This is a genomic window from Pseudoalteromonas sp. A3, assembly GCF_025942345.1.
Classification (GTDB): Bacteria; Pseudomonadota; Gammaproteobacteria; order Enterobacterales; family Alteromonadaceae; genus Pseudoalteromonas; species Pseudoalteromonas atlantica.
This window is the reverse complement of record NZ_JAPCKL010000016.1, coordinates 1-97,031: the sequence shown is the minus strand read 5'-3', so window position 1 is coordinate 97,031 and position 97,031 is coordinate 1. Positions and strand designations below refer to the sequence as shown.

Sequence of the window (97,031 nt, the reverse complement as noted above, 5' to 3'; positions counted from 1 at the left end):
TACTCGACTCACTGAGTAGCTCGTGCCTCGCTATGCGTTGCGCTCTGCCGTCTCAGTGGGGTCGCATTATAGGGAGATCCGAAAACAGATCAACCCTTTTTTGAAGAAAACTTGAAATAAATGACTGTTCGCGTGAAATTGAAGCAAAGTGGTTACTTTAAACACTAAAAAGGCCCTTACGGGCCTTTTATATTAGTTTACGATGAGTTTCCAACCGAGTTTACTTTGCAATTTAGACTCTTGTTGTAGCTCACTAGCCATAAGAGGGTGTTCTTTTAACCAGTTATTGGCAAACTTTAAGTCTAAGGTGTCTTTTTCTACAGATAACTCTATTTTAGGAAGTACGTCGTCTTGTCGGCGCATCGATAATATTACGGCAATTCTTAATAACCTAACTAAGTATTGGGTAAGTGTACTATGTGCACCTAGAGCGTCGAAGCTGCCTTTTTGAATATCGGAGCGATGTGCATTAGCAACAGCTGCAATCACTTTATGTTCAGATTGTGAAAAACCTGGCATATCGGTGTTTTCTATAATGTAGGCTGTGTGCTTGTGATATTGCTTGTACTCTATTAATAAACCAATTTCGTGTAGTTGTGCTGCGGCTTTTAAAAGCGGCAACGCATTTTCACTAACAAGCGGCCAGCTTTCACCTACTTGTTCTGCCAGTTGAATAACTAAGCTCGATACACGATTAGCTTGCTTTTGATCAACATGGTAACGGTCCATAAACCCATCAACGGTGCGTTTACGAATGTCGTTGTTATGAAGCTCGGGCACCATACTGTAAAGCACACCTTCGCGAAGTGCACCGCCAGCTAATCCCATTTTTTCAATTTCAAGCGATTCAAATAGCGCAATTAAGATAGCTAGGCCAGATACAAAAACTAATCTACGCTCTTCGCTTAGACCAGGTAAGTCTAGTGCAGCGATAGTGCTAAACGTTATTGATTGCTCTTTTATTTTATTTAGCTTTTCTAGGGTGAGTAGTTCATCTAAGTGTTGCGCAACCATTATTTCTTGAATGGCTTGCACTGTGCCAGAAGCACCCGATGCAATTTGCCAACCTGCTTGTTTATACTCAGGGGCAATTTCATCAATAACTTCGTGGGCAGCTTTGATGGCAGCGTTAAAGTTTGCTTCACTTAATTGGCAATCTTTAAAATAGCGTTCTAAATAAGTAACACACCCCATATTTAAGCTTTTATAGTGCAGTGCCTCAAAACCCTTACCTATAACGACTTCGGTACTTGCACCACCAATATCAATAACTAGCTGCTTGCCAGTGCATGATGAAGTGTGTGCTACGCCTTTATAAATAGTGCGTGCTTCTAGCTCACCACTTATTACATTAATAGTATGGCCTAAGATTTTTTCGGCTTGTGCTTTGAAAACATCGGCATTCGTCGCAAGACGTAATGTGGCCGTTGCTACTATGGTTATATTTTGTTTTGGAATGTCTTGTAGGCGCTCAGCAAAAAGTGCAAGGCACTCCCAGCCTCGCTGCATTGCCTCAGTGCTTAATACGTTATCTTTATCAAGCCCTGCGGCTAATCTTACTTTGCGTTTAACGCGGCCTATAGTTTGTAGGCCGCCAGCAATTGATTTAGCAATAAGCATATGAAAGCTATTTGAGCCTAAATCAATGACTGCATACACATTTTTTTGCGGTTTAAATTGCCCCACCGTTCAAAAACCTCTAGTTACTACTACGTACAGTAACGGCCGAGTTACGACCGTCCTTTTTGGTAACTATTATTTGGGCGACGTCCGTTATTATTACTACGATTACGTGGGCCTGTAGAATAGTTGCGCTTTCTTTGAATAGTAGGCTTTGTTAAATCATCTAGCAATGCGGTTTTATCATAATGTGATAAAGGAATGCTGTGCTCTATATACTCTTCTATTTCATGCAGGTTATAAGCGTACTGCTCACATGCAAAGCTAATTGCATGACCTGATGCGCCCGCACGACCTGTACGGCCAATACGGTGAACGTAATCTTCACAATCATCTGGCAGGTCAAAGTTAAATACATGACTTACCTCAGGGATATGTAGCCCACGTGCTGCCACATCGGTTGCCACTAAAAAGTCTAATTCGCCTTTGGTGAATTGCGCTAATATAGATTGGCGTTTTTTCTGGTTTACATCGCCAGTGAGCATACCTACTCGGTGGCCATCGGCTTTTAACCAGGCATACACTGTTTCACAGCTGTGCTTTGTATTGGCAAACACAATGGCTTTGTCTGGCCATTCTTCCTCAATTAAAGTTAATAGCAGCTTAATTTTATCTTCTTGAGAAGGATGAAATAGCTCTTCTTTAATTCGCTTACCTGTTTTAACGTCTGGCTCGATTTGAACGTGCTCAGGGTTGGTCATATGTTCAAAGGCAAGTTCTTGCACGCGATAAGAAAGCGTGGCAGAAAATAATAGGTTTAATCTATCTGCTGTATCTGGCATGCGGCGGAACATGTAACGAATGTCTTTTATAAAGCCTAAATCGAACATACGATCGGCTTCATCAAGCACAACTACCTCAATTTCATTAAGGGTGTAACAGCCTTGCTTGTACAAATCGATTAGTCGACCTGTAGTACCAATTAAAATATCAACGCCTTTTTCTAATTGTGCACGTTGTTTTTCGTAATCTTCGCCACCATATACTAAACCTAAGTTAAGATTACAGTGCGGCGCTAAAATTTTAGCATCTTTGTGTATCTGAATCGCAAGCTCCCGAGTCGGGGCCATGATCAGGGCTCTTGGATGTTTACTAGGTGCTTTGCTAGATTGTAATAACCGATGGCACGTGGCAGTTAAAAACGCCAACGTTTTGCCCGTACCTGTTTGTGCTTGGCCCGCGATATCGCGTCCGTCACAAATAAAAGGTAGGCATTTTGCTTGAATGGGTGTGCAATATTCAAACCCACTTTCGGTTAAACCGGCAACCACTTCCGGTGCGATAGCAAAGTCTGAAAACTTTTTATCGGTCAAATGTGTCTTAGTCATAGCGTTTAAGCATAACGTTTAAACTTGCAATAAGAAACAAGAGTGTTTAAATACGCACTAAATATTTCGCCTAACTAAATCGGAGAGCGCAATGAGCGAGAAAATAATCCAAATTACTGACGATAGCTTTGAAGCTGACGTATTACAATCAGACAAGCCTGTACTAGTAGATTTTTGGGCTGAGTGGTGCGGACCTTGTAAAATGATCGCCCCTATCCTTAATGAAGTAGCTGATGAATACGAAAGCCGTGTAACAGTTGCTAAATTAAACATCGACCAAAACGCGGGTACGCCGCCTAAATTTGGTATTCGTGGTATTCCTACTCTGCTTCTTTTTAAAGACGGCCAAGTAGCTGCAACGAAAGTTGGTGCGCTTTCTAAAACTCAACTTATTGAGTTCTTAGAAAACAATATCTAAGTAAAAATTAAAAAAAAGGGCGTTTTTGCCCTTTTTTTGTGTTTATTTTGTATAAAGACTGGACGCTATGCCAGTGAACTGCTAGTTTATAAAGCCAACTAATCCTTAGTTATATTCAACAAACCTCACTCAACTATCAAAGCGATTTTGAGTATGACAATTGTAATAAAGAACCCACCAATATGCATTTACGCGAATTAAAAGACAAGTCTATAAAAGAACTTGTAAACTTAGCTGAGTCCATGGGGCTCGAAAACGTAGCCCGCTTAAGAAAGCAAGATATCATTTTTGCCATTCTTAAAGCACACGCCAAAGGCGGAGAGAACATCTTCGGTGGCGGTGTACTAGAGATTTTACAAGATGGCTTTGGTTTTTTAAGATCATCAGAAGCATCTTACTTAGCTGGCCCAGATGATATTTATGTATCTCCAAGCCAAATTCGCCGTTTCAGCATGCGTACTGGCGATTCTATTTCAGGGCTTATTCGTCCACCTAAAGATGGCGAACGCTACTTTGCTTTATTAAAAGTAAATGAAGTTAACTTCGATAAACCTGAAAACTCTCGCACTAAAATTCTTTTTGAAAACCTTACCCCACTACATGCAAACGAACGTTTTCGTATGGAACGCGGTAACGGCAGTAAAGAAGACATTACCGCTCGTGTACTTGATTTAGCATCTCCAATTGGCCGTGGCCAACGTGGTTTGTTAGTAGCACCGCCTAAAGCGGGTAAAACAATGCTACTGCAAAACATTGCACAATCAATTACTCACAATCACCCAGATGTTACATTAATGGTTTTACTTATTGATGAGCGTCCGGAGGAAGTAACCGAGATGCAGCGCCTCGTTAAAGGTGAAGTTATTGCATCAACGTTTGATGAGCCAGCTTCTCGCCACGTACAAGTTGCAGAAATGGTTATTGAAAAAGCAAAACGTTTAGTTGAGCACAAAAAAGATGTGGTTATTTTGCTTGATTCAATCACCCGTTTAGCGCGTGCTTACAACACCGTTATTCCTTCGTCTGGTAAAGTACTTACCGGTGGTGTTGATGCTAACGCACTGCACAAGCCTAAGCGCTTCTTTGGTGCTGCACGTAATGTTGAAGAAGGCGGTAGCTTAACGATTATAGCTACAGCTCTTATCGACACGGGCTCTAAAATGGATGAAGTTATCTACGAAGAGTTTAAAGGTACCGGTAACATGGAACTACACTTAAATCGTAAGATTGCTGAAAAGCGTGTATTCCCTGCCATCGACTTTAACCGCTCTGGTACGCGTCGTGAAGAACTACTTACTAAGCCAGATGAGCTACAAAAGCTGTGGATTTTACGTAAGATTGTTCATGAAATGTCAGAGATTGATGCTATGGAATTCTTAATTGATAAGCTTTCTATGAGCAAAACGAACGATGAATTCTTCGATTCGATGAAACGCCAATAAGCGCGTTTTCGTTATATAAAAAAAGCGCCTAGGGCGCTTTTTTTATGTTTAAACGACTAATACCAATCGGCTTAGATATTTAGCCTTTCTAGCATACTAAATAAAGCGTTAATGGCGTTATAAATTTCTTATGTAGAACAACTAGGTGTCAAAACTTATGCCTTATGACCACTCTATTTATCTGTCGCTATAAATGTCTAATAACCTAACACGATTGGTATAATTAACTCTCGTTATATTTTTTAAGTACACGCTGTAATTCATCTACAAGCTTTTGAATGTGTTCTTTACTTTGGCTTTGTTTATTGAGTAAAGCCATATCGAGATTTTTAGCGGCTTTGGCAATATCGTCTAACGCAAACATTTGCGCAGCGCCTAAAATACGATGGCTGTCTTTTTGTAGTGCCTCTAGGTCATTACTATTATGGTGCTGACTTATGGTTTCGCTTTCAAACGTGAAGCTTTGCTTAAAACTTGTTACTAAGTCGCTCATGTCTATCTTAGCTGTATAGGCTGCCTCTTGTTTTGCTTCACCTAAATGCTGGGCAAGGGTGTTATAAAACGCGTTTTTATCTAATGGCTTACCTAAATACCCTGTAAACCCTAGGGCAAGATAATCATCAACTTCATGGCTCATTGCATTGGCCGTTAAAGCAAAAATAGGCGCTTGAAAGCCGCACTGTTGCAACAACGAAAACGCAGCACGCCCGTCCATAATAGGCATTTGTATATCAAGCAGCACGAGGTCTGGGTATATTTGTAGGCACTTCTCAACCGCTTGCTCGCCATTTTCTACCGCAATAACTTCAAGCCCCATAGAACGTAAATAACGACTTATGAGTCTGCGATTGTCGGGATGATCCTCAGCCAGTACTACACGCCCGGTTAACTGCTTAACCTGTTCAGCGGCGCTTACATGTTCGTACTCATCTAGCTCTTTTTCAACTTCTATACAGGGTAAAAACAGCGAAAACTGACTTCCGCGTTTAAACTCACTTTGTACGCTAATGTAGCCGCCCATCATAGAGGCTAACTGTTGAGACAAACTAAGCCCTAACCCGGTGCCACCAAAGCGGCGACTAATACTGTTATCGGCTTGGCTAAAGCATTCAAATATTTGTTTTAGCTGTGATGAATTCATGCCAATACCGGTGTCTTTAACTATAAAAATAAGCCCTTGCTCGGTTTTGTTTAAAGACACAACTACCTGCCCCGCCTGCGTAAACTTAACAGCATTAGCACATAAATTAATGAGTATTTGCTTCACCCGCATTAAATCGAGCTTGGTATAAAACGCATTGCCTACATGGTTATCAAAACGAATTTGTAAATGCTTCGCCTTAGCCTGCGTAATAAACATGGCATGTACATCGCTAACTAGCTGCACTATGTCAAAGCACGAAATATTAAGCTCTAATCTGTTTGCTTCTATTTTACTTAAATCGAGTACGTCATTAATTAAACTTTTTAAGTGATCGCTATGTCGTTGAATTATTTTTAATTCATCTTGTAGGTTTTCAGGCTCGTACAAACCATTAATTAAATCATCTGTTTGGCCTAAAATAGCGGTGAGCGGGGTTCTAATTTCATGGCTAATATTTGCCAAAAACTGGCTTTTAACATCATTTGCTTCTCGTAGCTCTTGGGCAATAGCTTGTAGCTCTGCTGTACGCTGCGCAACTTGTTCTTTTAATAACTGCTTAGCACGCTTTTCGGCGCCCCGACGATAAAGCGCGGTACCCGTTACAATTACTAAAAATAATAAAACAAAAATAAAAACCGTAAGCTGCGAACGTTGGCTCATTTTTAACTTTTGTACTTTTCGTTCTTGCTTCAGCTTTTGAATTTCTTGATTTAACTGAGTAGCTTTAAATTGATTTTGCAGTACAGCTAAAGCGCTGGTAATTGTTTCGCTATTTATACCGCGCTGCTCTGCTACAAACTTTTCGTGCAGAGTTAATGCCTCAGCGTAGTTGCCTTTGCTTGCCTCTAGGAGCGAGCGTGTACCAAAAGCATCGCGCTTGATACGCACACTATTATATTGTGTGGCCAAATCGGTTGCTTTATCTAGGCTTTTTTGCGAATCAGCAAGCTCGCCTCTCACAAATTGTATTTTAGCCAGTGCATGTAAGGCGTTAAGCTCTAAGCTGTGATTAGCAATTTTAAGGGCATTTTGCACCCCCAATTTAGCTTGCTCGTAGGCAGCATCCACATTATTAAGAATTAAATTGATGTTTGCTAAATTAGTATATTGGGTAGATAACTTATTATAATCATTGGTAGAAATATAATAGCGCAGTGCCATTTGGTAATAATGCAGCGCTAAATCTAATTGCGAACTTTCGTAGTAAGCAACCCCTAAATTATTGTTAACTTGCGCTATGCCGCTGGTATCAGCTAATTTTTGATAAACTTTAAGTACTTCTTTATAAAATAAAATGGCGCTTTCGTAACGTGATAACCTAATGTACACCCCTGCTATATTTAGCAAAATATCAGCTTGGTCTTGAGCACTGCCCTTTTTCTCATAAATCTCTTTTGCTTTTAAATAATATTCGAGCGTTAGCTCCATATTATTCATTTCGAAGTACGCTAAACCAATATTACTTAGCAGGTTTGCAAGCTCTACTTGCTTATTGTTTTTTTCAACAATCACCATGGCGCGGCTATATTCAACAATAGCTTGCTGAAAATATCCCTGAAAATAAAACACAACGCCTTGCATTTTAATGGCTCTAAAGTGCATATCTGGTAGGTAGTTTAAGGAAGTGTGCTGTTCTAATTTTTTAAAATACAGCAGGGCATTTTCAAAATCATCTGAGGAGAAGGCTAAATCGGCAAGTTCAGAATACACACTGACCTTTTGGGATTCTGTGATATTTTTTGCTTCAAGCAGCGCATTACCGAGCGTGAGTTTTACGTCCCACTGCTGCTCTTTTTTAAATTCATCAAATAAAGATACACTATTTTGAGCAAAGCTTGGCAGTATGAACACACAACATAAAACAAATAAAAGGCACTTCAATTTGCCTTGCATAATATTATTCCTTCAAACTTTAGCTTTAGTCAGTGTAATCTTTATTGAAGATACACAACAAAACGAGTGCAAACAATGCTTAACCCCCTGATTGATGAGATTTTTGAGCTACTTTTAACTCAGCGTGTTTGGAAAGTTCATATCTTAGCTGCAACGCTCGCTCAACAAGGGGTGTTACCACCTTTAGATGCAAACCCTGAGCAAAATTTATTTAAAAAGAATTTTTTAATTATGAATGCTTTATTTGAGCTGCAAACACAGCTATTACCCAAGCACTTAATTATATCGTCATTACATATTGAACTTACAGAGCCAAGTAGCAATGTAGCAACGCAGTCCCATTTAAAAAGTTACTATTTAAACTGGGAAAACTACGACACCAGTGCCAAAGACATAGAGGCATTATTAGATAGTTTTTGGCAGCAATTTAACCCACTAATAAAGCAACCAGTTGGGCAAATTGAGCCATTACTTAAGGCTTGGCAACTACCGCCAAACTTTAGCCTGGCTATGCTACAAAAGCGCTGGCGGCAATTGGCATTAAAACATCATCCCGATAAGCAAACTGGGAGTGCATGTAAATTTAGACAAATAAGAGCCGAGTATGAGCAGCTAAAGCTAGCTGCTCAAAACAGGTAATTAACGGGTAAGGCGACGGGCACGAATTTTACGCCCTTTAATATTGCCCTCGGTTAATTTACGTAGCGCAGGTTTTGATGCATTGCGCTCAACGGCTACAAAGGCAACGTTATCAAGTACATTTATTTTACCTACTTGGCGTCCTGCAACACCATCTTTGCCAGTAAGTGCACCTAAAATATCACCAGCGCGCACTTTTTGCTTTTTGCCCGAGTCGATCATTAGGGTAACCATTTCAGGCTTGTAAGGCGGCTTTTCTAATAAACTAAAAGCAGGCATTGGCTCTGGCAAAAAGTCTCGTTCGTAATGGTCGCCTATTTGCGCCACTTTAAACTGCTCAGCCTCACCGTAAATAGAGCATGCAATGCCTTTTTTACCCGCTCGGCCTGTGCGCCCTACACGGTGTACATGGGTTTGTGGGTCGTGTGCTAAGTGGTAATTTATTACCATGTCCATGTCGTCAATATCTAAGCCACGCGCGGCAACATCGGTAGCAACTAATATTGAGGCGCTCTTATTAGCAAAATGAATTAACGTACGCTCGCGATCACGCTGCTCTAAATCACCGTGCAACGCCACTGCGCTAAAGCCTTCACTTGCTAAATCATCACAAACTTGTTGTGTTTCTACCTTGGTATTACAAAAAACAACACAGCTTTGTGGTGTAAATTTAAGTAGTAATAATTTAAGTGTTGAGTAACGCTGTTTGTTGTTGTCCATTTTGTAAAAGTATTGCTTTATTGTGCTTTTTTCTTGCTCTTCTTCTACTTTTATCATCTCTGGATTTTTTAATACGCGCTTTGCAATCGCTTCAATTGCACGCGGAAAGGTAGCACTAAATAACAACGTTTGACGATTTTGCGGTATGCGCTCAATAATGGCATCAAGGGTATCTTGAAAACCCATATCGAGCATTTGATCTGCCTCATCAACTACCAGCGTTTCAACGTCGTCTAAACGCAGTGTACCTTTACGAATATGATCGTCTACTCGCCCAGGTGTACCCACAATAATGTGCGCGCCATGCTCAAGCGAGCCTATTTGTGGGCCAATAGAAACCCCGCCACACAAGGTTAAAATTTTAATATTGTGAATACCGCGGGCAAGTTTACGCATTTCTACCGCCACTTGCTCAGCCAGCTCGCGCGTTGGACAAAGTACAAGCGATTGAATACGAAAACGTTTTACATTTAATTTAGCTAACACACCTAAACTAAAAGCAGCAGTTTTACCTGAACCGGTTTTTGCCTGTGCAATAATGTCTTTACCTTCAAGTACAGGTGGCAGGCTTTGCGCTTGTACAGGCGTCATTTGCGAGTAGCCAAGTGTTGATAAATTATCAACTAAACCAGCAGGTAAAGCCAAAGATGAAAATGCAGTAGAAGTCACAATAAATTCCAAAATAATAAAAACAACACAGGGCTTAGCCCCAAAATATGGCTCTATAATAGCAGAATTCAGGTTAGGCAACCATTAATACCCGATGTGCATTATTTTACGATGCGTTAATCCTTGTTAATAAAAAAGTTGCAAATGATACTAGTTTTCATTAAGATCCTCGAAAAATTTTAACACCCTAACACTGGATGTAATTGATGAAACTAAACTCACTGTACGTAGCACTTGTTGGTGCCATTAGCACAAGCGCCTTTGCCGCCCCTACTGACCTAGAGCGAATTGAAGTTAAAGGCAGCTATTTCAACGACTACAAAGTCGACAACGCCAACGGAGCAATGAGAACATCAGCGTCATTGTTAGAAACAGCGCAATCAGTCACTGTTATTAGCGATACAATAATTAGCGAGCAATTAGCAACCACACTTGGCGAAGTGCTTACTAACGATGCAAGCTTAACTGCCGGCTCTCAGCAACGTAACCGTGAAGTATTTAACTTACGCGGCTTTGAACTTAGCTCTTCAACAGGCTACTTACGTGACGGGCACCAACATTGGTCTCACTACCAGCAACCGATTGAAATTCTACAACAAGTAGAAGTTATTAAAGGCCCATCAAGTATTTTATACGGACAATCAGGCCCAGGTGGCTTGATTAACATGGTGACAAAAAAGCCTACGGCAACTACATTATTTAACGCCAGCGCAGATGTAGACCAACATGGCTCTACCCGCTTTATGCTAGACGCGGCTGGTGCACTTACCGACGCTGAAGATTTACGCGCACGCGGTATTTTAGTAAAACAAGATGTTGATTATTGGCGCGAATACCAAAACGGCGAAAACCGTGAACGCGATCGTTTTTTAGGTGCTGTAATTGTTGATTACGATTTAAGCGACAACGCATTAGTACGTGTACATTACGACCGCACAGACGACGAAGCAGGCCTTGATACAGGTGCTTGGATAGATGACAACGCCAATGTGATTGGCGATGACAAAACTATTCGCGATATGTCTTGGGCATTTACCGACATAACAGTAGAAAACTTAGGCGTAGATTTTGAAGTGTACTTAAACGATCACTGGCAAGTTAAGCTTGGTTACAACGAGCAAACATTTGAGCGCCAGCGTTTTGAGTCTGCACCTCGTAAGCCAAGCACATTCGTAGAAGGCGATAGCTATGAGTCACGCCCTTACGACCGTTTTGACGATTGGCAGTTTAAAACCGCATTTATTGATTTTGTTGGCGAATTTAAAACCGGTAGTTTACAACATCAGTTTTTAATTGGTGCAAACTCGCTAGATTACTATTACGGACAACGCCGTACATCAGCAGAGTATTTTGATTTTGCCGCTGGCCAAAACGAGCCAAGCCGCCCAACAGTAAGCTATAAATCAGATGATACTATTAGCGAAACTGAATACGACTACTACGGTATTTACGTTCAAGACTTAATTACTTTCTCGCCACAGTGGCAAGTATCATTAGGTGGCCGTTACGATGAGCAAAATAGAGAAGGCGCAGATAACGAGTCGTTCGTACCAAAAGTAGGTGTGCTTTATCACCCTAACCCTTCTGCGACTATTTATGCTAGCTACTCAGAAGGTTTTGAGCCACAAGGTAGCGATACATTAGTAAGCGAAACTGACATCAACAACGGTATGAAGCTTGATGCTGTAACCTCTGAGCAAAAAGAAATTGGTGTTAAATGGCAGCTATTTGATGACCGCCTAATGTTAAGCGGTGCTGTATTTGATATTAGCAAAAAAGGCACCTTAGTAACCGAAGCACTTGAAGTGCCAGTGGGCGAATTTACCTCTGAAACAAACCAAGTAGGCGAGCAACGCCATAAAGGGCTTGAGCTAAGCGCGCAAGGTGCAGCTACCGATCGCTTATTTGTTATGGCATCAACTATGTACTTAGATGCAAATTTTGAGCGTGACGAAGACCTACAAGGTAAACGCCCTACTGATGCTCCTAAATGGTCTGCATCACTTTGGACACGCTATGAGTTAAACGACACCATTGCATTTAATGCCGGTGCATTTTATGAAGGTGAGCGCTTTGCCGATAGTGCAAACACAGTAGTAAAAGATGCTTACACACGAGTAGATGTCGGTGCAACTTACAAACTTAAAGTAAGCAAAACCGATGTAAACCTTCGTTTAAACATTGAAAACCTATTAGACGAAAACTACTTAGGCGGCGGTGGCTTAAACAACGTTACCGTGGGCGAAGGCACAAATGTACGCCTAGCAGCTCAATTTAGCTTTTAAGTTATAAAACTTATACTTATAAAGCCCGCACAATAATAATTGTGCGGGCTTTTTACTGCCTATTAAAAACACCACTGCATTCATCTCATCTATTTTTTAAAGCCTTTAAAAAGTGCTCTAATGCACTTAATTATAAAAAGGCTTACTCTATATGAAAAAAATTATTACAGCGCTACTAATGACTAGCAGCCTCAGCGTTAGCGCAAACAATGCAGAATTCACCACAACGCAATTACAACAGGTTGATGAGGTGCGCACTGCTGCACTTAAAAGCCATTTAAGCTACGAGCTACTCGAGTCACTCACAACAGAAGTTGGCCCTCGCTTACCCGGCACTGAAAACGATAAAAAAGCAGTAGCATGGGCTAAAGCAAAATTTAACGAACTTGGTTTTGATAAAGTATGGCTTGAAGAAGCAACATTTCCAAAATGGCGCCGTTATAGCGAAAGCGGAAAAATACTCACCCCAAGTGAGCAACCTCTGCATTTAACTGCGCTGGGTAATAGTGTAAGCACACCTGATGATGGCATTAGTGCAGCGGTTGTACTGTTTGAAACATTGGATGAGCTAATTGCAGCACCAGCAAATAGCTTAGAAGGTAAAATTGCCTATATTAATTACCGCATGAACCGCGACATAGACGGCAACGGATATGGCCCTGCAGTAAAAGCACGTGCCACAGGCGCAATTGAAGCTGCAAAAAAAGGCGCGGTTGCTTACATGATGCGCTCAGTGAGCACAGCTCACCATCGCTTTGCTCACACTGGTGGTAGTTACTATAAAGAAGGGGTTAAAAAAATACCTAACGTAACTATTGCCAACCCGGATGCGGATCAAATAGCGCGCTTAGTGGCCTTAAACAAAAAGGTAACGGTTAATATAAATGTACAAACACAAAGCCTAGGAGAAGGCACAAGCTATAACGTTATAGGCCAATTTAATGGCACCGAAAACCCAGAACAATATGTGTTAATTGGTGGCCACCTAGACTCGTGGGATTTAGGCACTGGCGCATTAGATGATGGCGCTGGTGTTGCGTTAACAATGGCTGCGGCTAAACACATTAGCGATGTTAAACGCCCTAAGCGCAGTATTCGTGTTGTACTGTTTGCAGCAGAAGAGCTTGGGCTTTGGGGTGCAAAAGCTTACTTTGCACAACATAAAAGCGATTTACATAATATAGTTGCAGCTGCTGAGTCGGACTTTGGCGCCGATGTAGTATATGGTTTTGAGTCAAATGTTAATACGGCTTCTCTGCCAGTAGTACGTGCCATAGCAAAAGAGCTGGCTGCGTTAAACATTGAGTACATTGGTAAAAACCAGGCTAACGGCGGGCCGGATTTAATCCCATTTAAAAAAGCGGTGTCGGCACCTATATTTGAGTTGGCCCAAGATGGCACTGATTACTTTGATTACCATCACACAGCTGATGACACACTCGATAAAGTAACGCCTGCTAAACTGCGCCAAAATACCGCTGCGTATGCTGTATTTGCGCTAATGGCAGCAGATGCCAAAACAACAATTCAACCGAAAGCGCAGACTAACTAATAACTGACATACTTACTTACAGTTTGTCGCTTTAATAAACGCACTCCTTGTTTTACCTTTATATAAATTAAATAAAACAAGGAGTGTGCGGGCATGTTGCTTTTCAATACGAGTCAGTCGTTCCCTCATTTTGCACAAACACAGTGCTGCCCTAACTGCCATAGCCGCGCCTATCATTTAATAAACCAAAGTCGTTTTTTACGCTTTACGGTTATTCCGGTTCTACCTTTAGCACTAAACTATAAATACGAATGCTATCAATGCGGCCATAATGCGCCTGTAAAATTAAAGCAGTTACCGGTGTTTGAAATTTTCACTCTACCTAAATACTTTATAGGGGTACTTTTAGCGTTATGGGTGGGGTTATTTTTTTACCAACAACACGCTGCAGCGCAAGCGCAAAAGCAAAGCTACTTAACTAACCCTAAAGCCTACGATACGTATTTAGTACACGCTGATAAATTTACTCATGAGCCCTGGACACTCACCAACTTAAAAGTTGCGCAAGTTTTAAGTTTTGACGAGCAGTTTATTACGTTTCAAGTAAGTAACTACAGCTATAAGCGCAACAAAGGCATTACTACTGCAATGCGTACCAGCTTATTGGTACAAACAGGTTACTTCTCAGATGACAAAATTACTTTGCCTCGTAGCGAAGTAAAAAGACTTTACAGCGACGGGGTGATTTACGACGTACTGCGCCCCTCAGCAAATAGTTTATATGGTGGTTTTGTAATGTTTCCGCCAAAACCAAAACCGCTATATAAAGGCTTAAAGCTCGACAAAAATAACCAACAGGGCATTACGTATTTTAAAAACGGACAGTATAGCGATGCGCTTGAGAGTTTTACTCTAGCCGCAAATGCCGGCTCGCAATGGGGGCAGCTCAATCTTGCGCAAATGTACCGAGATGGACAAGGCGTGACTCAAAATGTACAAACAGCAAAACATTGGTATGAGCAGGCAGTAGCGCAAGGTAATAGCAAAGCGAAATATGAGCTAGAACAGCTTTGTGAAAACAGCCAATGTAAATAACCTAAGGCTGTATTTAAAATAATGATTAGGCTGCGCTTTGATGAAAATATAAAACAAAGCGCAGCCTAAAAATTCACACAGCAGCTATTTATTAAATATTTTTGTATAAACTAAATGCAGAATAACAATGCATAGCCCCGCTACTACTCCTAATAATCCGTCAAATATAAGGGGGGCTAATGTTTCGCCGGTGCCATTTAATAACGACTTACCTATGGTTATTACTTCTAATTGCCAATGATGTAGTAGCTCAATACCGTGGGATAAAATGCCGCCACCGACTAAAAACATGGCCACCGTGCCGGCAAAGGCTAAAAATTGCATAAGCCTTGGCGCTGCAGCTAATAACCCCTTACCAAGCATCTCTTTAAATTTATTAGCCGACACCTTTGATTGATTAAGCAAATACAACCCTGCGTCATCAAGCTTTACAATACCGGCTACAAGGCCGTATACACCTATGGTCATTAATACGGCTATAACACACAGTACAAGCGCCTGATTTACAAGTGTGGCACCTGCAACCGTTCCTAAGGTGATCACTATAATTTCGGCTGAGAGAATAAAGTCGGTGCGTATGGCTCCTTTTACTTTTTGCTTTTCATACTCAGCTGGGTCTAATTGCTGCGACTCATCAACCTCTTTTTCGGGGTGAGGTAAAAACCGAGCAAATACTTTCTCAGCGCCTTCAAAACATAAAAATAAGCCACCAATTATTAGCAGCGGGGTTATTAACCAAGGCAGCCATACACTTATGAGCAATGCACCAGGCACCAAAATGGCTTTATTTAAAAATGAGCCCTTTGCCACAGCCCAAACTACGGGTAATTCGCGGTCGGCTGTAACCCCTGTAACTTGCTGAGCATTAAGTGCTAAGTCGTCACCAAGTACACCGGCTGTTTTTTTAGTGGCGACTTTACTCATTGTGGCAATGTCATCAAGTAAGGTGGTTATATCATCAAGTAATGTTAAAAGGTTAATGCCTGCCATGTTGCTTCCTAGCTAAAAAATAATGCTATCAACATAGCGTAATCCGTAATTTTCACCAACGGTTAATTTTGCTTTGTTATGCTGATTAAACACACTGATTTTTATCAATGGCAAACTTACTTAGGGGATATAAATGAAAGCATTGGTGGTTATTTTTACAAGCATGCTGGTTTTATCAGCCTGTAGTAATGAGTCTAAAAGTACCCACTACTTATGCAACGAGCGCGTAGTAGAATTAGCCCACCAAGGAGCGGGGGCAACACTTACTTTAAATGAGCAAACATATACGCTTAATAAAGAGCCGAGCGCATCAGGGGTAAAGTATATTAATGAGCGAGTGCTATTTTGGTCTAAAGCCGATGAAGCGATGTTGATTGTTTCAGGTAATAAATACCACTGCCAACTTCAACAAGCCGACGCCTTATAATTTTGTCGTTCGCGATTTAAACTTTTTCTTTTTTCTCATCGTAATAAATAGCCTGTTTTTACGCTATCACTGACTTAACAACTGCACATGCATTTGTTGTTTAGTTGGGTATAATACTTTCACTTTTTGCTTAGTAGCGGCCTACCATGAAATATAAAGATTTACGTGACTTTATCGATTTGCTTGAAAAAAAAGGCGAACTTAAACGTATTACTCAAGAAATCGACCCGTATCTTGAAATGACCGAAATAGCCGACCGTACATTACGTGCTAAAGGCCCCGCATTATTGTTCGAAAACCCAAAAGGTCACAGTATGCCTGTGCTTGCAAACTTATTTGGTACACCTAAACGCGTTGCTATGGGCATGGGCCAAGAAGATGTAAGCGAGCTGCGTGAAGTTGGCAAGCTACTCGCTTTTTTAAAAGAGCCCGAGCCACCAAAAGGGATTAAAGAAGCACTAGGGCAAATTCCGGTATTTAAACAAGTACTCAATATGCCGGCTAAAGAAGTTAAAAAAGCACCGTGCCAACAAGTTGTTCTAGAAGGTGACGAGGTAGATTTAACTAAGCTGCCTATACAACATTGTTGGCCTGGAGATGCCGCACCTCTTATTACTTGGGGCTTAACTGTTACCAAAGGGCCTTATAAAAAGCGCCAAAATTTGGGTATTTACCGCCAGCAGCTATTAGGTAAAAATAAAATAATTATGCGTTGGTTATCGCATCGCGGTGGCGCACTCGATTTTCAAGAATGGTGTAAAGAAAACCCCGGTGAGCCTTACCCAGTTTCGGTTGCATTAGGAGCTGATCCTGCCACTATTTTAGGTGCGGTGACACCTGTGCCAGACACGTTAAGCGAATATGCCTTTGCTGGCTTACTGCGCGGTAGTAAAACCGAAGTGGTTAAGTCTATTTCAAATGACTTACAGGTCCCTGCCAGCGCCGAAATAGTACTTGAAGGCTACATTATGCCTGGCGAAATGGCTCCCGAGGGGCCGTATGGCGACCACACTGGTTATTACAATGAAGTTGATGATTTTCCTGTGATGACAGTGACCCATTTAACACACCGTAAAAACCCAATTTACCATAGTACATTTACCGGCCGCCCACCTGATGAGCCAGCTATTTTAGGTGTGGCATTAAACGAAGTGTTTGTGCCTATATTGCAAAAGCAGTTTCCAGAAATCGTCGACTTTTACTTGCCACCCGAAGGCTGCTCTTACCGTATGGCCGTGGTAACCATGAAAAAACAATACCCAGGCCATGCTAAGCGCGTAATGATGGGCGTATGGTCGTTTTTACGTCAGTTTATGTACACTAAGTTTGTTATTGTTTGCGATGATGATGTAAATGCCCGTGACTGGAACGATGTTATTTGGGCCATCACTACCCGTATGGACCCTGCGCGCGACACCACATTAATTGAAAACACGCCAATAGATTACCTCGATTTTGCATCGCCGGTATCTGGGCTTGGCTCAAAAATGGGTATGGATGCAACAAATAAGTGGCCAGGTGAAACCGACCGCGAATGGGGCGAGCCAATTGTCATGGATAAAGCGACAAAAGATCGTGTTGACGAAATTTGGCAAAGCCTCGATATACTTTAAGCACGCTTAGTGAATATAAACAGGCTATAAAATAACCCCGCAGATATGTTAATATTGCTCCACTTAACTGCATATCTGCGTAAACGCTGCTAAAAGGTAAAAAATGCAAACATTAAAAGCTGAAGTTGTTGCCATCAGCCCACTTACAGAATTTGTTCATAAAGTAATTTTAAAGCCTCAACAACCTGTTACGTTTGAAGCTGGCCAATACATGCAACTTGTACTTGGCGAAAAAGACAAGCGCGCATTTTCGATTGCAAGTCGTCCATCGCAATGTGATGAAATAGAGCTTCATATTGGCGCATCTAAAGCCGATTCATACGCAATGCAATCGCTTGAGCATTTACGTAATGCGCATCAAAATAATACACCGGTAGATATAGAAGCTGGCCTTGGTGTATCGCAACTACGTCTACAATGCGAGCGCCCTATTATTTTATTGGCTGGCGGCACTGGTTTTTCTTATGCAAAATCAATGGCTGATCACTTAGCTGAAATTAAATGCGACCGCCCGGTATTATTTTACTGGGGTGTTAAAGAAGAGTCTGCATTGTATGCTCACAGCGAAATGCAAGCATGGGCAGAGAGTAACGAGCACTTTAAATTTATTCCTGTTGTAGAAAACCCATCTGCTAATTGGCAAGGCCACACTGGGTTTGTACACAAAGCAGTAATGCAAGATATTGTGTCGTTAGAACCTTACGACATTTATATGGCCGGTCGCTTTGACATGATAGGCATTGTCCGTGATGACTTTATTGCTCACGGCGCTGTTCGCGAAAACATGTACGCTGACGCATTTGCGTTTATAAAATAAATTTTTATTTATAATACAAAGGCGCCCCATGGCGCCTTTGTTATTTCTATCAAATTTAAGATATTAATTGGTATAACCTATTGCTTTAATCAGTATAAACAATTTCCTAAATTCCTATCTATAAACCATACTTTGTATAGAACATCAGCGGGAGAGACCCAAATGTTAAATACAAAAGTAAAAGATTTTATGCAACGTAAGTTGCCGCATATTACCCCAAATACCGAAATGACCACCGCTATTAGCGAGCTGCAAAAGTTTAACTTATTAGGTGCACCAGTATTTGATGACAATAAATCGCTGGTTGGTTTTATATCTGAGCAAGAGCTGTTAAAACCATTAATGCGAAGCAGCTATTTTTGCGATGGCGTTGTAAAAGTTTCGCAGCTTATGCAGACCGAAGTTGTAACCGTTAATGGCGATACCAACATCATCGAGCTTGCAGAGCAAATGAAAACAGGAAAGCCAAAAAACTACCCCGTTGTTGAGGGTGATACCGTGATAGGGCTGATTGGCCGAAGCGATGTATTAAAAGCACTGTTTGATAATTACGTGAGCTGCCAAACAAAAGTAAGCTAACATAAAAAATGCCGCTAATAAGCGGCATTTTTTGTATTAAGCGTGTTTAACGTGCTGCAGCAAGCGCAGTTAATGCGCTTTTATCGCTGTCGCTTAAAAATGCAATCTCTAAGGCATTAGCTTGCGCCTTATGCATATCGGCTTGTGTTAAACCCGCCTTTGGCGCAGCCACTAAATATTCATGCTCAATTTCAATGCCCTCTACAGCCGGATCGTCGGTATTAATACACGCTAAAATACCGTGATCTAAAAACTGTTTAAGGGGGTGTTTAGCTAAATCGTTTACGGTACTGGTTTGAATATTACTGGTTAAGCACGACTCAATACCAATGCGGTTATCGCGCAGGTAGTCCATTAGTTTAGGGTCTTCAATTGCTTTTACCCCATGACCTATACGGCTTGCACCTAATTCATTAATGGCTTGCCAAATACTCGCTGCGCCCAGCGCTTCACCGGCATGGATGGTAGCGGCTAGGTAAGCGTCTCTTACTTGCTTAAATTGTTCGACAAAAAGCTCTCCCGGAAAACCAATTTCATCTCCGGCTAAATCAATCGCCACTAAATCATTTTTAAAGGCAAGTAATGCGTCAAGCTCCTGCTGGCAAGTTTTAACACCGTAAGTACGCGACATAATACCAATTAAGTTTGCTTTAATATTTGCGCCTTGAGTAGCCGATTTAATACCATCAACCACGGCCTCAACCACCCCTTGCGGGTGTAAACCTTGGCTGTGTGCCATATAATACGGGCTAAAGCGAAGCTCTACATAATCAAGTCCCTGCGCTTGAGCATCTTCTATGTTTTCAACTGCAATGCGTCTACAGGCGTCGTAGTCGCCCAGTACCGTTACACCCCAGTCGAGCTTTTGCAAAAATGCCATTAAATCAGGCTCAGGATCAATAACTTGCACATGAGGGATAAGCGCCTCTACGTTATCAGCAGGTAGCGTAATATTAAACTGTCGACCAAGCTCTAGTATGGTTTGCGCACGTACATTGCCATCTAAATGACGATGAATATCTAGCAGAGGTAATTTTTTATTTATCATAATAGCGACTCGGTTAGGTTAAAATTGCGCGCATGATACGCAGGTACAGTTATTTTTCAAGTGTAGAGCAGTTAAAGTAAATATTAGCGGTCATATGTCTGCTTTTTACTCAAAAAGTGAACAAAATTAGGTTTTTGTTCACTTATTTTGATGAGCTAAGTGATGCCAGAGTGTTTTAAATAAGGTATTTGCTTCAATGGGTTTAGTAATATAATTATCCATACCGCTGGCAACTGCTTTTTTAACATCGTCATCGTGGGCATTAGCAGATAAGCCAATAATAGGTAGGTCAAACAAACCAAGTTCATTACGAATAACTCGCGTGGCTTCAAGGCCATCCATTTTTGGCATTTGTATATCCATAAGCACAATGTCGTAGGTATGCTCTGTCAGCTTTTCAATCGCCTCAAAACCATCATTAGCAATATCAGCAACGCACCCTTTGGTTTTTAAAATAGCGCTCGCGACGTGCTGATTTAATGGGTTATCTTCAACAAGCAATAATTTATAATCTGCAAAAGAAAGCGTACTAACATCTATCTCATCATATTGTTGCTTTATTTGCTCAGCCTTTGGTAGTGGCGAATAAATTGGCAGGCTAAAAGTAAACGTAGAACCGTGCCCTTCGTGGCTTATTAAATCAATTTCTCCGCCCATCAACTCTACAAGCTTTTTGCATATACTTAAACCTAAGCCCGTGCCGCCATATTGACGCGAGGTAGAACTATCTGCTTGTGCAAACGGTTTAAAGAGCTGTTTTTGCGCCTCTTTACTAATACCAATACCGGTATCATTAACGCTAAAGTAAGTCATTTTTTTAGATTGCCACACTTTAAGCGTGATGCTGCCTTTAGCCGTAAACTTAATGGCATTATTGATTAGGTTTAGCAAAACTTGTTTTAAGCGTATTGGGTCGGTGTTGATAACCAAGTTACTTGATTTATCGTAATCAAGCATAAATTCTAGCGACTTTGCTTCTATATCAAACTGCAGCAAATTAGCCACTTCTTCACTGAGTGTGCCTACATCAATTGGCTCTTGAATTAAATCAAGTTTACCTGCTTCCATTTTAGAAAAATCGAGCACATCATTTAATACTCTTAGCAGTACGCCCAGTGCCCCATCTGCTTGCTCAATATAGCTGCGAGCTTGCTGCCAATCGTTTTGCTGTAGGGCTAAATAATGCAGCCCTTTAATACCATTAATAGGCGTGCGAACTTCGTGGCTCATATTTGCTAAAAACTGGCTTTTTATTTCATTGGCTTCATCGGCCTTTTGCTTTTCTAAGCGTAAAATTTTAGTTTGTTTTGCTACCTGCTCACGTATACGAATATTGGTACCCGTTACCGATATTAAAAAGGTAATAAGCAGCCAAACAAATAACATGCCGGCTATTTGCGCAAGCCAGTAAACTAACCATGACTCTCGTTGCAGTGGCTGATGCAGCTCCACCTGCCACACCCGCTTACCTACCAATAATTTATAGTCTTTTAACGGCAATAGTTGCTGGTGATCGGCAATAAAAATAGGCTGTGCATTATTCTCTGTTGTGGTGTCTGTAAAGCTCACTGCAACGCCATTATTTTGATCAAATAACACCGCGTTAGATAGTCTTTCTAAACTAACAACGGCTACCACAAAACCTTTAAAATCGTCTTCGGTAATATTGTTGCCAAACACCGGATGAAAAAACAACACGCCGCGCTCAGCTTCGTTTTGCACTAAATTTATTGGCTCACTGATCACCAACTCATTTAACACTTTTGCTTTTATTAATGCAGATCGCCTTACCTCATTTGAGGCAAGATCAAAGCCAATTACGTCTTCATTTCCCGACAAAGGATGTGCGTATTGTACGGGGTAGTAAAAATCTCGTGGGGGTGCGGCCTGCCAACTGCCATCTTTTGCTCTTTCTTTTAAGCTATATTTAGCCAGCTCGGTGTTGTTATTAGCCTCTATATACTGAGCTAAGTTTTCACTTGGTAAGTAGGGCACCCACTCAAATGCTAAAATTTCTTCGCTGTAACTAAGCTGCTTAGAAGTAAACTGCTTAAATTCACTAAAGCTCACATCGTCACTACTAGAAAAAAAGGTCGCCAGTAAGGCGAGGTGTGCGGTTATTTCGTTAATTTTATTGTTGATAGCATCTTGAGTGGCTAATATTTTCAGCTCTTCTTTTTGAATGTTTTTTTCTTTTTTTACACTGGCCGCGCCATAAAAGCTAATACTTATAACCATATAAATTAACAGTGAGGGCAGTATAACTTGTAGACGATAATTTACCTGTGAATAGTTAAATGCCGCTAGCATAAGCGGAGTAAAAACAAGCACCCCAATACTGTCGCCTATCCACCACGCTATAAACGTATCCCAACCGGCTTGAGACACAATAACGCCATTAAAAATTAATAAGCTGGTGCCTACCCCTGCAGCTATAACACAGCACAATGGGCCGGCAACAACTAGGCTTTGAATACAGTGCTTTAAAGAAGATAAGTCGAGTGGTGCTTTAATCACTTTAGTGACCAACTGGCTACCTACCCATGCTTGTAAAGTAGCAGCAAAGGTAACAGCCGCAGCATGCATAAATACACTTAACTGAAATATCGCTGAGGCGCTTTCTAAATGAATGAGGTTAGTAAAAAAAGCCCCTAAAACAATACCTAGTAAGCTCTTTCTGCCCCAAATTAAAAAGCCAGCAAGCGCAATTCCCGATGGCGGCCACACAGCCACTGCGTAGCCATCTATCGCTAATAGTAAATTACTGAAATATCCGGTAAAAAAGTAAGCGCACGCAAAACTTACAGTGACAATGAAAAAGTGTTTCAACCCAATGCTCCCGAATATCAAAGCTGCAAAAGTATAAGTGTAGCCTTTATTGATACAAAACGAGTGCTTTATTGGCTTGTGCGGTATTTTTATAGCTAAGCGCTGCTTGCTGAGCAAATTGCTTTTTGTTTTCGATATTCAAGGCTTTATCAAAAACCTTTGCGGCTAACTCATAATCGCCTTGAGCATTAGCTAAACACGCAAGCGAGAGTAATAATGCGTTGTTTGCATCATCTTTTTTCAGGCGCTCTTGAATACTACTTTGAAGCTTTACAGCCTCTGCAGAGGTGGCGTTACTTAATATATTAGCCAGCTGAGTATGTTGCTCGTCGTGCTTCACCATTTTAATTAAGTCACTTTCAATCGCACTTAACTGACCCACTTTAGCCATTTGCATTAAGTAAGCTGTATTAGCATGAGCTTGTAGCTTTTTAGGAAGTTTTTTATATTTTTCAGTGATTTTATCGCTAGCTTGTGCATTAAAATAGGCATTAAACAGCTGCGTCCACTGCGCATCGTTGAGGACTTTTTTACGAAGTAAACGCGGTAAAAAGTCTTCAAGTACACTAAAGTGCTGTTGCTGTACAAGTACTTCGGCGTATAGCTTAAGCTCAAGTGGTGTCGCTTTTTTTGAATCGCTGTTAGCACGCATTTGCGATTCTATTGCGCTGCTATCGCCACTGGCTATCCAAAGTTTAGCAACGTTAAGTTGCTGCTCTGGGCTAATTTCAAATAAACGCTCTAGTGCTTTGTCGGTTTGGTTATTAGCAAGCGCTGCTTTTGCTAATAGCGCTAAGCGTATATCTTCAAACTTACCGGGTACACTATTACCTGATAACGTTTGCTCTACATGCTCGTAATCATCGTTTATCGCACTCCATAAGGCTTGCTCTATAGCTGCTTGCTTTCGCTCTTCGCTACGCGCAAAAAAACCATGTTTAGTATTATGATAAATCGACAATAAATAGCGCACTAATTTGTAAGTTAAAAACAAAATAGTTGCACTAATTACCGCCATAATACAAAACGATACAATCGTGCCTTCAATCGTGGTGTTGTTAAACGAGATCAGCACATAGCCTTTTTCATCCAGTACAAATGGCGTAATCGCTAAAACTAAAACAATCGCAACAATTAATACTATAAGCCCTATCATTGCGCCCACTCCTTAACCTGCTGTGTACTTTGTAGGTTTACTTCAGGGTTAAAGTTTAATGGCTCTTTTTCTAGGCTAGTTAGTGCGTTTATAACCACTTTTGTCGCCTCGTCATCTTGTTTAAAGTACTCATTAACAAGACGCTTTGCCTCACTTATGGCACTAAAATAAATGCTAGCTTGCTTGCTCATTAATGCATCTTGAGCTTGCGTCACATTTAATTTAATACGTTGATTAATTAAGTGGCGCTCCTGATCGGTTAGCAGTGGCTCTATAGCAACCCCTTCGTGCTGGCGAATAGTAATAAAGCTATCAACTAGCTTATTCCAGCTATTACTTAGGTTTTGCTGCCAATCGCTTACATCTTCACTCAAGGCATTTTTTTCAATTTCTGTTGCTTCTTGGGGTATGTTAACGGCATTAAATGCAAGGTTATCTATGTTTGATAACACACTATTAAGTTTTAAGTAAATGGCTTCTGTTGGGATAGGTTTTAAGCTATCTAGTGTTTGAATGTCTTGTGTTATTGCTTGGCGAACTGCAACAGTACCTGGGTGTTCACTCAATAAGGCATCTAAGCGTTTAAGTACAGCGCTGGCACCTTGGTAATCTTTTTCGGCCCACAGTTTAAACTCAGCCATACGTTGTAAGCTGGTTACTTCTTGCGGGTTTAGTGAAGCGCCTTGCTGCTGAGCTTGTTGCAATGCTGCTTTTAATTGTTGCTGGTTGTTCTCTGCACTTTCATTAAGCGCAGCTGCCACTTTTTGCTCACTATTGAACAATGCTTGCTGAAGATTAGATTGCGCAGACTTGAGCGCCTGTAACTCTTGTGACAATAACGCGTTTTCTTCTTTTAGTTCATTAACAGCTACATTTTGGGCTTTACCTGCATTGAGTTTTTGGTAAAACTCATACCCCACACCACAGGCAACAATAAGCGAAATGATCAGCGCTAATAACGCTAATTTACTTATTTTTTGCTTATCGTTATGTGGTTTACTGTGTGCTTTAGCTGCCTCTTTTTTTTGTGCAGAGGCCGCTGCCTTAGTGGTTGGTGTGTTATCTGCCGTTACTGGCTTTGACTGTTCGCTCATCTTGCTACCTTGCTGTTTTATGCAGGAAAACATAGCGGTATCGCTTGCCCCTGCGGCAATGTGTATATTAGCCGAGCTTACCTGTTGCTGTTGTAAATAAGCGGCTATACGCTCGCTAGCAACATAAAATCGGCACTGTTGTAACCACTGTAACTGTTGTTCAGTCAGGTTATTAAATATTGCATCAACTGCTGCATTACTGGTTATGACTATACCTTGTACTTTCAGGCTTTGCCAGTGGTCTGTCCAGTTGGTTTTTTCAGCGCTTATTGGCTCGCGCTTGTATACCACACAGTTATTTAAAAATGCCCCACGCGCCTTTAAGGTTTTGGCAATATCTGGGCGCCCCGCTTGGCCTTTTACTAATACAATATTGCTACCATCAACCTCAGCTAACGAGTTTAGCGCCAATAACCCTTCAGAATCATGTAGTTTAGGCACTGCTGCTCGCACGCCAAATAACGCATAAATAGTATCTGCAGTTTGCTGCCCTACTGCGTAAAATTGTGCTTTGGTATTTATTGTTGGCTTTAATTGCGCAAGGGCAGTAACGGCATCTTGAGAGATAAAAATAATTTTATCGGCATTAATTAACGGGCTTAGCTCGGTAGTAGAAGGCGTAAGGTAGGATATTTTTAAAACAGGAAATAATGACGCCTGATAACCCGCTTGCTCAAGTTGCTGAGCAAGGGCTGCGCCTTTTCCTTCGGGCCGAGTTATCAGGATATGTGTCATTTATGCGTCTCTATATACTTCTGCTAATATTTTGTCGGCGCCTTGCGCTAATAACTTTTTAGCAAGCTGCACACCGATAGCTTCTGCATCATTTATATGACCGGTTACTTCGTCATGTAAAATTTCACTACCATCTACTGCGCCCACGAGGCCGCGTAAATGCACTTGCTCGCCATCAACTAATGCGTAGGCACCAATTGGTACTTGGCAGCCACCTTCTAAATGACGATTCATAGCACGCTCTGCATTTACACGAATACGTGTTTGGGTATGCTCAAGTGGGGCCAGTAAGGCTTTTGTTACTTCATCGTCAATACGACATTCAATGCCGACAGCACCTTGTCCGTTAGCAGGTAGAGATACCTCAGGCTCAATATAATCAGCAATACGCTCGTCCATTTTTAAACGTAGCAGTCCGGCTGCAGCTAAAATAATCGCATCGTACTGGCCATCATCTAGCTTAGCTAAACGAGTATTAACATTACCACGTAAGTCTTTAATGACTAAATCAGGGCGCAAAGCTCTAATTTGGCACTGACGACGAAGGCTAGAAGTACCGACTACAGCGCCTTGTGGTAATTCGCTTAAATTGGCAAAGTTATTTGATACAAACGCGTCGCGCGGGTCTTCACGCTCACAAATGGTGTGCAGTGCTAAGCCTTCTGGAAATTCTACGGGTACATCTTTCATTGAATGCACTGCTATATCCGCGCGGCCATCTAACATTGCTTGCTCAAGTTCTTTAACAAACAAGCCTTTACCACCAATTTTAGCAAGCGGTGTATCTAAAATAATATCCCCTTGAGTAGACATAGGGACTAATTCTACGCGCACATCAGCATGAAAATGCTCAAGCTGTGCTTTTACAAATTCAGCCTGCCAAAGCGCTAAAGCACTTTTACGGGTTGCAATGCGTACTAACTTTGTTTTTTCTGTCATAGGGGTATCCAAATAGTTACAGCTAATAGCCAAGCTTAATTAGCTAAAATTCTAAATTCTTTTTGAGCAATTAAATTACCTTGCTCATCAACAACATCTACACGCCAATGGCCTGTTTGTGTATTCATAATATTTTTGGTTGAGTACGTTCTGTAGCGCGGCGAGGTAACATTAAGCGAAATCTCAGCCATGGTTTCACCCTCATAAGACCATACATGCTTTACTTGTTGGCCTTGTAGGTTTTTAAGCTCACTAAAAAACGAAAGCGCCTCTTCAAACTGATTTAAGCGGATATCTGCAGCAAATACATTAGTGGGCTCGCGCTTACTTACTTTGCGAGTAAGCACTGCACGACTAATTTTACCTGTATCAATTTGTGCGCCTAACGCAACACTGGCAATGTGCGCATTAGATGAAAAACCTTCACTGCTAGTTAGCGAACCGTCGTCGTTTTCAATATCTGTGAACTGTTCATTGGGTGATGCGCTTAACTGCGTGCTTGTAAGCGGCTGATTAGCGATAGGCTCAGCGAGTTCAGTATCTGATTGCTCAATAACAGAAACTTGATTGCTTTGAACATTCGCAATTGGCTCTATATCCGTTTGCTCATTATTGCTTTGCGCTAACGAAGTATTATTAACGCTTTCATCCTCAAGCACCGCTGGCGCAACATCTGCTATATCATTTATAAGCTCATTTGGGCGCGCTTGCTCGTCATTTACACTCACCGTAGGCTCAACATTATCTGCTGTGTTGTCGCTTAAAGGTGAATACGGCGATTGCTCATTAGGTTGCTCGCCCTGCTCGGCATTTACCGAGCTAGTTAAGCCATACACAACCGCTGCCGAGGTCATTGCTACCAACATAGAAACACTCGCAATACGACGCCAATGCCACTCGTAGCTTACATTAGGTACACTATTTTGTGGTTCGCGTTTTACATTTGCTTTAATAACTATTTTTTGACTCATATTGACCTCAGCGGCTCCAAATTAGCTTAAACGGGCAATTAACCATTGGCGAATAGCTTGCAGTTCTTCTGCGCAAACCTGATGAGCCATAGGGTATTCTTGCCAGCTTACATCCATGTTATGTGCTGTTAATACTTCAAACGCACTTCTACCCGCGCTATGCGGCACTACATTATCTTGGCTACCATGAGCCATAAATACATTTAAATCAGTATGCTTTGCTTCTTGCGCTAGCTTTTCAGGCACGCACATATAAGTAGACAGCGCCATAACACCTGCAAGTTTGTGCTCAAATCGCGGCGCTAAATGTAAAGACACCACGCCCCCTTGCGAAAAGCCCGCCAAAATAATTTTATCGGCAGGTATACCATTTTCAATTTCTTGATTGATCAGGGCTTGCACTTTTTCGGCTGAATCTCTCACGCCTTGTTCATCGGCACGTTTGTCTAATTCTATAGATTTAATGTCGTACCACGAGCGCATTTCCATGCCACCATTTATGGTGACCGGTTGAATAGGCGCATGCGGAAAAATAAATCGTATACCAAGCTCACTGGGTAAGTTAAGTTGCGGTGCAACCGGAGCAAAGCCATCGCCCGAGTCGCCTAAACCATGTAACCAAATAACAGTGGCTTTGTGCTCACCTTGCGCTGGATATTGTGCAAACTCTAAACTCATAAGCTTGATTGCCACTTAATTTTTTGGCCAGCTTGGCGAGTAGACGCTTGGTTCATAAACTCCCAAAACTCTGCGCCAGAGCGGTTATCAATCCACTGGCCGTCACGCATTTCAAAATGGTGGCCATTAAATTTAGTCGCAACCCACACTTGATGCAAAGGCGCTTGTTTGTTAATTACAATTTTACTTTTATCAGGGAAAATTATTTCTAAAATACCCTCTGCCGATTCGTAGTCTAAATCTGCTTCGCAATCATCAACTTGCTCTTCAATTGTGAACATAAGAGCTTCGGCTAATTGGTGATATTCGTGTTCAGTCATTGTAATTTTCCTTTGCAGGCGAGCTGCCTAATATTGGGTACGGTTTATATACAGCTAGTGTAACAGGAATAAAATCATCCGCGAATAGCTGCATTTTTTAGATATTCTGTTACTCTGCGATTATAAAGCCAGCAACCGTATTAATCTAATGAAAGCGACACATACCTTACAATTAAAACGACTATATATAAGTACTTTACTGCTAAGTGCATTAGCTGGCTGCGGCCAAAGCGGGCCTTTGTATTTACCAGAGCAACAGGCTGAGCAAAACACACCCCCTAATACGGCACAGCCAACGCCCGTAAAAAAAACCAACACCGAGCAAGTGCAGGAGCAATAAATGGATTATTTTAACTATCAAAACAATCAATTATTTGCCGAAGATGTCAGCATTGCCACAATTGCTCAGCACTATGGTACGCCGTGTTATGTGTACTCGCGTGCTACTTTTGAGCGCCATTATTTAGCCTTTGCAAATGCCACTAAAAATCATAAAAGTTTGGTGTGCTACGCAGTTAAAGCCAATTCTAATATTGCAGTATTAAATATATTAGCGCGTTTAGGCTCAGGGTTTGACATAGTGTCTAAAGGTGAGCTGGCGCGTGTAATAAAAGCTGGCGGTGATGCCAGTAAAGTGGTGTTTTCAGGTGTGGCTAAAACCGCCGACGAAATTGCTTATGCACTAAAGTTAGGTATTAAATGTTTTAACGTTGAGTCGGCCTCAGAGCTTGAGCGTATTTCTGAGGTAGCGTGCGAGTTAAATTTAGAAGCCCCTATTTCTATTCGTGTAAACCCTGATATAGATGCCAAAACTCACCCGTATATTTCTACCGGTTTAAAAGAAAACAAATTTGGTATCGATATTCAAACGGCTGTGAGCGTTTATCAGCATGCGGCGTCTTTACCTGGTCTAAAAGTCACTGGTGTAGATTGCCACATAGGCTCGCAATTAACTGAGGTTAAACCTTTTTTAGAAGCGCTTGATAAGCTAATGGCATTAATAGATGAGCTTAAAGCAAATGGTATTGAGCTTACTCATTTAGATATTGGCGGCGGGTTAGGCGTTCCTTATAATGATGAACAGCCACCTCACCCAAGTGAATATGCTGCGCAAGTTACCGAGCGCTTAGCCAATTACAAACACCTTGAGCTTATTTTTGAGCCAGGACGCGCTATAGCCGCTAATGCTGGAATTTTAGTAACGCAGGTTGAGTTTATTAAGCAAAACCAGGACAAATTTTTTGCCATTGTCGATGCGGGTATGAATGACATGCTTCGCCCTTCGCTTTATCAGGCATGGCAAAAAATCATTCCTGTATCGGTGCGCGATGACGACACACCAACACATAACTTTGATATTGTGGGCCCAGTGTGCGAAACCGGCGACTTTTTAGGAAAAGATCGCGAGCTAGCCCTTAAACAAGGCGACTTATTGGCGCAGCGAAGTGCTGGTGCCTATGGTTTTACAATGAGTTCAAACTACAACTCTCGCCCACGCGTGGCCGAAATAATGGTAGATGGTGAGCAACACCACCTTATTCGCCAACGCGAAACCATCGAGAGCCTTTATCAAGGTGAGAAAATTTTACCATAAACGTTTTTGTTAAGGCGCTGCTCTGTGGCATGATTAGCGCAGAGCAAACCCGAATTAGAGCGCTATGTTAGTTAATTTTTCCAAAATGCACGGCTTAGGCAACGACTTTGTTGTAATTGATAACATTACACAAAATGTATTTTTGTCTCGCGATCAAATCAAAAAACTGGCTGATCGCCACTTTGGTATTGGCTTTGACCAATTACTTATGGTTGAAGCCCCTTACTCCCCTGATCTCGACTTCCATTACCGTATATTTAATGCCGATGGCAATGAAGTAGAACAATGCGGAAATGGCGCACGCTGTTTTGCCCGCTTTGTGCGCATGAAAGGCTTAACTAACAAGCACAAAATTAGTGTCTCGACTAAGTCGGGCAACCTCACGCTATACATAGAAAAAGACGGCCAAGTGACGGTAAACATGGGCCATCCTAATTTTGAGCCTGCTAAAATCCCGCTTAAAGCCAGCAAGCGAGAACTAACTTATATAATAAGAGCTCAAGAGCACACTGTATTTAGTGGCGCTGTGTCTATGGGTAACCCGCATTGCGTGTTAGAAGTTGACGATATAGCTACCGCACAAGTTGAGGTGCTTGGTCCGCTGCTTGAAAACCACGAACGTTTTCCAAATCGTGCCAATATTGGCTTTATGCAAGTGGTATCGCAAGATCATATTAAACTTAGAGTGTGGGAACGCGGCGTTAGTGAAACCCTAGCGTGTGGCACGGGTGCCTGCGCAGCAATGGTAATTGGCCACATTCAAAGCAAACTTAACACCACGGTACAAGTTGATTTACCCGGCGGCACATTACAAGTACGTTGGAGCGGCGAAGGCCACCCTGTCCGCATGACCGGCCCAGCCGAGCATGTATTTGATGGGCAAGTTGCCTTATGAGCGAGCTAACAAAAGAGCAAGTCGCTGAGTATTTAGCGCGCCACCCTAATTTTTTAATAGAGCAGCCAGAGCTGCTTACACAACTTGAGTTACATCACAAAACGCAAGGCGCCACCTCGCTTGTGCACATACAACAGCGCCAATTGCGCGAGCACAATACTCAGTTAAAAAATCAAATACACAGTATGAGCGAACACGCTACGCAAAATGAGCTAGTATATCGCTTGTTTAGCCAATGCCACCGCCAACTGTGGACAAACTACGACTTTAATACGCTTGCCGCAAATTTGCGCAATATTATTTGTACCAGCCCACACATTAGCGAGTGTAGGTTGGTTAAATACAACAACACTTTAGATGGGCTTATTGAGCACCGCCTTAGCCAATTTGGGCACTACTTAGGACGCGTTAATCAGCAAGAGCGTGAGCTATTATTTTGCGAAAACACGCAGTCTTCTGCTATTTATCTTATTGGTTGCGCTGAAAAACCCGTCGCTATATTGGCCTTTGGCAGCCATGATGAAAACCATTTTGAACCCGCACAAGATAACCTATTCGTGCTTGATTTTGTTCATGCATTGCAACTTAGGCTGTTGGAATTGGCATGAGCGACGAGACGCCTAACACTGAGCAATTGAGTGAGCATTGGCGTACACCCATTCATTTATTTAGTGACTATTTAAAGTACGAAAGACAGTACTCAGAGCACACTGTAAATCAGTATGTTAGCCAACTAAACTTTGCCGCCCTGTATTTTAGTAAATTATGTGATGACTGGTTTGGCGTACAAGGTGAGCATATTCGCCGCTACAGCATGGCGCTTCGTTCAAAGCAATTAAGTGGGCGCACCATTAGTTTAAAATTAAGCTGCATTCGTAGTTTGTATAAATTTTTAAAAGCCAAAAACATTGCTCAGCACGCGCATTATCATAACCCGGCACAAGGCATTAAAGGGCCTAAATTTTCTAAGCCTTTACCTAAAAATCTCGATGTAGATCAGATGGCAAGCCTGCTAGAGATTAACGACGACGACCCATTAGCCATACGAGACAAAGCTATGATGGAGCTTATGTATTCATCTGGGCTGCGTATTAGCGAGTTGGTTGGCACTAACTTACGCGATATAAACGCTGCAAGCGGCGAAATATTAGTCAAAGGTAAAGGTAACAAAGAGCGCCTCATTCCCGTGGGTCGCAAAGCGCTCACAGCGTTAAAAAACTGGCTCAACATACGGGGGCAATTTGCAAAGCCTGACGAAATGGCGGTGTTTTTAAGCAGTAAAAAAAATCGTATTTCGGTTCGCCAAGTTCGCTTACGCATGCAAGAGTGGGGAATAAAACAAGGCATTAGCTCACAAGTGCACCCGCATAAACTTCGCCACTCGTTTGCCTCTCATATTTTAGAATCATCTGGCGATTTACGCGCTGTGCAAGAATTATTAGGGCACAGTAGTTTATCGGCTACGCAAGTATATACGCATTTAGATTTTCAGCATTTAGCAAAAGTGTACGACAACACTCATCCGCGCGCTAAAAAACAAACCGATTAGGAATGTAATTATGATCCGATTTAATCGTGCTCCTCGCCCTTTTTCAGTTATGAGCTTTGATTTAGACGACACCCTGTATAACAACCACCCTATAATAAAAGCCGCGGTTAAAGCCCAGCAAGATTATTTAAACGCGCTACCCAGCTACTTACAACAAGGCCCAAAATACTGGCAACAATGCCGCAACGAGGCTGTATTACAGTTACCAGAGCTTGCTGATAATGTAACTAAATGGCGCCAACATACGCTTCGCTTAGCCCTTTCAAAGCTAGATTTAAATGAGCAAGAGGTAGAGCATCATGCCGATGCTGCCTATAACGCTTTTGCCGATGCGCGCAGTAAAATAGTGGTAACTGACGACGTACTAAAGCTGCTAGATAACTTAGCCCAGCACTTTACGCTGGTTGCAATAACCAATGGCAATGTTGAAATTGAGCGCTTTAACTTACGCGATAAATTTGCGCTAGTATTGCAAGCTGGTATGCACGGTAAAGCCAAGCCCCACGGTACACTGTTTGATAAAGCTGCCGCGCACTTAAACGTGGCTAAAAGTGAAATTTTACACATTGGCGATAGCCTAGATACCGACGTACAAGGCGCTAATAATGCAGGCTGCCAATCGGTTTGGTTAAACGACCAAGGTGCGGCTTATCACTACAAAGGCCTTGCCGATGTTGAAATTGCGAATATTCATGCCTTAGCGCACTTTATCAAATAGCCTAAATAGCACGAAGAGGTTGCAATGAGCCATTATACCAAGCTAATTACCTTGCTATTAATAGGCTCGCTTAGCCTAAACGCTTACTTATTGTGGCCACAAAAACAGCCTGTAGTTGGCACACAAAATATCCACAGCGGCAAGAGCATCAAAGCGCCAAAAAGTAACCTGCTCAGCCAAGCTCAACAGCAATTTACACAACACAAATTTGATGATGCTCTAAATACGTATCAGCAACTAAATCTAAGCGCTCCAAAAAAAGCACATACTTTATACGCTTCGTGGATAGCACAACTAAAGCAATGGCTAAACACAAACCTACCGCTTAGCCAGTCATTGTTAAATGCACTTTTAAATAAAGACCCTTACAATACCGAGTTACTCACTTTACACGTAGATTACCTAGTAAAAAGCGGGCAACGGCAAAACGCAATTATTGCGCTATTTGAGCTCTACCCATTATTAAATAAGCACCAGCAAGGCCCTGTAGATAGGCGCCTTGTGCATTTAACGACTAACGAACTGCATAGTTTGAGTGAGCAGCAAAATTGGCAAACAATTATTGAACAAACTCAAATTTGGCTCGACTATCAAAACGACAATAGCCATTTTTTATACGCACTCGCTCATGCTTATTATCAACTAGAGGACTTTATTAGCGCCTTAACAACTATTGAGCGCATGCCATCAAATCACCCACTACAAGCCGAAGTAACTGCCTTACACGCAATGATAGAGAAAGCTCAATCGCAAGATGACTTTATTGCGCTTACCCCCTACGGCGCACATTACTTAATTAGCACCGAACTAAATAGCTCAATCCAAACAGAGCTAATGATAGATACCGGCGCAAGTATTACTTCTCTTTCGAGTGACGTGCTTAACCAACTTTCACCCAGACCACTGTATTTAGGCGATGTAACCGTAAACACGGCGAATGGGCAAATTAGAGTAAAACGCTACCAAATTGAGTCGTTTAAAGTAGGGATGCAAACTATTTACGGTTTTGAAGTGCTCAGTATTGAAAACACCCGCGGCCAAGGTTTATTAGGAATGAACTTTTTATCGCGATTTAAATTTAATATAAATCAGCAAACAGATGAGTTAGAGTTAAGTGCTAAATAATTTAAATTTAAGGAAAAAACATGACCCTAAACGATTTTTTACAGCAACTTGCAGACAACCCTAAAAGCATACAATTTAGCGATACCATGGCGGTAATAGAAGCTAATTACGATTTTACCGCGTGTGGATTTAATAACCACGGCTTACTTAGCTCGGCAAGTGAGAACAACGGTTCATGTAAAATTTTTGCGTTTGCTAAATTAAACGATTTAAGTAAACAAAATACATTGGATTGCTTTGGTAAGTTTTACCGCGAAGACGTACTACAAAACCCTAAGGGCGATGATCACATGAACATTCGCACGTTTATGTTAGCGCCAGAGGCAACGCCATTTTTGGGTGTTACCTTTGAAGGCGAGCCGCTAAAAGCAAAATAGACAGCAAAAGTTAAAGCGACTTTTCCATAAAGTAGCGCGTCCCAGAGCGCGGATAATTATTAAGTTGATACTTAATACTATAACCGCGCTTTTCGTAAAAAGGTTTTGCTTGAAAATCTAGCGTATCAAGCTGAGAAGTTGTTGCGCCTAGTTCAATAGCTGATTGTTCAAGTGCCGTTAGCAACTTATCTGCAAGCCCATTACCTCGCGCTATATCGCTACACCAAAGCCAACTAATCATCAGCCAATTTCCAAACACACACCCACTAATACCTGCAACAAGCTCACCTTGCTCATCAACAAATTTATAGCCTAATGGCACTCTTTGCGCATCAAAATGCTGCGCGTTAAATTCAACTATTTTAGTGCGAAGCGCTGAGTTTAACGCATCGGTATTATCTGCTTTTAATTGATACATGTACCGCCCTTAAAGAAGCAGATACTAGCAAACAAACTTAATTAAAAAAGGTTATTTTTTCCATAAGGTACTTCTAGCAAATTGCTGCATGTTTTTTCGGGTTGGCCGCACATTTCATCGTAAGCGCTAGTATGGCGCAGTACCATTTCGGCGTAGGCTATTTTTTCAAAACGTTTTTGAATATGCAGCGGGCTGAGCGCTTTAACAAACTCGCCATTTTCTTCAGCAACGTAATACTCTACGTTATTTATAATGACAGACACTTGATAGAGCGCCATTTCAAGGGAGTGCGCGACCACTTTTTGTAATGGTTCGTGCTTTTTTAACTCAGAAAATTTCATACCCATAACAATCGCCTTTTAATAAAAAGTAACTTTATAGATACGCACCTTTGCTATAATCGCGATCAAATTATTACATCACTGCCTTTTAAGCTTATGAGCAATAAAATTCGACTCGCTAAATACATTGCTCACGCTGGTGTGTGCTCACGAAAACAAGCATCACGCTTAATAGATGATGGGAGAGTAACGGTAAATAATCGCCCTGCTAATCATATTGATCACGTTAATGAGCAAGACGACGTAATAGTTAATGGCCAAGCAGTAAAAGGGGCTGCCGATTTAGTTTATTTTGCGTATCACAAGCCTGTAGGTATTGACTGCAAATTAAATGAAAATGACCCCGCCAGTCTTATTCACCATTTACCTACCCACACTCGGGTTTACCCCATTGGCCGATTAGATAAAGACTCTCGCGGATTGCTTATTTTGACCAACGACGGAGATTTTTGTAATCAACTTATTCACCCTGACTTCCACCAGCCGAAACATTATTTAGTCACGGTAGATAAACCTATTAATAATGCGTTTTGTGAAAAAATGGCCGCAGGAATCCCCGTAGATAAACAAGTAACCTTACCGTGTGAAGTAACAAAAATAGCTGACAACCAGTTTAGTATTATTTTAAAGCAAGGGCTTAACAGACAAATACGTAAAATGGCGCATTACTGTGGCTTTAAAGTAATTGATTTATTTAGAGTGCAATTTAGCGAACTCGCCCTCTCAAAACTAAACCTCCCTGAAAACCACTACATACAAATTAATAAAACTGATATTTCAAAAATCTAACCTTCGTTTAAATAGCGCACAAAAAAGTTAAAAAATAACCTTGCAAAAATAGATTACAGGTGTAGTCTTAACTTAAAGATTACATTTGTAGGCAATAAAATGATTGAGTTATCAAAAGCAGAATTCGACGTGCTTGATGCGCTTTGGATTAATTACCCAGCAACCGCCAGCCAAATTATTGAGCGCTTAAGCGATGACAAACAATGGCACGAAAAAACCATTAAAACCCTACTGGGTCGATTAGTTAAAAAAGGCGCACTGACCTTTGAAAAAGACGGCCGCCAATATATTTATACCCCTTGTATGGAGCGCGCCGACTACACATTAAAAGAAAGCAAAAACTTTATTGAGCGCTTTTTTAGTGGCCGCATAGCGCCGCTGGTAAGCGGGTTTGCTAAGTCAGAGCAGCTTTCGCAACAAGATATAAACGAGTTAAAAAAGGTCATTGATGACTGGGAAAAAAACCAAAAGTAAGGAGTGGCTATGGATATTCAAACCCTGTTTAACTGGTTACTAGAGCAGCAATTATTACTCAGCATAATGCTTGGCGGGTTTATTATATGTGAGCGTTTTAGTTTAAGGCTGCTTGGCCCAGGCTTTGTGTATAAATTAGTATGCCTAATCCCCGTATCGTTACTGGTTGCAAACTTACCAAGTAACATTAAGCCACTGCAAAATAGCGCCATTAGCCATTATTTAATAACGCCTAACCAACCCCTTATTAATAACTTAGGCCTAAATTGGGCCGTGCTTTATGTAGTGGTTAGCCTAGTGCTGTTTAGCATAGCGTTTGTTGTGCATATTCGCTTTATAAAAAATCTGCAGCTCAATTATTTAATTAATAGCGAACACACTCTAACCTCACACATTAAAACCTATACCAGTAATCATATTGCATCGCCAATGGTGGTGGGTATTTTACAAAGTAAGCTCATACTGCCTAGTAATTACAAAACCCAGTTTGATAAAGCCACTTTGGCACTTATTTTAGAGCATGAGGCTGTGCACATAAAACGCAAAGATAACCTAATAAATGCCCTGCTGTTACTGACTACTATTTTAATGTGGTTTAACCCGCTCGCCTGGATGGCTTACGCAAGCTTTAGACGCTTGCAGGAGCTAACTTGTGATCAGCGGGTACTTGCCAATAAAACCACACACCAACACATTTTATACAGCAAAGCCTTAGTTAACTGTGCGGCAGCAACGCCCGCAGGCCTAATGGCTTATTCACTCTACGGAGATAAAAAAACCATGTTACAACGACTTACCAATATAAAGCACAGTGGCAATCACTCTCGCCTAGCCAAAGGTGGCTTACTGCTAATAGCAACAAGCATGCTTAGCGGTTTAGCCATTGCAAAACAGCCCCAAACTGAAATAACGAAAAAGGATCATATTTCACCAACAATACGCATTGAACCTGTCTACCCAGCCCAAGCCGCTAAGCAAGGCATTAGCGGCTCGGTTGTATTAAAGTACGATATAGCCGCCAATGGCAGAACAAAAAACATTAGTGTCATTCAATCTAAGCCGTCAGACGTTTTTGATAAATCAGCTAAAGAAGCGCTGGCAAAGTGGGAGTATAAAATCTCTGAGTCAGGCTTTAATGATGTACTTGTACAGCTCGATTTTGCCATAAACAGTGAGGTTGCTAATACCGATTTAATAGAGCGAATTAAAGTATCGCATTAAGGCTAATGAGTGATGCAAGAGCACAAAGCAAGCGCCCTTTTAGGCCGCTTGCTTTGTGGTTTTAACAATAAAATTAAATACTCACTACAATCATGGCAATGGCAGTGCCTAAGCCAATAAACCATACAAGCGAACGTATAATATCTAAGTTCAACCAATAAAAAATGCAATACAAAGTGCGCGAAACTATATGAGTAACCGCCAAGGTTTCGGTTACTGCATTTACCGAGTTAGTTCCCAATACCACCACAATAGCAACGGCAAACACTGCAAGTGATTCAAAACAATTTTGATGAGCAGCGAGCGCACGCTCACCAAAGCCCGTTAATTTTGCTTGTTGAGAGCGCGGGTGTTTATTGTCGTATTGGCCAAGCTTTGCCATCGCAATGGCCACTGGTATTTTTGCAAAATAAGGCATTAATACAGCAAGTAATGCGCATACTACTAATGTTGTCATAATTTATTCTCTTATTTTAAAACCTAGTTATTTAACCAATACATATAACACACATACACAAAAAAGCCGCCAACACGTTTTATGACATACGCAGGCGGCTAAACAATAACATCATACTTACTATAGCTAAGTTTACCTATAAAGCAGTGCGGCATAATGTCGCAGGTGATGAATATTCACTATCACCCTTAATGCGTCGCTTTAATAACTAAAGATTGTTAACTTATAGACCTTATTTTTTACCGACGACCCCTATGACTTGGATCTTTTTCACTTTTTTAGCCGCCTTTATGCAAGCATGGCGAAATGCCCTACAAAGTAAATTAAGCGCACATGCAAGTGTGGCTGGCGTAACCCTTTCGCGCTTTATTTTAGCCGGCCCTATTGCTGCAGTGTATTTGTATGGTCTTTATCAATATAAAGACACAGCCATGCCTACCTTTAATAATGCCTTTTGGGGGTTTGTTATTGGCGCAAGTGTTATGCAAATACTCGCCACCGGCTTAATGGTAAAACTGTTTAAAATGAATAATTACGCCATAGGTGCAGGGCTTGCTAAAAGTGAGGCATTAGTAGCGGCTATTTTAGGGGTATTGTTTTTTGGTTCTGCGCTCAGCCTTCTTGGTTGGCTGGGTGTATTTTTAGGCGCTATTGCGGTGCTTTTACTTAGCGGCATAACCAGCGTAAAACACTTTGATGCTAAAACAGCGTTACTTGGCCTTGCCTGTGGTACCAGCTTTGCCCTTACATCGCTGTGGGTGCGTGAAGCGAGCTTAAATTCAGGGTTATTGTTTCCACACTCAGCTGCATGGGTTTTACTGTTTGTAATAAGCCTACAAACGCTTATATTACTTGGCTATTTATTACTAAAAGTGCCACACACTGTTGGCAAACTTTGGCAATATAAAGGCACCACTGCCGCAATTAGTACTTTTAGCTGTATAGGCTCTATTGGCTGGTTTAGCGCGATGAGTTTACAGCACGTAGCGTATGTTAAAACGCTTGGTCAGGTAGAGGTATTTTTTACCATGCTAATTGCTGTACTTTGGTTAAAACAGCCACTTAAAAAACAAGATACCGCGGGCTTAATACTCATAGCCATTGCCGCTGTTTTGGTGATGTTGCCAAATTGAGAACATAAAAAAGCGCAGGCTTTTAAACCTGCGCTACTATAGGCTGCTTATAACGTTTAAAGCGAGTATTAAGCGCTCTTTTTAAGAGCTAATTTTTAGCGTTATCACACCGCAAATGATCATGAGTACACCAGCAATACGGCCAAACGTGGCTGCATCACCGTAAAGTAATATACCCACTAAAAACGTACCCGCAGCACCTATTCCGGTCCATACGGCGTAAGAAGTCCCCATTGATATTTGCTTTTGTGCAAGCCACAACATAAAACCACTGGCTGTTAAAAATGCAATTGCCATTACTATACCCTGCCAGCGTGTGTCGGGGTTTTGTGAAATTTTTAAACCAATTGGCCAGCCTATTTCAAGCAAGCCGGCAATGACTAAATAAACCCATGCCATTAAACATCTCTCTTTTTCAAAATTACGTCGTATAAATCTTCGCGGCGATCTTTTAAATTGCGCACCGTACCTTCGCTATGAAGAATTTTTAGCTTATCCATATCAAGGTCGCTAAATAGTAACATTTCAGTATTAGGTGTGGCTTCATTTAATGTTGCATCATGCGGAAAAGAAAAGTCAGACGGGGTCAATACTGCCGATTGCGAGTACTGTACGTCTAGGCTTTCTACCTCAGGTAAGTTACCCACTGAGCCTGCAATAACCACATAACATTCGTTTTCGATTGCGCGCGCTTGCGCACAGTGACGAACCCGTAAATAACTATTTTTAGTATCGGTCCAAAACGGCACAAAGAGTATATCAAGCCCCTGCTTGGCTAATATGCGTGAAAGCTCTGGGAACTCTACATCGTAACAAATTTGAATACCTACACGCCCAGCATCGGTATCAAACACGGCAATTTTGTCGCCGCCTTGAATCACCCAATCATTTTGTTCATGCGGGGTTATGTGTATTTTTCGCTGCTCGTCTATTTTACCGCTACGGTGGCATAAGTAACTTACGTTATAAATTTTATCGTCTTCGGCAAGTGGCATAGAGCCGGTAATAATATTGGCGTTATACTCTATTGCCATACGCGACATCGCGTTTTTAAATGTTTCGGTATATTCGGCTAAATAGCGGATTGCTTCGGTTTGATTATTCTGATCGCCTAAACCCATAAGTGGCGCGTTAAAAAATTCCGGAAATAATATAAAATCGCTTTTGTAGTCAGATACCGTATCTACAAAGTATTCTACCTGCTTGAGCATTTCGTCAACCGACTCTACACAGCGCATTTGCCATTGCACCGCACCTATACGCACTATCGATTTAGTTGATTCGAGCACGGTATCGGTTGGCTCGTACATTATGTTATTCCACTCAAGCAAGGTGGCGTAACCTACAGACTCTTGATCCTCCGGCAGGTACTTTTTAAGTAACCGCTTTACCTGAAAGTCGTTAGAAAGCTGAAAACTTAAAATTGGGTCGTAAAGCTCTTTTTGGTCAACCTTTTCAATGTATTCCATTGGCGTCATTTCACTGCTGTGATTGTAATAACGCGGAATACGGCCACCGGCTAAAATAGCGCGTAAGTTATATTGGCGGCACAACTCTTTACGGGCATCGTATAACCTGCGCCCTAAGCGCATGCCTCGGTGGGTTTCGCTAATTGCTACATCTAAACCGTATAGCGCATCGCCGTCGGAGTCACTAAATACACGGTCGTGCCCATCGGCTATGTCTTCGTATGTGTGAGGATTTGAAAAACGCGCGTAGTCTACTTGCACGCTTAGTGCTAAGCCCACCAGCACGCCATCATCTACAATGCCTATTTGCCCTTCAGGGAACTGATCTATCAATCTAAAAATAGTATGGCTTGGCCACGCGCCACCTAAATCAGGATAAGCCTGATCCATTAAGGTTTTAATTTGCGGATACTGCTCTTTTGTTAAGTTACAAATTTCTAGGTGGGTTTTTTCTGCCGACATACACAACTCCTTTGGGCATAATAAAATAAAAGCCGAATGTACGCTAAAGTACACTCAGCTTTGTATCATGTTTTTTACGTTACGCGTACTACTTTAAGCTGCGATAAAAAAGTGTAGTCACTTTCTCTTTTGGCAACCAGCCTGCGTATTCAAGGCCAAGCTCTGCCAATGGATCGGCTTTTAGTACTTGCTCTAAGCTAGCGTTATTTTGCATTGCTTTTAGCATTAAATCTTTGGCTTTTTTAACAAGTTTAGCATACGTTTCCAGCCCTGAACGGTCACTTACCGGCCCATGCCCGGGTATCACTATGGTGCGCTCATCTATTTTCTTAATAACGTCATTTACGGCTGCTAATATTCCATCAACACTGCCGCCGCTATCTACATCAACAAACGGTAAACTGCCAAAGTTAAAGTAAATATCGCCCATGTGCACTATGTTATCGTTATTAAAAAATATCACCGAATCACCGTCGGTATGTGCATGGGCGTAGTGCACTACATGGGCGTGTTCGTTATTAAAATGCAGTTTTAAATCGTGCCCAAAGCTAATGCGTGGCAGGTAATCTGAGTTTGCACCGTGTTTTTCTTCTAATCGCTTATGTACGTTGTCGTGCGCAATGACATGCGCACCGGCTTTGGCAAAGTTTTCGTTGCCGCCAGTGTGGTCGCCATGATGATGCGTATTAATTACAAATTCCGCACTACCGGGTTTTAAATCGCTAATGGTTTTTTTAATGTCGTTTGAAAGCTTAGCAAATTGGTCATCAATAATGTAAATGCCATCTTCCCCTACACTTGCGGCAATGTTACCGCCTTGGCCAAACAGTACATACACACTGTCGCTTAGTCTTTCTGCCGTGACCGGGTTTTCATCTGCATGTGTTGCACTGCTAAGTAATAAGCCTGTTATTAATGCGGGTAGTATTTTTTTCATTTTAGTTCTCTGTTGATTTATTAATGATTATATAGAACGTGATTAACTGTAATTTAGTTCATCGTGCTGGCTCTATCACTATTTGATGTATTAGCGTTTGTGGTAGTAAAGGCGTGTGCTTACCTTCAATGTAGTCACTAAAGCCTGCACGATAAAACGCGGATAGCGGATGCCCCGACTGCCCACCGGGCACTGCCATAATGGCGTTTTCTAAATGCCCTGGTTGGGCAATAAAGCGCTGTGATGCACCAAAGCTTTTGCCCTGTACAGCCGGCATGTAGCTATCGCCAAAAGCTGGCGCTACAGGCATATTTAAAAGCTTAGCCAGTATGGGCATTTGTTTAGCAAACGGGTGCTCAATATTAAGCGCATTTACTTTACCCCACTGCCAATTTTGCAAGTTATCCCCATACTCAGCCCCAAGTGCTGTCACTGTTTGGCTAAATGCACCTAATAACTGCTCGTCCCAATTTTTATACTCAGGGTTTACCCATGAGCCCGGTCTATCCTTAATAAGCTGCCATATAGCTGGTTCTAGATCGCGTTTTACATATTTAAGCGTGGCGTCTTGCTCATTAAGTTTGTTCTCCATGCTTGCAAATACAGTATTAATTAATGTGCTGCGGTAGTGTTTAACTAAGGTATAACCTACCGAGCTTGCACATGCGCATTGCTGCCAGTTTTCAAGTGCACTTATGTACTGTGCGTTTTTGGCTTTGTCTTTTTTAAGCTGATTAAGTAGCAATGTGTGCCATGGCGTTAAAAAGCGGGCTTGGTTATCAAGCTGTAGCGCGTAAAAGTCGCTCTCAGCAAAGCTTTGTTTTTCAAATAACCTATCACGAATTTGGCTCGAGCGAGCGCCTAGCGCGTACCCGCCATTGCCAAAGCGTGCATTATCAGTGGCCGACACAACGCGGGAATTACCTGTCCATAATCGCCCATTTTGCGGGTTTTTAACATAAGGGCGCTGATGCTCATTTTGCTGCCAGTCGGGTGAGTATTCGTTTGCATTAACACTTAGCTCACTCGGTGTTTTACGCGCCGGTATAGCCCCAATATGTTGCCATGCAGCACTGCCTTGGCTATCTACCACCATTAAATTTTGTACCGGAATACCCACATCGCTTGCCACATCTAGCGCATCATCTACGCTAGTGGCTTGCTCTAGTTTCAGCAGGTCCATGTTTACAGCATAAAGTTGGTGTGCAGCCCAGCTAAGTGCATAAGGCTGTTTATTTATATATTTTACTGGGCCGTATTCGCTCATGGTTAATGAGTAATCGTCCACGTCGCCACTAGGCAGTGCGATAGGCTCATTGACTTGCCATCTTTTATTATCGTTACTTAAAGCAACCCAATCGGCCGTGTCTATGTAGCCGTTAGTAAAGCCCCAGGCAATTTTATTATTGGTACCCACCACAATAGCAGGGGCGCCGGGTAGCGATACGCCAGTTACCTGAGCTTGCTCGCCATTTTGTGTGTAATTAAGCTGCGCCCTGTACCAAATAACCGGCACCGCCATAGATAAATGCATATCGTCAGAGAGCATGGCTGCACCCGTTTGGGTATGCGCACCGGTTACTGCCCAGTTATTGCTACCGCGCTCTTGATTTGGCTGAATATTTTTAACCGTGTGCTGTGCTTGCTCTGGAAGTTGAGGAATTGTGCCTGTAAACGGGGCAAGTTTACTGCCATCAAGCGCTGCTTGGTATTGGCTAGGTTGTGTTAAAAAATCAACCATGTGTTGTCCGTATGCTTGCTCAATATGTATGAGAGCTTCATCTCGCTCAAAGGTGGCACTTTGCAAATCAAGGTACATGCTAAATATAACTAATAGGCTATCTTCACTTTGCCATGGTTTTTGCGCTCCGCCTGTAAGTAAATACTCAAAGCTTGCAAAGCCAACTTGTGCCAGCCCTTCGTTTACACCTTGGGTGTAGCTGTTTAATAGTTGTTTATCGCTTTCGGGTAAGGTGTTTAATATAGCGCGGCTGCGTTTTCGCAATTGATGAAAGCGCATTTTTTTATCAAGCCCAAGGGCCGCTTTACCAAATAACTCACTAAGCTCACCGGCGGCGTTACGTCTTAATAAGTCCATTTGAAAAAAACGGTCTTGCCCATGCGCATAGCCTAGCCCGTATGCCGCGCTATTGCGGTTTTCGGCCTTTATAACCGCCTGCCCTAGTGCATCACGCGAAATAGTAACCGGCTTATTAATTGCTGTACTTTGGCCTTTACCATCAAGTGTGGGCATACTTAAACTTAATACGCCATACACAAGCGCTGTACCAGCTAACCCTAAAACCACAACGAGTAACACTAGCCATTTGATTACTTTAAACATTAATTTGTCCTTTGCACCATTTGTTGCACATATAATAACCATAGTTTTATTAAATAATAATGTTCTTACTCGCAAAGGGTGAAATAAACATCAAAATCCACGATAATAGCCATTCCACATTTTGTGCAGATCTAGTTGAGACTCATATGACTGAAAAAACATTTATCAAAGGTAAAGACCGCGACCTAGAATCGTCTATCTCTACCATGCAAAACAAGCTAAAAGCGCTAAACATCAATGTTGAAGAAGCACTTTGGCTTAACCCTGTAGCTAACTGTTATTCAGTTCATATAAAAGACAGCGACTGCGGTGTTATGTTTACCAATGGTAAAGGCGCAACCGATAAAGCATCTATCGCCTCTGCGTTAGGTGAATACTTTGAACGATTAAGCTGTAATTACTTTTTTGCCGACTTTTACCTAGGTGAAGAATTTGCAAACAGCGACTTTACTCATTATCCAAATGAGAAATGGTTTAAAGTTGAAGGCAATGAAGTGCCAGAAGGCATAATGGACGAAAGCCTTTGGGATTACTTTGACCCAGAGCGTGAGCTTAATGCCTCACACCTTTTTGACTTTAACTCAGGTAATAACGAGCGCGGCATTTGTACATTGCCATACACACGCCAACGCGATAACCAAGACGTATACATTCCGGTAAACGTAATTGGTAATATTTTTGTTTCTAACGGCATGAGCGCAGGTAACACTAAGTTTGAAGCACGTGTACAAGGGCTATCAGAAGTATTTGAGCGCGCCATTAAAAACCGTATTATCGCAGAAGGTATTTGTTTACCTATCGTCCCTGAAGAGGTTGTAAAGCAATACCCTAAAATTCACGAGGCGTGTGAAGAGCTACGCAGCCATGGTTTTCATTTACGTATTGCCGATGCTTCACTAGGCGGTAAATACCCTGTAATGAGCGTAACGCTTATTAACCCTGTTGATGGCTCTGTGTTTGCCTCATTTGGTGCTCACCCATCATTTGAAGTTGCCCTTGAGCGTACGGTTACCGAGCTACTACAAGGTCGTCGCCTTGATCAACTTGATGTGTTCCAACCAGCTACTTTTGATAACGATGAAGTTGCAACGCCTGAAAACATTGAGCTGCACTTTATCGACTCAAGCGGTTTAATCTCGCATGACTTTTTCCGTGCTGACGCTGACTTTGACTTTGTTCATTGGGACTTTAGCGGTACTACAGAGCAAGAATACAACTTCTGTACTGACTTAATTCACAGCATGGGCCACGACATTTACATTATGGATTACACACACTTAAACGTGTATGCATGTCGTATTTTAGTACCAGGTATGTCAGACATTTACCCAGTAGATGAACTAATTTGGCGTAACAACAACGAAGGCGCTAAATTCCGTGAAGCATTCCTATCGCTTGATCAGTACAATGCGCAGCAGTGGATGGACATTTACGACAGCCTAGAAGAAGCAGGCCACAGCGATATTATTCGTGCTGCTGAATTTATTGGCCTTGCCACCGATGCCGACACACCTTGGCATACACTGCGTATTGGTGAGCTTAAAGCGCACTTATGTTTAGCCGCAGGCAACGAAGAAGCCATTGATTGGGTAGACTGGATACTACACACAGGCCAAGTAAACGAAGATGCAATGCGTCACTTCCGTTGTTTAAAAGCCATTCTTGAAATTAAATACGATGACGAGCGCGACTACGCCGACTACCAAGATGCACTGGGTTTAATGTTTGGCAGCGATAACGTAACGCTGGCTATTGAAATAGCAGAAGGCCGTAAATTATTTAATGGTTTAACCTTCCCAGGTTTATCGCTTGAAGGCTTTAAAAAGCATGCAGCACTACTTGATGGTTACCGTAAGTTACATGTCGCTAAGCAAAACCATTGGGCACGTGAAGTAACCGACGCTTAATAGTTAAACTACTAATTATAAAAATAAAACGGCGCTAATTTATCAGCGCCGTTTTTATTTATACAATAAATTAGCTATAGTTAAATTGCCTAAAATAACAGCATGACTTAGCCAATGCCGCCAAAAAATAACAACAAAAAAAACACTATTAGCAACTATAAGCTGACCTTTTGGTTATCGCTTACGCTAATAATATTAGTGAGCATTGTGTTAGATAGAATTAACTACAATCGCGCAAAAGACGCCCACCGCCTACAAATTTTATCTCAAGTAAGTACATACCGTGCACAACTAGAGGCCACCTTGGTATCAAACATTCAGCTTGTTCGTGGATTAGCGGTTGCTGTATCAGCTGAACCTGAGTTACAACAAGCACGGTTTGAGCAAATTGCAGCGCCTTTGTTTAATACCTCCAGTGAGCTGCGCCATATTGGTGGTGCGCCCGACATGATAATTCGTATGTCTTATCCACTAAAAGGTAACGAAAAAGCCATTGGCTTAAACTTTTTAGAAAACAAAAACCAACGCCTAGATGCCATTAGAGCCCGTGATACCAATACTATTGTTATGGCAGGACCACTTAAACTAGTGCAAGGCGACATTGCCCTTATTGCCAGAGTGCCTGTTTATATTCCGCCTGAAAACCGCTTTTGGGGGTTGTTATCGGTGGTGCTCGACATTGAAAAAGTATATAAAAACTCAGGCATAAAAGAGCTTGAAAAAAACTACAACATTGCTATTCAAGGGCGTCATGGTTTAGGCAAAAAAGGCGAGTTTTTTTATGGCAATAACAATATAACCACACAAGAGCCGCTTGATTTTACGCTTAATTTTCAAGGGGGAAGCTGGCAATTATACGTAGCCCCTAAAGAAGGTTGGAGCCCCGCACCTTCAACTATATGGCCGCTTAGAATCGCCATTATAATTATTTGCGGATTACTAATATGGGCGTTCTTATTCTTTTTAAAAATGCTAAACCGCCAGCAACAAAACGAAAAAATGCTGGAGGCAATGAGTGACCTTGCCCAAATTGGGGCGTGGTCATTTAATTTAGAAACCAAACAAGTGTATTGGTCAGATATGACCAAAAAAATATTTAAGTACCCGCTAAATAAAGAGCCTACCTGGCCTACAAACTTAAATTACTTTAAAGCAGGCGAAAGCAGAGAACGTATCACTCAGCTAGTTGAATCTGCAATTAAAGAAGGCAAAAGTTATGAAGCCGAACTTGAAGTAATTGACTCTGAAGGGCGCGAAATGTGGGTGCTTATTCATGGTGAAGCCGAGCGCAAAAACGAGCGCTGTGTAAGAATATTTGGCTCATTGCAAAATATTGATACCCGTAAGCGTATTGAGCTTGAAAACAGCAAAATTGCCCTACATAACGAAATTTTAGCGTCGCTTACAGCCAACGACCTTATTTTAAGTGGCCAATTAAGCCAATCTAAACAAGTTATTACTGAATCTATTTGCCATGCTCTAAACATTGAGCAAGCCAGTATTTGGTTTTTTAATAGCTCAAAAACCTCATTGAGTCCTATAGCATCCCATAATATTGAAAACAGAATGGGTAATAATAATGCAGTGTGGCTTAAAAAAGAGGCACCTGATTTTTTTGAAGTCATAGAGAAACACGCTGTGTTTAGCACCAGTGATGCCCAAAATCACCCTCTACTAAAACCCCTTAAAGCGCATTACTTTGCGCCGCTCAATATTAATGCCATGCTGTGCGCAATCATACCGGCAGGAAATGGCACCATTGGCATAGTATGCGCTGAGCAATGTGCTTCAATGCGCCCGTGGTCACGTAACGAAGAAAGCTTTTTAATTGCCGTAGCCGCCCTTGTGGGCAGCTTGCATTCAAGTCAGCAACGTATTGAAACAGAGCAGCAGCTAGTCACCGCCAAAGAAGCTGCAGAGCAAGCAGTAATGGCTAAAAGTGAATTTTTAGCCAGTATGAGCCACGAAATAAGAACCCCCATGAACGGCGTACTGGGCATGCTAAATATTATCAAGCGCACCCAGCTCAACCAACAGCAAGAGCACCATATTGAGCTTGCACAATCTTCAGCTCAGTCGCTGTTAAATATAATTAACGACATTTTAGACTTTTCTAAAATTGAAGCAGGTAAACTTGATATAGAAAATGTGCAATTTAACTTACCTAAATTACTTGGTGAAGTTGTTGAGTCGTTTGCGCTTAAAGTGGAGCAAAATAATACCAATCTCATTTTAGATGCCACCCAAATTACTATCAGCGAAATAATTAGCGATCCGAATAGGTTGCGTCAAATTTTAAATAACCTGATTGGCAATGCCGTTAAGTTTACTATTGATGGGCAAATTCTGGTGACCGCGCAGATAGATGAAACCACCGATGGCAGTTTTTTACATTGCTCTATTATTGATACCGGCATAGGAATAGACGCAGAAAAACAAAAAACTTTATTCGACTCATTCACTCAGGCCGATGCCTCAACCACCCGCCAGTTTGGCGGTACAGGCCTTGGCCTAGCTATTGTTAAGCAGCTTTGTGAACTCATGGAAGGCGAAGTAAGCGTAACCAGCATGCTAAATGAAGGCAGTACTTTTTCGTTTTCTATAAAAATACAGCCACGTTTAACTAAAGCGCAAGATTTACCCAGCCACTTAATTAATAACAAACATATTTTAATTATTGATGCCTGCACACTTAACGCCAATATTGCCGCCAAACAATTACGCGTATGGGGCGCACACGTTAATATTTTAAATGACTATAGCGGCATCATTAATTATTTTGATAACTGCGATACCCAGCCAGATGCATTGCTAGTCGATTATCATTTTTTTGAGCAAGCTGCGCACCCACAAATAAATACATTAAAAAACCGAGTAACCAGCAAGCAAAGCAAACTGGTTGTTATGGCACCAATGAGTTATTCGCAAGAGCATAACAACATTGGCATAAATATAGACTGCCTGATATTTAAACCGCTTACTCCGTCAGATTTATTTGATTCACTCACTAACGATAAATACATTGAGCAACAACAGCGCCAAGCACAACTGCAAAATGAGTTAACCGAAAAGCCCAAAGAAATATCAGCGCACGCGCAAGTGCTTTTAGTAGAAGATAACAAAGTAAATCAGGTGGTGGCCTCAGCGTTGTTAAAACAAGTTGGGCTTACCTTTGATATTGCACAAAACGGCCAAGATGCACTAGATAAGCTAAACAGCAGCCAAGACAAAAAATACCAGTTAGTTTTAATGGACTGCCAAATGCCCGTGATGGATGGCTACCAAGCCACGCAAGCTATACGCGAAGGCAAAGCGGGCAAGCATAATAAACATATTACAATCATTGCGTTAACGGCAAACGCAATGCAGGGCGACAAAGAGAAGTGCCTCGATGCAGGAATGAACGATTATTTAACCAAACCTTTAGATTCCGCAGCACTAGAGCCTAAATTACAACAATGGCTTGGTACACAATAAAGGTGTAAGCTAAAAATACTGTTTACTAATAAAGAAAAGCCATGCATTTATCAGCAAATCAGCAGCGCGTTATTGGCTGCCTTTTAGAAAAACAAAGCACTACACCCGAGCATTATCCACTGTCGTTGAACGCACTGACGAATGCGTGTAACCAAAAATCAAATCGAGACCCGGTTGTAAACTTGAGCGAAAGTGAGGTGCAACAAACACTGGATGAGCTTATAAGTCAGCGCCTTGTAACGCTAGACGAAGGGCTTTCGGGACGAGTTAATAAATACGATCACCGTTTTTGTAATACAGAATTTAGTAGCTTACAGTGGAGCACGCAGCAACGGGCTATTATATGCTTACTGCTGTTACGCGGTGCACAAACACCCGGTGAGCTAAGAACGCGCAGCGCTCGCCTAGCTGACTTTACAAACGTTAGCGAAGTAGAAACTGCCCTGAGCGCGTTAGCAAAAGATGACTACGTAACAAAGCTTGAGCGCGAGCCCGGCAAACGAGAAAGTCGCTACATGCACCTTTTTGCTGACCCAGCAGTAGCGCCAAGCCCAGTGCCAGCTACAGAAGTCGCAGAAGTTAAAAACGATGAAATTAACGAGTTACTTGCAGAAATTGAGGAACTAAAAGCCGAGCTTAGCCGTATAAAAGCACATTTAGGACTTTAATTAATAACCACTAAACCAGATAATGTAAGCCTATTTAAAAACTACTTATTAAATAACGAGGAGCTGGCCATGCGCGCCGAAATTATGGCTGAAATGAAAGTTCAGCCAACTATTGATGTAAACGCCGAAATTACCCGTCGAGTTAACTTTATAAAAGCACGTTTAGTGGCAGCCCATAGTGTATCGCTAGTGCTTGGAATTAGCGGCGGTGTTGACTCATCGACCTGCGGGCGCTTGTGCCAATTAGCCGTAGATGAACTAAACGCAGAGCAAAACACTAATAAGTACCAATTTATTGCGGTTCGTTTGCCATACGGTGTACAAGCAGATGAAGACGAAGCGCAAATGGCCGTTGATTTTATCAAGCCTAGTAAACGCATGACCGTCAACGTAAAACCTGCTGCCGATGCATTACACGAGCAAGCCATGGCGGCAGTAGTAGGCAGTGGTGAAGAGCTACCTGAGCAAGCTAAAGTTGACTTTGTAAAAGGTAATGTAAAAGCACGCCAACGCATGGTAGCGCAATACGAAATAGCTGGTTTTTGCCAAGGCCTCGTTGTGGGTACCGATCACAGCGCTGAAAACATTACTGGTTTTTACACCAAATTTGGTGATGGCGCATGCGATTTAGCCCCGTTATTTGGCTTATCAAAACGTCAAGTTCGCGCACTTGCAACTGCCTTAGGTGCGCCTGAGCTATTAGTAACAAAAGCCCCAACAGCTGATTTAGAAAGTGACCGCCCAGGCCTCACCGATGAAGAAGCATTAGGACTGAGCTATGATCAAATTGACGACTTTTTAGAAGGCAAGCCGGTGGCTGCAGAGGTTGAGCAAAAACTAACTGATATTTATGTTCGCACTCAGCATAAGCGCCAACCCATTCCGACTATTTACTATGATTTATAACGGCTAAGCAGCTAGTGCTGCGTATGCACTAGCTGATCTATTCGCCGTAATGTTACGTAAAACAAAAAACTGATTTATAGTTAATTTTAACGCCTGCCAAAGAGAAAACTGCATTACATGACATCTCCTATTTTAATAACAGGCGCTGGTCAACGTATTGGCCTTGCGCTTGCGAAGCACTTTTTATCGCAAGGCCAAGCTATTATTATTACCTATCGTACGCGCCACGATGCAGTCGACGACTTAGAACAACAAGGCGCCGTATGCATACACGCCGACTTTAGCAGCGATGCTGGTATAGCTAGCTTTATTGAAACACTCAAACAGCAAACTCACTCTTTACGTGCCATTGTCCACAATGCCTCTAGCTGGGACTGCGAAGCCAGTAACCCTGATTTTTCGAGTTTGTTTGATAACATGATGCGCATTCATGCCAAAACACCGTATTTAATTAATAATGCCTGTGCAAAGCTATTAATGGCATACCAAGCTGATGCTTGCACACCGGCTGACATTATTCATCTTACCGATTACGTTGTTGAAACAGGTAGCCCAAAGCACATTGCCTATGCCGCAAGTAAGGCTGCACTTGATAACTTAACCAAGTCGTTTAGCGCTAAGTACGCACCAAACATAAAGGTGAATTCGGTTGCGCCATCGTTGATTATTTTTAATCAGCACGATGACGAGGCTTACCGTGCTAAAACCCTTAAAAAATCTCTTATGGGTATAGAACCAGGTTGCCAAGAAATTATTAATAGTATTGATTTATTACTGCGCAGCCACTACATCACAGGCCGCGCTTTGCCTGTGGATGGCGGCCGCCATTTAAAGTAGAACACACATTAAACTGAGAAATTTATGCATGACGATTTAAAGCAAAGCTACCAAAACATTATTACCGCTGTGGGTGAAGATGCAGGCCGAGAAGGTCTTCTCGATACACCAAAACGTGCAGCAAAAGCCATGGAGTATTTAACCAAAGGGTATCGTCAAACGCTTGATGAAATTACCAATAATGCGGTATTTAGCTCAGACGCTGATGACATGGTACTTGTACAAGATATAGAGCTTTACTCTATGTGTGAGCACCACCTATTACCTTTTATTGGTCGTTGCCATATTGCTTATATTCCCGATGGCAAAGTACTAGGCTTATCTAAATTTGCACGTATTGTTGATATGTTTGCTCGCCGCTTTCAAATTCAAGAGCAGCTTACTCATCAAATTGCAAAAGCAGTTGAAGAAGTAACCGGTGCTAAAGGCGTGGGCGTTATTGTTGAAGCTAAACACATGTGTATGATGATGCGCGGTGTAGAGAAGCAAAATTCAAGCATGCGTACCTCTGTAATGCTAGGTAACTTTAGAAGTGACTCTAAAACGCGTAACGAGTTTTTACAGCTTATTAAGGGTTAATTATGGCCAACGCAATTATTAACGTAACTAACTTACGCTTACGTACATTTATTGGTTTTAACCCAGAAGAACGGGAAAAAAAGCAAGATGTAGTGATTAATTTAGAAATTCACTACCCTGCCGATGACGCCTGTAAAACAGACGAAGTGGACCAAGCGCTTAACTATAAAGTGATCACCAAAGAGGTGATAAACCTAGTAGAGCAAGGGCACTTTTTGTTGCTTGAAAAGCTGGTTGCCGAAATACTTGCAGTATGCCATACACATCCAAGCGTGCATTACGCAAAAGCCAGAGTAGATAAACCGCATGCACTGCGCTTTGCCGACTCAGTTTCGCTCACGCTTGATTGGTCAAAGTAACTTTACAAAACCGCTTGTGCACCACTGGCAAGGGCAATAACGGCTAAATACCGCGCGCCTTTGCCAATGCTTACTAATAATAAAAACAGACTAAAACGCACTTTAAATATGCCACCAATTACCGTTAGTGGGTCGCCCACAATCGGCAGCCAAGCAAACAGTAAGCTATATACCCCATATTTTTTAAATTGAGATTGCGCTTTTTCAAGCCCCTTGGCCGATACCGGAAACCATTTTTTGTGCTTAAAACGCAGCACATGAGTTCCTAACCAATAATTAACACAACTTCCTAGCACATTACCTGAAGTAGCGGCTAACCACAGCAGCCACAGATTAGCTTTTGCTTGGCTTATCATGGTAACAAGTACCACTTCTGAAGAACTTGGTAATAAAGTAGCGGACACAAACGCACTAAAAAATAAGGTGATATAAAGCATTAAGTACTTAAAGTAAAAACCCAGCATACAGCTGGGTTTATTAAAGGGTCGTCATTTATTTTATCAAATTTAGACTCAGTGGGTAATTAAACTCTTTCCCTTCGTTGGCTTTAATACTGGCTAAAACCACCATGATAAAAGAAAAAATAGCCACTAAAGGCAGCAAAACGAGGCCGATTACGGCAAATACTAGTAAAAAACACACAAAGTAAGCTATAGCCATAGTAATTTGAAAATTAAGCGATTTTTTACCGTGTAAATCGACAATTGGCATTTCATCTTTTTTAATAAGCCATACCACTAATGGCCCAAGTATAGAGCCAAACGGAATAACAAAACCGGCTACAGCGCTTAAATGACAAAGCATAGCCCATGTTTTTTCGTCTTTTGATAACGGCTCAAGCTGTTGATTTTCTTCCATTACGCTCTCCTTATTAGTTAATACATACTGCCTTTTTATTGAGCAGGTGTCTATATAGAGGTAGCTATATTGTTAAATAACACGCCCTAACCCGCTGTGATAAAAAAGTGATAACTTTGTGAGAGTTTCTTGAGGTGGTTATTCAATACTTAGCCTGAATCATCACTTACAGGAAATAATAATGAAAGCTTCAGCATTTACAGTTGCAACCCTTTTAGCAGTAGCTAGCCAATCAACATTGGCAGCAGAGCTAGAAGTAGAAATTACTAACCTTACTAAAGGCCTTTACTTTACACCGGTACTAATAACGGCACACGATAGCGAAGATAAATTATTTGAAGTCGCAACCGAAGCCTCTGCTGCACTACAAGCAATGGCTGAAGGCGGCGATATATCAGCACTTGTTACTCAAGCGTCAGCATCGAGTAGCGATATTGCAGAAAACCCAGCGGCAGGCCTTTTAGCACCCGCGGCATCTGCAACAGCAGAGCTCACAACTACCGATGGCAACGAATACCTATCTGTAGCGGCTATGTTACTGCCAACCAATGATGGCTTTGTAGGTCTTGATAGCTGGAAAGTTCCAACAGAAGCAGGCACCTACACTGTTTACCTCAATGGTTATGATGCAGGTACAGAAGCAAATAACGAACTTGTAGTAGAAGGCTCGGGTGCACCTGGTGTATTAGGTATCCCTGCTGCGCCGGGCGGCCAAGCAGGCACTAACGGTACAGGTACTACAACTGGCGATACAAATACGATGGTGCACATTCACCCGGGTGCCCTTGGCGATGATGACCTAGAAGGTGGAAACAGTGATTTGAATAACACTGTACATAGATGGTTAAACCCCGTTGCAAAATTAACTGTGACGGTTAAATAGGAGAGTTAATTATGTCATCTCTTTCTAATTTTAAAAAAAGTGCCCTTATTTTACTGTTAGCCAGCTCACTAGCCGCATGTGGCGATAACGATAATAACGACTCTATTGAAGAGCAAGAACCTGTGGTTGTTGTAGAGCCCGAACCTGTTGTTTATGAGTTTACTATCTCTTTTAGTAACTTAACGGCGGGACAACCACTATCACCACTCTCGGTCATTGCATTTGATGAAACCCCACCATGGAAATTTGGTGAGACGGCTTCTGTCGGTTTAGAAATGATTGCAGAAAGCGGCGCTAATGAAGAGTACCTTAGCGATGAAAATGCACTTGCTTCAGTCTCGGCTGAAGGTGGTATTGGCCCTGGCGAAACAACCTCTGTAACCCTTTTAGTTGATGCACAAGATGTTCTTAATTTATCTTTTGCTGCCATGCTTGGGAATACAAATGACGCTTTTACCGGTCTTAGTTCTGTAGATGTATCAACATTGGAAGTAGGCAGTTCAATATCACGAACGACGCCAGCTTACGATGCAGGTACGGAAGCAAATACAGAAACAGCTGACACTGTGCCTGGTCCCGCTGCTGGCGGCGAAGGGTTTAACGAAATACGCGACGATATTGCCGATATAATCACAATGCACCCAGGTGTTGTGTCTAATCAAGATGGCTTATCAAACTCTGTACTAGGTGTTGAACATAAGTTTGATAACCCAGTATCAAAAATCGTGATCACTCGTACACAGTAAAACAGCTTGTAATGGGGATGTGAGGCGACACGGATGTCCCTTTTTTACGAGGTTAACCATGCGGCACGAAAAAATACTGGTAGTAGAAGACGACAGAGAAATAGGGCAATTAATAACAACTCAACTTGCTGCGTTAAATTTGCATGTTGACCATGTTGTAAGCGCTGAGCTCGCATTAAAAAAAATAGCAAAACAACCTTACGGGCTTATTTTACTGGATATAAACCTGCCACAAATGGATGGCTTGAGTTTATGCCGTAAAATTAAAGAGCACTACCCTACCATTTCCGTTATTTTACTTACCGCGCTCAGTAGCGATATGGACCGTGTAATTGGTCTTGAAATGGGTGCTGATGACTATATTTGCAAACCCTTTTTTGCTCGCGAATTACAAGCCCGCGTTAAAACACAATTACGCCACCGCTCACAACTTCTAGCGATTCAAAATAACGAAAACGACAGCCCGTGCAACGAACAAACGCTAAATATAGGCTCACTCAATATTGAATTTAGCTCACATCAAGTTTATTTAGACGAACAAGCACTTAACCTCACCGCCACTGAATTTGATTTACTGGTATATTTTGCTCGCCACCCAAACCATGTTTTTAGCCGCCAGCAATTGCTCGACAAAGTATGGGGGTATCAGCACAGCGGGTACGAGCATACCGTTAACTCACATATAAATAGGTTACGCGCCAAACTTGAGCTACATCATCAAGCGCCTATTATCGAAACCGTTTGGGGCGTTGGCTACAAACTAAATCCAAGCCAACTTACTTAAGAGCCTTATTATGAACCTATCTTTGTATCAAAAATTAGCGGTGTCGTTGGTGGTTATATTTTGCTTTATTTGTGCACTCGTATACAGCTGGAGTAAACAACTAGAGCTCACCTCAAAACATCATGGCGAGCAAAACCTGCACTTAGCCCTTGCTGAGCATTTAGTACAAGATAACCCATTAATAAAAGAGGGTGTATACGACTACGCAGCCCTAGAAAACCTATTTCATACCTTAATGTTATTAGGCCCCGCATTTGAGTTTTATTTTGTGGATGAAAACGGAAAAATCCTCACTTACTCAGCAAAGCCTGGTAAAGTTAAACGCACTCATATTAATTTAGCCCCCTTAAAAAAGCTGATTAACACCCCAGCTGCAGCGCCAATTTATGGTGATGATCCAAGAAATAAAGCGCAGCAAAAAATATTCTCTGTAGCGCCTGTTTTTAATAACGATAAGCTGCAAGGGTACTTGTATGTAATTATTGGCGGTGAAGCCTACGATACCTCTTTAAGCACAATTAAAAATAATGACAAACTATGGCTTGCCGCATTATGGCTTGGAGCTGCACTTGCATTTTTACTGATTGCGATGCTTATTTTACTGCGCTTTTTTACCAACCCTATTCAGCGATTAGCCCGTGATGTAAGCAATATTGAAGCAGCTAATTACAGCCTTACCGATACCAAGCTCAGTAACTATTCAACCCAAAAAAGTAACGAAGTGCACAGTTTAGGCCGTAACATTCAAGCGATGGTTACCCGTATTGACGAGCAATTTAAAGCACTTGAGCAAAGCGATAAACAGCGCAAGGAGTTGCTTACTCACTTATCTCACGATTTAAGAACCCCCCTTGCCTCTTTGCAGGGGTTTTTAGAGGTGCTTAATCAGTCGGGGGCGCAATTAAGTGCTCAAGAACAACGTGAGTACTTACATGTATCCCTTAATAACTGCGCGCAGCTTAAACAGCTTATTGAACAAATTTTTGAATTAGCCCATTTAGAAAACGGCGAAATAAGCATTCACAAAGAAACCTTTAATTTAGGTGAGCTTATTTACGATTGCATTGCTAAGTTTTCTCTAACCGCCGAGAAAAAAGGCCTTAACTTAACGGTAGAGCCCGCAATTTGCGATTTTCCTGTTGTAGCCGATATTGCAAAACTTGAGCGTGTTTTAAGTAATTTAATTGATAACGCAATAAGGCACACACCTAAAGGCGGCAGCATAGCTGTAAACGTTAAGCGTATTGATGAAAAGCAATTATTTGTGCAGGTTTCTGATACCGGCGTGGGTATTAAGCATGATGAGCTAAACGCTATTTTTAATCCGCATTACCAGGCTTCAAATTCAAATAACGAAGGGCGCCAACAAGGTGGCTTAGGGCTGGCTATTTGTAAGGGGTTACTAAAACTTATGGACAGTGAGATAAATGTACAAAGTGAGCTGGGCAAAGGCACTATGTTTAGCTTTAACTTGCCGCAAAAAATAAAGGTATAGCCAACGGCTATACCTTTAGAACATTACTTAATTTTGATTAACTTATTTTTTAATACCGGCTAAATCAAGCATAAATGCATAGTTTAGCGCAGTATCTTCTAGGCGTTTAAAGCGTCCAGACGCCCCGCCATGGCCGGCTTCCATATCTATTTTAAACAGCAGTTTATTATCATCTGTTTTATAGTCACGCAGCTTTGCAACCCACTTAGCTGGCTCAAAATATTGAACTTGTGAGTCATGTAAACCGGTAGTCACTAACATATTAGGATACGCTTGCTTTGAGACTTGATCATACGGCGAGTACGACAGCATGTAATCGTAATATTCTTTTTCATTTGGGTTACCCCACTCACCATACTCATTGGTAGTAAGTGGTATACTTGCATCAAGCATGGTGGTAACTACATCAACAAAAGGCACTGCTGCGACCACCCCTTTATATAGCTCTGGTGCTTGGTTAACCACCGCGCCCATTAATAAACCACCAGCACTACCACCGTAGGCAAATATTTCGTCTTTTGCGCCATAACCTTGTGCCACTAATGATTTGGTTACATCAACAAAGTCGTTAAAAGTGTTCTTTTTAGTTAATAACTTTCCGTCTTCATACCATGGGCGGCCTAACATTTGCGAACCACGCACATGCGCTATAGCAAACACAAAGCCACGGTCTAATAAGCTTAAACGTGAACTTGAAAAAGTAGGGTCCATGGTAGCGCCGTACGAGCCATAACCATATTGCAGTAATGGGTTTGTGCCATCCTTTTTAAATGCATCTTTACGGTACACTAAGCTTACCGGCACTTTTATACCATCGCGCGCACCTACAAAAATACGCTCCGAGGCATAGTTATCTGCGTTAAAATCACCTAACACGGCTTGCTGTTTAAGTAGGGTTTTATCACCTGATTTAAGGTCAATATCGTACGACGAAACCGGTGTCGTCATACTGGTATAATAAACACGTAATTTGTCGCTGTTTATATCGTTGTTGCCATAGCTTGCAATGGTATAGGCACTGTCGTTAAAGCTTAGCGTGTGCTCATCTCCAGTCGATAAATGGCGAACAATAAGGCGCGACTGACCCAGTTCTCGCTCTTGATATACAAGGTAGTCTTTAAATAAATCAACGCCTTCTAGCTTAATATCATCGCGCGGCGCAATTACCGTTTGCCAATTTGCTTTATCATGCGCTTTATCTACATCCACCTTCATAAGCTGAAAGTTAACCGCATTTAAGTTAGTGACGATGTAATACGTATTGCCAAGCTTTGAAATACTGTATTCAAGATCGTCCTCACGCTCAATTAAGCGCTTAGGTTTTGCTTTATTATCATCTGCGCTAAGTACCGACATACCAGAGGCATTGGTGCTGCTGTGCCAAATATATATTTCTGAGCCATCTTTGCTCTTACTAATACCCGTGTAATAACTTGTATCAGCTTCTTCGTAAATAAGTTCATCATCGCTTTGCGGTGTACCTAACGTATGGCGAAAAACTTGATAGCCAAGTAAGGTTTGTGCATCTTTTTTAATGTAGTAAAAGGTTTTATTATCGTTTGCCCAAATAACGCCGCCGTTTGTTCCCTCAAGCGTGTCTTCGAGTAATTGGCCTGTGGTTAAATCTTTTACCTTTATGGTGTAAATTCTACGGCTAACGGTGTCTTCCCCGTACGCCATTAAATTTCCGTTAGTACTTACAGATAAGCCACTTACAGCAAAGTAGTCGTGATCTTTGGCCAACGCATTTACATCTAAAATAACTTGCTGATCAGTGCCTTTAAAATCGCTACTGCGAACATAGGTAGGGTATTCGTTTTCACCACGCGTTTGCGATGAATAAAAATAGTCGCCTTTTTTAACAGGCACCGAGTCATCGTCTTTTTTAATACGCCCTTTTAACTCTTCAAATAACTTATCTTGCAATGTTTGAGTATGCGCAAGCATTGCCTCGGTATAAGCGTTTTCAGCATTTAAGTAACTTATAACGTCTGGCGCTTTACGCTCGTCATCACGCAACCAGTAGTAATCATCAATACGCGTATCGCCATGAATCGTCATTTCATGAGGTACTTTTTTAGCAATTGGCGCCACGGCGCTCACTGGTTTTTCTGTTTGTTGTGTTTGCATAGTAGTTGCTGTATCTGAAGGTGTACTTTTTGGCGCATTATCACAGCCGGCTAGCACAGCGAGTGATAACGCGGCTAGCGTGAATGAGGAACGAATCATTATGAAATCTCTATAGTTTTTATTATTGGTGCTATTAAATATACCTAATAATAAAGCGTGGTGTAATTTAGTTTGTGAAGCTATGTAAAAAGGGAGCCGAGGCTCCCTTTAAAATAACGTGCTAGTTATAAAATTACTTTTGTTTACGACGACGCATAAATGCAAACGGCGCAGCAAGTAATGTTAACCAAGCTAGTGAGCCCGATGAACCATTGCTTTCAGGCTCTGGTGTTGGCGTCACTGGCTGAGGGTCTGCAATGGTATCGTTAACAACGATTGATACCATAGTTTCTTCGGCGCTAGTGCCTGATGCTTCACGCACTGTGTATGTAAAGCTATCTTCACCAGAGAACTGTGCATTTGGCGTATAATCAATCGTGCCATCTTCATTCACGGTTGTAGAGCCATTTGCAGGTGCTGAAACCACCTCAACAGTTGATGCCACTAAGCTGCCTTTAATTCTTACACCTTTATGGGCAGAGAATTCTGCGTTTTCTGTTTCTGAAGAAGCTACTGCGTCAAATACAAAACGCGACTCAGCCATATCATTAGCTAATACATCAATAGTCACTGTTTGTTCTTCATCAACTTCTACTGCATCTGCAGCTGTGTAATGGCTGCGATCTTTTGCAAAAGCTTGATATTGAATATCAACAACACCGCCTTTGATTTGATCGACTAAGTAGCCACTACCAATAGCATTACCCGTTGGAACTGTGGCCAGCATTGCACCTACGTTGCCATCAGCAGACTCTACACCCGCTGAGTAAGGTGCAGGTAAAGCAGGCACATCAATGTAGTTCATACGAACTTCATCAGTCCCTTCTTTTAAGATCACTTGGAACGTGTACTTATCACCTAAAGAACTACCCCAAAGCTCAACGTCATGCCATTCTACAACTACATAGCCGCTATCAAATTTAGCCACATAAAGATCACCGCCACCGCTCGTGCCACCAGCTAAATCAAAGTCAGCCCAAAGCGGCGCAATAACACCATTAGGTGTACGTGCATTAGGCATTGCTTGAGGGCTCCAAGAGTTAGTAGTATTTACATCTGCACCAACAGCAATAAAGCCGTTATCTGAGATAGTAAATGCTGAGTACTCTTTCCCATCAAAAATAAAGTCAGCTTCAACCGTAATGGTTATCTCATCACACCCGTCAGGACACGCTTGTGGTTCAATGCCTTCATCAGCCAATGAGAAGGTACCTAAGAAATCACTGCTGTTAATAGCAAATTCTTTTGGCCCTAATGTGCCAGTCCAAGTTAGCTCTTTATTGTCTTCACTTAATGTTACTTCACCTGCACCATTAGTCACTTCAACAACAGGGGCAGCACCTTTAAGAAGTTCTGCATTTTCATCAAGTTTTACATTTACTGATAGCTCGTCAGTGAACAGAGTATTATTAAATTGCACACCTACTTTTGCTGGAGTAGAAGAATTTAAAGAATCGGCATCGACTGTTGCACTAAACACACTGCTATTGGTTGCTTCGTTATCGTAGATAGCAAATGGTAAGTGAGCGATTTGACCTGTCTCAGTATGAGTCCACACTACATGGCCAAAGTTCCAACCTTTAACATCGTTAAATGTTGAATCAATATCTAAGTTAAATTCAGCCATGTCAGTGCTTGTTTCTGCACCTTCAGAGTCTGTAGAGGTAGAACCGTGCGCGCCAAGCATAACGGTGCTAGGCGAAACCGTAATTTCAGCGCCTTGCATATCGGTTACTACTTTTGCAGTCCACTCACCAGCAACATCAGTCATATTTTGCACGGTATTTGAGAAGCTACAAACGCTTAAACAACTTGGATCGGCGTAAGAGCCATGATCAAATGTAAGTGCTGCCTCTAGCGCATTAGGCATATCTAATCGACCGGCACCTACATCAAATGCATCAGCTTTTGTCACTAAGTCTTCTTTATGTAGGCCATCCATTTTAGATGAGCTCATAAGTGCCGTTTTGATTTGTACCGCATTCCACTCTGGGTGAGCTTGCTTCATCAATGCTGCTGCACCAGCAACATGAGGGCTTGCCATACTTGTGCCTGTAATCGCATTAAAGGTAATACCATTACCTTCATCTGGCGAGTACGCAGATAAAATATCTGTACCTGGCGCTGCAATATCAGGTTTTAAGAAGCTAGGCTCACCATTAGGACCACGCGAACTTGAAGAGTTTACGGCATCAGTAAATTTCTCTTGAATTGTTCTTTTAACACTAGGGTCGAGTGAAGCAATAACCGGCTCTTCAGCTGCAGTTAACAGCTCAACCAAGCTTAAACCATCTTCTTGGCTAATCGCTGAGGCTGGAATTGTGGCGTCATCCATAGACATGCCCATTGCACCGCCAGCAACATTGTTGTGGATAATTACCGCTGTTGCACCTGCTTTCGCCGCATTTTCAGCTTTGGCTGAAAACGCACAGCTACCACGAGAGATTAATGCTACAGAGTCTGCAAATGAGATACCTTCAGCAAACTCTTCACACCCTTCAAAATTATCAGGAGCAATCACTTGCGCTGAAATAATAGGAAGTGAAATAGGGTCTGTTAATAAACCATTGCTTCCTTCAATGCTTAAATAGGTTTCACCTGCCACTTCAATTTGTTGAGAGAAGAAACGCCCTGTTTGCGTATTGGCAACTGTTAAACCAGACTCAATACAGCTAGGGCAACCAATAGTTTGTGCGCCGTTACCATCGTTACCCGCTGCAGTTACAACCACTACACCCGCTTCTTCTGCAGCTGTGAATAAATCACTGTATGCACTGCTTGATGGATTACCACCTGCACCACCGCCCCACGAGTTATTAATTACGTCTGCGCCATCTTTAATGGCCGCTTCTAATGCCCCCATTAGTGCAACGGTAGTACCGCTGCCTCGTCCATCGGCTGTGTGCCAAAGCGCTTTATAAGCCATTAACTGTGCCGCTGGTGCAACACCTGAAATTGAAACGTTATTGTCTTGGTAAGTAATTTCAATTGGGTTACCTACAGCAGTACCAGCAACATGCGTTCCGTGACCGTCGTAACCGAGTGGAGAACCTATATATTCGTCAGGGTGAACATCACTTGGTGTTGGGCCAAATGCACGCGCCACAATTAATTTATTATTACAAAAATCGGCTTCACCACCCTCTATACGACAGTAATCTGGGTTTTCTGCAATGTAAGCCGCTTCTTCCTCACTAAACTCTGCAGCTGCAAAACCCACATCTGAAAACATAGGGTTTTCTGGGCGAATACCCGAGTCAATAATAGCAACTTTAACCCCTTTACCAGCTTCAGACTGACCACCAAGCGCCTGCCATGCCTCAACGCCTCTAATCACATCAATAGAAGCATCCATTAATGTGTGGTACTCAGTATCTAAAAATACTTTTTTTACACCCGCAAGTTTAGCGAGTTTTTCACGTTGACCTTGCTCACCTTCTACCACGATACCGTTGAATAACGTACTAAATGAATGTGAAACTGAGCCACCGCTAACAGATGCGGCTACTTGCGCTACACTTTTTTGTTTTGCTTTTAAGTAGCTGCTGTACTTTAACGCAGGTGCTGAAGATAGATTAACTTTACTATCCCCAGTTACTGCTGCAGAGGTTGCTTCAAGCCCTGCAATGCCGCCTTTGTAGGTTGCTAGCGGCTCGTCTTCAAGCTGGATAATATAGCGTGCTTTAGTAGAAATGGTTTTATCTTGAGAGTATGTTTTTACACTTGATGTTTCTGGGACATATCCTCTAGATAAATCAGGTGCGGCGGCTGCACCGTATGACATCATAGCTAAACCAATAGCTGATGAAATAGCGGTTCTTTTTAGTGTTATATTAGACATTATTTCCCCTGGAGTGAGTTTTATATTATTGTATTTACTCAATTCAATGTGATTAGAATTGTGATTTTAATATAGAACTACAGCCCTCAGGCTAGCAACAACTCAATTACAAGTGGATTACAAAACTGCAGGAATAGCATCGCAAAAATATCACAACAAACTAATTTTAAATAAGTTTTTCCATTTCTGTGATTTGTAAATCACTGTAAACAAAACCTAACTTCTCTATGGAAAATGAATGAGTAACGACGTTATAAATATTTTAACCATGGCTAAAGTAATTCAGACTGCCGTCGCCCCTGTCTTTTTAATTACGGGTATTGCTGCCACGCTCGGGGTTTTATCTAATCGCTTAGCCCGCATTACTGACCGTGCGCGACAACTTGAGCGAAAACTCAAGGTAAGCACCGATGAAGACTTTAATAAAACCCTAGCCACAGAGCTGCGAGCCCTGTTAAAGCGCTCTCGATGTATTCACATTGCTTTTAGTATGAGCGTGCTAAGCGCCTTGCTAGTATGCGCTGTGGTTATGCTGTTGTTTTTATCACACATTCAGTCTATTAATTTAGGGGTAACAATTGCCAGCTGTTTTGTGGCTGCAATGGCCTTATTAATATGTGGTTTTATGTCGTTACTTGGCGAGGTATTTTTGGCCACACGTAGTATGCGCCGAGGGATGATATTTGCTGATATTAACGATTAGCAATAAAAAAGCCCGAGATTTTCTCGGGCTTTTATCACAACATTTTAATTTTATTGTGCAGTATAAATAGTCTCTAACACTTCAATTCGCGCTTCTTTAGTATAATCAGATGACTTTAACTGCTCTGCAGCAGCTAAAATATCTTGACCCTCATTAACAGCTAAAACCGCTATTTTAGTACCTGGGAAAACAGACACTACCTTTAAGCCAGACAGCTGAGCTACCTCTGTTGCGTTCATGCCATCTTTAAGCAAAACAGTAATATTGCCAGAAAGCGACGTTAAGTTGTTTGTTAGGACATTACGTACCAGTGTACCTTTTGTTACTAACGATGAAGCCTCAGAAGACTCAACAACCGCCATCTCACCTTTGGTAGAAACAACATACTCATCAGCAGCAACACTTGTTGGTACTAAACGTAAGTTTTTTTCTACAACGTAAGAGCCAAAGTCGGTTTTGCTGTATTTCACACTATTTACCGGCTTTTTTGGAAGCTGCAGCTCTTTATCTGCTACTGAACTCGCTGTTGCACTTAGAGAAATACACGCAGCAGCACCTAAAATAACTAATTTATTCATTTTCATATCTATATTCCTTACTCTTGACCTGCGTGACCAAATGCTCTCAACGAAACGCCTTCTAAAACGCTTGCGGCACGGTTATTTGAAATACCTGTAACTTCAAGACCATTATCAGTACCATCAGTAAAAGCAAAGCTATCTGCTGCAGCATCAAGAACACGAATAGTCCAAGTACCTTTTGTTGTCTCGCCATAGAAAGCATTAGACAGTAGTACCGCATCTTTTAAAACATAGCCTGTGTTCCAACCGTTAGTAAAGCTATAAGCTGGGTAAAATAGAGCTTGCTTAGACGCTAGTAATACACTGCGTGTGCCTGATGGAGACGTCACTTCAATTGCTAAATCGGTACCAGCAGAGGTTTGCGTACCATCCGCTAAACCAAAGCCCATTTCAGTATTGCTCACATCAAACTTAAACTGCATTGCTTCAATGTTTAGCTCTTCTTCAACAATAATTTGCTGTGTAACACCCGCGGCACTGTTATCTGGGATTTCTAGCGTAAGAGCCTCTTCTTCAACAACAGAGCCAACACCACTCCAATCTGTAATAACTTGCTCACCTAATACTACGTCGTACTCTTTTGCCATCGCAACGGCAGCACCAGCATCTACACGTCCAAAACCATATAAGTTATTAAAGTTATAACCTGCGGCATTTTCAACCCAGCCGTCATGCGCTACAAATTCACCTTCACCAACGCTTAGCGTTACAACTTCATCTTCTGCATCGTTGACTGTGCTTGTAGTAGCTAAGATATGACGAACATCACGCCATGTTAGCTCTGAATTAGCTGATAAAATCAGTGATACTACACCTGACGCATTAGGTGCTGCCGAAGAAGTACCATTAAACGTAGAGGTATAGTTACAGCTAGCGTTATCTTCATGTCCTGGGTAGTTGAATGGGTATTGCGATGCAGCAAAGTCTTCACCATATGCTGCAGCCCATGCCGTAATCGAGCTACCATTAAAGCCTGAGTACCCATTAATACAGGTCATTTGATCAGTTGTTACCATGGCAGGCGCCCAGCGCCCATATTCACCCGCAGGGGCTGAAACCATTAAGTTAGCACCACCGCTTGAGTAGCTTGTATGCGTACCATCAGCATTTACAGCTGCAACGCTTAAGTAATATGGATGACCTTGGCTTGGCTCAAACGCGCCGTTATAACAAGTAAGACCTAGCTCATTTGCGCCATTATCGGCACATAATGACCCTTCACCGCTACCATCTACAAACGAGTTACCGCTCGATTTCATGTTTAGGGCACCTTTACCATCACGAAGGTTAAGGTTAGGGTAAGACTCGATAGCTTCATCTAGCTCTGAGTAGCCAATAAACGTTGGGAAGGTAATACCGTAGCTGCGGTTAAAAGCAGAAATATTTTCTGACGTGCTAATGCCGCTACCTGGGAAACCATGCGCGAGTAAATCAGTTTGCTCAATTTTATCGCCACCTAGGTAGTTCATGCCAATTAGACCAGCATCTGGTGCAACACCGCGCCCGCCCTTACCATTCCAACCTTTCGCTGCAATTAAGCCTGCAACACTGGTACCGTGGTCGCCACTGTTTGACATACTTGTAGGGTCGGTGCGATCCAACACATCAACATCTAAATTTAAAGAACGGTTTGGTAACACGTTATCAACTAAGTCTTCGTGACGAATTTCCATACCAGAGTCAACAACAACCGCCGTTACGCCAGCACCTGTAACACCTTGAGCGTACGCAGCTGCTACGTTCATATCTTCGCCAGCAACCAATTCTTCTGCTTCTGATTCAGCAAAATCCTCGTCAAAAATAGTTTGCGCTTCTTCTTCGCTGTAACCTAATTGGTTGACATATAAATCAATTAGGCCTTGTTTCATTTCATCGCTTAGAGCGTACGACTTTTGACCTGTGTTACGCAGGTGCCATTGCTGATTAGCCAAAGGATCTGACGCAATATCACTAATCGTTAATTGCGCAGACGCCGATTTACCATTTGCATTAGCGGTGTAATCGATTACCGCGTCTTCGCCTGAAACAGGAACGTAAGTAAAGGTATCGCCTTCAACAGTTAGTAAGCCATGGCTAAAAGTATATACGCCATCCTGCGCTTCAACCGCTTCACCATTTTCAGTAAATGTATAACTAAGTGTATCGCCATCGTTATCACTTGCATTAAACTCAGCAGTTACAGGTACCCATTGCTTTAAACCGGCAACGGCTACATCGCTTGCTTTTGGTGCAACATCAGTTACTACAGCAACTTGGCTATTATTGTCATTGTCGCTGCCACCACACCCTGCTAGCGTCATAACTACTGCGGCAGAAAGTGCCGACATTTTAAAAATATTATGCTTCATAAACTTCCTTCGTTAATTATTTTTATGATGACTCAAGGTACACAACAGGGCACTTAATAGCAACTCACCGTTTACAGTCGTTAACAATAAACTGACAAGGTGTAATGATATATTCAGAAAACAAGCTGCGAGACATTAAAGTTTCACTTGAATAAAATAAGTAATCGATTCAAGATGTCTAATTAGTAGATATAATTTCTTACAGGGGCAAAACATGAAATTAAAACAATTTTTAGCAGGGGTTGCTTTAGCAACATGTACACTTAGCGTATCTGCAAATACTGCATTTAAAGAGCCAAGTGATGCTATTGAATACCGTCAAGCTGCGTTTTCTATGATTTCAGTGCAAATTAGCGATATGGGCGCGATGCTAAAAGGTAAAATTCCTTTTGATGCAGAGCAATTTAAAATGCGCGCTAATAACGCAGCAGCCCTTTCTAAAATGCCGTGGGAAGCGTTTTACGAAGGCACTGATAAAGGTGATACAGCAGCATTAGCTGATGTATGGTCTGATAATGCAACCTTTGTTAAAAAAGCCAATGCCTTTGCTGCCAATGCAGATAAGCTAGCTTTAGCAGCTCAATCTGGCGATAAGGCGGTAATTGGTAAGGCATTTGGCGCATGGGCCAAAGGCTGTAAAGATTGCCACAAGCAATTTAAAGACTAATTACAATTAAAACAATACACACTAAAACGGCGCTTTATGCGCCGTTTTGTTTTTTTGTTAGCTATTAACTTAGCAAATAACTAAGTGGTTCTTTGCCCCACGTAACTGCCAGTAGCACTAACAATCCAACAAAAATAGCCCACGCCAACCAAGGAGCTTTCGTGTTATCTATATTAGTTTGAGTGGCTTGCTCGCTGTTAGCCTGTTTACCGGTGATCATTGCTTTGACAAGTGGTTTTCCTTTTATTTTATACACAACAATGGCAGTAACATGCAGACAAATGGCATAAAATAAAATATCGAAATTAAGGCGGTGCAGCCAATTTGCAAAATCAACCGTTGAGCTCGACACATACTCAACCAAAGGCCCATCAGTCAAAATGCCATCACTGCTCATTAGCCCGGTCACTAACTGCACTATAATAAGTACAAAAAACAACAAAACCATGTAGCTACCTGGCGCCGAATGACCCACCCCTTTACTAGGATTTTTAAACTCTTTAAATACTGCTATTGGCGAGTGCAGTAACGCGCTTAACTTTGCCGTTTTACTGCCCACCAGCCCCCAAACTAAACGGGTCACTATTAATGCGATTGCGAAAAAGCCAGCCACAAAATGAAGCTCAATCATGCCCTCGTCAATGCTAAAGTAAAGCACAGCAATATTAATCACTAATAACCAATGAAAGCTTCTTATAAAGCCATCCCATACTTTTATACTTTGCATATACATCCTCAACTTGTTGCCAGGCTCTGGCACATTATTTTGATACTAAAGCCATTATTCCAAAGTTTTACTACCGCTGCATTAATGATATTACATAAAGCGCTATTTATGGCACACTAAACGCACAAACTTATTACTTACTTGTATTAATGAATATAACTAAACGCGCAGTATTAAAAGGTTTTTTTGATATGCTCCCGCTTTGCCTGGCGGTCGTTCCTTGGGGAATATTATGTGGCTCTTTAGCGATTCAAAATGGCTTTAGTGCCTTTGAAACACAAGCAATGTCATTACTTGTATTCGCGGGTTCTGCACAATTAGTTGCAATTGAACTAATGGCCGGTAACACCCCTTTACTGACTATTTTATTTACCACATTTATTATTAGCTCTCGGCATTTTTTATACGGTTTAGCCGTACGCCATAAAGTTATTTCACAGCCATTACGGTGGCGCTTACCAATAAGTTTTGTACTAACCGACGAGCTGTTTGCCTTTTCGCATCACCGCAAAGCCTATAAAACAAAAGCGCGCCTAATATACGCTTTAAGCGCGGGTTTTAGTTTTTATATTGCATGGAACCTTTGGACACTCATAGGCATAGTTGCAGGAAGTGTGCTCCCTGATTTAACAAATTTAGGGCTCGACTTTGCTATTGCAGCTACATTTATTGCTCTTGTGGTACCGGGCATAAAAAATTTAGCCTCGCTGGTTACTGTGATTGTTGCGGGTATTAGCGCCACAGTTTTAAAAAGCACGGGGTTTGAGTTGTGGTTGGTTTGTGCTGCTCTACTTGCAATGAGTGCAGGCTACTTTACTGCAAGGCTTACACAAAAAAAGGACAACCCATTATGATGCTCACTATATTATTAATGGCGTGTATTACCTTTTTTACTCGTTACTTATTTTTACATCAACGCCTTGGTTTTAAAGTGGGCCCTAAAATGCAGCAGTTTTTAAGCTTTAGCGCACCCGCTGTACTAACCGCTATTTGGGTACCCATTATTTTTATAAATGAAGACGGGCTCAACCTAAACTGGCATAACCCTTATTTAAGCGCAGCTATCGTTGCCATTATTGTTGCCTACAAAACACATAATATTTATTACACAACGCTTGCCAGTATGGGGTTATTTTTAATTTTAAACTAGGGCGTGTTGACCTTTGGCGTTTGAATTTGCAGCAGTATGTTTGGTTTTTAGGCAAGGCAGAGCCTGTGAAGTGTGGTTATTCCCCATAAATAGGCGATAACGTAGCATAAATGCCAAACATGCGCTGCCCTTTGGGTTCTGCCTAGGGGCGATAAACTCTTTGTTGCTCGGTTTTTACTTAGCCCACTAGGTTACAAACCTCGCGCCGCGATTTGATCGCCCCTAGGTTGAACAAATTTCAATCCGCAAAGTTCAACACGCCCTAAATAACAGCCAACCCATTAGCGCATAGTTAAGCGCGGTATTAACAAGCCTAAATTTTATACTTTTAGTAACGCGCTACAGCGGGTAGAATGTAGCTAACAACAATAAAAAAGCATCCATCATGCATGAATTTCATCAATTAACGGCTACTGCGTTAAACGGTAAAACAATTAATTTTAGCGACTTTGAAGGCAAGGTTGTGCTTATTGTTAATACCGCAAGTGAGTGTGGTTTTACTAAGCAGTACGAGTCGCTACAAACTCTTCATAGTAAGTACGCAAAAAGCGGATTGGTTATTATTGGTTTTCCATGTAATCAATTTGGTCAGCAAGAGCCAGGCGACGCAACGCAAATACAACAAGGTTGTTTAATCAATTACGGGGTAAGCTTTTTAATGGCCGCTAAGGTTGATGTAAACGGTCGTCACGCCCACCCTGTATTTAGGTATTTAAAATCGGCCTTACCCGGCTTTTTAACACGCAAAATAAAGTGGAATTTCACCAAGTTTTTGATAGCGTCCGATGGCACACCTATCAAGCGCTATGCGCCTTTTACAAAACCAGAAAAGCTAGAAACCACTATTCAACAAGCACTCGCTAAATTAAGTACACAATAAGTAATAAAGAGGCATAAAGCCTCTTTATTGCCAATGTTTAGCCTTTAAATATGCGTAAACGCACATTCAAACCCTAATAAAAAGGCGCATTATTTAACTAGCACAATTTAGTCTATGTAATCGTTTAAGTCGTCTTCACCTAGGTTTTTACGCAAACGTTTTTGCTCAAGGTAATCTTCCAACTTCTTTTTCACCTTTTGCTTTTTTTTGTCATGCTGATTGCGCCCGACCATTTCGTACTCGTCTTCAACAAAATCATCATCTAGCGCATCGTAACTAAATGTCTTACCCACAACCCACTCCATAAAGTGTTTGAGACCAACTCAGGTTTATTCCTGCACTTGGTAAATTAAAAATGTTTAGCGCTAAAATACGAACAAATTAGCACCAAAATAAAGCCACGTGACTATCGTAAATAGCCTTCATGTCAATATTGTGAATAAATAGCGCTAAATTAAGAAAGTGGAAAGTGAGAGTTTTTTATCGTTTCGACAAATAAAATTTATCATTTATTTATTTTTAGTGTTTTTGACTAAAAAGTAGTTTATTTATCAAAATTAAAAATCATTAAAAACACACAAATTTTCATAACCCACTGTTTTAAAATAAAAATAAATAATGGCACCAAACTTGTTAATACTTAGCTGTCATCAACAATTATTAGAGAATAAACATGAAAAATTTACTATTAGTAAGCGCTTTAATTTGTACACCCGCTGCAATGGCACATAACGATAACAATGCGGGCATTTCGTTTAGCAATGAACAGTGCAATGTAGAGTTTAAAAACGATGTACGCATTAAACCTAGCGAATTAGAAATTTTTACCGCATCTAATCAATTCATGCGCTTTAACAGCAATGGCAACTTAACTATAAATGGCGAACAAGTATCCATTAACAGCGAACAGCGCCAAGCGCTTACCCAGTATTCAGACAACTTACGTACGCAGCTACCTGAGGTCGCTAATATTGCCCTAGACGGAGTAAAAATAGCCGGTGTAGCATTAGAGGAAGTAGCTAACGCATTTAATATTGATGGCCTTGATGACTTATCTGGCCTGATGGACGATATAAGACTTGAAGTAGAAAACACCTTTTATCAACAAGGTACGTTTGTAATGGGCCAACAAAGCTTTAATCAATTTGGTGAAAACTTTGAACACCAATTTGAGGAGCAAATAGAAACCGTGGTTGAGTCTGCCGTTATGCAATCAATGGGCAGTATTTTAGTTGCTTTAGGCTCTGAGCTGCTTGGTTCGGGTGGAGATATGGATGCATTTGAGCAACGCATGGAAAATATGGGCGCGCAAATAGAAGAAAAAGTAGAGCTGCATGCCAGTGCGCTTGAAAAGCGTGCCAACTCTTTATGCGACAGCTTTGCCAACATAGCACAGCAAGAAGAGCAATTAGTAGCGCAGTTACCGCAGCTAAAAGGCTACGAGTTATTTACCATTAAACAAAATTAATACACCGCACCGTATTTAACATCCCTTTAGCAGCACTTGTATATTAGGTGCTGCTTTTTTATTCTTTTAGCGTGTGAGCCAGCGCACCTAACGTGGTAATAGCCTGCTCTATTTTTTCGCTCCACTGCACCCCGTAACTTAGCCTAATACAGCTTTTATACTTATTACTCGCTGAAAAAATAAGTCCGGGGGTTATGCTAATACCAGCTTCTAGCGCCAGTAAAAATAACTTTTGACTGTCTACCCCTTGGCCTAAATCAAGCCAAATAACACACCCACCTTTAGGGTCACTAATACGTGTATTTTTAGGCATCGCGTTTAATAAGCACCACCGCATGCGCTCTTTGTTATTACGTAAGCGCTGCCTAAGTACTTTTAAATTACGGTCATACTCACCACTGGCTATAAACTCAGAAAGCGTCCACTGATTTATAAGTGAGGCAGAGCAACTTAATGCACGCTTATGCCGGCGCGCTTGACCTGCAAACTTGCCTGCTATTAACCAACCTACTCGATAACTTGGTGCAGCCGTTTTTGAAAACGAGGCGCAGCTGATCACAAGCCCATTTTTTGAATACGCTAAAGCGGGCGTGCCACGCTTGGCAGTAAAGTGCAGATCACCGTACACATCATCTTCTATAAGAACAACATTATGTGACTCTATTAAGTCCACCATTTGCTTACGGCTTTCATCGCTCATAAAGCTGCCAACCGGGTTATTTATGGCGGTCGAAAACAAGCATGCTTTTATATCATGTTGCTCAAGCGCTTGAGCTAGGTCGTTAAGCCAAATACCATTGTCGGGGCATAGCGGAATTTCAAGCGCCTTTAATCCTAAGCTCTCTATTAGTTCAATAATGCCGTGATAACAGGGGGTTTCAATTGCAACCACATCGCCGGGCTTAGTAACACACTTAAGTGCGATAGCCAGCGCCTCTTGCGCGCCATTGGTGATCACCAGTTCATCTATATTTACACCAATACCAAAGCCTAAGTATCTATGCACTAATTGCTTTTTAAGCGCAGCAAAACCATCAATAGGGCCATAATTAATAACACTCGCCCCAGCAATTGTCATAACCCGGCGCATGGTACGGGCTAAAGCTTTATCGGTAGGCGCGGCAGCAACGGGATTGGCAATACCAAAGGCAATTACATTAGGTTGATGAATAGCGCTGTATACCTGCTCTATTAACGCTTGTTTATTTACAGTGACAGGCTCGCGGCTTAGTTTTACACGCTTTGGCAAGCTGTAAACCGTATTAAGCACCGTTAAAAAGTAGCCCGATTTTTCACGTGCCTCTACTAACCCTTGATCTTCTAACGCTTGATACGCTTGCTTAACCGTCGGAATGCTAATATGTAAGTTACTGGCCATTTTACGAAGCGAAGGAAGCTTTTCCCCAGGTAGTAATACCTTTTGCGCTTGCATGTCTTTAATTAGCTCAATAACTTGTTGGTATAAAAACTCGGCTTTTTGCTTATTGGCAGCTGGCTGCATATCTCGCCTCAAATCTGTATAGGTTACATTTATACTTTTCTGTATATGGTAAGTATACAGATAGACTCTAAAATAACCACTCAATCGGTTTTTTTAGAGGTTTGCCATGAAAAGCGCAGCGCTATATCTCACAACAGTGTTAATTTGGGGCTCTACGTGGCTCGCGATTTCGTTTCAGCTAGGCGATATTGCTGTGGAGCTTTCTTTGTTTTATCGCTTTGCCATAGCAGCTGCATGTATGTGGCTATTTGTGGCCTACAAAAAGCCTAATATGCGATTTTCGTTAGTCGATCATGGCTTTTTTGCTTTATTGGCCATTTCTAACTTTGGCTTAAATTATTTGCTTTTGTATTGGGCACAAAACTACCTTTCATCGGCAATGGCCTCTATTGCATTTTCAATGTTGCTAATAATGAACATAGTCAACACCCGTTTATTTTTTGCAAAGCCCATTGCCAAACGTATTTACTGCGGCGCGCTAATCGGCGTGGTGGGTATTATTTGTCTGTTTTGGCCGCATTTACAGCAATTCGACTTGAGTAATGGGGCGTTGGTCGGGTTACTACTTGCCCTTGGGGGTACCTTTGTGGCTTCATTGGGCAATATGATTAGTGTACGTAATTCTAATCATCAAATAGGTGTGCTGCAGGGTAACGCATGGGGCATGTTATATAGCGCAGTAGGTTTAGCCGTTTATGTATTAATAAATGGTATAACGGTCAGTTTTAGTGCCCCTACCAGCTATTGGCTGTCGCTATTGTATTTATCGGTTTTTGGCACTGTGATTGCATTTGGCTGCTATTTTGCCTTGTTAAAAAACATTGGCCCTGAAAAAGCAAGCTACGCCATAGTGCTGTTTCCGCTAGTGGCCGTTGCATTAAGCAGCTTTTTTGAAGGCTTTGAATGGCATGCAAACACCTTTGCCGGCTTTAGTTTAGTACTACTGGGTAATGCAATTGTACTTACCCCCACAAAAAGAATTAACGCCTTTTTAGCAAGCCGCTGCGTTGCTAAAAATGGCTCCGTCCCCAGTTAGAGGCGTTTTTAACGCACTAACACAAAAGCGCCTACCCTACTGTAGGCGCTTTTTTATTGGTATATGGAAATTAATAGCCTGCTCATGAATAGCAATAACCGCGGGCGTAACACCTACTAGCTCGCCATCGGCCTCAATTAATAAATTTTTAGTATTAATACGCGCCTGTTTGAATTGGCTATAAGTAAGCTTTTTTAAAGTATGGTGGCGCTTAAAAATTAATTTAATAAAGCTATATAAGTGATCAACAAGACTACCCGCTTGCATTTGGTAGCAATCAAGCAGTCCATCATCAATTTTAGCCCTAGGTGCTATTTTAATGCCGCCACCAAAATACTGAGAGTTCGCAAATACAGTTATTAAATTTTGATAGCTACATTGCTTATTTAAAAATGCTCCATTTAGTGTGCTTGCTTTGTAAGTAAAGAGCGATTTAAAACTCGTCCACTTATAGCGCCAAGCTGACATGCTTTGTAAATGACCCAACTGCTTAATTACATGAGCATCAAAACCAACACCAGCCACATTAATAAAGTAACGAGTATTAATTTTACCTACATCAATTAAGTGTGTGGGGGCATTAAAAATAGCGTTTTGCCACTGTTTAGCTGTGCAATGAAAGCGACGCGCAAAATCGTTGCCCGTACCACAAGGTAATATTGCCAAACTACATGCACTGTTAATCACGCCATTAAGTGCCAAATTAAGCGTGCCATCGCCACCAATAGCCACTGCTATTTGGCTTTTTTGTGCATTCAATTTAACGTTTGCTAAGTCGTACTCAAAATTGCCTGTCGTTTTAACCGTAATATAGAGAATATTTTTCTTCTGGCATGTTTTTTTAAGCCAATCAAAGTGTTCTAACACCACGTTTTTTACGCTCGGTTTAACTATTATTAACAACTGCAAGTAATTTACCTCCTATTAGCCAGTACGCCAGCATAAATAAGAATTAAGTTAAAATTAATTTATCTGAATAATTAATCATAAAAGTGCGTAAAAATTTACTAAAAACATTAAAAAACACAAAAAACACTTATAAAACAAATTAAAACCTAGTTCCCCTAGTTAAATAACTATGCAAAATGGGCACTTGGTAGTTTTAATTAAAAACAAAACAATGCAAATTCAGATAAAAATAACTAATAGCCAAGCCTTAGTTTATATTGTTGTATTTTTAAACAAAAAAGAGTCAAAATGCTCGCGATTTAAACACATACACCTTGGAGCAAAGACATGAACCCAATAAACACCCTAAACCAAAATGCAGCAGCCCACGTTGGCGTAAAACCAACTAACCGTAAAGCTAAAATGCTTGCTAAATTAAACCGTATGGGCAAAAAGTTAGCATTAAACAGCGCCGCGCAATACAAATAATCAACCTTGTTATGATTATTAAGCAGGGGCAGTAAACAACTAACCACTATTGAAAGCGCTTCTTTAGCTCCCTTAGTTTGCTGCCACCCTTTAATTTTTAGTTTAAATCCTTCTAATTTCCCTCTATTTACAAAAAAAACCGTAATTACGCCTACTTTTTAAGCAAACAGTTTATTTGCTATTTACACGACGGTATCACCTAAGTATTATTCTGCGTCACGGAGAGATGGCAGAGTGGTCGAATGCACCGGTCTTGAAAACCGGCATAGGTTTGTAGCCTATCTAGGGTTCAAATCCCTATCTCTCCACCACTATTTAATTAATGGTATGAATAAACTACCGTTAATACAATCTGTTATGCGTTGGAGAGGTGTCCGAGTGGCCGAAGGAGCTCCCCTGCTAAGGGAGTATAGAGTTTGTAGCTCTATCGAGGGTTCGAATCCCTCCTTCTCCACCATTTCTTATTAAAAACCGCTTAGTTGCGGTTTTTTTGTGCCTGAAATTTAACAGCCAATGTAGCCAAGGAGGGTGAGAATCCTCGCTAGGGTTCGATAAAATGTCTGGAACACTTTAAGCCGCCGTAGGCGTTGCAAAGCAATTAATTACATGGATGTAATTAAGCTAATCCCTCCTTCTCAACCATTTCTTATTAAAATAGGTGAATCAAAACACATTGAATACACTGGGTAGTTACGGCATTATTAATAACAACTCCACTAACGTAAGTTTAATTATGTTTCGTTTAATTGCATCTTTAATAGGCCTTGTGGCTTTAAGTACACACGCAGCCCAAGACATTACGGTTTATAAATGCACAATTAAAGGAGTCGCTACATTTAGCCAAACACCCTGTGCTGACAATGCAGAAGTTATTAAGCTAAAACAGCCACTAGTTGCCGATAAGTACGGCAATAATGCAAACTCACCCGCAATGCCCGGTGCCTCTGTAGATAACTACATTGAGATTAAAAAAATTGATCGTGAAATTAAACGCCACCAGCTTACTATCAAAAACTATAAAGAAGACTTAGCCGACGCCAAACAACAAGCCAGCTATGTTACTCAAGATCAAGCTAATAGAATGGGCGCCGAATCAATAGCCGATGCGATAGCCACTAAAACTACGGCGATTCAAAACCGCTATAACGCATTAATTAGCGCTGTAGAGCAACAAATCTCTATTTTACAGCAGCAAAAACAGCAGCTGAGCAAACAACCTTAACTGCTAAATAAGCAGTTTACAGGTTGCGCAAGGTACACTTTTACAACATATATTAAAAAATACCGCAAATAACATACTGTTCGCTATACTGATATTTAAAATTAAGTACTTTTAAAAAGTCAGGGAGCTATGTGAAAAATTTTAACTCAAAATATCATTCAGTTATCTTTTACATAATTTTTTCATTAGCGTACTTTTTAATTGGTATTTCACTCACTAAACTCGCCTTTAATACTCAAATTATCCCGGTATGGTTACCTGCAGGCATTGCCTTAGTTGGATGCTATATGTGGTGGTGGCGCTTCATTCCAGCGCTTTTTATAGCAGCCTTTGCTTTTAACTTTAATATTTTTGACAGCACAGCTCACGATATGGTGTTGGTTGGCAATACCTTCAGCCAAGCCATGTATATTGCTATTGGCATTGTATTGCAGGCAATGGTGGGGGCTGGTTTACTTAAATATTGGCTTGGGCACCCGCTGTATTTTAAAAAACGCGCAAGTATCATTTATTTTATTTTTGTTGTGGGCATTGCGGTTAGTTTAATTTCAGCAAATTTTGGGGTGTTTGCGCTGAGCCAATTTAACTCCGCATACGATATTAAAGATCATTGGCAAAATGTGTTATTTTGGTGGCTAGGAGACTCATTAGGCGTAATTATTGCCACTCCTCTGCTATTGGTGCTTACTCAGTTTAAGGGGCAAAATAGGCCTATATCGCCGCTGCCTACGTTAGCGGTATGTAGTATTTTATTTGTATCTGTTGCAGTAACTACTCAGCTTTATAACCAAGAAAACAGACAAAATACCGTTAAAGTCGCCGAGCGAGAAGCTCACATTATTGAAAATAGCTTATATCGCTACATCAACCAAAGTTTAATAGCGGTGCAAAGCTTAGCCAGCCAAGTACAATCTAACCCTGATTTAAACCAACAAGACTTTTACGCCTACGCCAGCGAGTTACTGACGCAGCATTCGTTTATTAAAGCGCTTTCGTGGAATCAAAAAATAGCGCAAAGTGAGCGAGCTTCGTTTACCCAAGAAGTTGCCGATATATACCATCTAGACTTTGAAATTGTCGGCGAGCCCCTTGAGCCAGACGATCCGATGGTCATCGTTAAATACATTGCCCCTTTTAATGGCAACCAAAAAGCGGTTGGTTTTAATGTGTACTCAAACCCAGACAGAAAAGCATCGCTAGTAAACCCTGCAATTAGGTATCAGCCAGTCAGCACTAAAATTATTCAGTTAGTGCAAACAGCTGAGCCTGAGCCCGCCTATCTGCTATTTGCCCCCGTGTACGAACAACAACAGCAAAAAGCTACTATAAAGGGGTACGCCACAGGTGTGTTTTTAGTGCGTAATATTATTGAGCAAGCGATTAACGAGCAACAATCAGAGATGTTTTCTATTGCGTTTTATGAAGATGTAAATAAGCCCGCTTTTTATAGTAACTACGGCAAAAGTTTAAATATCGCTCAGGGCAGCCGTGTTATGAAACTAAAGCTCAGCTTTGGTGGGCAAACATGGAATACACATTTAGCCTTAAAAGAGAAATACCTTGCCCCCCATAATAACCAATTAACACTGTTTTTAATGGCCTTACAATTGGTGGTATGTGCCTTAATTTTAATTGTTTTACTGCTTTTTAATCAGCAACAAATTGCCCTTACCCGAAAAGTCGCAGAGCGCACCCATTCGCTTGCGCAAGCTAAAAAGCAATCTGACTTAGCTAATCAGGCTAAAAGCCGATTTTTAGCCAATATGAGCCATGAAATACGCACACCATTAAATGCAGTTATTGGCTTTTCGTCATTAGCGCGCAAAGAAGATAACGCACACACTCTTATTGGTTACTTAGACAAAATAAACTCTTCATCTAAAAGCTTACTAAACCTGATTAACGATATACTCGATATTTCAAAAATTGAATCACATAAGCTCAAGCTAGAAAGCACAGCGTTCGACCTTCATGCAATTATTAAGCGTATTAACACAATGTTTGAGGCCAGTGCAGCCAATAAAGGCATTGGCTGGCAGGTTAACAGTCATCTTCCAGTAGATACTTGGTATGTAGGCGACCCTTTACGCTTTGAGCAAGTAGTGCTAAACCTTTGCAGCAACGCAATAAAATTTACAGAGCAAGGCAAAGTAGAGGTAGACTTTAGCGGAGAGTTTATCAGTACTGACAAAGTTAAAATAACAGTAACCGTTATAGATACGGGTATTGGCATAGAGCCTACCCAGCAGTCCAAGCTATTTAGTGCCTTTACCCAAGCAGACGACTCAACATCAAGGCGATACGGTGGCACAGGCTTGGGCTTAACTGTCGTAAAAGAGCTCAGTAAATTAATGGGCGGTAACGTCACATTACAGAGCGAACCAAACGTTGGCTCTACGTTTAAATTTGACGTTGAGCTTCGCACCAGCCCAGTACAAGAGCAAGCCGAGCTTGTATACTCGGGTACTAAATTGACGGCTTTAAAAGTGCTAGTAGCAGAAGATAACCCGGTAAACCAAATGGTAATTAAAGCCATGCTAGGCTCATTAGGTATTGTTGCCCATATTGTCGAAAATGGCGAAGCGGCAGTAGATATAGCAAAAGAGCAACACTTTGATTTAATTTTAATGGACTGCCAAATGCCAATAATGGATGGTTACAGAGCCACCGCCCTAATTAGGCAATTTAAAAGTGAGGTAGAGCTGCCCATTATTGCGCTGACCGCCGATGTTATGCCTGAGGATAAAGCCCATGCTCAAGCCGTTGGTTTTAATCAGCATCTTGCAAAACCGCTAGAACTGGTTAAGCTAACCGCGTGCTTAGCCCAATACGCCGAAATTGAAGAGCACTAATACAATAATGCGCTAAATAAATGCGCTTGTGTTAACTTAGTTTAAAACGCCACCACCCACTATAAAGCAGCCCAAGGTAAGCAGTAATGGCAACTTTTACCCACCAATGGTTTAGTGATATTAACCAGATAGACGTACACGAATGGACTCGATTATTCGGTAATGAACCTTTTACCCGCCATGCATTTTTATATGCATTAGAGCAAAGCCACTGTGTAAACAAAGAGACAGGCTGGCAGCCTCAGCACTTAGCGGTTTATGAAGCTGACAAATTAGTCGCACTCGCACCTGGGTATTTAAAAAGCCACTCTTACGGAGAGTATGTTTTTGATTGGGCATGGGCAGAAGCCTACGAGCAACACGGATTAGCCTATTACCCTAAATGGCTAAGCGGTGTGCCCTTTAGCCCCATTGAAGGCCAGCGTATTGCCATTGCACATACGAATACACAAAGCGTATACGAGTACATAAAAAAGCAATTAAATTTAAGGAGTGTGGAGCAAGGTTGGTCTGGCTGGCATGTTAACTTTTGCCCAAAGGTTCAAGTTCAAGCCCTGTGTACTGACGATATAATGCAGCGCGTAGGCGTGCAGTTTCTATGGTTTAATAAAGGCTTTAAAACCTTTGACGATTTTTTAAATACACTCACCGCACGCAAACGAAAAACGCTAAAAAAAGAGCGAGCTAAAATAGCGCAGCAAAATATTTCCATTGAATGGCTGCAAGGCTCGCACCTAAGCCCTGAAACAATGCAGCTATTTTGTGAGTTTTATCAGCGTACTTATTTAAAACGTTCTGGGCATTTAGGGTATTTAAATATTGAGTTTTTTACTTTATTACAGGCACTAATGGGCGATCAGCTAATTGTTATGCTTGCCAAAAAAGACAACAAAATAGTGGCAGCAACGCTAAGCTTACAAGGTGAAAATACCTTGTATGGCCGCTATTGGGGCGCTAGCGAAGAAATAGACTCCCTTCATTTTGAGCTGTGTTACTACCAAGGGATTGAATTTGCGATTAAGCATAACTTACATTGCTTTCACTCAGGCGCTCAAGGTGAGCATAAAATACCTCGTGGGTTTGAGCCTGTTTTTACCTACTCTAGCCACCATATTGTTGAACCCGACTTTAGAGCAGCAATAAACGACTACCTAAAGCGAGAACGCCAACATATGACAATTTATAAAACGCAGTGCGCTGATTTACTGCCGTTTAAAAACCAATAACTGATTGTTAGCTGGCATAGCTGTATCACTTATGAGTGTAAGGCCTGCTTGTGTTGCTAATTGCTCTATGGCCTCAAAATCACGAATGCCGCTAAATGGGTCACGCTGTGTTAAAAAGCGATCGAACTCTTCATTACTTGCACTTGTAAACTGCCCTTGGTATTTGAAAGGGCCATAAATACACACTACACCTTGGCTTGCTAAGTGCGTTAAAACCCCTTTAAAAAATTGCTCAACCAACTGCCAACTTACAATATGAAACGTATTTGCTGTGTAAATGGCATCTACGTTATTTACCGGCCATGCATAATTCAAATCAAGCTCAAGAGGGCCGTGTAAATTAGTTAAATTTGCCTCCTTATGCCATAAATTTATGCCCTCATGGTTTATACGGCGATCACTTGCATACCACTGTAAATGCGGTAATTGCTCAGCAAAAAACACACTATGCTGCCCCGTACCCGAGCCTACTTCGAGTACCGATTTTGTCTTATTAAAAACCGTTTTAAGCACTTCTAAAATAGGACCCTTATTGTTTTCACACGCTTGTGAGAAAGGTTTGATCATGACCTGCACCAATATTGAAACTTATTGCACAACATTAACGCAAAAAAATGACACTGAACAATTAAAGTTTTATAGATAATTTATAAAAGTGAGTTAATTCATGGCACTAAAATAAAAACAAGGCGATGGTATGTATTATGCTTTAATTAAATCAACCCTAAGTAGGGTGTATTACCAATATTAAGTACGAGGATAAAATTATGCATACCCCCCCTTACACCGCTGTAGACGCTGTGGTCTCAGTGACAGAAAAAAGCACCGAAAAACCAAGTAGCACCTGTGATAGTAGAGCCACTGTAATCGACTTACTTTCTCACTGTAACCAAAATCAACAGGCGCTAAAAAAACATGAAACAGACCAAATATTCATTCTTGGCTATAATTGATACTCAATTAAACGCTGCAAATAATTTTTATAATAACTGTTTACACTGAAACCGATTAAATGTAATGATAACTATTATCGTTAACTTAAATCGGTTTTTTTATGTCTCCCTTTCAGGCATTACAGCCTTATCATCATGAACTTGCTTGTAACTGCTTACGCCCGGGCTTACATGCGCCTATGGTGGTAGCTCACTACATAGAAACCGCTTTAAACGTTGCTAAAAGCTTTGAAAAACAGCGTAACCCCTTACTACAAGAGTTATATTTATTACGCACTCACCATGAAATTATCAATAAAATGTGCGACCCTCTAATACACAATGCCATTCGTAAGCAGTGCCTTGAGCAATTATATAAACCCTTATTGGCATTAAAACGCTTTTACTATGCACATAACGATACTGAAAAATTTTTAAAACTTGAGCGCGAAGCTCGCGTACTCAGTCACGAATTTAACCCTTTTTAAGGAGCGACTTATGAGCAATTTTAGAACCGAATCCGACAGCATGGGTGAATTACAGGTCCCTAGTGATGCGCTATACCAAGCGCAAACCCAGCGTGCAGTTAACAACTTTGCTATTAGCGGCTTAACTATGCCAAAACAGTTTGTAACAGCGCTTGCATACATTAAACAAGCTGCAGCACAAAGTAACTTTGAGCTAAATCACTTAAGTAAAAGTAAAGCCAACGCTATTGAGCAAGCATGCCAACAAATTATTGATGGCGAGCATTACGAGCACTTCCCGGTTGATATTTTCCAAACTGGCTCAGGCACCAGCTCGAACATGAACGCGAATGAAGTTATCGCAACGCTTGCAACCCGCATTGGTAATGAGCCAATTCACCCCAACGATGATGTAAATATGGGGCAAAGCTCTAACGATGTTGTGCCTACAGCCATTGCACTAAGTAGTGCTATTAACGTAGTTTATGAATTACTGCCATCTGTTGAAAAACTATCGCAGAGTTTAGAGCAAAAAAAGGCAGACGTTGGCAAAATAGTTAAAACTGGCCGTACGCATTTAATGGATGCCATGCCCGTTACGTTTGAGCAAACGCTAAGCGCCTGGCAATCACAAGTAAATAATGCAGCTTCCGGTATTCGCTATAGCTTAGAGCGAGTATGTGAGCTTGCCCAAGGCGGGACGGCTGTTGGCACGGGCATAAATGCTGATGGCGAATTTGCCTCAAAGTTTGCTAAAAACTTAAGCGCAAATGTGGGCATAAGCTTTAAGCCAAGCAGTAACTTTTTTTACAATATTGGCTCGCAAGATGCCATTGTAGCGCTCTCAGGTCAGCTAAAAGTACTCGCTGTAGCACAAATGAAAATAGCCAATGACTTACGCTGGATGAACTCAGGCCCACTTGCCGGGCTTGGCGAAATAGAGCTTGAAGCACTGCAACCAGGCTCATCGATTATGCCGGGTAAAGTAAACCCGGTGATCCCAGAAGCGGCAGCCATGGTAAGCGCTCAAGTTATAGGTAACGATGCAACCATCACCGTGGCAGGCCAAGCCGGTAATTTTGAGCTAAACGTAATGCTACCTGTTATTGCGCACAATATTTTACAAAGCATTGAGTTACTTGCTAATAGCGCCCAAGCATTGGCAGATAAAGCCATTGCGAGTTTTAAAGTAAACCAGCCCAATATTGATAAAGCACTGGCCAAAAATCCTATTTTAGTGACTGCGCTTAATCCGGTGATCGGTTACGAAAAAGCAGCCAAAATAGCTAAGCAAGCCTACAAAGAAGCCCGCCCAATTATTGATGTCGCAGAGCAAGAAACCGACCTTCCACGCAGTGAATTAGAAAAACTGCTTAACCCCACTAAACTTACCCAAGGCGGTTTATAAAGGTAAATCTAAAACGGCTTTAATTACTTGATAATATAGTTTTTATTGCCGTTAAAAATGCACCGTGTATGATAGTGATGAATAATTCATCACTATCAAGGTTTGTTATGCGTACTCCACTGTTAGTCCTACTTTTACCACTTTGTTTAACTGCATGCCTCGAAACAACATCGCAAGATGCACCAACTAACTCGGTGAACGAGCTTAAAGAAGTACCGCATAAAGAAGTACCTCAACAAACCAGCAGTGAAAACAAGCACAAAACCCCTACTGATGCATCACAACCCATAAAAACCGCTTTAAAAGCAGTATCACTTAACGACATTAAAACCGCAAAAAGCGAGCTTAATACGTTAATTGCCAATACACAGTGCGATACCTCTGCACAATGTAAGGTTATGCCTTTAGGAAGCAAAGCTTGCGGCGGACCAAGTGATTATGTTGTTTACTCAACAAAATCAGCTAAAGAGGGGCAAGTCAGTTCGCTTGCAAAGCAAATAACAACGCTTGAAAAAGCCTACAACACACAAAATGAAATGATGAGCACGTGCCAGCATTTAACTTCGCCAAGCACGCAGTGTGTTGAAAATAAATGTGTTAAACTTGAAGGTTCAGCGGTAAGTGTATTTTAAGGACAAGGTTATGAGTTGTTTACCATCAGCAATTAAATTATCAATTGTGAGTGTTGCCACCAGCGCTATGCTATTACTTAGCGGCTGTGCAAGCACATCATCAAGTACTGAGCAAAATCAGAATTTGTCTGACTTGAACTACGATCTTAATAACATTGTTAGTGATAATAGTTGCACCGCAAGCTTTCAATGTAAGGTACTCGAAGTAGGTGCACGAGCATGTGGTGGGCCAAGTAAGTATGTTGTGTATTCAACACTTAATACCTCTCAAGAGCACGCCGAAGAAGTTGCCCAAAAAATTACACAACAACAAAAAGCGCAAAACAAAGCGCAAGGTTTAACCGATTGCTCGCCGGTACTTGAGGTACAAACTCTGTGTATTAATCAGCAATGCCAGGCATTTGATATAAAATAGCGCAAACGCCAATTTCAGCGTTAACCTATAAAAGGTATTAACGCTGAAATAACCACCACCAGCACCACACTAATTCCTGCTTTAACAATGTATTTCATTGGCATTTCTTTTTTTACCCAGTACGCATAAATAAATCGCACAAAGTAACTTGCAGCTGTGCCAAATAAAGCAAAAATAATTAAGTAAGCAATTAAAATAATATTCATATAAATCTAAATTAACTACTTAGTGTTTTTAGTATGAGCAATTAATAACTCTGCTACTTGTTGCTTTACGGCTCGCTTATCATCACTTTGGACATTAAACCGCGTTGCTAGTTGGGCTATTTCATCATCGTTTAAATTAAACGATAGGCGCTGACGTGTTTTTTTAGATTTCACATCTAAGCCTAAAATTTTACGGATCATATCTGAGGGCGTAAGCTCTTGGTCAATGGCCTGCTTTTTTATCGACTTTTGTACTTCGCTGCTTAAATCAAATGCCATTTGTGTGGCACGCACGGCTTGCTCTTGACGTAACCACTTATCTTTAGCATCACTCACTTCGCATCTCCTGGAAACAAGTCGACTATATCGGTAATTGGGCGTGTTAGTGTTAGTGACACTTCGGTCTCACCGCCATCCCATATTTCAATATTTAAGCCATGCCCTTCGTCTGGCGATGCTAAGCAAATCATTTCACAAGGTTCACCACCCTCTTGCTCATAGCGCGGTAATGACTGGCCACGAAAATCTTTGTTATGGAAATAGCACACATAAGGCGATTCACTTTGCTGATAGCTTTTAGCTAAAAACTGCATAAACTGCTCTGGCGTATTTTGCACCTGTATATGGGTTAACGACTCTTCATCAAAAATACGTGCAAATTCGTCTAGCCCAAATATTTGCTCTACGTCGTCACGCTGAATTTTGATTGAAAAATTAGCCCACTGCTCGCCATCATCTTGCTCAATTTGTAAAAATACCACCTGTCCGCTGTTCGTCTCAAGCACAAACTCAGTATCACTACTGTGTTGATATTGATAGGTTTGAATATCAATAACACGCAGCGTTTGCCCTTTTAACCACGACGGATACGCAAATGAATCGATAACGCTAAACATGTCACCTTTTTTAAGCTCACTTGCGTGGTTAAGCTGACGTTCTGGCTCTTTTTTAGATTTGAAAAAATTAAACATAATGAGGCATCCCTTAAGCAAAAAAGGTAACTAAGCCACGCTTAATTACCTTTTATTATAAATGTACGAACTATTAGCCGTTTTGCTTGGCTTTAATGCGCGCTAAAATATCAGCACTTTTTGGGCTTGTATCGCCAATACCGGCTTCAGCCATTTTTGCTTTTAAATCGTCGCCATTTGTATCTGACTCAAGTTGCTTAGCAGCGCCTAACTGGTCACTACGATCTTGCTGGCGCTGTTTAATACGCTCAAGCGACTGACGAGCCGATGTCATAGACGAGCTATTAGTATTAAGCGTGCTGTTTACCGCCATTGTTGCTTGCTGTACGCTTTCTGTGGTTTTAACCATAGTAAGCTGACGCTGGTTTTCTTTAATTGACTTTTCAGCGTCTTTAACTTGTTGTTTAAGCGCTACAATATGATTGCTAAAACCTGCTAGTACTTGCTCGTTTTCAGCTTTTTCAGCTTCAAAGTCGCCAATTTTTTCGGCAATTTCTAATGCTAAGGCTTCGTTGCCTTTTTCAAGTGCTTGGCCTGCATATGCTTCGTGCTCAGCAATTGATGCATCAACTGCGCTAATTTTACGCTTAGTTTGCATTTCTTTAGCCATTACTTCTGTAAGGCTCTTTTTAGCACGATTAAGTGCATTTTGCGCATCTGCTATTTCTTGTTCAAAAATACGAATGCCGTTTGCATCTACAATTGCTTCGCCCGCTTCACGCGCGCCGCCACGTACTGCTGTAAATAATTTTTTTAATATACTCATAATCTTAACTCCACTAACTAGTTACTAATCGTTTAAATACAAGGTCACGGCTTCTAGTGCGTCAATAGCGTTGTCAGCTAGTGTCACTAGTTCGTGGGTAATATCATCTAATGATGAATTTACCGACAGTGCACCAAAAATCGCGTATTTGTTATCGATTTTAGCAAATGCACTCAGTGGAATTGGCACGTTTAAACGTAGTAGTGTTTCGTTTAACTCATTGCGTAATTCACTTTTTACTTCATCTTCGCCAAACAAGTAGCTAATACATAACAACTGCTCTTGTGTTTGCGTAACAAAAATTGGAAGCTCATCGTTTCCATCAACTATGACTTGTAAAACATCTTGCTCACCAGGGTTGGCAATCAAGAAAGACTCAAAGTTAGCGCCTTCTGTTTCAAAAGAAGCTAATTTTATTGAAAGTTCATTTAATTCCATGTCTCTGCCTTTTTGCTGTTTGACATATTATGTCTGAGTTAAGATTCGCACGGTCGACATATTATGTCAACCATGTTTTATTAATTTTTATACAATTCGCTTTCTATCTGCCACGCATTACGGTAGTAATCATATAGCTGACCAGAACCTAACCTATTGACCTCAATACTTTTAACTTGTTCAAAATACTGGTTAGGAAATACAAAGCTGGCTAATAAATATTCTTTACTTACCCACCTTGATGGCACCGGCATAGCGCTTATATTTTTAATTCGCCCACTGGCTGGCTGACCCATTTTAGTGGCTATTGTCCACCCCCATTGCCCAAACGAAGGAATATTTTGCTGGTACTGCTCAACATAATCAAAACCCGCCGCTTTTACCGTTTTAGCAATACTTAAAAATGCTTTTTTGGCATGATAAGGCGAGGTAGACTGCACAGCCATTGCGCCATCGGGAGCTAACAATTGACGTACATGGTTATAAAAATAGTCGCTGTACATTTTGTTTAAATCGGGATGATTAGGGTCCGGCAAGTCAATTAAAATAGTGTCAAATTGCTTACCTTGATCAAGGAGCCTTTCAACCTCTAAAAACGCATCTCCCACAATAATATTGGCGCGTGGGTCTAACATCGATTGTTTATTTAGCGCTAATAACCGCTTACTTATAGACTCAGGCGCTGTAAAATCACCGTCTTTATGGCCAAATAAATTAAGCAGCTGTGCATCTAAATCAATTAACGTTACGTCGTTCACTGGCCACTTTAAAACATCTCTAAGGGCAAGCCCGTCGCCACCACCAATAATTAATACGCTATCGTGCCGGTTTGATGCGAGCATTGCCGGATACACCAGCATTGAATGATATATTTGCTCATCAATACTCGAGAACTGTAAACGCCCATTTAAATACAAGTCGGTAATAGGCGCTGGCTGGTTTTTACTTAAGCGCTCGGTTAATACTACATGCTGGTATTTAGTTGCTTGTGAGTAAATAACTTTATCTTTATAAAGTACATTACTTAAGCTGTTCATCCAGCTACTTCCCATCACTAAAATAAACCCAAACAGTACCAGTAATACTATATGGCAGATCAGTAGTGCCTTAGCAAAGCGCACATGAGCATGGTAGCGCCATAAAAAGGCGAGCCCTGCCAGTATATTAAAAAGAGCTGTCCACGCTGCAGCTTGCATTATAGGCATCGCCAGCATAATGCTTACCCAAATAGCCGCACCAATACCCGCGCCAATATAATCGGCACCATAAATAGTGCCTGCATTGTTTTCTAAAAAACGCCCGTACACATGTTGGCGAATACGTGCAATAAGCGGTATTTCCATACCAATAAATAAACCCAGTACTAATCCAAACACATAAGGTAAAAAGCGTGACCACTCTTGCAGCTTTTGAAATACATAGCCATTGAGCACAACATCTGGAGGTAAATTAAAAATACTAGAAAACAAATGAGGAAGTGAATAACTTACAGCAATTACACCGGCTATTGCCAAAATACAGCCCATGCCAACCAGGGCAATAATACTTTCAAGCCAAGCAAAGGCGGTAAAGGCATCTTTAAACCAACGGGCTAAAAATGCGCCTAAGCCCATGGCAACTATCATTGTGCCAATCATGGCATAGATAGCACTCTCTACAGAGCCCAGTACCCGCCCTGCGTAATGCGAAAGTAAGTATTCATAAATAAGGCCGCACCCAGCGAGTACGGCCATAACAGTTATTAGTAAAATATCGTGCCCAAGTAAACGTGATTTACTTGGGCTAGTTGTAGTTGATGACACTGATTATGCGCCTAGTAAGGTTGCCATAGTAATACCGACAGCAAACGACACTGCAGCAGAAATAGCACCTACACCTACATTTTTCTGACGGTTAACTTCATCTGAAATATCACAACCTGATAAAATTATTTTGATGGTGATTAAATGCAAAATGATGAATGCCACTAAACTTACAATCGCGCTAATAGCCCAATAAAGCAGGCTAGCATTAATGTTATCGGCCGCATACGGTGCAATACCTGATGCCGCAGTAATAGCTAAGGCACTTCCTACTAAAAAGCCTGCGTAGCGTATACCTACAGCTAAATTGCCATCAATAATGGCTTGTTGTAAACAATCACCGCTTTTATTGGTACGCTTAAATAATTGTACGCGGTATTGGCTTACAAGCAGTAGTGCAACACTGCCAATAATAAAGGCAGCAATAACGATAGGCAGCCCGTGCCACCCCTCTGTTGCTACCCATAAAAGTGCAGAGCGAATCACAATAGCCACACTCACTACATGACCAAAGTCGATAATAGAGGCTGTTACATTACCTTTTACAATTTCGTCGTGCAGGCTGACTTTGCGAAGCGCGACCTTATCTTGAAAAAAGTGGCCTAATTTAATCAGTACAATGGCTAATACACCATAGCCTAGCATTTGCAGGGCTTCTTGTTGTAACGACGCAGCAAAGGCGCCACTACTCACACCCGTTAATACAATGGCAAGTGCAACTAAGCCTGCCGCAAAGCTAATACCAAAAGCAAAGTTATCGCGTTCTGTTATTTCGTCATTTGCATGAAGGTTTGAAACCCAGCCCTTAATGTATTTCAGGCTTACAAATAACAACACGATAATTGCAAAATCAATCGCCAAAGCTTGTAGCGACCACGTAGTTATTCCATTAAATTCGTACATATTTCTAACTCCAACTTATTCTTTACTTACCACGGCTCACGCCACGAGAGGTTCTGCTACCGCTATTGCGTACCGATCCAGAGCTGTTGCTATAACTACTCGAACGCGAGTAACTACTGCGGCTTTTAGGCGGTGTATAACTACTGCGGCTTAAACCCGAGGCACCCGTTTTTTTGCTCGCATAAGGGCTAGTAAACTGTTTGCCTTGGCGTTGGTACGATTGACGCGTACGCGTTTCTAAAGCACTTTGCGTTTTAATTTGTTTAGGGCTTGAGTAACGATAGCGGCCGTAATCGTTGTAATAGCTATATTTACGGCGGCTGCTCCAACGTCCGTATTCAACACGGTCAAATACATCGCCTAAAATACGGTACATGCCATACCACTGCCAAAAGCTAATACCATTACTATTAGTTTGCCAGTTACCGTAATTAGGGTTGCCCACCAATTGGTTACCTTCGCCTGCGCCCTCTGCCTCTTTACTAATAGCACCAACGCGCGCAAGGCTGCCCTTAGACATATCGGCTAGCATATTAATCGGGTCCGTTAACGCATCAGAAAACAGCGTAGGCTTAGCCGCCTCACGTAGTAAATCAATACTGTGTAGCGTATCTTCGTAAGGAGGGATTAAATAAGTGCCTTTAATATCTTTAAGTCGTTGTGTTAAACCACTGTAAAGGGCACCCTGCCTTGTAGCATCAAGGGTAATTACATCAACAACCTGACTAAGTTCTGGCTGTTGCTGTTTAAGGAGTTTGCCATATTCTTTAAGCAATACAGCATTACGTATAGTCCCATTATCAAGCGCGGTACCAAGCTGTGCAAGCTCAACATCTGCCTTTTTAATAGACTCTTGAATTGTTTGTTGTAGTTGCTCTTCTTTAGATTGACAACCCATAAGCACTGCAAACAAACAAAACAGGCTCATAAGTTTCCAAGCTTTTATATTCGACATTCATGTCACCTGATTTAATAAATAACCGCATTAGTCTTACACAGGTCACTTATTAAGCCAAGAATGAAATTGCAACAAAGTAAGTCTGCCTAAAATAAAATAACCAGCTATAGTTACTCTATGAATTTAAACACATTCTTTTACTTACAAATTTAGTAAGTAACATCAGCGCTACGCGTAAGCCTTCTATTAATAAATAACAACAATAAGTAATAACTCTTTTAGTGAAAGAGCATGACAGTAAGAAGGGATTTGGCAAAATGTTTCATAGTATTCGTAACAAATTTATTATTATTACGACTTGTTTAATTGTACTAAGCGCTAGTTTTGTTTTTTATTTAGCAATTAATGAGCACGAGGATTTATACCGCCAATCAGTTGAAGAAAACCTCGATGCTATGTCATCAAATATTTCAGATAATTTGTTACGTGTTATGTCGCAAGAGATAGATTTATTTTCTATCACAACTGAGCTTTTGGGGTTAGATAGGTACGAGCACATAAAGTTTGTAAATGTATTTGATAGTAATTGGCAGCTAATACAGTCCTACGTGCACCCTAATTACTTAAAGTACGAGGACTTTTCTCCACAGTTACAAGGGATCAAACCACAAAGTTTGCCCCGTACCGTCAGTGTTACTAATCAAGGCTTAGTTGCCTTAAAAACAATTGGTGAGGAGCAGTTCCCTGTAGGCTACTTATTAATTGTTCAAGATTTTAATAAACCCCTTAATGAAAGCAAAGCGAGCTTATTTTATAGTGCGGCCCCTATCGTTATTTTTAGTATCGTGATCACCATCCTCATCTCTTTATGGATATACCAACATTTATTAAGCCCGCTATTAAAACTTTCTAAATTCACACAAAAAGCAGAAAAAACAACTAACTATCAACTCCAATACCAGGGCTCAGGCAACGATGAAGTATCGCAACTTGGCAAAGATATTAATAACTTACTTAACACTATTAACGCCCAAGTGGTTACTAATCAAAAAAACACCGCACAACTACTAAAGCAAAAACAATCAATGGAGCACTTAGCTAACTTCGATATATTAACTGGTTTGCCAAATCGTATGTTTATTATGGCCTTACTAAAAGAAGAATTAACGCGCTGTAAAAATAATCATCAAAATATAGCTATTATGTTTTTTGACGTAGATAGCTTTAAAGGTGTTAACGATACACTTGGCCATGAAACGGGCGACCTACTTTTAAAGGCGGTAGCCAGTAATATCAAAAAGCACTTACGCGAAAACGATGTTATTGCACGCTTAGGGGGTGATGAGTTTTTAATAATGCTGCGTAATATAAATAATTACACCGACGTTATTAATATTGCGGAGCAAATTATCAGCTCAATGCAAACGCCTTTTACTATTAACCAGTGGGATATACCCACCGGGGTAAGTATTGGTATTGCTCATGCTAAAGAGGCAGAGTTTGATATTAATACGTTAATTAGTAATGCAGACATCGCAATGTATGCCTCAAAAGAAAAAGGTAAAGGGTCGTACACCGTTTTCCATAGAAAAATGTTAGAAAACAGCAAGCGAATGGCTCAAGTGGCGAATTTAATTAGTCATGCAATTGCGCAAAATGAGTTTGAAGTTGTGTATCAGTTAAAAATAGCTGCCAATGGTGAGGCTAATGGCCTTGAAGCCCTTATTAGGTGGCAAAGTGAAGAGCTTGGCTTTATTTCACCAGGCGAATTTATACCCATTGCAGAGCAAGCAGGTAAAATAAAAGCAATCACGCAGTGGGTTGTCTCCAGGGTATTTCAAGATTTACCCACACTAAAGCAAACTATAGGTAACCATGTACTCGTTTCTTTAAATCTATCGAGCCATGATCTTAAAGATAATCACTTTATTGATGTTGTAAAAAATAAATTGGTTAAATACAACGTCGACATTGCAAATATCCAGTTTGAAATAACCGAATCAAGCTATCTCGATAATTTTGAAAACTCCAATGAATTCTTTAACCAAATAAAACAAATGGGCGGGTCTATAGCCCTTGATGATTTTGGAACGGGTTATTCATCGCTAAGCTACCTGACAAAAATAGATATCGATACCATCAAAATTGACCGTATGTTCGTTAATCAATTTGATAGCTCAGAAAAGGATGCGGCGGTATTAAAGGCCATACTCGATTTAAGTAAACGCCTAGGTTTAAAAGTATGTAGTGAGGGTATAGAAACAGCCAACCAGGCTAACTACCTAATTGAAAATGGCAGTGATGAAATGCAAGGGTATTATTTTGCAAAGCCTGTAACCATAGCACACATTCCAGCAGCTAAAGCCCAGGCAAAAGAGGCATTTAAAGCGCTAACTTTAAAATAAGTCAGCGCTACTAGTTAATCATAAATTAAGGCGTTAGCGTTACAACAGTTAGCTCGTCCGGAATTTTTGTATCAGCAGGTAAATAAGCAACTGCATTTTCTTCTTTCAATAAATACGCAATAATTTCTTTAGTCGAGCTAAATTCTACGGGTGGCTTGCTACGCCCTGTAAACCTCATCTGAGCCCAATAAGCCTGAATTCTTGATTCGGTTAAGCCAACCAATTTCGTATTAAAATCGATTCGTAACGGGTTTCCGGCGGGTAAATTTACTGCTTTAAATTGACGACTCATCGCGCCGCCCATATAAATATGGCGAATTTGCTGCTTACTCAAAGCTAAGTTTTTATTGGCCGTATTAACAACAATGATCACTTTAGTGGTATGGCTATTATCCGCGTAGGCTTGTACGCTGATAAACAATAATGACCAAGTAAAAATACACAGCAGTATTATATGTCTAATCACGTAAGTTAACTTAGAGTACATCATCAAAATACCCAATCTAAGCCAATAAGGTAAAGATTCGTTTTTCTATTAAAGCTAACATCCTCAGGGATAACAAAAAAAGAATTACTAACCTCATCGCCCTCTAAAGCAGATACTTCCGCCTTTAATGCCAGATTAGGTAGCACATCCCATCGTATACCGAGTGTCCATGTTTTTAGTGAGTCAGGCGCCGACTCTGCAAACACGCTGTTATAAGCCTGTGCCAGCTGATCAAGCTCTACATTAGCACCAATAGGGATTTCATTCTGATTGGCATTAATTTCTACATCGCTGTCTGCAAAGGTTAAATGATAAGTAAAAGGTGCATCGTTATAGCCTACGGTTAAGTAATAGCTTTGTATAATCGGAATTATATCTAACTGTGTTTTAATCTTTACCCACTCACCTCTAAAAAAATAATCTAAATTATCATAAATAACACCAAATTGATCTGCATGCGCACTGCCCTGCGTTGTCAGCGATGCTGCACTTTGGCTAAAATTAAAATTCTCTAAAATATCTTGTAGTTGGTTAATCGATTTAAGATCTAGCGCTATGTTACCGTTATACCTTGAAGCCCTAAATTCTATATTTTCAATATTCAACTTCCCTATCACACCCACTAAATTATCCACCTCAAAACCTGTTTTAAAAGGGCCTATGCCAATACTTCCCGACTCTTCGCCATAGTACCCTTCAATACTGATATCAAAGTCATCTGAGCCAAATTTGTAAATAGCATCAATACCATTAAATGTTTTAAATAAGTACGTGTCGTATACTTGTTGTGGCGGATTGATCCATGGGTATGCAAACCCTACATCAGAGAAGTCGCTCATTGTAAAAAATGGGGTGCGCAGTTTACCGATTTTTATCTGTAGGTTTGTTGTTGGCGTATAAGTTAAATACAGCCATTCAAGTCCACTCTCACCAGATACCGTTGTGCTATCGGATCTAAATAACCCTTGTGCTGTCACTGACCAGTTTTTATTAAACTGATACTCAGCTTGAAGACCTATTAAACTTGATGGTGAAAAGTTAAGACTGTCGTCGTAGCCTCTATATTCGACATCATTTTCATCTAAATAACCACCAATCACACGCGCGTAGCCTGAAAAATCAAACTCACCCGATTTAGCCGGTAAATGGTGTAGGCTGACGATTAAAACGAATATCTGAAATATTTTATTTCGCATATACACTCAGCAACCTAGATAAAAAGCGCTGAATATTAAAAAGTAACGACATTTTATAATTCTGCAGAATAATTATTATGAGGTATAACTATAGTCAAAGTTAAAGAGTGTGGATCAAAATACTCTGAACTATAAGCTATTATTTTTATACCTCTTAATAGATTAGTTAAGTCAAGAGACTAACTTGTACTGTAATACCAATTCGCTTAATTAAGTGATCTATTTTGAGGGTGGAAAAACGTGTTGATAGCTAGGCAAAATGATTAAGTATTATTGCGTATTGGTATTACTACAAAGAGTTTGAGCTCTGTGTTGTGTTTTATCCGCGGGTTTCGTGATACTCAACCCACGCTACGGTGGTGGTGGAGACTGTGCGAATAATATCTGGAATGTATTTTTCACTTTTCTGCAGACATAAAAAAGCCCGGCTCTTTCGAGTCGGGCTTTCTTGTATTTGGAGCCTGGCAATGTCCTACTTTCACATAGCAAATGCT

General features: G+C 41.3%; 91 protein-coding genes and 2 tRNA genes. 52 read left to right on the top strand and 41 right to left on the bottom strand.

The genetic code is table 11. From position 1 onward, the window contains the following. Positions 1-192: 192 nt before the first annotated feature. Entirely contained in the window at positions 193-1,686 is a 1,494-nt protein-coding gene (gppA, locus tag OIZ54_RS19255) for a guanosine-5'-triphosphate,3'-diphosphate diphosphatase (RefSeq protein WP_004588955.1), read from the bottom strand. Between the two features lie 44 nt (positions 1,687-1,730). Next, positions 1,731-3,008, bottom strand: coding sequence for an ATP-dependent RNA helicase RhlB (gene rhlB, locus OIZ54_RS19250; RefSeq protein WP_054983731.1), 1,278 nt, complete (start codon positions 3,006-3,008; stop codon positions 1,731-1,733). A 91-nt stretch (positions 3,009-3,099) separates the two neighbouring features. On the opposite strand from rhlB, the gene trxA reads away from it, so the two are divergent. Together trxA and rho are read left to right on the top strand one after the other, a co-directional pair. After that, complete coding sequence (gene trxA, locus OIZ54_RS19245) at positions 3,100-3,426, top strand: thioredoxin TrxA (RefSeq protein ID WP_004588957.1); 327 nt, start codon at positions 3,100-3,102, stop codon at positions 3,424-3,426. Between the two features lie 182 nt (positions 3,427-3,608). Beyond that, positions 3,609-4,868: a transcription termination factor Rho gene (gene rho / locus OIZ54_RS19240; protein ID WP_004588958.1), complete on the top strand. Its 1,260-nt coding sequence runs from the start codon at positions 3,609-3,611 to the stop codon at positions 4,866-4,868. Between the two features lie 223 nt (positions 4,869-5,091). Here the strand turns inward: rho and OIZ54_RS19235 are convergent, their stop codons facing one another. Further along, positions 5,092-7,905, bottom strand: coding sequence for an ATP-binding protein (locus OIZ54_RS19235; protein WP_264391081.1), 2,814 nt, complete (start codon positions 7,903-7,905; stop codon positions 5,092-5,094). 75 nt (positions 7,906-7,980) lie between these two features. On the opposite strand from OIZ54_RS19235, the gene OIZ54_RS19230 reads away from it, so the two are divergent. Continuing rightward, a complete protein-coding gene (locus tag OIZ54_RS19230; protein ID WP_096738907.1) occupies positions 7,981-8,544 on the top strand; it encodes a DNA-J related domain-containing protein in 564 nt (187 codons plus the stop codon). On the opposite strand, the gene dbpA is transcribed toward OIZ54_RS19230, so the two are convergent. Then, positions 8,545-9,933, bottom strand: a complete 1,389-nt coding sequence (gene dbpA / locus OIZ54_RS19225) for an ATP-dependent RNA helicase DbpA (RefSeq protein WP_264391080.1) — start codon at positions 9,931-9,933, stop codon at positions 8,545-8,547. Between the two features lie 206 nt (positions 9,934-10,139). Here dbpA and OIZ54_RS19220 point away from each other — a divergent pair, with 206 nt between their 5' ends. The 3 genes from OIZ54_RS19220 to OIZ54_RS19210 all read left to right on the top strand — a co-directional run bounded on the left by OIZ54_RS19220 (position 10,140) and on the right by OIZ54_RS19210 (position 14,805). Next, on the top strand, positions 10,140-12,218 hold the full coding sequence (locus OIZ54_RS19220; protein ID WP_096738906.1) for a TonB-dependent siderophore receptor: 2,079 nt from the start codon (positions 10,140-10,142) through the stop codon (positions 12,216-12,218). A 151-nt stretch (positions 12,219-12,369) separates the two neighbouring features. After that, positions 12,370-13,770, top strand: coding sequence for a M20/M25/M40 family metallo-hydrolase (locus OIZ54_RS19215; protein ID WP_264391079.1), 1,401 nt, complete (start codon positions 12,370-12,372; stop codon positions 13,768-13,770). A 93-nt stretch (positions 13,771-13,863) separates the two neighbouring features. After that, positions 13,864-14,805 carry a tetratricopeptide repeat protein gene (locus OIZ54_RS19210; protein WP_264391078.1) on the top strand — a complete coding sequence of 314 codons (942 nt, stop codon included), beginning with the start codon at positions 13,864-13,866 and terminating at the stop codon, positions 14,803-14,805. A gap of 84 nt (positions 14,806-14,889) precedes the next feature. On the opposite strand, the gene OIZ54_RS19205 is transcribed toward OIZ54_RS19210, so the two are convergent. After that, the gene (locus OIZ54_RS19205; RefSeq protein ID WP_248452084.1) at positions 14,890-15,795 is read right to left on the bottom strand and encodes a DUF808 domain-containing protein; all 906 of its coding nucleotides are present in this window, start codon (positions 15,793-15,795) and stop codon (positions 14,890-14,892) included. A gap of 133 nt (positions 15,796-15,928) precedes the next feature. Between OIZ54_RS19205 and OIZ54_RS19200 the strand changes: the two genes are divergently transcribed. From OIZ54_RS19200 to OIZ54_RS19185, 4 genes are all read left to right on the top strand, one after another. Then, complete coding sequence (locus OIZ54_RS19200) at positions 15,929-16,222, top strand: MliC family protein (protein ID WP_024032060.1); 294 nt, start codon at positions 15,929-15,931, stop codon at positions 16,220-16,222. Between the two features lie 146 nt (positions 16,223-16,368). Continuing rightward, positions 16,369-17,835 carry a 4-hydroxy-3-polyprenylbenzoate decarboxylase gene (gene ubiD, locus OIZ54_RS19195; protein WP_024032061.1) on the top strand — a complete coding sequence of 489 codons (1,467 nt, stop codon included), beginning with the start codon at positions 16,369-16,371 and terminating at the stop codon, positions 17,833-17,835. Positions 17,836-17,938: 103 nt separating this feature from the next. Continuing rightward, complete coding sequence (gene fre / locus OIZ54_RS19190) at positions 17,939-18,652, top strand: NAD(P)H-flavin reductase (protein WP_054983722.1); 714 nt, start codon at positions 17,939-17,941, stop codon at positions 18,650-18,652. Positions 18,653-18,814: 162 nt separating this feature from the next. Next, complete coding sequence (locus tag OIZ54_RS19185) at positions 18,815-19,231, top strand: CBS domain-containing protein (RefSeq protein ID WP_264391077.1); 417 nt, start codon at positions 18,815-18,817, stop codon at positions 19,229-19,231. A gap of 46 nt (positions 19,232-19,277) precedes the next feature. Here the strand turns inward: OIZ54_RS19185 and add are convergent, their stop codons facing one another. From add to cyaY, 8 genes are all read right to left on the bottom strand, one after another. Beyond that, entirely contained in the window at positions 19,278-20,279 is a 1,002-nt protein-coding gene (gene add / locus OIZ54_RS19180; protein ID WP_264391076.1) for an adenosine deaminase, read from the bottom strand. A 138-nt stretch (positions 20,280-20,417) separates the two neighbouring features. Next, a complete protein-coding gene (locus OIZ54_RS19175; RefSeq protein ID WP_264391075.1) occupies positions 20,418-23,108 on the bottom strand; it encodes a CHASE domain-containing protein in 2,691 nt (896 codons plus the stop codon). Positions 23,109-23,154: 46 nt separating this feature from the next. Then, positions 23,155-24,264 carry a heme biosynthesis HemY N-terminal domain-containing protein gene (locus OIZ54_RS19170; RefSeq protein WP_264391074.1) on the bottom strand — a complete coding sequence of 370 codons (1,110 nt, stop codon included), beginning with the start codon at positions 24,262-24,264 and terminating at the stop codon, positions 23,155-23,157. After that, positions 24,261-26,093 (bottom strand): uroporphyrinogen-III synthase, encoded by a 1,833-nt coding sequence (locus OIZ54_RS19165; RefSeq protein ID WP_264391073.1) that lies wholly within the window; start codon positions 26,091-26,093, stop codon positions 24,261-24,263. Before OIZ54_RS19165 ends, OIZ54_RS19170 begins: the two co-directional genes overlap by 4 nt. After that, on the bottom strand, positions 26,094-27,032 hold the full coding sequence (hemC, locus tag OIZ54_RS19160; RefSeq protein ID WP_029773745.1) for a hydroxymethylbilane synthase: 939 nt from the start codon (positions 27,030-27,032) through the stop codon (positions 26,094-26,096). A gap of 35 nt (positions 27,033-27,067) precedes the next feature. After that, positions 27,068-28,003 carry a DUF2914 domain-containing protein gene (locus tag OIZ54_RS19155; protein WP_264391072.1) on the bottom strand — a complete coding sequence of 312 codons (936 nt, stop codon included), beginning with the start codon at positions 28,001-28,003 and terminating at the stop codon, positions 27,068-27,070. Positions 28,004-28,024: 21 nt separating this feature from the next. After that, a complete protein-coding gene (locus OIZ54_RS19150; RefSeq protein ID WP_024032069.1) occupies positions 28,025-28,681 on the bottom strand; it encodes an alpha/beta hydrolase in 657 nt (218 codons plus the stop codon). After that, a complete protein-coding gene (gene cyaY, locus OIZ54_RS19145) occupies positions 28,678-29,001 on the bottom strand; it encodes an iron donor protein CyaY (RefSeq protein ID WP_264391071.1) in 324 nt (107 codons plus the stop codon). The genes OIZ54_RS19150 and cyaY overlap by 4 nt, the downstream gene beginning before the upstream one ends. 148 nt (positions 29,002-29,149) lie before the next feature. Here cyaY and lptM point away from each other — a divergent pair, with 148 nt between their 5' ends. The 8 genes from lptM to OIZ54_RS19105 all read left to right on the top strand — a co-directional run bounded on the left by lptM (position 29,150) and on the right by OIZ54_RS19105 (position 35,259). Continuing rightward, complete coding sequence (lptM, locus tag OIZ54_RS19140) at positions 29,150-29,341, top strand: LPS translocon maturation chaperone LptM (protein WP_004588978.1); 192 nt, start codon at positions 29,150-29,152, stop codon at positions 29,339-29,341. Then, positions 29,342-30,595 carry a diaminopimelate decarboxylase gene (gene lysA / locus OIZ54_RS19135; protein ID WP_029773748.1) on the top strand — a complete coding sequence of 418 codons (1,254 nt, stop codon included), beginning with the start codon at positions 29,342-29,344 and terminating at the stop codon, positions 30,593-30,595. It begins immediately after the preceding gene. Between the two features lie 64 nt (positions 30,596-30,659). Further along, positions 30,660-31,490, top strand: coding sequence for a diaminopimelate epimerase (dapF, locus tag OIZ54_RS19130; RefSeq protein ID WP_004588980.1), 831 nt, complete (start codon positions 30,660-30,662; stop codon positions 31,488-31,490). Further along, entirely contained in the window at positions 31,487-32,098 is a 612-nt protein-coding gene (locus OIZ54_RS19125) for a DUF484 family protein (protein ID WP_264391070.1), read from the top strand. The genes dapF and OIZ54_RS19125 overlap by 4 nt, the downstream gene beginning before the upstream one ends. After that, complete coding sequence (locus OIZ54_RS19120) at positions 32,095-33,039, top strand: tyrosine recombinase XerC (RefSeq protein WP_004588982.1); 945 nt, start codon at positions 32,095-32,097, stop codon at positions 33,037-33,039. The genes OIZ54_RS19125 and OIZ54_RS19120 overlap by 4 nt, the downstream gene beginning before the upstream one ends. A gap of 10 nt (positions 33,040-33,049) precedes the next feature. Next, positions 33,050-33,757, top strand: coding sequence for an HAD-IA family hydrolase (locus OIZ54_RS19115; RefSeq protein ID WP_004588983.1), 708 nt, complete (start codon positions 33,050-33,052; stop codon positions 33,755-33,757). Between the two features lie 24 nt (positions 33,758-33,781). Next, positions 33,782-34,882 (top strand): retropepsin-like aspartic protease, encoded by a 1,101-nt coding sequence (locus tag OIZ54_RS19110; protein WP_264391069.1) that lies wholly within the window; start codon positions 33,782-33,784, stop codon positions 34,880-34,882. Positions 34,883-34,902: 20 nt separating this feature from the next. Beyond that, complete coding sequence (locus OIZ54_RS19105; RefSeq protein WP_248452094.1) at positions 34,903-35,259, top strand: HopJ type III effector protein; 357 nt, start codon at positions 34,903-34,905, stop codon at positions 35,257-35,259. A gap of 10 nt (positions 35,260-35,269) precedes the next feature. On the opposite strand, the gene OIZ54_RS19100 is transcribed toward OIZ54_RS19105, so the two are convergent. Together OIZ54_RS19100 and OIZ54_RS19095 are read right to left on the bottom strand one after the other, a co-directional pair. Continuing rightward, on the bottom strand, positions 35,270-35,677 hold the full coding sequence (locus tag OIZ54_RS19100) for a GNAT family N-acetyltransferase (RefSeq protein WP_264391068.1): 408 nt from the start codon (positions 35,675-35,677) through the stop codon (positions 35,270-35,272). Positions 35,678-35,718: 41 nt separating this feature from the next. After that, entirely contained in the window at positions 35,719-36,024 is a 306-nt protein-coding gene (locus OIZ54_RS19095; protein ID WP_264391067.1) for a DUF6482 family protein, read from the bottom strand. A gap of 90 nt (positions 36,025-36,114) precedes the next feature. On the opposite strand from OIZ54_RS19095, the gene OIZ54_RS19090 reads away from it, so the two are divergent. From OIZ54_RS19090 to OIZ54_RS19080, 3 genes are all read left to right on the top strand, one after another. Then, positions 36,115-36,807, top strand: a complete 693-nt coding sequence (locus OIZ54_RS19090; RefSeq protein ID WP_264391066.1) for a pseudouridine synthase — start codon at positions 36,115-36,117, stop codon at positions 36,805-36,807. 99 nt (positions 36,808-36,906) lie between these two features. Then, positions 36,907-37,281 carry a BlaI/MecI/CopY family transcriptional regulator gene (locus tag OIZ54_RS19085; RefSeq protein WP_004588989.1) on the top strand — a complete coding sequence of 125 codons (375 nt, stop codon included), beginning with the start codon at positions 36,907-36,909 and terminating at the stop codon, positions 37,279-37,281. 9 nt (positions 37,282-37,290) lie between these two features. Next, positions 37,291-38,502, top strand: coding sequence for a TonB family protein (locus tag OIZ54_RS19080; protein ID WP_264391065.1), 1,212 nt, complete (start codon positions 37,291-37,293; stop codon positions 38,500-38,502). Positions 38,503-38,575: 73 nt separating this feature from the next. Here OIZ54_RS19080 and OIZ54_RS19075 read toward each other — a convergent pair whose 3' ends face one another. Beyond that, positions 38,576-38,959, bottom strand: coding sequence for an MAPEG family protein (locus OIZ54_RS19075; protein ID WP_054983708.1), 384 nt, complete (start codon positions 38,957-38,959; stop codon positions 38,576-38,578). Between the two features lie 254 nt (positions 38,960-39,213). Between OIZ54_RS19075 and OIZ54_RS19070 the strand changes: the two genes are divergently transcribed. Further along, complete coding sequence (locus OIZ54_RS19070) at positions 39,214-40,092, top strand: DMT family transporter (RefSeq protein WP_264391064.1); 879 nt, start codon at positions 39,214-39,216, stop codon at positions 40,090-40,092. 81 nt (positions 40,093-40,173) lie between these two features. Here the strand turns inward: OIZ54_RS19070 and OIZ54_RS19065 are convergent, their stop codons facing one another. The 4 genes from OIZ54_RS19065 to OIZ54_RS19050 form a co-directional block, all read right to left on the bottom strand. Beyond that, the gene (locus OIZ54_RS19065) at positions 40,174-40,491 is read right to left on the bottom strand and encodes a DMT family transporter (RefSeq protein ID WP_004588993.1); all 318 of its coding nucleotides are present in this window, start codon (positions 40,489-40,491) and stop codon (positions 40,174-40,176) included. After that, the gene (locus tag OIZ54_RS19060; RefSeq protein ID WP_029773759.1) at positions 40,491-42,023 is read right to left on the bottom strand and encodes a bifunctional GNAT family N-acetyltransferase/carbon-nitrogen hydrolase family protein; all 1,533 of its coding nucleotides are present in this window, start codon (positions 42,021-42,023) and stop codon (positions 40,491-40,493) included. Before OIZ54_RS19060 ends, OIZ54_RS19065 begins: the two co-directional genes overlap by 1 nt. A gap of 88 nt (positions 42,024-42,111) precedes the next feature. Beyond that, on the bottom strand, positions 42,112-42,960 hold the full coding sequence (locus OIZ54_RS19055; RefSeq protein ID WP_264391063.1) for an MBL fold metallo-hydrolase: 849 nt from the start codon (positions 42,958-42,960) through the stop codon (positions 42,112-42,114). Between the two features lie 58 nt (positions 42,961-43,018). Beyond that, positions 43,019-45,304: a penicillin acylase family protein gene (locus OIZ54_RS19050; protein WP_264391062.1), complete on the bottom strand. Its 2,286-nt coding sequence runs from the start codon at positions 45,302-45,304 to the stop codon at positions 43,019-43,021. Between the two features lie 146 nt (positions 45,305-45,450). Between OIZ54_RS19050 and ycaO the strand changes: the two genes are divergently transcribed. The 7 genes from ycaO (at position 45,451) to folX (ending at position 54,037) form a co-directional block, all read left to right on the top strand. Continuing rightward, positions 45,451-47,211, top strand: a complete 1,761-nt coding sequence (ycaO, locus tag OIZ54_RS19045; RefSeq protein WP_138579759.1) for a 30S ribosomal protein S12 methylthiotransferase accessory factor YcaO — start codon at positions 45,451-45,453, stop codon at positions 47,209-47,211. A 114-nt stretch (positions 47,212-47,325) separates the two neighbouring features. Continuing rightward, the gene (locus OIZ54_RS19040) at positions 47,326-50,688 is read left to right on the top strand and encodes an ATP-binding protein (RefSeq protein ID WP_264391061.1); all 3,363 of its coding nucleotides are present in this window, start codon (positions 47,326-47,328) and stop codon (positions 50,686-50,688) included. Positions 50,689-50,729: 41 nt separating this feature from the next. Continuing rightward, positions 50,730-51,356 carry a YceH family protein gene (locus OIZ54_RS19035; protein WP_055255385.1) on the top strand — a complete coding sequence of 209 codons (627 nt, stop codon included), beginning with the start codon at positions 50,730-50,732 and terminating at the stop codon, positions 51,354-51,356. Positions 51,357-51,425: 69 nt separating this feature from the next. After that, positions 51,426-52,262 (top strand): ammonia-dependent NAD(+) synthetase, encoded by an 837-nt coding sequence (nadE, locus tag OIZ54_RS19030; RefSeq protein ID WP_264391060.1) that lies wholly within the window; start codon positions 51,426-51,428, stop codon positions 52,260-52,262. 117 nt (positions 52,263-52,379) lie between these two features. Further along, on the top strand, positions 52,380-53,099 hold the full coding sequence (folM, locus tag OIZ54_RS19025) for a dihydromonapterin reductase (protein WP_264391059.1): 720 nt from the start codon (positions 52,380-52,382) through the stop codon (positions 53,097-53,099). A 24-nt stretch (positions 53,100-53,123) separates the two neighbouring features. Beyond that, a complete protein-coding gene (folE, locus tag OIZ54_RS19020; protein ID WP_004589001.1) occupies positions 53,124-53,678 on the top strand; it encodes a GTP cyclohydrolase I FolE in 555 nt (184 codons plus the stop codon). A gap of 2 nt (positions 53,679-53,680) precedes the next feature. Continuing rightward, a complete protein-coding gene (gene folX / locus OIZ54_RS19015) occupies positions 53,681-54,037 on the top strand; it encodes a dihydroneopterin triphosphate 2'-epimerase (protein ID WP_024032091.1) in 357 nt (118 codons plus the stop codon). A 2-nt stretch (positions 54,038-54,039) separates the two neighbouring features. Here the strand turns inward: folX and OIZ54_RS19010 are convergent, their stop codons facing one another. After that, positions 54,040-54,474, bottom strand: a complete 435-nt coding sequence (locus OIZ54_RS19010; RefSeq protein ID WP_024032092.1) for a YqaA family protein — start codon at positions 54,472-54,474, stop codon at positions 54,040-54,042. Positions 54,475-54,529: 55 nt separating this feature from the next. Then, on the bottom strand, positions 54,530-54,895 hold the full coding sequence (locus tag OIZ54_RS19005; protein ID WP_024032093.1) for a DUF4870 domain-containing protein: 366 nt from the start codon (positions 54,893-54,895) through the stop codon (positions 54,530-54,532). A 181-nt stretch (positions 54,896-55,076) separates the two neighbouring features. Here OIZ54_RS19005 and OIZ54_RS19000 point away from each other — a divergent pair, with 181 nt between their 5' ends. From OIZ54_RS19000 to OIZ54_RS18985, 4 genes are read left to right on the top strand one after another with little or no spacing between them, the layout of a single operon-like run. Beyond that, positions 55,077-55,778: a spondin domain-containing protein gene (locus tag OIZ54_RS19000; RefSeq protein ID WP_264391058.1), complete on the top strand. Its 702-nt coding sequence runs from the start codon at positions 55,077-55,079 to the stop codon at positions 55,776-55,778. Positions 55,779-55,789: 11 nt separating this feature from the next. Beyond that, positions 55,790-56,524 carry a spondin domain-containing protein gene (locus tag OIZ54_RS18995; protein WP_264391057.1) on the top strand — a complete coding sequence of 245 codons (735 nt, stop codon included), beginning with the start codon at positions 55,790-55,792 and terminating at the stop codon, positions 56,522-56,524. Between the two features lie 58 nt (positions 56,525-56,582). Next, positions 56,583-57,308: a response regulator transcription factor gene (locus OIZ54_RS18990; RefSeq protein WP_004589008.1), complete on the top strand. Its 726-nt coding sequence runs from the start codon at positions 56,583-56,585 to the stop codon at positions 57,306-57,308. A gap of 10 nt (positions 57,309-57,318) precedes the next feature. Beyond that, a complete protein-coding gene (locus OIZ54_RS18985) occupies positions 57,319-58,803 on the top strand; it encodes a sensor histidine kinase (protein ID WP_264391056.1) in 1,485 nt (494 codons plus the stop codon). 42 nt (positions 58,804-58,845) lie between these two features. Here the strand turns inward: OIZ54_RS18985 and OIZ54_RS18980 are convergent, their stop codons facing one another. Continuing rightward, a complete protein-coding gene (locus OIZ54_RS18980; RefSeq protein ID WP_121636786.1) occupies positions 58,846-61,032 on the bottom strand; it encodes a S9 family peptidase in 2,187 nt (728 codons plus the stop codon). Positions 61,033-61,165: 133 nt separating this feature from the next. After that, positions 61,166-64,873 (bottom strand): S8 family serine peptidase, encoded by a 3,708-nt coding sequence (locus tag OIZ54_RS20310; protein ID WP_319641019.1) that lies wholly within the window; start codon positions 64,871-64,873, stop codon positions 61,166-61,168. A gap of 238 nt (positions 64,874-65,111) precedes the next feature. Here OIZ54_RS20310 and OIZ54_RS18960 point away from each other — a divergent pair, with 238 nt between their 5' ends. Further along, a complete protein-coding gene (locus OIZ54_RS18960; protein ID WP_004589012.1) occupies positions 65,112-65,576 on the top strand; it encodes a DUF2721 domain-containing protein in 465 nt (154 codons plus the stop codon). A gap of 50 nt (positions 65,577-65,626) precedes the next feature. On the opposite strand, the gene OIZ54_RS18955 is transcribed toward OIZ54_RS18960, so the two are convergent. Continuing rightward, a complete protein-coding gene (locus tag OIZ54_RS18955; RefSeq protein ID WP_004589013.1) occupies positions 65,627-66,160 on the bottom strand; it encodes a S8 family serine peptidase in 534 nt (177 codons plus the stop codon). Between the two features lie 11 nt (positions 66,161-66,171). Then, a complete protein-coding gene (locus tag OIZ54_RS18950; RefSeq protein ID WP_264391055.1) occupies positions 66,172-68,505 on the bottom strand; it encodes a S8 family serine peptidase in 2,334 nt (777 codons plus the stop codon). Between the two features lie 214 nt (positions 68,506-68,719). Here OIZ54_RS18950 and OIZ54_RS18945 point away from each other — a divergent pair, with 214 nt between their 5' ends. Further along, positions 68,720-69,172, top strand: a complete 453-nt coding sequence (locus OIZ54_RS18945; protein ID WP_024032101.1) for a c-type cytochrome — start codon at positions 68,720-68,722, stop codon at positions 69,170-69,172. Between the two features lie 64 nt (positions 69,173-69,236). Here the strand turns inward: OIZ54_RS18945 and OIZ54_RS18940 are convergent, their stop codons facing one another. Continuing rightward, positions 69,237-69,899: a cytochrome b/b6 domain-containing protein gene (locus OIZ54_RS18940; protein WP_138685494.1), complete on the bottom strand. Its 663-nt coding sequence runs from the start codon at positions 69,897-69,899 to the stop codon at positions 69,237-69,239. Between the two features lie 149 nt (positions 69,900-70,048). On the opposite strand from OIZ54_RS18940, the gene OIZ54_RS18935 reads away from it, so the two are divergent. The 3 genes from OIZ54_RS18935 to OIZ54_RS18925 all read left to right on the top strand — a co-directional run bounded on the left by OIZ54_RS18935 (position 70,049) and on the right by OIZ54_RS18925 (position 71,929). Then, the gene (locus OIZ54_RS18935) at positions 70,049-70,753 is read left to right on the top strand and encodes an AzlC family ABC transporter permease (protein ID WP_096040935.1); all 705 of its coding nucleotides are present in this window, start codon (positions 70,049-70,051) and stop codon (positions 70,751-70,753) included. Then, positions 70,750-71,049 carry an AzlD domain-containing protein gene (locus OIZ54_RS18930; RefSeq protein ID WP_004589018.1) on the top strand — a complete coding sequence of 100 codons (300 nt, stop codon included), beginning with the start codon at positions 70,750-70,752 and terminating at the stop codon, positions 71,047-71,049. The genes OIZ54_RS18935 and OIZ54_RS18930 overlap by 4 nt, the downstream gene beginning before the upstream one ends. 385 nt (positions 71,050-71,434) lie before the next feature. Further along, the gene (locus OIZ54_RS18925; protein ID WP_264391054.1) at positions 71,435-71,929 is read left to right on the top strand and encodes a glutathione peroxidase; all 495 of its coding nucleotides are present in this window, start codon (positions 71,435-71,437) and stop codon (positions 71,927-71,929) included. A 107-nt stretch (positions 71,930-72,036) separates the two neighbouring features. Here OIZ54_RS18925 and OIZ54_RS18920 read toward each other — a convergent pair whose 3' ends face one another. Next, a complete protein-coding gene (locus OIZ54_RS18920; RefSeq protein WP_004589020.1) occupies positions 72,037-72,222 on the bottom strand; it encodes a PA3496 family putative envelope integrity protein in 186 nt (61 codons plus the stop codon). Between the two features lie 380 nt (positions 72,223-72,602). Between OIZ54_RS18920 and OIZ54_RS18915 the strand changes: the two genes are divergently transcribed. After that, positions 72,603-73,397, top strand: a complete 795-nt coding sequence (locus tag OIZ54_RS18915) for a YggN family protein (protein ID WP_004589021.1) — start codon at positions 72,603-72,605, stop codon at positions 73,395-73,397. Positions 73,398-73,455: 58 nt separating this feature from the next. Here the strand turns inward: OIZ54_RS18915 and OIZ54_RS18910 are convergent, their stop codons facing one another. Next, a complete protein-coding gene (locus OIZ54_RS18910) occupies positions 73,456-74,898 on the bottom strand; it encodes a PLP-dependent aminotransferase family protein (protein WP_264391053.1) in 1,443 nt (480 codons plus the stop codon). 106 nt (positions 74,899-75,004) lie between these two features. On the opposite strand from OIZ54_RS18910, the gene OIZ54_RS18905 reads away from it, so the two are divergent. Beyond that, positions 75,005-75,934 carry a DMT family transporter gene (locus OIZ54_RS18905; protein ID WP_264391052.1) on the top strand — a complete coding sequence of 310 codons (930 nt, stop codon included), beginning with the start codon at positions 75,005-75,007 and terminating at the stop codon, positions 75,932-75,934. Between the two features lie 36 nt (positions 75,935-75,970). Here the strand turns inward: OIZ54_RS18905 and OIZ54_RS18900 are convergent, their stop codons facing one another. Beyond that, a complete protein-coding gene (locus tag OIZ54_RS18900; protein WP_264391051.1) occupies positions 75,971-76,843 on the bottom strand; it encodes a diacylglycerol/lipid kinase family protein in 873 nt (290 codons plus the stop codon). A 327-nt stretch (positions 76,844-77,170) separates the two neighbouring features. Here OIZ54_RS18900 and OIZ54_RS18895 point away from each other — a divergent pair, with 327 nt between their 5' ends. The 6 genes from OIZ54_RS18895 to OIZ54_RS18870 all read left to right on the top strand — a co-directional run bounded on the left by OIZ54_RS18895 (position 77,171) and on the right by OIZ54_RS18870 (position 82,611). Next, entirely contained in the window at positions 77,171-77,311 is a 141-nt protein-coding gene (locus OIZ54_RS18895; RefSeq protein ID WP_004589025.1) for a hypothetical protein, read from the top strand. Positions 77,312-77,531: 220 nt separating this feature from the next. Further along, positions 77,532-77,622 (top strand) — tRNA-Ser (locus tag OIZ54_RS18890). A gap of 53 nt (positions 77,623-77,675) precedes the next feature. Then, positions 77,676-77,768 (top strand) — tRNA-Ser (locus tag OIZ54_RS18885). Positions 77,769-78,044: 276 nt separating this feature from the next. Continuing rightward, complete coding sequence (locus OIZ54_RS18880) at positions 78,045-78,533, top strand: RNA-binding protein (protein ID WP_264391050.1); 489 nt, start codon at positions 78,045-78,047, stop codon at positions 78,531-78,533. Positions 78,534-78,664: 131 nt separating this feature from the next. Next, a complete protein-coding gene (locus OIZ54_RS18875) occupies positions 78,665-81,385 on the top strand; it encodes an ATP-binding protein (protein ID WP_264391049.1) in 2,721 nt (906 codons plus the stop codon). A gap of 86 nt (positions 81,386-81,471) precedes the next feature. Then, complete coding sequence (locus tag OIZ54_RS18870; RefSeq protein WP_264391048.1) at positions 81,472-82,611, top strand: GNAT family N-acetyltransferase; 1,140 nt, start codon at positions 81,472-81,474, stop codon at positions 82,609-82,611. Here the strand turns inward: OIZ54_RS18870 and OIZ54_RS18865 are convergent. Then, positions 82,588-83,178 (bottom strand): class I SAM-dependent methyltransferase, encoded by a 591-nt coding sequence (locus OIZ54_RS18865; protein ID WP_264391047.1) that lies wholly within the window; start codon positions 83,176-83,178, stop codon positions 82,588-82,590. The genes OIZ54_RS18870 and OIZ54_RS18865 overlap by 24 nt on opposite strands. Before the next feature lie 200 nt (positions 83,179-83,378). Between OIZ54_RS18865 and OIZ54_RS18860 the strand changes: the two genes are divergently transcribed. From OIZ54_RS18860 to OIZ54_RS18840, 5 genes are all read left to right on the top strand, one after another. Further along, on the top strand, positions 83,379-83,564 hold the full coding sequence (locus tag OIZ54_RS18860) for a hypothetical protein (protein ID WP_004589148.1): 186 nt from the start codon (positions 83,379-83,381) through the stop codon (positions 83,562-83,564). 101 nt (positions 83,565-83,665) lie between these two features. Continuing rightward, on the top strand, positions 83,666-84,031 hold the full coding sequence (locus tag OIZ54_RS18855; protein ID WP_004589147.1) for a hypothetical protein: 366 nt from the start codon (positions 83,666-83,668) through the stop codon (positions 84,029-84,031). Positions 84,032-84,041: 10 nt separating this feature from the next. After that, the gene (locus tag OIZ54_RS18850; RefSeq protein ID WP_264391046.1) at positions 84,042-85,418 is read left to right on the top strand and encodes a class II fumarate hydratase; all 1,377 of its coding nucleotides are present in this window, start codon (positions 84,042-84,044) and stop codon (positions 85,416-85,418) included. Positions 85,419-85,525: 107 nt separating this feature from the next. Beyond that, positions 85,526-86,050 carry a hypothetical protein gene (locus tag OIZ54_RS18845; RefSeq protein ID WP_264391045.1) on the top strand — a complete coding sequence of 175 codons (525 nt, stop codon included), beginning with the start codon at positions 85,526-85,528 and terminating at the stop codon, positions 86,048-86,050. A 10-nt stretch (positions 86,051-86,060) separates the two neighbouring features. Beyond that, entirely contained in the window at positions 86,061-86,465 is a 405-nt protein-coding gene (locus tag OIZ54_RS18840; RefSeq protein ID WP_029772226.1) for a hypothetical protein, read from the top strand. Between the two features lie 20 nt (positions 86,466-86,485). On the opposite strand, the gene OIZ54_RS18835 is transcribed toward OIZ54_RS18840, so the two are convergent. The 8 genes from OIZ54_RS18835 to OIZ54_RS18800 form a co-directional block, all read right to left on the bottom strand. Continuing rightward, positions 86,486-86,671 (bottom strand): hypothetical protein, encoded by a 186-nt coding sequence (locus OIZ54_RS18835; protein WP_024032117.1) that lies wholly within the window; start codon positions 86,669-86,671, stop codon positions 86,486-86,488. 15 nt (positions 86,672-86,686) lie between these two features. Continuing rightward, on the bottom strand, positions 86,687-87,007 hold the full coding sequence (locus OIZ54_RS18830; RefSeq protein WP_004589142.1) for a hypothetical protein: 321 nt from the start codon (positions 87,005-87,007) through the stop codon (positions 86,687-86,689). Beyond that, the gene (locus OIZ54_RS18825; RefSeq protein WP_024032119.1) at positions 87,004-87,642 is read right to left on the bottom strand and encodes a DUF4178 domain-containing protein; all 639 of its coding nucleotides are present in this window, start codon (positions 87,640-87,642) and stop codon (positions 87,004-87,006) included. Before OIZ54_RS18825 ends, OIZ54_RS18830 begins: the two co-directional genes overlap by 4 nt. Before the next feature lie 73 nt (positions 87,643-87,715). Beyond that, positions 87,716-88,408: a PspA/IM30 family protein gene (locus OIZ54_RS18820; RefSeq protein WP_029772224.1), complete on the bottom strand. Its 693-nt coding sequence runs from the start codon at positions 88,406-88,408 to the stop codon at positions 87,716-87,718. Positions 88,409-88,432: 24 nt separating this feature from the next. Next, positions 88,433-88,846: a YjfI family protein gene (locus OIZ54_RS18815; RefSeq protein WP_004589139.1), complete on the bottom strand. Its 414-nt coding sequence runs from the start codon at positions 88,844-88,846 to the stop codon at positions 88,433-88,435. Between the two features lie 80 nt (positions 88,847-88,926). Next, a complete protein-coding gene (locus OIZ54_RS18810) occupies positions 88,927-90,648 on the bottom strand; it encodes a polyamine aminopropyltransferase (protein ID WP_264391044.1) in 1,722 nt (573 codons plus the stop codon). Between the two features lie 3 nt (positions 90,649-90,651). Next, entirely contained in the window at positions 90,652-91,551 is a 900-nt protein-coding gene (locus tag OIZ54_RS18805; RefSeq protein WP_004589137.1) for a DUF350 domain-containing protein, read from the bottom strand. Between the two features lie 22 nt (positions 91,552-91,573). Next, complete coding sequence (locus OIZ54_RS18800; protein ID WP_004589136.1) at positions 91,574-92,506, bottom strand: hypothetical protein; 933 nt, start codon at positions 92,504-92,506, stop codon at positions 91,574-91,576. Positions 92,507-92,766: 260 nt separating this feature from the next. Between OIZ54_RS18800 and OIZ54_RS18795 the strand changes: the two genes are divergently transcribed. Next, the gene (locus OIZ54_RS18795; RefSeq protein WP_264391043.1) at positions 92,767-94,854 is read left to right on the top strand and encodes a putative bifunctional diguanylate cyclase/phosphodiesterase; all 2,088 of its coding nucleotides are present in this window, start codon (positions 92,767-92,769) and stop codon (positions 94,852-94,854) included. 25 nt (positions 94,855-94,879) lie between these two features. Here the strand turns inward: OIZ54_RS18795 and OIZ54_RS18790 are convergent, their stop codons facing one another. Beyond that, a complete protein-coding gene (locus OIZ54_RS18790; RefSeq protein WP_054983735.1) occupies positions 94,880-95,344 on the bottom strand; it encodes a hypothetical protein in 465 nt (154 codons plus the stop codon). Beyond that, entirely contained in the window at positions 95,344-96,537 is a 1,194-nt protein-coding gene (locus OIZ54_RS18785) for a hypothetical protein (RefSeq protein WP_264391042.1), read from the bottom strand. The genes OIZ54_RS18790 and OIZ54_RS18785 overlap by 1 nt, the downstream gene beginning before the upstream one ends. Positions 96,538-97,031 lie beyond the last annotated feature (494 nt).

Excerpts from the sequence above, each read along its gene's own strand:
- OIZ54_RS18790 (WP_054983735.1), bottom strand. The coding sequence starts at position 95,344 with ATGATGTACTCTAAGTTAACTTACGTGATTAGACATATAATACTGCTG.
- OIZ54_RS18990 (WP_004589008.1), top strand. The coding sequence starts at position 56,583 with ATGCGGCACGAAAAAATACTGGTAGTAGAAGACGACAGAGAAATAGGG.
- OIZ54_RS19115 (WP_004588983.1), top strand. The coding sequence starts at position 33,050 with ATGATCCGATTTAATCGTGCTCCTCGCCCTTTTTCAGTTATGAGCTTT.
- rho (WP_004588958.1), top strand. The coding sequence starts at position 3,609 with ATGCATTTACGCGAATTAAAAGACAAGTCTATAAAAGAACTTGTAAAC.
- OIZ54_RS18895 (WP_004589025.1), top strand. The coding sequence starts at position 77,171 with ATGAACCCAATAAACACCCTAAACCAAAATGCAGCAGCCCACGTTGGC.
- OIZ54_RS19085 (WP_004588989.1), top strand. The coding sequence starts at position 36,907 with ATGATTGAGTTATCAAAAGCAGAATTCGACGTGCTTGATGCGCTTTGG.
- OIZ54_RS19100 (WP_264391068.1), bottom strand. The coding sequence starts at position 35,677 with ATGTATCAATTAAAAGCAGATAATACCGATGCGTTAAACTCAGCGCTT.
- OIZ54_RS19235 (WP_264391081.1), bottom strand. The coding sequence starts at position 7,905 with ATGCAAGGCAAATTGAAGTGCCTTTTATTTGTTTTATGTTGTGTGTTC.
- OIZ54_RS19210 (WP_264391078.1), top strand. The coding sequence starts at position 13,864 with ATGTTGCTTTTCAATACGAGTCAGTCGTTCCCTCATTTTGCACAAACA.
- OIZ54_RS19120 (WP_004588982.1), top strand. The coding sequence starts at position 32,095 with ATGAGCGACGAGACGCCTAACACTGAGCAATTGAGTGAGCATTGGCGT.
- folE (WP_004589001.1), top strand. The coding sequence starts at position 53,124 with ATGCATGACGATTTAAAGCAAAGCTACCAAAACATTATTACCGCTGTG.
- OIZ54_RS18870 (WP_264391048.1), top strand. The coding sequence starts at position 81,472 with ATGGCAACTTTTACCCACCAATGGTTTAGTGATATTAACCAGATAGAC.
- OIZ54_RS19070 (WP_264391064.1), top strand. The coding sequence starts at position 39,214 with ATGACTTGGATCTTTTTCACTTTTTTAGCCGCCTTTATGCAAGCATGG.
- OIZ54_RS19155 (WP_264391072.1), bottom strand. The coding sequence starts at position 28,003 with ATGAGTCAAAAAATAGTTATTAAAGCAAATGTAAAACGCGAACCACAA.
- OIZ54_RS18820 (WP_029772224.1), bottom strand. The coding sequence starts at position 88,408 with ATGAGTATATTAAAAAAATTATTTACAGCAGTACGTGGCGGCGCGCGT.
- OIZ54_RS18840 (WP_029772226.1), top strand. The coding sequence starts at position 86,061 with ATGAGTTGTTTACCATCAGCAATTAAATTATCAATTGTGAGTGTTGCC.
- OIZ54_RS18825 (WP_024032119.1), bottom strand. The coding sequence starts at position 87,642 with ATGTTTAATTTTTTCAAATCTAAAAAAGAGCCAGAACGTCAGCTTAAC.
- OIZ54_RS19185 (WP_264391077.1), top strand. The coding sequence starts at position 18,815 with ATGTTAAATACAAAAGTAAAAGATTTTATGCAACGTAAGTTGCCGCAT.
- OIZ54_RS18905 (WP_264391052.1), top strand. The coding sequence starts at position 75,005 with ATGAAAAGCGCAGCGCTATATCTCACAACAGTGTTAATTTGGGGCTCT.
- OIZ54_RS19035 (WP_055255385.1), top strand. The coding sequence starts at position 50,730 with ATGCATTTATCAGCAAATCAGCAGCGCGTTATTGGCTGCCTTTTAGAA.
- OIZ54_RS18865 (WP_264391047.1), bottom strand. The coding sequence starts at position 83,178 with ATGATCAAACCTTTCTCACAAGCGTGTGAAAACAATAAGGGTCCTATT.
- OIZ54_RS18860 (WP_004589148.1), top strand. The coding sequence starts at position 83,379 with ATGCATACCCCCCCTTACACCGCTGTAGACGCTGTGGTCTCAGTGACA.
- OIZ54_RS19200 (WP_024032060.1), top strand. The coding sequence starts at position 15,929 with ATGAAAGCATTGGTGGTTATTTTTACAAGCATGCTGGTTTTATCAGCC.
- OIZ54_RS19090 (WP_264391066.1), top strand. The coding sequence starts at position 36,115 with ATGAGCAATAAAATTCGACTCGCTAAATACATTGCTCACGCTGGTGTG.
- trxA (WP_004588957.1), top strand. The coding sequence starts at position 3,100 with ATGAGCGAGAAAATAATCCAAATTACTGACGATAGCTTTGAAGCTGAC.
- OIZ54_RS19010 (WP_024032092.1), bottom strand. The coding sequence starts at position 54,474 with ATGCTTTATATCACCTTATTTTTTAGTGCGTTTGTGTCCGCTACTTTA.
- OIZ54_RS20310 (WP_319641019.1), bottom strand. The coding sequence starts at position 64,873 with ATGTCTAATATAACACTAAAAAGAACCGCTATTTCATCAGCTATTGGT.
- OIZ54_RS19080 (WP_264391065.1), top strand. The coding sequence starts at position 37,291 with ATGGATATTCAAACCCTGTTTAACTGGTTACTAGAGCAGCAATTATTA.
- OIZ54_RS18815 (WP_004589139.1), bottom strand. The coding sequence starts at position 88,846 with ATGGAATTAAATGAACTTTCAATAAAATTAGCTTCTTTTGAAACAGAA.
- OIZ54_RS19005 (WP_024032093.1), bottom strand. The coding sequence starts at position 54,895 with ATGGAAGAAAATCAACAGCTTGAGCCGTTATCAAAAGACGAAAAAACA.
- cyaY (WP_264391071.1), bottom strand. The coding sequence starts at position 29,001 with ATGACTGAACACGAATATCACCAATTAGCCGAAGCTCTTATGTTCACA.
- hemC (WP_029773745.1), bottom strand. The coding sequence starts at position 27,032 with ATGACAGAAAAAACAAAGTTAGTACGCATTGCAACCCGTAAAAGTGCT.
- lysA (WP_029773748.1), top strand. The coding sequence starts at position 29,342 with ATGGATTATTTTAACTATCAAAACAATCAATTATTTGCCGAAGATGTC.
- nadE (WP_264391060.1), top strand. The coding sequence starts at position 51,426 with ATGCGCGCCGAAATTATGGCTGAAATGAAAGTTCAGCCAACTATTGAT.
- lptM (WP_004588978.1), top strand. The coding sequence starts at position 29,150 with ATGAAAGCGACACATACCTTACAATTAAAACGACTATATATAAGTACT.
- OIZ54_RS19060 (WP_029773759.1), bottom strand. The coding sequence starts at position 42,023 with ATGTCGGCAGAAAAAACCCACCTAGAAATTTGTAACTTAACAAAAGAG.
- OIZ54_RS19065 (WP_004588993.1), bottom strand. The coding sequence starts at position 40,491 with ATGGCATGGGTTTATTTAGTCATTGCCGGCTTGCTTGAAATAGGCTGG.
- OIZ54_RS19125 (WP_264391070.1), top strand. The coding sequence starts at position 31,487 with ATGAGCGAGCTAACAAAAGAGCAAGTCGCTGAGTATTTAGCGCGCCAC.
- OIZ54_RS19000 (WP_264391058.1), top strand. The coding sequence starts at position 55,077 with ATGAAAGCTTCAGCATTTACAGTTGCAACCCTTTTAGCAGTAGCTAGC.
- OIZ54_RS18785 (WP_264391042.1), bottom strand. The coding sequence starts at position 96,537 with ATGCGAAATAAAATATTTCAGATATTCGTTTTAATCGTCAGCCTACAC.
- OIZ54_RS18950 (WP_264391055.1), bottom strand. The coding sequence starts at position 68,505 with ATGAAGCATAATATTTTTAAAATGTCGGCACTTTCTGCCGCAGTAGTT.
- OIZ54_RS18910 (WP_264391053.1), bottom strand. The coding sequence starts at position 74,898 with ATGCAGCCAGCTGCCAATAAGCAAAAAGCCGAGTTTTTATACCAACAA.
- OIZ54_RS19165 (WP_264391073.1), bottom strand. The coding sequence starts at position 26,093 with ATGACACATATCCTGATAACTCGGCCCGAAGGAAAAGGCGCAGCCCTT.
- OIZ54_RS19230 (WP_096738907.1), top strand. The coding sequence starts at position 7,981 with ATGCTTAACCCCCTGATTGATGAGATTTTTGAGCTACTTTTAACTCAG.
- OIZ54_RS19095 (WP_264391067.1), bottom strand. The coding sequence starts at position 36,024 with ATGGGTATGAAATTTTCTGAGTTAAAAAAGCACGAACCATTACAAAAA.
- OIZ54_RS19220 (WP_096738906.1), top strand. The coding sequence starts at position 10,140 with ATGAAACTAAACTCACTGTACGTAGCACTTGTTGGTGCCATTAGCACA.
- OIZ54_RS19055 (WP_264391063.1), bottom strand. The coding sequence starts at position 42,960 with ATGAAAAAAATACTACCCGCATTAATAACAGGCTTATTACTTAGCAGT.
- OIZ54_RS19050 (WP_264391062.1), bottom strand. The coding sequence starts at position 45,304 with ATGTTTAAAGTAATCAAATGGCTAGTGTTACTCGTTGTGGTTTTAGGG.
- OIZ54_RS18805 (WP_004589137.1), bottom strand. The coding sequence starts at position 91,551 with ATGTACGAATTTAATGGAATAACTACGTGGTCGCTACAAGCTTTGGCG.
- OIZ54_RS18800 (WP_004589136.1), bottom strand. The coding sequence starts at position 92,506 with ATGTCGAATATAAAAGCTTGGAAACTTATGAGCCTGTTTTGTTTGTTT.
- dapF (WP_004588980.1), top strand. The coding sequence starts at position 30,660 with ATGTTAGTTAATTTTTCCAAAATGCACGGCTTAGGCAACGACTTTGTT.
- OIZ54_RS18925 (WP_264391054.1), top strand. The coding sequence starts at position 71,435 with ATGCATGAATTTCATCAATTAACGGCTACTGCGTTAAACGGTAAAACA.
- OIZ54_RS18995 (WP_264391057.1), top strand. The coding sequence starts at position 55,790 with ATGTCATCTCTTTCTAATTTTAAAAAAAGTGCCCTTATTTTACTGTTA.
- OIZ54_RS19110 (WP_264391069.1), top strand. The coding sequence starts at position 33,782 with ATGAGCCATTATACCAAGCTAATTACCTTGCTATTAATAGGCTCGCTT.
- OIZ54_RS19170 (WP_264391074.1), bottom strand. The coding sequence starts at position 24,264 with ATGATAGGGCTTATAGTATTAATTGTTGCGATTGTTTTAGTTTTAGCG.
- OIZ54_RS18955 (WP_004589013.1), bottom strand. The coding sequence starts at position 66,160 with ATGAAAATGAATAAATTAGTTATTTTAGGTGCTGCTGCGTGTATTTCT.
- OIZ54_RS18980 (WP_121636786.1), bottom strand. The coding sequence starts at position 61,032 with ATGATTCGTTCCTCATTCACGCTAGCCGCGTTATCACTCGCTGTGCTA.
- OIZ54_RS18915 (WP_004589021.1), top strand. The coding sequence starts at position 72,603 with ATGAAAAATTTACTATTAGTAAGCGCTTTAATTTGTACACCCGCTGCA.
- OIZ54_RS18880 (WP_264391050.1), top strand. The coding sequence starts at position 78,045 with ATGTTTCGTTTAATTGCATCTTTAATAGGCCTTGTGGCTTTAAGTACA.
- OIZ54_RS19215 (WP_264391079.1), top strand. The coding sequence starts at position 12,370 with ATGAAAAAAATTATTACAGCGCTACTAATGACTAGCAGCCTCAGCGTT.
- OIZ54_RS18985 (WP_264391056.1), top strand. The coding sequence starts at position 57,319 with ATGAACCTATCTTTGTATCAAAAATTAGCGGTGTCGTTGGTGGTTATA.
- OIZ54_RS18795 (WP_264391043.1), top strand. The coding sequence starts at position 92,767 with ATGTTTCATAGTATTCGTAACAAATTTATTATTATTACGACTTGTTTA.
- OIZ54_RS19205 (WP_248452084.1), bottom strand. The coding sequence starts at position 15,795 with ATGGCAGGCATTAACCTTTTAACATTACTTGATGATATAACCACCTTA.
- ycaO (WP_138579759.1), top strand. The coding sequence starts at position 45,451 with ATGACTGAAAAAACATTTATCAAAGGTAAAGACCGCGACCTAGAATCG.
- OIZ54_RS18930 (WP_004589018.1), top strand. The coding sequence starts at position 70,750 with ATGATGCTCACTATATTATTAATGGCGTGTATTACCTTTTTTACTCGT.
- folM (WP_264391059.1), top strand. The coding sequence starts at position 52,380 with ATGACATCTCCTATTTTAATAACAGGCGCTGGTCAACGTATTGGCCTT.
- folX (WP_024032091.1), top strand. The coding sequence starts at position 53,681 with ATGGCCAACGCAATTATTAACGTAACTAACTTACGCTTACGTACATTT.
- OIZ54_RS18945 (WP_024032101.1), top strand. The coding sequence starts at position 68,720 with ATGAAATTAAAACAATTTTTAGCAGGGGTTGCTTTAGCAACATGTACA.
- OIZ54_RS19040 (WP_264391061.1), top strand. The coding sequence starts at position 47,326 with ATGCCGCCAAAAAATAACAACAAAAAAAACACTATTAGCAACTATAAG.
- OIZ54_RS18935 (WP_096040935.1), top strand. The coding sequence starts at position 70,049 with ATGAATATAACTAAACGCGCAGTATTAAAAGGTTTTTTTGATATGCTC.
- OIZ54_RS19150 (WP_024032069.1), bottom strand. The coding sequence starts at position 28,681 with ATGAGTTTAGAGTTTGCACAATATCCAGCGCAAGGTGAGCACAAAGCC.
- OIZ54_RS18855 (WP_004589147.1), top strand. The coding sequence starts at position 83,666 with ATGTCTCCCTTTCAGGCATTACAGCCTTATCATCATGAACTTGCTTGT.
- ubiD (WP_024032061.1), top strand. The coding sequence starts at position 16,369 with ATGAAATATAAAGATTTACGTGACTTTATCGATTTGCTTGAAAAAAAA.
- OIZ54_RS18960 (WP_004589012.1), top strand. The coding sequence starts at position 65,112 with ATGAGTAACGACGTTATAAATATTTTAACCATGGCTAAAGTAATTCAG.
- OIZ54_RS19075 (WP_054983708.1), bottom strand. The coding sequence starts at position 38,959 with ATGACAACATTAGTAGTATGCGCATTACTTGCTGTATTAATGCCTTAT.
- OIZ54_RS18845 (WP_264391045.1), top strand. The coding sequence starts at position 85,526 with ATGCGTACTCCACTGTTAGTCCTACTTTTACCACTTTGTTTAACTGCA.
- OIZ54_RS18850 (WP_264391046.1), top strand. The coding sequence starts at position 84,042 with ATGAGCAATTTTAGAACCGAATCCGACAGCATGGGTGAATTACAGGTC.
- add (WP_264391076.1), bottom strand. The coding sequence starts at position 20,279 with ATGATAAATAAAAAATTACCTCTGCTAGATATTCATCGTCATTTAGAT.
- OIZ54_RS18835 (WP_024032117.1), bottom strand. The coding sequence starts at position 86,671 with ATGAATATTATTTTAATTGCTTACTTAATTATTTTTGCTTTATTTGGC.
- rhlB (WP_054983731.1), bottom strand. The coding sequence starts at position 3,008 with ATGACTAAGACACATTTGACCGATAAAAAGTTTTCAGACTTTGCTATC.
- fre (WP_054983722.1), top strand. The coding sequence starts at position 17,939 with ATGCAAACATTAAAAGCTGAAGTTGTTGCCATCAGCCCACTTACAGAA.
- OIZ54_RS18940 (WP_138685494.1), bottom strand. The coding sequence starts at position 69,899 with ATGCAAAGTATAAAAGTATGGGATGGCTTTATAAGAAGCTTTCATTGG.
- OIZ54_RS19105 (WP_248452094.1), top strand. The coding sequence starts at position 34,903 with ATGACCCTAAACGATTTTTTACAGCAACTTGCAGACAACCCTAAAAGC.